An 84,836-nucleotide genomic window follows, 5' to 3' on the forward strand; every position below is an offset into this window, starting at 1 on the left:
GCGGGATCGGGCGTTCGACGATGACGGCGACCCCACCGCGGGCGCGGCGTCCGCGCTGGCCGCGGCCGATGAGCTGCACCAGGCCGGCACGCTGCTGGATCAGGCCTATGACCGGCTCGACGCGGCGTTCTCGCACTCCGGGAGGATCGCCTGGCACCCCGAACCGGTCGTCGACCGAGACGCCGCCCGGGAACGACTGGTGGCACGCCTCGGCGGCGACCCCGCCACCACGACCGTGCAGGCCGGTTCGCTCACGTTGGCGGTGTGGACCGATGCGCCGGTGGGTGAGCATCAGCGCTACGCCTACCGGATCACCGACACCACCACCGGCGAAGCGGTGGAGGGCCGGGACCTGTTCACCGGCGCCGGCACTCCCGTCGACCCCGACCGCGCCATCCGCGACCTCGTGACCTTCCTGAGCGCCGCGGGTGAGGCTCGCCAGTACGCGATCGATCATCCCGGCAGCAGCCCTGATCACGAGGGCCTGTTCCCGGCGTGGGTGGCCGAGGCCGCCCGCACCAACGCCGACGCCCTGGCCGAGCTGAGCGAGCACGGCTCCACCGAGCGCGTCGCCGGACCGGCGCGGGTGGGGCGGCGGTGGCTGAACGTGGCCTTCCTCCAGGGGGAGGAGACCGATGCGGTGCTCGATCTGATCGACAGCGACGGCGCCGAGGCTGCCATCGGACGCCTGAGCGGGTACGACTATGGCGAGGAGACCACCCAGGCGGCCTTGGAGAACGGGTACGTCTACGACGACCAACCGCCCACCGGCAGCACCGACCGGACCGTCCAGGACGGCGGGTACGCGCTGACCTACAACCACGCGCTCGGGCATGTTGGCCTGTACCGCGAGTTCGACACACCATCAGACGCTTCGGTGCACGAGGCCGAGCAGCCACACCGGGACCCCGCACCGGCTCGGGAGACGTCGGCTGCCCGGCGCGCCGCCCTCGGCGCGGACCGCGACTGGTACGCCACCCCCTCTGGCAATTCGGCCGGTTCGGGACGGGGGCTGTCACTATGACCGGCGAGGGAGACGAGCGGGAGCGGCTGCACACCTCGGTCCTCGTCGCCCCCGCCGCCGAGCGCCGCCGCCTGCGCAGGCAACGCCGGAAGGCAGCCGCCAAACTCCTGACCGAGCAGCATGCCGCCGAGAAAGCCGCCGCGCGCGCGAAGGCCGAGGCTGAGCGCGCCGAACGCCGCGCCACCCGCTACCTACCCGCCGCTGGCGAACCCGGCCCGGCTGCGCTCAGGTCACCGGGTCGGTTCCGGCTCCCGCGCCACCAGGACACCTCGGCGACGTTGGCGGGGGCGTATCCGTTCGTCGCCGAAGGCGGGCTGGGCTCCGACGGGGTGTTCGTGGGCCAAGACCTCTACTCCGGCGGCAGCTTCGTCTACGACCCCTGGGTCTTGTACGCCCGTGGCATCATCACCGCACCCAACGTCGTGTTGGCCGGGATCGTCGGCTCCGGCAAGTCGAGTCTCGCCAAGTCCCTCTACACCCGGTCCCTGCCGTTCGGGCGCCGCGTCTACGTCCCCGGCGACCCCAAAGGCGAACACACCGCGGTCGCGAACGCGGTCGGAGGCCGGGCGATCGTCCTCGGCCACGGCCTGAACACTCGGCTCAACCCTCTCGACGAGGGCCACCGCCCCGGCGGGCTCAGTGATGAGCAGTGGAAGACGACCGTGGCCTCCCGCCGCCGGGACCTCATCGGCGCCCTGGCGGAGACCGTCCTCGCGCGCGGGTTGACGCCGTTGGAGCACACCGCCATCGACCTCGCGTTGACAGCCACGGTGCGGGAGAACGACGTGCCGATCCTGCCGATGGTCGTCGACCACATCCTCAACCCCAGCACCTCAGAGGCAGACGCCGACAGTCGATTGGCCGAGGATGGCCGGCTCGTCGGCCACGCCCTACGCAGGCTCGTCGCTGGTGACCTTCAAGGGCTCTTCGACGGACCGAGCACTGTTGCGTTCGACGCGTCGCTGCCGATGATCAGCCTCGACCTGTCGCGGGTGACGGAGAACTCCACCCTCATCTCGGTGCTGATGACGTGCTCCAGCGCGTGGATGGAGTCCGCACTGCTGGACCCGGCCGGTGGGCAGCGGTGGGTGATCTACGACGAGGCCTGGCGTCTCATGTCCCACCCGGCGCTGTTGAAGCGCATGGACGCGCACTGGCGGCTCGCTCGTCATTACGGGATCGCGAACATGCTGATCTTCCACAAGCTCTCCGACCTCGACAACGTCGGCGACCACGGCTCAGCCATGCGCTCCCTCGCCAACAGCCTGCTGGCGAACGCCGAGACGAGGATCGTGTACCGGCAGGAATCCGACCAGCTCGGACCTACCGCCACCGCCCTCGGACTGACCGGCACCGAACAGAAGCTGCTCCCCTCGCTGGGGGTCGGGCAGGGGTTGTGGCGGATCAAGGATCGCTCCTTCGTGACCCAGCACCAGCTTCACCCCGCCGAGCTGGGACTGTTCGACACCAGCTCCCGCCTCACCCAGGGGGTCATCTGATGGCATCGAAGAAGCCACGCCGCACCACCGGGCAGGACCGGGCAGAGACCCCGGTGCTGCTGCCACACGTCATCGTCACAGTCGCCGAAAACGGTGCCCTGGACGTCACCGTCGACGGCACACCGTTCCCGCCACCACAACAGGGCGCCGCGTGGACGCGCAGCACCTTCGGTGAGCTGATGGACGCGATCACTGCGGACCGGACCATCGCGGTGCGGATCGAGGTCCGCGAGGTCGACGGGTCCGTGTTCACCGACCTCATCCGCGCCCGCAAGCCCACACCGGCAGAACCCGCGGAGACCAAGCCGCAGGAACAGCGTGACAAGCACACCAAGACCAAGCAGGGGCCGGAGCTGGTGGAGGTCACCGGTGAGGGGTTCGTGCCCGGTGAGGACATCGCGGTCGCCGTCGTCGTCGCTCACACCGACGCCACCGGCACCGGCCACGCCCGCGCCCTGATCGACACCGACCGGCTCGCGCCTGTCCTGGCCGGCGGCGCCGGTGAGGTCGTGCTGCTGGGACGGGTCTCAGGCACCCTGCACATCCGGCGGTTCTCACGGTGACCGGGCAGCGGCAGACTGGGAGCATGGGCGATGAGCTGACCAATGCCGCCATCGTCACCCTGATCGGTGCCTTCGGCTTCGCGCTCGTCCTGCGCGCCGCAGGATCAGCGGCCGCGCTCCTCACCGGCACACCCCAACCCGCCTCCGGCCCTGCATCCGGGCTCAGAGTGCTGTTCAATCCCGCCGACCCCGCGACGGCGCTGGATGCGGATGGTCTGAACCCGGCTGCGTACTGGATCACTACCGCCGTCCTGCTCGGCGTGCTCGCTGCGGCGGGGATGTGGGTGTGGGTACGGCTGCGTCGCCACTCGCGCAAGGTCGAGACCGACCCGCGTCGCCTGGCCGGCACCGCCACGGCACATGAGGTCACTCAGACCGCGTCTTCGAAGGCATTGCTACGCCGCGCCGCGACGTTGCGTCCCTCGCTCGACGAGGCCGCACCGTCCGATGTGGGCTACCTGTTGGGTCGTTCGCGCGGCAGGCAGGTGTGGGCTTCGGTGGAGGACTCGATCCTGCTGATCGGCCCACCCCGCTCGGGTAAGGGCCTGCATGTGGTCATCAACGCCATCCTGGACGCGCCCGGCGCTGTCGTCACCACTTCGACGCGGCCGGACAACCTCACCGCCACCCTCCGCGCCCGCCAACGAGACGGTCGGCCGGTGGCGGTGTTCGACCCCCAGCACCTCGCAGAAGGCATCCCCGCCGGGATGCGGTGGTCACCGATCCGCGGCTGCCACGACCCCCTGACCGCGATGATCCGCGCCACCGGACTCGCCTCCGCCACCGGACTCTCCGCCGGCGGGGTGGAATCCGGCGGGTTCTGGGAAGGCAAGACCCGCACCGCCCTCCAAGCCCTCCTGCACGCCGCCGCCCTCGACCACCGCCCACCCGCGGAGCTGTTCCGCTGGACTCTCGACCCGACCGCCGCCGCCGAGGCCGTCGCCATCCTCACCAACACCACCCAGGCCGCGACCGGGTGGGCGGACTCGCTCGGGGCGATGATCGACTCAGACCCCAAGACCAGGGACTCCATCTGGCAAGGCGTGGCGCTGGCCCTCGGAGCCCTGGCCGATCCTCGCGTGCTGGATGCGGTCTCACCGGGGCCGGGTGAGGGCTTCGACCCCGAGACTTTCATCCAAGACCGCGGCACCCTCTATCTGCTCGCCACCGGCGCCGGAGCCGGCGCCTCGGCCGCTCTGGTGGCGGCGTTCGTCGAAGACCTCATCGAGACCGCCCGCCGGATCGCCGCACGCTCACCCGGCGCACGCCTCGACCCGCCGCTGCTGCTGGCACTCGATGAGATCGGCAACCTCGCCCCGTTGCCCTCCCTGCCGACGCTGATGGCCGAGGGCGGTGGCACGGGGATAACGACCCTGCCGGTGTTGCAGTCGTTGGCCCAGGCGCGGGAGAAGTGGTCCGACAACGCCGCCGGAGCCATCTGGGACGCCTCCATCGTGAAGGTCATCCTCGGCGGTGCCTCCAACTCCCGCGACCTCCAAGACCTCTCCACCCTCATCGGCGAACGCGACGAATACACCGACTCGGTGACCCTGGGCGATCACGGCACCCGCTCCAATCAGCGCTCGGTGCGCCGGGTGCCGATACTCCCGCCGGACCGGATCAGGACCCTGCCGTTCGGCACCGGGGTGACCCTGCTGCGTGCCGCATCGCCGATCGTGACCGATCTGCGTCCTTGGCCCTCGCGGTCTGATGCCGCCCAGCTCAAGGGTGACCGGGCCGAGATCGAAGCGCTGTTGCGCCGCCCTGGCTCCTGACCACGTCTGGTCGCGTGGGTGCACCTGTCTGACACGAGCGGTCCTGCACGTGGGGTCGCGTGATGTGTCAGGAGGAGAGTCAGATGGCTATCCGCACCCAGCAGTCGTTCTCGGGGTTCGTGGCGTCCGACCCGCAGCTCAGCCACACCGAGAGCGGTGATGCCCGCCTGTTCATGAAGGTCGGCAAGGAGCACTACCGGCAAGAGGACGACGGGTCGTTCACCCAGACCGAGACCACCTTCCACAACCTGGTCGCGTTCAAGGCCGCCGCCGAGCAGGGCCACGAACGTCTGGCCAAGGGTGACAAGTTCGTCGCCGAGGGGTACGTCCGCGAGCACACCTACCAGCGCGACGGGCAGAACATCGAAGGCGAGGAGTTCGTCGCCCGCCGCCTCGGCCATGACATGGCCCGCACCCGCTACGACGTCGACCGCACACCCCGCCGCACCGCACCCGAACGCGACTCCGCCGCGTTCACCGCACCCGAGCGTCGACCGGCCACCCAGTCGGCGCCGGCCGTGAGTATGTGACCGACAGGGGCTATCGACGATGAGCAAGCACACTCCCGAACCAGACGAACCCGACCACCCAGGCGACGAGCCGGACTATCTGGACGACGAGCCCGACACCGACGACCCAGCCGGTAATGTGGCTGAGCCACCGCACCCGGTGAACTGGAACCTGCTGAGCGCCGATGACCTGGAAGCCGAGTGGCTGGCGCTCAATGACTGGGTCGCCTGGCTGCGCCGCACCTACGGGCTCCCCGCGTCGGTGGTGCCGCCGTTCTGGCACCGCCACCCCGAACTCCTCTGGGAACTATCCGCGCTGCACCTGCACTGGCTGTGCGCCTACGACCCCGAACAGAACGGGTCCGCACCCAACGGCTGGCACCGCGACTTCGCCGACACCCGCAATCGGCTCCGCGAATGGGTAAGTGCTTCCGGCACCCGCCTCGACCGGGACCGGACCACCCGCCAGACCGTCTGGCCTGGCGAGGACCCCGCACCGCCGGTGGAGGAGACCGTGATCGCCGACCGGGGTGAGGACTTCGTACAGTTCGTCTTCGAGCAGGTCCAAGCCCGCCGCGAAGCCGAGGAGGCGTTCTTCCGCACCCTCGATGAACCCACCGGAGAAGTCTCATGACCCGCCCACATCGGCCCGCACGAGACGAGCGCCTGCCGGAGCGGATGCGCGACTACCGCATCGAGGCCGAACCACGGCAGAGCCCGGACCTGCACAAGCTGGTCCAACTGTTCATCGGCGTGGCCCGCGCCCGCACCCAAGATGCCCAACGCCCCGCACCATGGCCCGAGCCGGACAGTACCGGGCCTGTCGGAGGCGACGAGGTAGAATCGAGCACGCAAGAAGCCAACGGCTGAACCCGCGCGTGGTTCAGCCCGTGGTGCGCAGTCCTGTTTGGCCTTCGTGGCTTACCCAGCAGGAACCGCTGAAGCGGAACCCGCTGGGTCGTGTTTCCCCGTTACGAGTCGCACCGCACCAGCGGACCAAGTCCCGCTGGTGCTGGCCCGACCATTCGGGAAGGGAAAACACGACCCATGAGCACCACAACACAAACCCCCTCTGCCACCGAGGTTCTGGATCACATCGGGGAGACCACCACCCTGGCGGTCTCCTACCTGCGCGTCTCCACCAAGGAACAGGCGTCCAAGGGCGGACGGGATGAGGGCTTCTCCATCCCCGCCCAGCGCGAGGCGAACCTGCGCAAGGCCCAGGGGTTGAACGCGATCATCGTCGAGGAGTTCATCGACGCCGGTGAGTCCGCACGTAAGGCCGACCGGCCCGAGCTGATGCGGATGATCGAGTACGTCAAGACCCACCAGGTCGCCTACTGCATCGTCCACAAGGTCGACCGGCTCGCCCGCAACCGCGCCGACGACGTGACCATCCACCTCGCCCTCAAAGAGGCCGGCGTCATGCTCGTCTCCGCGACCGAGAACATCGACGAGACCCCCTCGGGGATGCTGCTGCACGGCATCATGTCCACCATCGCGGAGTTCTACTCCCGCAACCTCGCCGGCGAGGTCTCCAAGGGCATGAACCAGAAAGCACGGAGTGGTGGCACCAACGGCAAGGCCCCGATGGGCTACCTTAACGTCACGCGACGCGACGAACTCGGCCGTGAGGTCCGCGCTGTGGAGGTCGATCCCGACCGGGCACCGCTGGTCAAGTGGGCCTTCGAGGCCTACGCCACCGGGAACCACTCCACGATCAGCCTGCGCGAAGAACTCATCGACCGGGGCCTGACCACCGTCCCGACGCCGAAGCGGCCCTCGAAGCCGCCGGTGCTGTCCACGATCCACAAGATGCTCACCAACCCCTACTACAAGGGCAGCGTCCGCTTCCGCGGCGCCACCTACGAGGGCCTACACGAACCCCTCGTCGCCCCCGAGGTCTGGTACCGCGTCCAGGCCGTGCTCACCGCGCATCAGACCTCCGGGGAGAAGACCCAATCCCATGACCACTACCTCAAGGGCAGCCTCTACTGCGGCCAATGCGGATCACGCTTGACGTTGACCAACGCCAAGAGTCGCCGCGGCGTGATCTATCCGTACTTCATGTGCACCGGGCGGCACGCCAAGCGCACCAACTGCGAACGCAAGTCCATGTTCGTGCCAGACATCGAAGCCGCCGTCGAGGACCACTACCGGCACATGCAGATACCCGAACACGTCCTGCCAGCGCTCCGTGAGCTGGTCACCAGCGAGTTCGACCGACTCCACCAGGTCGCCAAACAAGAGGCCCAGGGGTACAAGGCCGAACGAGACGCCCTGCGCGACGAACGGCAGAAACTCATGCAGGCCCACTACGCCGGCGCAGTACCCCTCGACCTCCTAGGGACCGAGCAAGACCGCATCGCCCGTAGGCTCGCGTTCCTCGACGCCCAGCTCAACGCCGGGGACATCGAATACGAGCAAGCCAAGGCGCACCTGGATGACTGCCTCGCCCTCGCAGGCGACATGCACGCCATCTACATGAGCATCAACGACTCGCTACGGCGGATCGCCAATCAAGCCTTCTTCGACAAACTCATCGTCCACGACGACGACACCATCCACGCCGAACCCGGAGTGCCGTTCAACGTGTTCCTCGACCCGGACGTCCAGACCCTCGCCGTCCGCCGCCAAGGACAGACAGTCGAATCCGGAACTCAAACTGGTGATGTCGTTGGTTTGAACAACGACCTTCTGGTGGAGCTAAGGGGATTCGAACCCCTGACCTCTTCATTGCGAACGAAGCGCTCTACCAACTGAGCTATAGCCCCGAGAACGGATATACTCTAGCACCCGCGGGCGCACGGCCACCAATCCGTTGCTGCCGTCACCCACGGGACAAACCGCTCCGTGCCCAGGACCGCGGCCGCGGCGGCCTCGGTTGTGGCTGCTGACCCGAGTTGCAGCCGGGGCCAGCAGCCACCACTCGGGTCGCACCTTCACGCCCGGCGGGTCAGTCTCCTCACACGGCCCGCCATCGGCGCCGCGGCCGGAGCGGGCCATCAGGACGGCTGGCCCACAGCACCCCGCCGACGACGAGCACGCCGCCTGCCAGCTCCAGCCAGGTCGGCTGCTGCCCCAGCACCAGCCAGGCCGCCAGAACGCCGACCACCGGCACCAGCATGGAGAACGGCGCCACCACCCCGGCCGGATGCCGGGACATCAGCCATACCCAGATCGCCGAGCCGACCACCGTGCCCAGCAGCACCGTGTACGCCAGTCCCAGCCAGGCCGGCAGCGCCTGCACCTGCCACGCGGTGCCCAGCGCCGCGCCGATGCGGCCCGGCCCCTCCACCGCGAGGGACAGGGCGAACATCGGCAGCGGCGGGACGACGCACATCCACAGCGCCAGGCTCATCGGACGGGTGGTCTGCGCTTTGCGGGACGCGAGGTTCCCCAGCGCCCAGCCGAAACCGCCCAGCACCACCAGGAAGAACGGCGCCCAGCCGTCCATGCCTCCACGGGAGGCGCCCACCAGCACGAGACCGCCGACGGCCACGCCGACGCCCAGCGCACGACGTGGCGTGAGCCTCTCGCGGAGCAGCAGCGCGCCCAGGATCACAGTGAAAGGCGCCGAGGACTGCAGCACCAGCGAGGCCAGGCCGGCGGGGAAACCAGCCGCCATGCCCAGGTAGAGGCCGAAGAACTGCAACGTGCCGAACCCCAGCCCGTAGCCGATCAGCCAGCGCAGCGGCACCTGAGGCCGGGGCACGAACAGCAGAGCCGGGACCGCCAGGACGACGAAGCGCAGACCCGCCAGGAACAGCGGCGGGAACTGCTCCAGGGAGAAGTGGATCGCCAGGAAGTTGAGGCCCCACAGAGCGGCCACGCATACTGCCAGGCCCACATGACGAATCGGCATGGAGCCAGAGTAGGCCGTGGACCGCCCGGCCACGTTCACCAGCCCGTGCCGTCCGCCCTCCCGCTTGAGCCAGAGACCTCGCCTACCCGGGTTCCCGCTACTCCTCGATCACGGGCTCGACGACGCGCGGACGCAGGTGCTCGTAGACCACGGAGGTGCGCACGTCCGCGACTTCGGCGCGTTCGGTGAGCCGGTCGATCACGAACCCGTACAGGTGATCGTTGCCGGGCACCGCGACGTGGATCAGGAAGTCCTCGCTGCCGCTCGTCACGAACAGTCCCAGTACCTCCGGCAGGCCGGCCGCCCATTCGCGGAACCGTTCGATATTGCTCCGCGTGGGCGGACGGACCCGGACCGCCACGAGCGCCTGCACCGGCCGGCCGATGCGCGCCAGGTCCACGTCCAGCCGGGCACCGGTGATGATCCCGCGGTCGCGCAGCGAGCGGGTCCGGTCCAGGGCGGTGGTCGGGGCGACGCCGACGGCCCGGGCGAGGTCGCGATTGCTGCGCCGTGCATTGCGCTGGAGTTCCCGCAGGATCGCCGTATCAAGTGCGTCAAGATGAGCCATATCAGCACTCTATCCGTATGACATACGGGTTTGCCGTACGCAGACCCAATGATGTGTAGCCTCATGGCGGACTACTCGGATCAATGACGGAAAGGCTGGAACATGAGCGAACCGGGGACAGTGGGTTTCGCGCCCGATGAGATCCGCACGGCAGAGCCCACCCGTGCGGCACGGCTGAAGTGGGTGATCGTGGTGGACGCCCAGCTGCCTGCTGGACGCGCCGCCAACGCCGCCGCGTGCGTCGCCGCGGCAACCTCGCGGGGCGTCCACGGACTGCTCGGACCGGAAGCGGTGGACGCCGCCGGCGCCAGCCATCCGGGACTGCCGTGGGCCGGGTGCACCGTCCTGGCCGCCGATACCGCGAAGCTGGGGCGAATCCGCCGCAAGGCAGCGTCGCGCGCCGGGGTGCATGTGGCGGATATGCCCGTCGATGCCCAGCTCACCCGGGTCTACGACGAATACCTGGAGCGCATGACGACGCAGGACGCGGAATCGATCGGCTACGCCGCCGTGAGCCTCGTCGGGCCCCGCGCCCAGGTGGACCGCCTCGTCGGCGGCCTGCCCCTGCTCGCCTGAGCCCGGCGCTCAGCTCTTGCGGTTGTAGATGACCATCGACACCGGGCCGAAGATCACCACCAGCACGGCGCAGTAGATCAGCACCATCAGGAGGCTGGCCGGATCGTAGACGCCGTTCATCAGCTCCCGGATGGCCGCCACCACGGTGGAGACCGGATTGACCTCGGCGAAGGCGCGCACCGGCCCGGGCATGGTCTCGGTGGGCGCGAAGATGTTCGATACGAAGGTCAGCGGCATCATGATGAACATCGACACGCCCATGGCCGCCTGCTCGGTGCGCATCAGCAGCGCCACCGTCGTCCAGACCCAGGACAGGCAGAAGCTGAACACAAGCAGCAGCAGGAACGCCGCCAGCACGCCGTTCAGACCACCCTCGGGCCGGAAACCCATCACGAAGCCGACCACCAGGATGATGACGCCGGCGATCATGTAGCGGACCTGATCCCCCAGCAGCGCGCCGACCAGCTGTGCCGGCCGCCAGGTCGGCAGCGAACGGAACCGGTCGAACACGCCCTTGGAGATGTCCCGGTTCAGCGTCAGGCCGGTGTACATCGTGATCATGACCAGGGTCTGGGCGAAGACGCCGGGAATGAGCCACTGCACATAGGCGCCGACCGCGTCACCTCCGGCTTCGGTCCCGGAGACCGCGGCACCGATCGAGCCACCGAAGACGTAGGTCATCATGACCGTCATCATGATCGGGAAGATCGTGACGTCGAAGAGCTGCTCGGGGATGTGCTTGATCTTCAGCAGCGCGCGCCAGCCGTAGGTGAGGGAGGCGGAGACCGGGCCCGAGCGCTTGGGCCGCTCCCCGGGCGCGACGAGGACCTGGGCGATCCGCTGGGCCTCGGTGGCCGGTGCGGCGGGAGTCGTCGTACTCATCGGGTTCTCACTTCCTGTTCGCGCCGGTGCCCGGCGCCGCACCGGCCGGATCAACCGGATCAACGGATTCGGCCGGGCCGCCTGCGGGTGTCTCGTCATGCTGGGGATCCGCATCCGGCTCGGCCGGCTTGCCGGTCAGAGCCAGGAATACCTCGTCCAGGCTCGGCTGCCCCAGCGCGAAGGTCTCCAGCTCGACTCCCGCCTCCTCCAGGGCGTTCAGCGCGACCGCGGCGCGGGCGTTCTCGTCCAGGCGGGTGCTCAGGGCGGCGGCGTCGGACTCACGGACGACCTCGGCGCCGATGGTACGGGCCAGGATCTCCGCCGCCTCCTCGCGCCGGCCGGCATCGGCGACCCGGACCTTCAGGGCGCCCGAACCGACCTGAGCCTTGAGCTGACCGGGTGTGCCTTCGGCGATGACCTTGCCATGGTCGATCACGGCGATCCGCCCGGCCAGCTGGTCGGCTTCCTCCAGGTACTGCGTGGTCAGCAGGATCGTGGTGCCGCCGGCCACCAGGGTTCGGATGATGTCCCACACCTGGTTGCGGCTGCGCGGGTCGATGCCTGTGGTCGGCTCGTCCAGGAACATCAGCTCCGGGGTCACGATGAGCGAGCCGGCGATGTCCAGGCGCCTGCGCATACCGCCGGAATACTTCTTGACCTGACGGTTTGCGGCATCGGTCAGGGAGAAGGCCTCAAGCAGATCCATGCCCCGCGCCCGAGCCGCCCGGGAGCTGTAACCGAGCAGCCGGCCCAGCAGCACCAGGTTCTCGATCCCGGTGAGGTCCTCGTCCAGGGAGGCGAACTGACCGGTCAGGGCGATCTTCTCGCGGATGGCCTTGGGCTCGGCGAAAACGTCATGCCCGAGCACGGTGGCCTGCCCGCCGTCGGGCCGCAGCAGGGTGGCGAGCATGCGGATGGCCGTCGTCTTGCCGGCGCCGTTGGGGCCCAGGACGCCGTAGATGCCCCCGCGCGGGATGCTCAGATCCACGCCGTCGACGGCGGTGTTGTCGCCGAACCTCTTGATCAGGCCCCTGGCTTCGATGGCCGGTTCAGGCACGAGGAGGCTCCTTCCGGGAGATGGCGGGCCGCCGGGGTCATCCGCAGCGGGAACAGCATGGAGACGAGACGATGGCGGTATGAGCATCTCGCGCCGGCACGAGAGACGGCGCTGGCACTGGCCGCTCAATGGATCACGGCACGATCGTACCCGGATGAAGGGCGCGCCCGGGTGAATTATCGCGTACGGCGTACACGACGACGGCGGCGACACCTGCACGGGTATCGCCGCCGTCGTCGCCCTCCCCGCGCCGGCCGTGGCTGCGGGACCGGCCGGCGCGGGAAGCCTCCTCATTCCCCTGAGGGCACTCGCTCCTGCCGCGTCGCCGGGTAGCGGATCTCCTCGACCATCTCCTGCACCCGCTCCGAGGGCGGCCGGGTCAGCAGGGAGACGATGATCGTCACCGCGAAGTTCACCGCCGCGCCGATCGCGCCGATGCCCTCCGGGCTGATGCCCATGATCGGATCGTTCGCCGAGGTGCCGAAGACCTCCAGCGTGTAGATCATGTAACTGCCGCTGAACACCAGCCCGGTGAGCACGCCCGCCGTGGCTCCTGCGGCGTTCGCCCGTTTCCAGAAGATCCCGAGGATCAGGATCGGGAAGAACGTCGATGCCGCCAGGCCGAAGGCGAAGGCGACCACCTGCGCCACGAACGCCGGCGGGTTGATGCCGGCCCAGATCGCCGCGCCGATGGCGACCGCCATCGCGATGCGGCCCACGAGCATCTGCTGGCGCTCCGAGGCGCCGTCCTTCTTCATCACCCGGAAGTACAGGTCGTGCGAGGCGGCGGAGGAGATCACCAGCAGCAGGCCCGCGGCGGTGGACATCGCCGCGGCCATGCCGCCGGCCGCCATCAGGCCGACGATGGGCGCCGGGAGGCCGCCGATCTCCGGGCTGGCCAGGACGAGGATGTCGTTGTTGACGATCAGGTCCGCGCCGGAGGCCGCGTTGTTCGACACCGTCTGGATGACATCGACGTTCTCGTTCACCGTGACCAGGCCGGTGGCGCCCCAGGTCTGGACCCAGTCCGGCAAGTCGTCCGGCGAGGCCCCCTGCACCCCCTGCAGCAGGTTGAGCTTGGTGAAGGCGCCCACCGCCGGAGCCGTGAGGTACAGCAAGGCGATGAACAGCAGCGCCCAGAAGGCCGAATACCGCGCGCCGCGGACCGTCTTGGTGGTGTAGAACCGGATGATCACATGGGGCAGGCCCGCGGTTCCCAGCATGAGCGAGGCCGTCACCAGGAACACGTCGAGCTGGCTGCCGCGCCCGGCGAACGCCTCGGTGAACGCGTGCAGGCCGAATTCCAGGCTGAGCGCGTCGAGCTCGGCCAGGATGGTGCCGTAGGAGATCTGCGGGATCGGGATCCCCGTCGTCTGGTACGCCACCGCGAAGGCCGGGATCAGGTACGCGATGATGAGCACCGTGTACTGCGCGACCTGCGTGTAGGTGATGCCCTTCATCCCGCCCAGCACGGCGTAGATGAAGATGACCGCGGCGCACAGCACCACGCCCCATTCCACGGTGAGGTTCAGGAAGCGGCTGAAGACGATGCCGCCGCCGGACATCTGACCGACCACATAGGTGAAGGACACCACGATCGCGGCGATGGCCGCCACGATGCGCACCGACTCGGCGTAACGGTCGCCGACGAACTCCGGCACCGTGAACTTGCCCCACTTACGCAGATAGGGCGCCAGCAGCAGGGCCAGCAGAACGTAGCCACCGGTCCAGCCCATCAGGTACACGGAGCCGTCCGAACCGAGGAAGGCGATCAGGCCGGCCATGCCGATGAAGCTCGCCGCGGACATCCAGTCCGCCGCGACGGCCGCGCCGTTCGCGATCGTCGGCACGCCCTGGCTGGCGACGTAGAACTCCTTGGTCTCCTTCACCCGCGAGCGCCACGCGATGAAGATGTAGATCGCGAACGTCAGGATGATGAAGAAGAACGTCCAGAACTGGATGTCGCTCATAGCCGCTCACCGTCCCCGCCGCGCTCGGCGACCCCGAACTCGTCGTCGATCCGGTCCATCCACAGCGCATAGACGAGGATCAGGATCACGAAGGTGTAGATGGACCCCTGCTGGGCGAACCACAGGCCCAGGGGGAACCCGAGGATCTCGATGCTGTTGAGCGGCTCGATCAGCAGGATGCCGAATCCGAAGGAGACGGTGAACCAGATCGCCAGCAGCACGACGACCATCCGGAGGTTCTTCTTCCAGTACCGCTGCCGCCAGCTGGTATCCGCGGCGGGCCCGGGCGGAGATCCGCCGGGGCCGTTCTCATGCGCCATCTCGGCCATGGACGCTCCCTTCATCGCGATTCGCCTGACGCGGCACCGTTGCCGCCAGGCACGTCCATTTCTTCAGCCTCAGGCAACCGCAGCCCGCTGCCGCCGGGCAAGGACGAACCGGCCCGGCGGCGGTTGAGCGCCGATGAGCGGCTGGCAGGGCGCCGTGAACGGCACCGGTCGCCACTCCCCCGCCGTTCACCGCCTCGGATCGGCCGTTCACCGCCCCATCCGTCCCGCTCGTGGATCCGCACCGGGACAGGACGAGACTGTGAGGCGAGTCACCTTTTAGGATCGGCGCATGGCTTCAACGGCGAAGACCCCCACGAGGAAAGACCCCGCTTCCCCGGCCGCGCCGGGTGGCGGGAGCACGACGCGAGGCGGCCGGCCCGCACCCGGCCGCTCGCGCGTGTTCCACCGCGGCAGCGTCCGGATGCTCATCGGCGCCGCACTGCTCCTGGTGGGGTCTTTTACTCCGTGGGTCATCACTCCCCTCGGCTCGATCCCGGGCCACGCCGGCCCTGGCCTGATGACCCTCAGCGCGGGATTCATCGCCATAGCCGGCGCATTCCTCCCCTACCGCCGCGTGGCCATCGCGCACTGCTTCATCGCCGGCGCCGGGACCGCCGCGCTGCTGCTCTGGCAGCTGACCCGCCTGATCCAGCTCAGCGCCGTCACCGGCACCTGGGGCTCCATGCTCCCGGGCATCGGCATGGTGCTGTGCGCCGGCGGCTCCGTGCTGCTGATCGGCGCCGGCGTGCTCCTGCTGCGCTCCCGCTGAACCGGCAGCGCACCCCGCGGGCGAGCCCTACAATGACCGCATGATCGACGGCGACGGGGGCCCGGGCGACAGCGAGGACCTGGAGACCCGCGACACCCCTGCGGAGGTGGACGCCGCCTTCCGCACGCTGCGCCGCGTCGCCGTCGGTTACTTCCTCGTCTTCCTCGGTGTCGTGGCGGCGTTCCCACTGTTGTCCTTCACCCTGGACTGGTGGTCCGAGGCCCGGGTCCTGGGCGATCTCAGCCCCGGCTTCCTCACCGCCGCCATCGGCCTCTACGCCGTCTTCGCGGTGATCGGCATGGCTGCCGCTTCCCTGTCCTCCGCCGTGGAGGCCCGGATGCTGGGCGGGCCGCGCGACCCGGAGGCTGGTCCGTGAGCGGCGCCAGCATCGTCACCCTGCTGGCGGTGCTCCTCGTCGTGGTGGGCATCTCCCTGCTCACCCGCCCCCGGCACAGCTCCACCGTGGATTTCTACCTGGCCGGGCAACGGGTGGGCGTGGCGACGAACTCCTGGGCGATCTGCGGGGACTACCTCTCCGCGGCATCCTTCCTGGGGGTGGCCGCGGCAGTCTACGTCTCCGGCCTGGACGGCGCCTGGTACGCGGTGGGGTTCGCCGCAGGGTTCATTCCCGTCCTGCTGCTGGTGGCCGCGCCCCTGCGCCGGTTCGGGGAGTTCTCCCTGGCGGACTTCCTGGGGCGGCGCCTCGGCTCCGAGCCGGTGCGGCTGGCCACCGTGGGCGTCATCCAGCTCATCATCCTCGCGTACCTGGTGCCGCAGTCCGTTGGCGGCGGCATCACCTGGGAGCTGCTCGTCGGCCAGGGCCTGCTCGGCCTGTCGCCGTACGCGACGGGCGTGCTGATCTCCACCGCCGTCGTCGCCGCCGTGGTCGCGCTGGGCGGGATGCGGGGCACCACCTGGAACCAGGCGGTGCAGTTCCTGCTGCTCCTGATGGCGCTCATCTGGCTGGCGGCGATGGTGGCCTCCGACGGGTTCCGCTATGGGGGCGCGGTCGCGGAACTGAGCCGGGAACCCCTGATGAACCCGGCCTACACGCCGGAGGGGTGGGTACTCGTGCCCGAGGTGAACCAGATCGACGCCGGGCAGCCGGCGACCTTCGGCGAGCCCGGCTCGCGGTACGGCCGGCTGGGCCAGGTGGCGCTCGTGGTGACCCTCGCGATGGGCACCGCCGGGCTGCCCCACGTGATGAACCGGTACTTCACCGCACCGACCGGCAAGGCGGCGCGCACCACCACCGTCTGGGTGCTGGCGCTCGCGGGGCTCTTCTACGCCCTGGCGGTCATGCTGGGGGCAGCGGCCCGCGCCCTGATCCCCGGTGCCGTGCGGGAGCATCCCTGGCTGGAACCCCTCACCGTGGACGGAGTGCTGAAGATCCCCGAGCACGCTCTGCCCGTGCTCGGGCGGATCTACGGCGGGGAGGCCGGCCTGGGCCTGGTGGCGGCGGCCGCCCTGATCGCCGCCATGTCCACCGTCGCGGGTCTTCTGCTGGCTTCCGCGGCCACCTGGGGCCACGATGTGTACGAGCGGCATCTGAATCCGCGGGCCACCCAGCGCCAGGCCGTCCTGGCCGGCCGGGTCACCACGCTGGTCGCCGCCGCGCTGGCCGCCGGCCTGGCGCTCGTCCTGCACCCGAACGCCTTCACCCCGGCGCTTCCGTCCCTCGTGGCGACGATGGTCACCTGGGCCTTCGCGATCGCCGGTTCCGCCCTCACGCCGGTGCTCGTCCTGGCCATCTGGTGGCGCCGCACCACCGCCGCCGGTGCCCTGGCGGGGCTGACCACCGGAACGGTGCTGGCAGTGGCGATGTTCACCGCCGGGAGCCTGCTGCCCCCGTCCGCGGGACAGGAGCTGCTGGCGACGCCGACGCTGGTGACCGCGCCGCTGGCGACGCTCGTGATCGTGCTCGTCTCGCTGCGCACCCGGCCCCCTGCGGATGTCGATTCCGCCTGGGTGCTGATGCACGGCACCGCAGCGGACCGCCGCGCGGAGCGCCTGGCGGAGCTGACCGTCGGCGCCCGGCCCGCCCTGCCCTGGCGCGCCCTGCCCTGGCGCGGCCGAACAGACCGGCAACGCACCGGGGAACCCACCCACGAGGGCCTCGGTGACCGTCGCGGCCGGGGACTGAGAGGAGACCTCCCATGAGGGGCAGCGCGATCCTGGCCGGCGTCGTGGTCCTCATCTGGACCCTCGTCTACCTGATCACCCAGCTGTTCGTGGACCCGCCGCTGGGCGTGCTGCCCACGCTGGCCGCCGGCACGCTGCTCACGGTGGCCGCGGTGCTGGGCTATCCCTCGGCGCTGCGCGGCCCGCGGGGGCGACACCGCTCAGGCGGCTCCACCGGTCACGCGGGGCACGGGGAGGACGGCGACGCTGGCAGCGGGGTGCGCTCCCTCGCCGCCGCCGGCCGCTCCGTGCCCCTGCGCTCGGGCCTCACTCCCGACGCCGCCCGCCGCACCGCGGAGCTGCTGCGGCCCATGCTCGGCGGCGACGCCATCGCCATCACCGACCGGCGCGATGTCCTCGCATTCGTCGGCCCTGGCTCCGACCACCACCGGGTGGGCCGCGCCCTGCAGACGCAGGCGACCGCGCGGGCCATCCGCAAGGGCCGGACGATCGTGGTCCGGGACCGCTCGCATCTGGGCTGCACCGCGGAGGACTGCCCGCTGCAGTCCGCCGTCGTGGCGCCGCTGGCCATCGGCACCCGGGTGGTGGGCGCGCTGGGCGTCTTCCAGGCGCGCACGCAGATCCCGCCGAAGGAACTCGTGGAGGACATGGCGAACATGCTCTCCCTGCACCTGGAGCTGGCCGAACTGGACCGCGAGCGCCGGCTGGCCACGCACGCGCGGCTGGACGCGCTACGCGCCCAGATCAACCCGCACTTCCTGTTCAACGTGCTCAATACGATCGCCTCCAAGGCCCGCACCGACCCGGAGGAGGCACGCGAGCTGCTGCTGCGCCTCTCGGACTTCTTCCGGTACGCGGTCCGGCAGGACGGCCACTTCGCGGAGTTCGCGCAGGAGTACTTCTTCGTGCGGACCTACCTGTCGCTGGAACAGGCGCGCTTCGGCGACCGGCTGCGCGTGCGGTACGACATCGACCCTCAGGTCCTCACCACGCGGGTGCCGGTGCTGACCATCCAGCCGCTGGTGGAGAACGCCGTCAAGCACGGCATCGCCGGCCAGGTCTCCGGCGGGACCGTGCGGTTGCGCGCCCGGGTGGACCCGCTGACCCGCACCACCTCGATCCGCGTCTCCGACGACGGAGCCGGCATCCCGGAGGACGTCCTGGCCCGGCTCACCGCCTTCCCGGCGGCACCGCCGGAGGACGGCACCGGCGAGGAGAGCACAGCTGAGAACGGGACGCGGATGCGCTCGGGCGGGGTGGGACTGCAGAACATCTCCCAGCGCCTGGACTCCCTGTTCGGCGACCGGTATGACCTGCGCATCTCTTCCCCGCCCGGCGGCGGCACGGTGGTGGACCTCCGGCTGCCGCTGCGGTGAGACCGCCCGTGCTTCCGGCCGCGCCTGAAAGACGCGTGTGGCACGGCCCACACGCGTCCTATACTGACCGAATGCGGCCCCGAGCCTTGATCGTCGACGATGAAGCCCCCGCCCGGGAAGAGCTGCGCTATCTGCTGGAGCAGATCGGCGAGGTGCAGGTGGTGGGCGAGGCCACGAACGGCGAGGAAGCCCTCGTCCTGCTCGGCTCCCTCGACTACGACCTGGTGCTGATGGACATCCGGATGCCGGGCCTGACCGGCCTGGAGGCGGCAGCACGGCTGCGCGAGTTGCCGCACCGGCCGAAGGTCATCTTCACCACCGCCTACCCGGATCACGCGGTGGAGGCGTTCGACCTCGCTGCAGCAGACTACCTGGTCAAACCGTTCGACGCCGAGCGCCTGCAGCGAGCGGTCCAGCGCGCCCTGGGGGCACCGGAACCCGCCGCGGCCGGGCCCCCGCCCGCGGCAGCGGACCCGGCGCCGCGCTCGGAAGGCGGACGCGAGACCGACCGCCTGGTGCGCATCCCGGTCCAGCGGGAGGGCCGCACCGTCCTGGTGGACGGCGAGGCCATCGTGTACGCCGCCGCGACCCGCGGCTACTCGTCCCTCAAACTCGCCGATGAGCGGGTCCTGGTGTCCCTGTCGCTGAACGAACTCGAACGCCGCCTGAGCGGGCACTTCTTCCGCACTCACCGCTCTTACCTGGTGAACCTGCGGCATGTGCGGGAGCTGGTGCCCGACTTCCGCGGCACGCTCGTGCTCGTGATGAACGACCGTCAGCGCAGCCGGGTCGAGGTCTCCCGCCGGCACGCCCCGCAGCTGCGCCGCCGGCTGGGTCTCTGAGCCGCGCAGCTGTCCGGCCCGCCCAGCGCCCTCCGGCGCGCTCGCCTGTCCATCCCGCTCAGCCGGGCAGCAGGCGCACGGTGTGCTCGCGGTGCTGCTCGATCGCTTCCTCGCTGTAGCACAGCGGGAACACGTCATCGGCATCCCAGACGTCCACCAGATCGGCGTAGTGCTCGCTGCGGGGATCTCCGGACTGCCCGGGGGCGTTCACGGCGCGCGAGTCGTCCCAGGACCCGACGTCGATGGCGATCCGGAACGAGGCGCCGATGTGCTGCCGGCCAGGCCTGGTTCCCGGATCGTACCCGGACAGCCCGACCGTGTCGCCGCTGCCGGGACGCGGCCGCTCGTCCAGAACCGCCCACCCGGGCGCGTCCGGCAAGCCGGCCAGCGGATGGGCGAAGCGCATGACGTGATGCCGCCCCCAGTGCCAGGCCGGTTCTTCCGGCGGGCCGAGTTCGGCGTGCAGCTGCCGGTAGGCCGCGGCGAGAGTCCCGGCCACGATGGCGCGGCCGTCATCGACGGCGAGGGCTTCCCGCAGCAGCCGCAGCACCGGGCGCGGATCTCCCAGCGCCAGCGGCGCCGGAGCCAGCTGGGCCGCGGCCTCCCGGGCTGCCGTGCCCAGCGCGGAGCTGAGCCGCCATTCCTGCAGCGCCGGCCGCAGCAGCGAGAACCACCGCTCGTACAGGATCGGCTGGGGCGCATCGGCCCGCATCCGCCCGTCCCAGGGGTGTTCCTCCCCGACCCCGAACAGCGCCAGTGCGGCCCGGGCGTCGGCGGCCTCTGGCAGGCGCTCCCAGCTGGCCGCCACGGCCCGCTCACCCGGCCCGCCCGCGGCCTCCGCCGCACGCGCTTCCGCCATGCCAGAGCCGGTACTGTCCCCTGGCGCTCCCGCTCCCGGGACGTCCGCGCCCCGGCCTTCCAGCGGGAGAAGCGCCCCCAGCGCGCCGACCGCCTCGCGTGCCGGAACGCTCAGATCGTCGTTCTGCAGCCTGACGGTGTCCGCCATCGTCCAGCGGCGCTCCGCCGTCACGGAGCCGAGGACCTCGGCGGCGCGGCGGTACCGGAACGGTGACATCCAGTCCTGCGTGATGTGCACCTGCGCCGCGCCGCCGGCCGGCTCGGGCAGGTTGTACTGATTGGCGGAGGCGAACCATCCCTCCTGCGGGTTGTGCCGGCTGGGAAGCTCGTCGCCCTGGCGGAAGCCGGACCATTCGTAGCGGCCGTCGCCGGGAACCGGCAGGGAGCCGTCCCAGCCCTCGCGGATCGGCACCAGTCCGCCGGGGATCCAGCCGAAGTCACCGGAGACATCGGCGTACACCTGGTTCTCCCCCGGGGCTCCCCAGGCCATCATCGCGTCCCGGAACTCCCGGGTGTCACGGGCACGCATGTAGCGGATGCTGCCCAGGTACGGCGCCATGCCCGGTTCCAGCCAGGCGGCGCGGACCGCGAACGCCACCCGGTTCTCCGGCTCGATCCGCACGACGGGTCCGTGGCAGGAGAACCGGAGGGTGACGGCGCGTGCGTCCTCGCCGCGCACCGGGATGTCCTCGTGGACCTCATCGAACGGGCGCCACTGGCCGCGGTAGCGGTACAGGCCAGGGGCGTCCGGGTGGAGTTCGTAGACGTAGAGGTCCTCCTGATCGATGGGGAAGATCGTCAGGCCGAAGGCCACGTTGCCGTTGTGCCCGATGGAGACGCCGGGCAGGGCCGGTTCGCCGGCGCCGATGACATCGAACTCGGGGCAGCGGAGGTGACTGATGTAGCGCAGGGACGGCAGGGACATCGCCCGATGGGGGTCGTTGGCGAGGTGCGGGCGGCCGGTCGCCGTGAGCTCGGGCCCGACCACCCAGTTGTTGCTGCCGTCCGGCTCCCGCTCACGGCCGCCGACGGGGCGTCCGGCGCCGGCCCCGAACGTCACGGGCGCGCAGGCCAGCCGGTAGTCGTCCAGCACGGCCTGATGGAAGACGCTCAGATCGAGGCCTTCGGGGACCGGGGCGGGCGGGCCGGGTTCGCGGACGGCGCGCAGATCCTCCGCCCCCGCTCCCCAGCGGTGCAGGGTGATGGCGCGCGTGAGTTCCTTCTCCACATTGCCGTACAGACCGTGGGAGCGGATGAGGCACAGGTCTTCCGGGCGCCATCTGCCCGGCGTGAAGCCGGCGGCCTGGAAATCCGGTCCGAGCAGTTCCGGGTTCTCCTCGGTCGCGGCGATCCAGGCGTTGATCCCGGCGACGAAGCAGGTGGCGATCCGCTTGGCGTCCGGGCCGTAGGAGTTCCATTCGGCTCGCATATCGCCGCGGTACCGGAACAGCCGCGCCGCCCGGTCCTGCTCGGCATACGCCGGCCCGAGTGCCTCGGAGAGGAGGCCCAGTCCCCGGCGGCGGAAGAGGTCCAGCTGGAACAGCCGGTCGCGGGCGGCGATGAAGCCCTGCGCGGTGAACACGTCCTCGGCGCTGCTGGCGCGGATGTGCGGGACGCCCCAGCGGTCGTAGACGACCTCGACCTCACCGTCGATGCCCTCCAGAGTGTGCTGTTCCCGCTCCGCTGTGCCCGTCATGCCTCATGTCCTCCCGTCGCTGTCCTTCCCGACGAATCTATCGCCGCGGGACCTGCCGGCTGTGAAGCGGGTCACCAGGACGGCGGGTCCCCTTCGGTTTCCGGGGCCGCGCCGTCGCCCGTGCTGGTCTCGTAGGCTGGGCGGCGATGCGTCCGCCGACTGGACGGCGCGAGGTCCGCCAGGCGACCGATGAGGAGAGCGCAACATGCGGAGCAAGGCCCGGTACGAACGCTGGCAGGAAGTCACCGAGTGGCCGATGGCGATCGTGTCCCTGGTTTTCCTGGGGGTCTACGGCTATGTGGTGATCGGGAATCTGCGGCCCTCGGACACGGATTGGCCGCAGCAGGTCATGAACGGAATCTGGGTGCTGTTCGCGGCACACTATGTGGTCTCGCTGTTCCTGGCCCATGAACGGCTGCGCTGGTTCCTGACGCACCTGCACGAGCTGGCGATCGGCCTGACACGCGCACCACGCCGGCACCTGGTGCCACCGCCTCAGGAGGACCCGGACACCCCTGAACCGGGTGCACGGGGGCTCTCGGTGCCCAGTGCCGGGTGCCGGGTGCCGGGGTGAAGGTTTCCACCTGCCCTGCGCCAACCGCTCAGGCCCGTACTCGGCCCGGTGCCGCGCTGTTGACCGCTTGTTTCGGTCGCTGTCCGGCGACCTTCGCCCGTAGCAGCTCCAGCAGCCGGGCGATCGCAGGAGACCCCGCTCCGGTTCTCCTGGTCCGCACGACGATGGTCCGCTCCGGCGTGGGTTCGACCAGCGTGGCGACGGCGACCTTCCCCGGGTCGGCACGAACGCTGGAGTAACTCAGGCGCGGCATCACGGTGATGCCCGCACCAGCTTCGACGAAGGCGACCGCGGCGCCGTAATCCTGGGTCTCCAGCTGGAAGATCGGCGTGAATCCCTGGGCGGCACACGCATCGAGGAGGATCCGCCGGCACGCCCCCCTGGCGATGTCGTTGTCCACCCATGCCTCACCGTAGAGCTCCTTCAGCGGCACCTCGGTACGACTGGCGAGGCGGTGCCCGGCCGGCAGGACCACCACATAGGGCTCGGTGAGGAGTTCTTCGGTGTCGTAGCCATCGCGGATCTTCTCAGAATCCGTGCCGGGAAGGTCGACGGCGATCTCGACGTCGGTATCGCTGCCGGCTCCCTGGGTCAGTTCCCACAGCCTCAGGTCCAGCCGGAGATCGGGGAACTCGCGTGACAGCGTCGCCGCCACAGCCGGGATCCACGAGGCGCCGACGGAAGCGATGTGGGTGATCACCAGGGAACCGGTGCGTCCGCCGCGAAGGTCGGCGGCGAGGCATTCGAGCCGGGTGGCCTGTTCCAGCAGCGCCTCTGCCTCGGCGGCGAACCGGCGCCCGATGGTGGTCGGCACCAGGCCGCGGCCGCGTCGCTCCAGCAGTTCCAGCCCGGTCTCCCGCTGCAGCGCGTGGAGCTGCTGGCTGACCGCCGATGGCGTGTACCCGAGGTTCGCCGCCGCGCCGTTGACCGAACCGGAGGCAAGGACGGCACGGAAGGTACGCAGGCGGGTGAGGTCCAGCATGACACCACCATAAAGCACAGCTGAACGATGGTACAGGTTTCTTCGCTTGTGCTGAACTGTCCTTCGCGGCGAAGATCGTGACGTGACCACGTCTTCATCCCAGTCCGGCAAGCCCGCCGCAGGCCCGCCCTCCGCTGCGGCATCGGTGGCGCCTGTGACGTCCAGCGCCGGGTCGTCTCGCCCGGCCGGCGCTGCCACCCGTCCGCTCCTTCCGCTGGCAGCCGTCTTGACCACGGTGCTGATGTGGGCGTCCGCCTTCGTCGTCATCCGCTGGGCGGCCCCGGACATCTCCCCCGGGCCGCTCGCGTTGCTGCGGCTTCTGGCCGGATCGGTCACCCTGACGGTCCTGGTGCTCCTCGTGCGCCGCGGGCGGCCCCGCTTGCCGCGCGGAAAGGCGCTCGTGCTCACCGGCGTCTTCGGCGTGGCCTGGTTCGCGATCTACACGGTCGCGTTCAACTGGGCGGGCCACTACCTGGACGCCGGCACCATCGCGATGATCGTGAATCTCTCGCCGCTGCTCACCGCGCTCGGCGCGGTGCTGTTCTTCAAGGAGGCGTTCTCCCGGCGTCTCTTCCTGGGAATGGGGATCTCGCTCGCCGGGATCGCGCTCATCGCCGTGGCCGGCAGCACCGGACGGCTGGCGCTGACCGGCATCCTCATCGCCTTGGCTGCGGCGTTCCTCTACACCACCGGCATGCTGGTGCAGAAGGTGGTGCTGCGAACGGTCGATCCGCTCACCGCCACCTGGCTCGGCTGCCTGGCGGGAACCCTCGCGCTGCTGCCCTTCGCGGCACAGACCGCCGCGGAATGGGAGGGCGTCTCGGCCGGCACGCTGCTGGCCGCGGTGTATATGGGCGTCGGGCCCACGGCCCTGGCGTTCTGGTGCTGGGGTTACGCGATGAATCACTTCAGCACCGGTCGCGTGGCCTCCAGCACGCTGGCGGTCCCGGCGGTGGTCATCCTCTTGTCGGCCGCCACGCTCGGTGAGATCCCGCCGCCGATGGCGATCCTGGGCGGCGGCGTCTGCCTGGCCGGCGTGGCCGTCTCCCAGTGGCGGCGGTCCCGTCCGCGGCGGAGCCACTTGCCGGCGTGACGCACCCACCCTGGGAAGCCGCGGCGTCGGACCTGTGTCAGGTGCCAGTCGCCGCGGGGGCCTGGCCGCAGGAAGCCGCAGGCGGCATGCTGGAAAGATGCGCCTCTTCGCTTCCCTTCCGCTCCCCCGCGAGGTCGCCGCTCATCTCCAGCTGGTGGCCGGTCCGCTCGCCGATGTGGGTGGATTCGCCGCGAGCCGCGGCCGGCCGGCCGTGCGCTGGGTGCCGGCAGAACAACGGCACATCACACTGGCCTTCTACGGCGAGGTCCCGGACGGCGCGGCCGGTGATCTCCTCGCGGCACTGGACCGGGAACTCACGGCTCATCCTCCGCTGCGCCTGCGAGTGCGCGGTGCGGGAGTCTTCTCCGGACGCACCCTGTGGGCCGGTGTCCAGGAGGAAAACGGGCGGCGGCACAGCAGCCCGGACAGCGCGCTCATCAGGCTCATGACCGCCTGTGAGGAGACCGGCGGCCGCATCGCGGCCGGAACCGCCGAGGGCCGCGAACGCCGCAAAGCGCATATCACCCTGGCGCGGGCACGGGACCGGCGCGCAGCCGAGCCCGTGCTGCGCAGCCACGCCTCCGCGCTCTCGGTATACGAGGGGCCCGCCTGGACCGCGGACCGGGTGCTGGTGATGCGTTCGGACCTCGGTGCCGGCAAGGGCGGCACGGCGCTGCACACCGAACTGGCATCCATCCCGCTCGGCCACGCCGGCGACCCCCGCTGACGTAGCAGTGCGCGCTCGCGGCCACGCCGGCCACACCCGCCCCGTGTGAGCCGTCCCCACGCCGGCACCGGCCCGGCAGCGCGGCGGATAAGCTGCCCTCGGCGCCCTCATCCTCCCGAGGGGCCTTTATTCAAAGGAGAATGCACTATGACCGGCATCACCGTCCTCACCGGCGGGAAGATCTTCGATGGCACCGATTTCCTCGAGGAACCCACCGATATCGTCCTCGAAGGCGACCGCATCGCCGCCATCGGTCCCGGCCTGGCTGACGATCCGCGCTACACCGGCGCGGAAACGGTGGATTGCAGCGGCCGCACCGTCCTGCCCGGCCTGGTGGACCTGCACGTCCACGTGATGGCGGAGAACCCCGGTTCGGTGCACGAGTTCGTCGAGCCGTTCTCGCTGCAGTTCTACCGCTCGGCACGCAACCTCGCGCGCACGCTGGAAGCGGGCATCACCACGGTCCGCGACGCCGGAGGCGCGGACCTGGGCACCAAGCAGGCCGTGGATCAGGGCATCGTCCGCGGTCCGCGGATGCACATCGCCGTGTCGATCATGAGCCAGACCGGCGGGCACGGCGATTTCTGGCAGCCATCCGGTGCACACGCCCCGGGCATCGGCGGCACCCACCCCGGACGTCCCTCCGGGGTCGCCGATGGGGTGGAGGAGGTACGGAAGAAGACCCGCGAGATCCTCCGCGCCGGCGCCGACCAGATCAAGATCTGCTCCACCGGCGGCGTACTCTCCCCCTCCGACGATCCGCGGCACTCGCAGTTCACGGAGGATGAGATCCGCGTCATCGTGGAGGAAGCCGCCGCGCAGGGCACCTATGTCATGGCGCACGCCCAGGGCTCGGAGGGCATCAAGAACGCCCTGCGCGCCGGGGTGCGGACCATCGAGCATGGCATCTACCTGGACGAGGAGGCGATCGAGCTGTTCCAGGAGCGCGGCGCCGTGCTGGTACCCACGCTGGCAGCGCCCCTGGCGGTCCTGGCGAAGGCCGACACCGGCGTCAGCGGTCTGCCGCCGGCCGTGGTGGCCAAGGCCCGCGCCGTGGTGGAACGCCACCGCGAATCCGTCGCCCGCGCCATCGAGGCCGGCGTGACCGTCGGCATGGGCACCGATTCCGGCGTCGGCCCGCACGGGGAGAACCTGCAGGAGCTGTCCCTGCTGGCCGATCTGGGCATGGACCTGACCGGGGCGCTGCGCTCGGCCACCTCCATCGCCGGCGCTCTGGTCGATCCGAGCGGCCGCACCGGCAGGCTTTCCGAGGGCGCCCACGCCGACGTCCTCGTCCTGGACGGCGAGCTCGGCTCCATCGCTCAGCTGGCCACCCTGCCCGCCTCGATCCGCCAGGTCTGGAAGGCCGGCGTGCTGGAGGCAGGCGAAAAGGAGGCCACCGATGCTTGAGTCACCCGTCTTCGTCGTCACCCTGATCCTGGCCCTCGTCGCCGCCGGCGAGGTCATCTCCATCCTCACCCGCGCCTACGTCCCCGCACTGCTGGTGACGTTCATGGGCTACCTCATCCTGCTGTGGACCGGCGTGCTGGATCCGACCGTGGTGCCCGGCTCCGCACTGTCGGTGGCCGGCGCTGTGCTGGTGGGCGCAGTCATCACGCATATGGGCACGTTGATCCCGGTCAGCCACATCCGCGAGCAGTACAAGGCGATCCTGATCGCCCTCGGCGGTGTCGCCGGTGCCGCGATCCTCATCCTCGGCGTCGTGACGCTCGTCTTCGACTACGGCACCGCCGTCGCCGGCGCCGGACCGGTCACCGGCGGGATCATCGCAACGCTGCTCACCACGGAGGCGCTTCAGGAACGCGGCCTGGAGACTCTGATCGTCATCCCCGCGCTCATCCTGGGCCTGCAATCCCTGATCGGGATGCCGGTGACGAACATCCTGCTGCGCCGCTACGCCATCAGGGTCCGCGACCGGCTCGCAGTCCCGCAGACCGCCTCGGCCGGCGTCTCCGGCACGGACGCCGCCAACCCCGCCGGCGGTGCGCCGGCGGCGAGCACCAGCACCGACGCGCCTCCCGCCGAAGCCGCCCCGGCGCCTGCACCCCGCCGGGCGCTGCTGCAGTTGCCGGAACGGTTCCAGGAACCGCCCATCGTGCTCTTGCTGCTCTTCGTCTCCGCCAGCATCGCGACCGTGCTGGACGAGCTGACCGGCGTCAACTACGGCATCTACTGCCTGCTGCTGGGCGTCCTGGGACAGGTCACCGGCATCCTCCCCCGGCGCAGCATGGACAAGGCCAACAGCTTCGGTTTCGGCATGATCAGCGTGGTCGTCGTGGTGCTGGCCTCGATGAGCTCGGTGACCTGGGAGGACGTCTCCCGCGCCATCGTCCCGGTGCTGGTGATCCTGCTCGTCGGCACCGGCGGCGTGATGATCGGCGGCGCGATCGTCTCCAAGCTGGTCCGCTGGCACCCGACGCTGGGCATGCCGGTGGCGCTGACCGCGCTGTACGGTTTCCCCGGCGACTATGTCCTGGTCCAGGAGGTCGCCCGCTCCGTCGGCCGGGACGAGAAGGAACAGCTGGCCATCCGCGACCAGATCCTCACGCCGATGCTGGTCGGCGGGTTCGCGACGGTGACGACCTCGTCGATCCTGGTGGCCTCCATCCTGGTCTCCACGCTGTAAGCCGCCGGCCGCCGCTCAGAACCCACGGCTGTTCTAGATTTCCACTAGATTTCCACCGCACATCGAGGGTGGTTTTTCAGAACAGTCGTGGGTTTTCCCTCGGGCTCGCCGGGCGGCGGCACGGCGATGCGGCGGGACTCCCCGCAGGGACAGCGAAGTCGGGGAAACAGCGGCGCGGTCAGCCGTGCTGGCGCAGGAAGTCCTCGGCGCCGCCGACGAGTTCGGTGTGGCCCTGCTCCAGATCGGAACGACCCACCAGGGCGGCGATCTCCGCTGCGAACTCCTCGACCGTGTACAGCTTGCCCGCGGCCTCCCGCCGGGCGTCGATGGCTCCCGGCTGAGCACGCTCCAGCAGCGTCGCGGTGATGGTGCCCTCGATCATGTCCCCGGAGACGACGGTGAGCAGGATGCCCTTCTCGTCCAGGACCGGAATGAGATCGCGCAGCGCGTCCTCGCCGGCGCGTTTGGACCGCGCCACCGGCTCATAGGCGTCCATGGTGGCCGTCTGGTTGATGAAATGCGCCTGATGGCTGGTGACGAACACGATCTGGGATCCGGCCGGCATGACCTCCAGGGCGGCCTTCACCATGTTCACCTGGGCGTCGCGGTTGAGCGTGAGCGCGTAGTCCTCGCCTCGGCCGGCCTCCATGCCGCCGGAGGCGTTGAGGATCAGCAGGTCCAGCGAGCCGAAGTGCTCCACCGCAGCATTCACCAGGGTCGCCGCGCCGCCTTCCTCGGTCAGGTCCGCGCCCACGGCCACGGCTTTCCCGCCGGCTTCCTCGATGCCGGCGACCACCTTCTGCGCGCGCGGCGCCTTCTGCCGGTAGTTCACCACGACACCCGCGCCGCGCGCGGCGATCAGCGCGGCGGTGGCCGCGCCGATGCCCCGGGAGGAGCCCGTGATCACTGCGCCCTTGCCTTCGAGATCCTTCGTCGTCATGAAAGTGCTCAGCCCCGTTCCTTGAAGTCGTCTCTGTCGTCTTCGGCGGCTTACCGGCGGCTTGTGGTGCCATGCCGGGGTCCGTCGTGCTCCAGACATCGTATGGCCTCCGCCCGCCCCGACGCCTCCCGGCGGCCGGGCTCCCCAGGTCCGGCGGTCCCGGGGTCAACCGTCCGGCCGGTAAAGTAATCCCCTATGGGACCGGGATTCGACACGAGGGACGAGGTCACGCGCGGATGAACCTGAGCGCGGCGCAATGGTCGGTCCTCGGCGGCGTCTTCCTCGGCGGCGCCACGCCCTGGCTAGAGGCCATCGTCGTCATCCCCGGCGGCATCCTCGCCGGGGCCCCGGTGACGCTCGTGATACTGGCCGGGGTGACCGGGAACCTGCTGACGGTCGGCATCGCCGCCTGGTTCGGCGCACGCATCCGAGGGTGGTGGCAGCGCTGGCGGGAGAAGCGCAGAGCCCGCTCGGGCCGCGCCGGCGACCCCGAGGCCGAGGCGAAGCGGGCCCGCCGCCGGGCACGGATCGAACGGGTGATGTCGCGCTGGGGCATGCCGGGGCTGGCCATCCTCGGCCCCATTGGCCTGGGCACGCAGGTCTCCGCCGTGGTGGCGGTGGCCGCCGGGGTCAGCGCCTGGACGAGCTTCCTGTGGGTCGGCGCCGGCACGGTCGCCTGGAGCCTCGTCGCCGCGGTCGCCACCGTGGCGGGCGTCTCCGCCTTCGCCTGAGGGCCGGTCACCCAGGGCGGACGGTTCCGGTCGGCCCGCACCCGTTGCGCGGGCTGCTCCTTCCGCGGCTCAAGGCCCGGCCGCCGCCCCTTCACCCGACGACGCCGAGGAGTATGCGTCCAGCAGCCGCAGCGTATCCGCCAGCTGTTCCTGCCAGACGGCCCGGACGATGTCGATCCGGTCATCGGCGTCCTGCAGCCGTCCCAGGTAGCCGGCCAGCCCCGCGCTTCCGGACGGAGCAGCCTCGTGCAGTGCCAGCATCCGCAGCACCACCTCGGCCTGGACGCCGTAGATGGGGATCTGGGGTCCGCGCGGGGCGGTCAGCCCGATGAAGTACAGCTTCTCCAGGCCCGCGGGCACGATCCCGGCACCGTAGCGCAGCGGCACGTCCCGGCTGCGCTGCAGCAACGACTCGTCCAGGAAGGGAAGCGCCGCACGGAAGCCCGTGGCCTACAGGATCGTGTCGTAGTCCCGGCTGCTGCCATCGGCGAAGTGCACGGTACGCCCTTCGAACCGTCGCACCGCCGGCCTGATGCCGATCCGGCCGTGCTGGACCCAGTACAGCAGCAGATCGTTGACCACGGTCCGGCCCTCCGCCAGCGTGCGGTGCCTGGGCTGGGGCATGCCGGGGTAGTGATGCCACTCGCCGATGGACACCCGGGCCAGCAGCCGCGCAATCAGGTCCTGCTCCTCCGGGGCGAACTCGGCCAGCCACGGCACCTCCTGCCGGGGCACGCCGAAGTACGCCTTGGGCTGGAAGTGCACCCCCTCGCGGACGACGACGTCCACCTCGTAGCGGTGCGCGGCGGCATCGGCGGCCAGATCGCAGCCGGAGTTCCCGGCGCCGATGACGAGCACCCGCTGCCCGTCGATGTCACCGGTGTTGCGGTAGCTCCCGGAGTGCCTCTGCGCGCCGGTGAACGTGCCGGGCACCTCGGGGATGCGCGGCTCGTGCAGATGGCCGTTGGCGACCAGCACGCCGTCGTAGCCGATCCGCTCGCCCGTGCTGAGCGTGACCATCCAGCCGGCGTCTCCCACGGCGCCGCCAGAGGGTACGGGGACCACCGATTCCACGGCCGTGCCGAAGCTGATCGCCTCCTGCAGGCCGTGCTCGCGGGCGTAGGACACGATGTAGTCCCGCACCTCGTCGCGCCGCGGGAAGTGCGGGTAGCGGGCGGGCATGGGAAAGTCCTTGAAGTGCGTCGAATCCCGTGAGGTGATCAGATGCAGGGCGTCGTAGTCGGTGTGCCAGTGCCCGCCCACCCGGTCACTCTTCTCATAGCAGTCCACCCGGTGGCCGGCCCGGCGGAGTTCGTGGAGGGCGGACAGGCCGGCGGCACCGGCGCCGATGACGCAGTAACGGCTCATTGCAGGGTTTCCTTCGGGATTCTTCCAGCGGGCGGATGGGCAGCTTGGCTAGACGGCGGTCAGGCCGCCGTCGATGGGATAGACGGCCCCCGTGACGAAGGAGGAGTCGTCGGCGAGCAGGTACGCCACCAGGGGCGCGATCTCCTCCGGACCGGCACGGCGCCCCAGCGGCGCTGCCGAGCTGGTGCCGCCGGCGGGCTCATCGTCGTTCATCGGGGTGGCGACCCCGCCGGGGCAGATGGCGTTCACCCGCACATGGGGCGCCAGTTCCGCCGCGGCCACGCGGGTCAGTGCGATCACCGCGGCTTTGGAGGCGGCGTAGGCGGCATAGCCGGGCGAACCGGTGAGCGCGGCGGTGGAGGACACGTTCACCACCGCGCCGCCGGCCTCCCGCAGGGCGGGCCCCAGATGCTTGATGCCCAGGAACGGCCCATGCACATTGACCCGCTCGTGCAGCGTCCAGGCCTCCAGGGTGGTTTCGGCAAGGGCGCTGTACCGCAGGACGCCGGCGTTGTTGACCAGCCCGTGCAGGGGCGTTCCCGTCTCGCGGAATTCGGCGGCCAGGGCGGCCCAGTCGGCCTCCCGGGTCACGTCCAGGTGCCGGTAGAGGGCATCATGGCCGGCCGCCCGGAGCCCGGCCGTGGTCTCTTCGCCCTGCTCACCCAGGACGTCGGTGAGGATCACGCGGTGGCCGCGCCCGGCGAGCAGCGTGGCGTGCGCGGCGCCCTGGCCGCGGGCTGCGCCGGTGATGACGATGGTCTGCTGTGCGGTCATATTCCGTCCTTTCCTAGCGGAGCACATCGCCGCCGGAGAGCACCACGGTCTCCCCCGTCATGAAGCCGGCCAGATCGCCATCGGCCAGCAGTGCGATCCACCGCGCCACCTCCTCCGGCTGGCCTACCCGGCCCAGCGGGATGCCGCCTGCAGCGGCTTTCATCCGGTCCGTGGCGGCGGTTCCCGGCGTGGCGATCCAGCCCGGTGCCACGCCGTTGACCCGGATGCGCGCCGGGGCGAGTTCCAGGGCCAGCGATTTGGTCAGCATCACCACCGCCGCCTTCGAGGCACCGTAGAGCAGCTGGCCGGGAGAGACCTCGAAGGCGTCGACGGAGGCGATGTTGACGACCGCGGCACCGCCGGTCAGGCGAGGGCGGCAGGCGGCGATGACGTTGAGCACGCCCAGGACGTTCACGTCGAAGATGTGGCGGTAGATCGCCTCGTCGTAGGTCTCCAGGGTGCTGGGCGGGTAGACGCCGGCGACATTGGCGACGACATCGATGCTCTCTGCCGGACCCAGCGCCGCTTCGACGGCGGCCGCCAGGATTTCCCGGGAACGGACATCGGCGGCCACCGGCGTATAGGAGCCGGCGTCGCCGGTGGCCGGCACGGCGTCGGCGCCGGCGAGGTCGATGCCGATGACGTGCCTGCCCCGGGCGAGGAATTCCCGTGCCGTAGCCAGGCCCATCCCGGAGGCCGCGCCGGTGACGATCACCGCGCCCTGCTCGTGCTGTGTCATGTCTTCCATTGCACTGTGCCGCAGGCCTCAAGGACAATGCTCACTATCAGAGAGCAGCTCAAGGCTTTTCCTTGAACGCCGTGCGCTGGGGGCCGGGGGCGCGACCGCTCCGCACGCCAGGCACAGACCCGAGAACGAGGAGGACCCGTGGCTCTTCCGACGGTGCGCCAGCTGGAGTACTTCGTCACCGCCGCCAGGGTGGGCACGCTGTCCGCCGCGGCGGCGGAGCATCACATCGCGCAGCCGAGCCTGTCGGAGCAGATCGCGGTGCTCGAGCGCACCCTCAGAGTCCCCCTCTTCACGCGCACGTCACGCCGGCTCCTGCTCACCGACGCCGGCAAGCAGCTGCTGCCGCTGGCCGAACGCGCTCTGCAGGACACCCGCGAGATCGAGCTGTGGAGCCGGCGCATCCACGATGTGGAGCACGGCACGGTCTCCTTCGGGACCTTCAGCAGCGCCCATCTGTATCTGCTCCCGCATCTGGTCCGGGACTTCCGCGCGGCGCATCCGGGCGTGCGGATCCAGGTGGCCGGCCTGAACTCCGCGGAGGTCGCCGAGGCGGTGCGCACCGGCCGCCTGGAGGCCGGGCTGGTGCAACTGCCGGTGGACGATCGCGAACTGGCGGTGACCCCTCCCGTGTTCACCGATCAGGCCGTCTACGCCGCACGCGATCCGGAGCGCACCCGGGAACCGGTGGACATCCGCACGCTGGCCGCCCGTCCGCTGGTGCTCTCCGAGGCCCGCTGGGAGTACACCGATCCGCTGCGGGCCACGCTGCTCGAACGCGCCCAGCGCGCCGGCGTCGCCCTGGAACCGGTGGTGGAGGTGGAGTTCCAGGCGCACGCCTTCGAGCTGGCGGCGCAAGGGGTGGCGGACTGCCTGGTGTCCTACCACGTGGGCCGGAGCCAGTTCACCGCCCGCGGGATGAGCTGGGCGCCGCTGGACCCGCCCCTGTACGAGCATTACGCCTTCATCACCAGGAAGGACGGGGCCATCTCCCCGGCGACGAAAGCGTTCATGGACCTCGCCCACCGGCTGCTCAGCGAGCTGGCCCGAGCACCTGCATCAGCGCATCAACCCGGATGATGCGGGCTGCCCTCGCCCAGGCCGAGAGCGCCACGGTCGTCACGCTCGACTCCGATTTCGGCAGATCCTCCGGCGTCACCTGGTCGCAGCCGGGCAGCGACGGCGGTCTGCTACGGTCACGGCGAGCTTCGGTCAGTCCGTGACCACGACGCCCCGCGCACCGATAAAAGCTGCGCCATCGAACACCTGAAGGCGGAGACGATAAGCGTGCCGCTGGCCCGTCACAGCGCAGCGCGCAGCCCGCGGCCCGGGTAGGCGTCAATGACGATGTCGCCTTCCCGCACCACGAACACGCCATCGACCAGCACATAGTCAATGCCAATCGAGGGCCGGGTGCTGTCGAGGTACGTGGTCTGGTCAGTCACCTTCTCGGGGTCGATCACCACCAGGTCGGCATCGGCGCCCACCCCCAGGTGGCCCTTGGCCCGGAACGCCTCAGTCGTGGAGTCCATCACCCGCGCGGGCAGATAGCTGCACCGCCGGAATGCCTCAAGCCACGTCCACAGGCCGTTCTCCCGCACCATCATCCGCAGGGAGCGGGCATAGGTGCCCGAGGTCCGCGGGTGGGTGGTCCCGCCCTCGGGCAGCGGCCACTCGCGGGTGTCCGTGCTGCCGTCCGGGAAGGTGACGTGCATGGCATCGGAAGCGACGATGCCGTCGGGAAAGGCCAGGGACTGCTCCAGCAGCGCGCGGTCGGCGGGGTTCTCGTCGTCGATGAACTCGACGATGCACGCCGCACCCGGATCCGTCGTCCGCACATGCCGCAGATGGGCCTCGTCCCGGATCCGCTCACCGGTGGTCACCAGCACGATGTTCCACGGCTTGAGATCCCAGGCCGGCAGACGCTCGGGGGCGAGGAAGGCCGCACCGATGCCAGTGCTGCCGGCACCGTAGGGGTAGGTCTCGACGGTGATCGAGGCCCCGCCCGTGCGCGCGTCCTCGATGGTGCCGAGGGTGCGCTCGATATGGCGCCGCGAGGTGCTGTTGACATGGCAGTGGTGCACCTGGCCGCCCAGATCCATCGCGATCTGCGCGGCCTCCAGGGTGCCGTCGATCGGCGTGGTGGGATCCGATTCCACGATCTCGCGCACATGCGTGAAGGTGGGCACGCCCGCCCGGGCGGCCAACTCGTTGACCGCCCGGTACTCGCGCGGATCCGTGCGCGGGGCGTAGCCCTGCAGGATGCCGATGCCCAGGGCGCCATCGGCCAGCTCGCTCTCCAGCCGTCCCAGCCAGGCCTGCAGCTGCGCTGGTGAGGAGTCTGCCTGCCAGGCGGGGTCGGCGATCATCGAGAGGCCGTTCACGAAGTCCGCGTCCGCTTTGCGGCCGGACAGCACCTCGGCCCGGGCCATGCCCCAGGAGGCCGAGAACCCGAAGTTGATGGGCCGGCCCTCCTTCTGGGCATTGGCATAGGCCAGCTCCACCGGCAGCAGGCCGGCCTCGAGCTCGAGCGCCGTAGTGACGCCGTCGCGGGCCTGCAGACGCTGCCCCGCTACGGAATTCACATGGCTGTGGAGGTCCACGAAGCCCGGTCCCACCACCTTGCCCGTGACATCGACGACCGCGGCCTCGGCCAGCGCCGCATCGCTCAGCAGTTCGGAGCCCACCGCGGCGATCTTCCCGTTCTCCACCAGCACATCGGCCTGGCGATCCGTCCCGGTGCCGGGATCGACGACGCGCCCGCCGCGCAGCAGTACGGTGCTCATCGTGCGCCTCCCTCCGTATGCTCGCCTGTCTCGTCCCCTGCATTCTCCTCCGTCGTGACATCGCGCCTGGGCAGGCAGCGGATGCCCACATAGGCGCAGTCACGGCCATCGACCTCCGTGAACGCGACCGAAGCCCAGGGGCTGAGATCGTCGGCCCGAGTCACGAAGTGCGCGGGAGCGCCGGCCGGCAGCAGCTCCAGGGTGTCCGGCTCGGCGTCCCCGGCGAGGACTCCGGCCTTGAGGCGCGCCTCCAGAGTGCCCTGCTCGGACTTCCGCACCTCCAGCGAGGTGCTGGCATCGGCATAGGTGCCCAGCAGGCTCTCGTCGAGGACCGCGTCCTCAGCCGGGCCCGCAGGAGCCGCCGTGCTCGGGGGCGCGGTCCCGGCGAAGACCTCCGCGAAGGCTCCATAGACCTCGGGCGCCGCGGCCGGGGCGACGCCGCCGTTGCAGAACACCACGAACACCACGCCGTCCTCCGGCAGCACCTGGAACCACGCGTTGTTGCCGATCGTCGTACCGCCGTGCCAGTACACCCGATGACCGTTCCAGTCATCGAGCATCCAGCCCAGGCCCCACTGCGGGGCCATGGTGGCGGCCGCGGGATCGAGGGTGACCTGCGGGGTGGTCATCAGCTCCACGGACTCCGCGCTCAGCAGGCGCGTTCCGCCGGGACCGGCCCCGCCGCGCAGGAACGCTCCGCCGAAGTCCAGCAGATCGTCGACGCTGCTGGTGATCAGGCCGGCAGGGCCCATCGAACGAGTGATGAGCGCGGTGGGCGCGGGCAGCCAGTCGCGCTGGCCGGGCTGGCGCACATGCCCGTACTGGAAGCGATGGCCCATCACCTCCTCGGGCAGGGTGAAGAAGCGGTCGAGGTCCAGACGCTGGCTGATGCGCGCTCGCAGGGACTCGTCCCAGGTGCGGCCGTCGAGCACTTCGATGATGCGCCCGGCGAGCACGAAGCCGGAGTTGCAGTAGGACCAGCCGGTACTGGGAGCGAACAGCGACTCCGCGGACTTCAGCGTTGCCACGTATTTCTCCAGGCAGTCGTCGCCGCGGCCGGTGTCGGTGAACAGATCGCCGTCGATGCCCGAGGTGTGGGTGACGAGGTGCCTGACCGTGATCGTGCGGGCATCGACGGAACCGAGCTCCAGATCCTGGAGGATGTCGGTCACCGGGGTGTCGAGGTCGAGCTTCCCCTCCTCCCGCAGCTGCAGGATCATCGTCGTGGTGACCACCTTGGTGATCGAACCCACCTGGCACAGCGTGCCGGGCGTGCTGAGCACCCCGGTGCGGGTGTTGCTGACACCGGTCGCGGCCGTGAAGCGCTGCTCCGCGCCGGTCACGGGGTCGATGCGCAGGACGCCGGCCACGATGCCGGGAACATGGTGACGCCGGGCGATCTCGGCGAGGAGGTTCTCCCAGGGGGCGGGGTCGAATGCGAGGGGACTGAGGTTCTCAGGCATGGATTCTCCGTTTCTCCGGAACCTGCGTCCGTAGGAGCCCTGGAGCTCCTACGGGCGCTGGTTCCGAGCGTTCGATGGGCTGCTCAGTCCTCCACGAGGATGAGCCCGGTGAACATCGTCCCGTTGGGCGTGATCATGGCGTCGAGTCCCTGACCGTAGGTGATGTCGGGCCGCATCGCGAAGGGCACGTAGTCGGCGGCGGCGTACATCGCAGACTCCGCCTGCTCCCAGCTGCCGCAGGCCTCGGCCCCGGTGAGACTGCTGGATTCGGCGACGATCTCATCGAAGTCAGGATTGGACACCCCTGCATAGTTGTTGCCCTGCGGGGGCGTCGGACCGGAGACGAAGGACGCGAGCACATTGGGCACCGAGTAGTTCGAGGCCAGCCAGATGACATCCAGCTCCGAGGAAGCCCCCTCGGTCGTGACGCGCTCGAGGAAAGCGTTCGCGTCCGTGCCGTGGTGGTTGACGCCCACCCCGATCGCCGCCCACTGCTCAGCCATCAGCTCCGCGGCCGCAGAGTTCTCCGGCCAGCGAGTGTTCCAGGCGAACTCCAGGACGAGTTCCTCGCCGTCCTTGGCCCGGATGCCGTCGGAACCCTGCACCCAGCCGGCCTCGTCGAGCATCGCCTCGGCATCGGCCACGTCCGTGGCAGGCAGGTTCGGAGTCGCGGCATCGTACTGGCAGATCTGCGGATCGAGCACCGCCAGGCGCTGAGCGCGTTCGCCCTTGCCGGCCGTCTGCACCTGCATGAGAGAGTCGAGGTCGAGCGCCTTGGTCAGGGCGACGCGCACGTCCTCATCCGCGGTGGGCTGACCCTCGGCCTGGCTGTAGGCGAAGCCGCCGGTCACCAGCCTGCTCTCGATCAGGGGATCGACCGAGGCCGCAACCCGATCCTCGTCCGGACCCTGCACCGCGGCCATGTTCAGCTCGCCGGACAGCAGCAGGTTCGCCCGGGTACTGGGATTCTCGATGATCCGGATCTGGACGTTCTTCGGCACGCCCTCGGTCGAGCCGTCCGGGCCGCCCTCGGGAGCCCAGGCGTAGTCGTCCCGGCGCTCCAGCGTGTAGTGGTCGCCGGGGACCGCCTCGGTCATCTGGTAGAGACCGGTGCCGTTGGTCGTCGAGGCGACACTGTCCGGATCGTCGAGTGCGCCCTGGCAGTAGATCGGATGGATGCCCAGCTGCGGCAGCAGGAAGGAATTGGGATTCTCCGTCGTGAGGGTGACGGTGCGGGCCGCCTCATCGTGCTCGACCTGTGCATCGGCGGGAACCACCAGGCCGACGAAGGTCGAGCCGTTGTCCGGATCGAGGATCCACCGGTAGTTGTTCGCCACCGTCTCCGCGGTCATCTCCGTGCCGTCGGAGCACATCGCCCCCTCACGGATGGTGAACTGCAACGAGGTGGGGGTCTCCTCCCAGTCCTCGGCCAGCCAGCCCTGCGCCTCACCGTTCTGGTCGAAATAGACGGGGGACTCATAGGCCCAGGGGTAGACGTAGCTGAGCGTGGCGCTGGAGTTGACGTGGCGGAAGAGGTTGCCGGGGTCCTCGTTGATGGCATAGCTGAGCGTGCCGTCGATCACCGGCTCACCGCTGCTCTCGGAGCTTCCCGCGCCGGAGCCGGAGCCACAGGCGGAGAGAGTGAGCGCGCCGGCGGCCACCAGCGCAGCAATGGAGCGTTTCGTCATCATGGTTCCCCTTGAGATTGTGCTCAGGTTGAGATTGTCCTCAGGCGGAGCGGAGGTCTTCTACTGCCGCGGCAGCGAGTGCGCCGATGGCACGGTCGAAATCGGGCGCATTGCCCGCGGGGGTGGGCAGCCGCAGGAACACGGCCACCGCATAGCGGCCGGAGTCCGGGTACTCCACGACCCCCACCTCATTGCGGACATAAGGCAGCGTTCCCGTCTTCCCGCTGGTCTTCACCGCATCGCCGGGGAACCCCGAGCGCAGACGGTGCGACCACACCTGCAGGCCCAGGATCCTCCGGGCCTCGGCGCAGGCCTCGGGGGCCAGTCCCTCGTCCTTCCACAGCATGCCCAGCAGCCGGGTGGTTTCGCGTGGAGTGGTCCGGTTGGTGCGCGCGGGATCCAGCGCCCGCGTGCGCAGCAGGGCGCCGGCGTCGTCGAAATAGCTGTCCGGCGCCTCAAGGCCCTGGGCGGCTAGATCCTCGTCGATCGTCGCGAACAGATGGGCGCAGTCGCCCTCGAGCACGGTGCCGGGCAGCCCCAGCTCCGCCATCCGGGCGTTGATGCGGTCCCAGCCCACGATGTCCATGGCGACATCGGTCGCACGGTTGTCGGAAACGCTCATCATCGACAGGCACAGGTCGCGGAAGGAGAGCGAGACGGGATCGGAGAACACGGAGATCCCGGTGGGCCCGGCCACCGCGAAGTCTTCCGCGCCGAGCTCCACCCGGCGGCGAGCGTCGAGTTCGCCTGCAGCGATCTGAGCGCAGGCCTCCACCAGCACCGGGATCTTGAAGACGCTCGCGGCGACCACCGCGGAGTCCTCCCGCAGGCCCGTCTCCACGCCCCGGTCCAGATCGATGGCATGCAGATATGCCGTGAGTCCCAGGCTGGACTCGAGCTCTGCGGCCGTGTTCTGCAGTCCCATGCCAACATCATCTGAGATGTGGCGCAGAACACGCTTCAGAGTTCAGGACAAATTCGCCCCCTCCCCTTCGTCCGCGCTGACAGTCGCCTGCCGGAGACCGGGAGGGGAACAGCCCGGGCAGCACCGTCCTTGTCGTACCGGACAAGGCGGGCGCCGAACACTGCACCAATTCCACGATGCGGTCAGGCCGGGTGACAGGACATCCTGATGACGATGACGATTGAAAGGAACACCACAGTGGGCGCGTCCGCAGATGTACTCTCCCCGCATCACCTGGCACGGGATGCCCGGTTACTGGCCCAGCACGCCTGCGCCGGTGCCGGACTCGTGATCCGCGAGGCCCACGACGCAGCGGTGTGTGACGACATCGCCGAGGTGCTGAGCGCCGTGTGGATGAAGCCCGACCACCCGATCATCGATCCTGCCCTGCTGATCGCGATGACGCACGCGGGCAATCTCAGCTTCCTGGCCGTTCGGGATGGCCGGCCCGTGGGCGCGGCGGTGGGGTTCTGTGGTCCTCCCGGGATGCCCTTCCACTCGCACATCGTGGGTCTGCTCCCGGAGTCCACCGGCCGCGGCCTCGGGCAGGCCGTCAAGCTGTATCAGCGGGCCTGGTGCCTGGAACGCGGCATCACTGTGATGACCTGGACCTTCGACCCTCTGGTGGGGCGCAATGCCTACTTCAACATCCAGCGTCTGGGAGCCCGCCCGGCCGAGTACCTGCCGGAGTTCTACGGCGCGATGAACGACTCGATCAACACCGGTCAGCTCTCCGATCGCATGTTCATGCGCTGGGAGCTCACCTCCGCGCCTCCCGCTCTGGGTGCGATACCCGCGGCGCGGGGCGCGGAAGGGGCACACGCCGCGGTCGCGGACGTCGGCGGCCGCCCCTCCGGGTACCGTGCTCCGGAGAACACCGATGCGGCCGTGACCCTGGCGGTCCCCCGGGACATCGAATACCTGCGGCGCGAGGACCCGGAGCTGGCGCACGAGTGGCGACTGCACACCCGGGCCGCCTTCGCCGAGCTGTTCGCCCAGGGCTGGACCGTCACCGGATTCACCCGCTCCAGTCAGTACGTCCTCCATCATCAGGGCTCTTGAGAAGAGGGGCCTTACGAAAGGGTAGAAGAACATGAAGCTCCTGGCAGCACGTCTCCACCACCTCGAACTGCCACTGGTCTCGCCGTTCACCACCTCCTTCATGACGCAGACGCACAAGCGGTGCTTCCTGGTCGAGATGGAGCTGGAGACCACGGACGGCACCGTGGTCACCGGCTGGGGCGAGAACGTCGCCCTCGACCGCCCCTTCTACTCCCCGGAGCACCTCGACGGCTCCGCCGAGGTGGTGGCCCGCTGGCTGGTGCCGGAGCTGGTGGCGGCCGGAGAGATCACCGCGGAGACCGTGCACCATCACCTCCGCCGGGTGATCGGCAATCCGATGGCGAAGGCCTCGGTGGAGATGGCTGTGCTCGACGCCCAGCTCCGGTCCGAGGGCAAGTCCTTCGCCTCCTATCTGGGCGCGGTCTCGAGCGCTGTGCCATCCGGCGTGTCCGTGGGCATCCAGGACTCGGTGGCCCAGACGGTGCGCGTGGTGGGAGGCTACATCGACGAGGGCTATGCGCGGATCAAGCTGAAGATCCAGCCGGGCGCGGACATCGAGCACGTCGCCGCGGTGCGCCGGGAGTTCGGCGATGAGCTGCTGTTCCAGGTGGACGCCAATGCGGCCTACACCCTGGTCGACGCCGCGCACCTGCGCCGCCTGGACGAGTACGGCCTGCTGCTGATCGAGCAGCCGCTGGGCGAAGCGGATCTGCGTCAGCACGCAGAGCTGGCCAAGCAGATGTCCACCCCGATCTGCCTGGACGAGTCGATCGACTCCGCCGAGACCGCCGCCGACGCGATCTCACTGGGCTCCGCCGCGGTGATCAACATCAAGCCCGGCCGGGTGGGCGGATACCTCGAAGCCCGCCGGATCCACGACATCGCCCGCGCCCACGGCATCGCGGTGTGGTGCGGCGGCATGCTGGAAACGGGAATCGGCCGTGCAGCGAACGCGGCACTGGCAGCACTGCCCGGCTTCACCCTGCCCGGGGACATCTCCGGCTCGGACAGGTTCTACGCCCTGGACATCACCACCGAGCCCATCCGCATGCACGACGGCGTGGTGGACGTGCCAGCCGGCCCGGGCTTCGGCATCGAGGTGGACCCGGACCGGGTCGCCGAGTTCCGCACCGCTCTCGTGGAGATCCAGCTGTGAGCCGCGCACCCGTCCTCGACGACCTCACCCGGATCGTCGATCCCCAGACCCCGGCGCTGTTCCCCGGGGGCTCGGCGCTCGTCTACGCCGCCGTCCACCACCCGGCAGAGGGCCCGGCCGTGTCCGAGCTGCGCGTGCTGAGCCTCCCGGCGTCCGAGCTCGCGGACGCGGCCCAGGAAGGTACGGAGCGCGGGCCGGAGCAGGCACGCACCCTCACCTCCGGCGACCTCGACTCGAACCCCGCAGTCTCCCCCGACGGCTCTACCGTGGTGTTCACCCGCAAGGCTGAGGGCAGGCCCGCCCTGTTCTCCATCCCCGCCGAGGGCGGGGAGCCGGTGGCACTCACCTCCGGGCTCACGGTTGCCGGGATGCCGGTGTTCTCCCCGGACGGCGAGCACATCGCCTTCACCGCGCTGGCCGACGACAGCGCCGCGGATCCCACGCCTCCCCTGGTGATCGACGGCGAGCCCGCGCACAAGGTCGACGGCCTCGGCTGGGTGGGCACCGCCCGCCTGCAGGTGTTCGTGATGCCCGCCGCGGGCGGCGAGGCCGTGCGGCTGACCGAGTCCGGCAACTGCACCGCCCCCGCCTGGTCTCCGGACGGCACCACTCTTGCCTTCGCGCACACGGATCACGATGAGCAGGGGGTGCCCTTCACCCGCAGGGTGGGACTGGTGGATCTCGCCGCACCCGGTACCTCCGTGCGCTTCCCCTTCTCCCAGACCGGCATGTTCTCCCAGACAGGCATGGGCGGGCCCCTGCTGTGGTCCCCGGACGGCGCCTGGCTGGTGGCGATCGGGGAGGCCCGCACCCCGGTGGGGATCAACCGGCTGCTGCGGCTGGACCCGGACAGCGGCGATATCACCCCGCTCACCGCCGGGCTCGACCGCAATGTGATGGGCGGCGGGCCCGGCTACCCCGGCGGCGCGCCGGCCTGGGGTGCGGACGGACGGATCTGGTTCTGCGTGCGCGAGGGCGGCCAGACCGCGCTGCGCTCCCTGGATCCCGCCGCGGAGTCCGGTGACATCCGCAGCCATGAGCTGGGCGATGGCGCTGTGATCAGTGGTCTGTCCATGGCCGGCGGCACCGCCGTGGTGCGGCTCTCGGATCCGGACCTGCAAGGCGAGATCTTCTCTCTCGACACCGCCAGCGGCGCTGTCACCCAGCTCACCCGGCACTGGGAGGAGGAGCTTCCCGAGGTGTCTTTCCTGTCGGCACGCCCGGTGAGTTTCACGATCTCCGACGGCACCCGGGTGCACGGCTGGCTGCTGCGCGACCCCGCCACCCAGGGCCCCGCACCCACGCTGCTCGACATCCACGGCGGGCCGCACAACGCCTGGACGGGAGTGGCCGACGCCGCCCACCTGTATCAGCAGGTGCTGGCGGCCCGCGGCTGGAATGTGCTCACCCTCAATCCCCGCGCCTCCGACGGCTACGGCGAGGAGTTCTTCACCGCGGCGGTGGGAGCCTGGGGCGAGGCCGATGAGCAGGACTTCCTCGAGCCCCTCGACACCCTGGCGGACCAGGGGCTGGTGGATCCGCAGAGGGTGGCGGTGACCGGCTACAGCTACGGCGGTTTCATGACCTGCTGGCTCAGCAGCCGCCACCCGGAGCGCTTCGCGGCGGCCGTGCCCGGAGGCCTGGTCTCCGAGCTCCACACCCTCGCGGCCTCCAGCGATCTGGGGCGTTACCTGCGCGATATCGAGACCGGCGCGGGCAATGCCGAACGCCTGTCGCCGGCCAGCTACGTGGACGCGGTCACCGCCCCCACCCTGGTGCTCCACGGCCAGGAGGATCAACGCTGCCCGCTGGCCCAGGGCGAGCTCTGGTACTCACGTCTGCAGGAGAACGGCGTGCCCTCGCGCATGGTCGTCTACCCCGGGGGCTCTCATCTGTTCATTCTCAACGGCCCGGTCTCTCACCGGGTCGATTACAACCAGCGGATCATCGACTGGGTGGTGGAGCACACACAGGCTTCGAGCCTCAAAGACTAGGCACGGCGGAGATCAACTCGCGGGTGTAGTCGTGCTGCGGGTTCTCCATCACGTCCAGGGTCTCGCCCACCTCCACCAGACGGCCCGCGCGCATCACGGCCACCCGGTCGCTGACGATCCGCACGACAGCCAGATTGTGGCTGATGAACAGCACTGAGAAGCCCAGTTCCTGCTGCAGGTCCCGCAAGAGATTGAGCACCGAGCCCTGCACGGACACGTCCAGCGCCGAGGTGATCTCGTCAGCGAGGATCACCGACGGCCGGGCCGCGATCGCACGCGCCACCGCAATCCGCTGCCGCTGGCCGCCGGACAGCTGGGCGGGCATGCGCTGGGCGTATTCCGCCGGCAGCGCAACCGAATCCAGCAACCCGGAGATCTCGTCTCGGCGGGCCCGCGGGGACGGCACGCTCGTGCCCTCCCTGCGGTGCGCGGCGACAAGCGCCTCATCAAGCGACTGGCCGATGGTGCGGCGCGGATCGAAACAGGACTGCGGGTCCTGGAAGACCATCTGCACCCGGCGGCGCTCCCGTGCCACGGGTCCACGGGCGCGGGAAATCTCCGTGTCCCCCAGCAGGATCCTGCCGGAAGACGGCTCGGTGAGACCCACCGCCGCGCGGGCCAGCGTGGACTTCCCGGACCCGGATTCACCCACCAGACCCAGAATCTCTCCCGGCTCCAGGCGGAGATCGACTGAGTCGACGGCGGTGAATGCCGCGGCCCCGTGACCATAGATCACAGAGACGGACTCGAAGGATAACTGCGGATTCATCGCTTCTCCTCCTGGACCAGCGGATCGGACGTTCTTTCCACGTCTCCATCCAGTCGTTCGGCATCGCCACGCATGGCGGCATCAGCGTCGCCGCGCACCACCTCGACTCCGGCGGCCCTGCCCGCAGCGCAACCATCGCCGCCGCCGGAGAAGTCCGCCTCATCCGGAATGGAGGCCATGGGCTCTCCTCGCGGAGTGGTCATGGTCGGGACGGTGTCCATCAGCGCGCGGGTGTAGGCGTGCGCCGCCCGCCCGGCACGCAGGTCTTCAGAGCTGATGTCCTCGACCAGCCTGCCCCGGTACATCACCAGGACGCGGGTGCACAGTGAGGTGACGACCGCGATGTCGTGCGAGACGAACATGATGGCGGTTCCGTCTTCCTCATTGATTCGCCTGAGCAGGGTGAGGATCTCCGCCTGGACGGTGACATCGAGCGCGGTAGTCGGTTCATCGGCGAGAATCAGCGAGGGTTTGCCCATCAACCCGGCGGCGATCATCGCGCGCTGGCGCATGCCTCCGGAATACTCGTGAGGATACTGGCCGTAGCGGCGCTCCGCGTCCGGGATGCGCACGGCTTCAAGCCGTTCGATCGCTGCCTCGCGTGCCTCCCTGCGGTTCATCCCCAGGTGCAGCAGACCTGCCTCGGCCACCTGCGAGCCCACGTGCAGGGCGGGATTGAGCGAGGACATGGGGTCCTGGAACACCATCGCCATACGCTTCCCGAAGTGATGGTCGAGGCTCGCAGGGTGGCCGCCTGCCCGCAGTGTGAGGTCCTCCCCGTCGAAACGCGCAGCGTCAGCGGACACATGCAGCGAGGGGTCCAGCAGGCCCGCCATGGACATCAGGGTGAGGCTCTTGCCGGAACCGGATTCCCCCACCACGCCCACGATCTCCCCTCGGGCTACATCGAAGGACACCCCGTCCACCAGGGTGCGTACATCATCCCTGCCGTGGGGCGCGCAGACGCGGAGGTTGCGCACGGCCAGCACCGAGTCCTCGGCGAAGGGCGCCGGGACTCCCGCCGGCTCAGTCTCGTTTTCCGCTGTCTGCGCCCGAAGCCTCCGCAGCACCCGTGAAGACAGGCTGCGATGGGTGTCCGGGGTGAGCGCCTTGCCCAGGATCTCGCCGAGCAGCACGAAGGTGAGCCCGGCAAGAATGATCGCGATACCCGGCACCAGGGCCGCTGCGGGGGTCACGAAGATCCGGCTGACGCCCTCGTTGAGCATGCGACCCCAGTCGTACTGGGGAACCTGGATGCCCAGGCCCAGGAAGGACAGGCCGGCGAAGGACACCAGCGCCCCGCCAGCAGTGATCGCGGCATTCACCAGCAGCGGGTCCCGCACATTGGGCAGCACGTGCCGCAGCACGATCTGCCATGTGGGCACTCCCAGCACGCGGGCGGCGGAGATGTAGTCGCGGCCCCAGACGGAGGCGGCGAGGTTGTGGGTGAGGCGCCCGTAGTTGGGCAGCATGGCGATGGCGATCGCCAGCGTCGCCGCCGTTCCGCTCTGTCCCAGGATGACGGAGAAGGCGATCGCCAGAAGCAGGCCGGGGAAGGCCACCCCGATGTTGATGCCGGCCACGATCCAGCGCCCGGCCCTGCCGCCAAGGATGAGCGGCAGCAGGCCCACGAGGACGCCGGAAAGCACACCGGCCACGGTCGCCATGAGAGCCATGGATACGGAGAGCTGAGTGGCAGCCAACGTGCGTAGCAGGATGTCGCGTCCGCTGCCGTCGGTGCCGAAGAGATGCTCGTCGCTGGGTGGCTGGGATATCTGGGTGGTGTCCGTCACCGCAGCCCTCTCACCCCAGATCGCTGGAGCGAAGAGGGTGAGGAACAGCAACGTGCCGCAGGCGAGAAGCGCGAGAACGCCCAGGGGCGTCCGCAAGGCGGCGAGGAGACGACGTGCCGTGGTCATGATGTGTCCAATGCGGTCCGCGGATCCAGCAGGATCAGGACGATGTCGATGATGAGGTTGATGAGCAGCACCAGGGCGCCGTAGAAGATGATGATCCCTTGCACCAGCGGGTAATCCTGGTTCTGGATCGACTCGACGATGACGCCACCCAGGCCGGGCCAGGCGAAGATGTTCTCCACCAGCACGGTGCCGGCGATCATGCTTCCGAGCAGCAGGCCAGAGATGGTGAGTGTCGAGGTCAGTAGATTGGGGAGCACGTGCTTGCCGTAGAGACGTACCGCGGGCATGCGCTTGGCGCGTGCCGTGCGGACGTAGTCCTGCTGGAGGACGGTGAGGGTCTCGGCGCGGACGATCCTGGTGAGCGATGCCGTCGGGCCCAGCGCCAGGGCGATCACCGGGAGCAGGTAGGACTCGAGGCCGGAGCGTCCGGCCACCGGCAGTATGTCCATATTCACGGCGAACAGGTAGACGAGGATGACGCCCGCGAGGAACTCGGGGATCACGGCGACGATCGCGGAGACCGACGTGAAACCCACCTCGACGCCATGCCGGCGGCCACCGCGGGTGATCGCGCCGAAGAACAGGCCCAGGCAGACCGCGAGCACGAGGGCGATGGCCACGGCGGCGAGGGCGAGTTCGAGTGTGGCTGGTGCCCGGCTGAGGATCACATCGAGGACAGGCATTCGCGAGGTGATCGATTCGCCCATGTCTCCGGTGAACAGCCCGACCCAGAAGGTGAGGTACTGCACGATCACCGGCTTGTCCAAGCCCAGCTGGATTCGGCGAGCTTCGATTACCTCGGGCGGAGCGTTCTCACCGGCGGATATGCGCGCAGGGTCACCCGGGATCAGCTGGACAAGCAGAAACGAGACCGTCACCAGTACGAACAGTGAAATCACGAAGTACATGCCGCGGCGCAGCAGATAGGAGACCCAGGGATTCTGCGCGCGGAACGCCGTGCGCCCCGGTGCGGCAGCCGGAGTTCCACCCGCCGCGGGGCTTACTGGAGTGACTGACAAACGGCCCCCTCATACCTCATCGGTCTGTCGCGGTCGTTTCAGTATCGTCAGCCGGAGAGTTCCTTGACATCGTGTGATCTGCCAGGCCTCTGATGCCCGCGTTGTACAGATGACCAAGAGGTTCGCGCGCCGTTCCCTCATTCCTGCGACGCAGGAGCACTCAGTTCCGGCGCGATCCGCAGCAGCAGCTGGGCGGCGAACCGCGCCTCGGGATCCCCAAGGTCCATGTCCCCGATCTCCGCCAGCCGTCGCAGGCGGTAGCGCAGCGTGTTGGGATGCACGTGCAGCATGTCCGCCGCCGCGGACACGTCGCCCATGCAGTCCAGCCAGGAGCGCAGGGTCTCGATGAACTGCGTGTCGTGCACCTGATCGTGCGCCCACAACCGGGCGACCGGGCCGGTGACCGTCGTCTTGCCCGCGGCGACGCGGTCGCGTAACTCCAGCAGGAGCGCCTCGACGTGCACCCGCGAGAACAAGGCCACGGAGGACTCGCTGTCACCCTGCTCCATCCGCACCCGCAGCGCCCGGCGGGCTCCTTCACGGGCGGTGAGCAGCTCCCGGGAACTGCTCACGATCGGCCCGATGCCCATCGCTAGCGGGGTGCGCCGCCCCACCCGGGCGAGGATGTCATCGGCCAGGCGCAACGCGTGGGCTTCCCCGGCTTCCATCGACTGCACGGGGAGCACACCGAAGATCGTGTCCCCCAGCAGCGCGACACAGGCAGCCGGATGTACAGCCGCCAGATGGACGACCACCGCATCGGCCACCCGCTGACGTTCGATCGCGGCATCGGCCTTCCTCGTCCTCAGCCCCAGGACTCCGGCGGCGAACACAGCGATAGGCGAATCGTCGATCCCCAAGCGCTCCAGGGCATAGTCGGCACCGTCTCCGCCTTCGAGCGCAGTGCTCAGCAGATCCGCTCGTAGCCGGCGATCCACATTCGCCCCAGCGCGCAGGCGCAGCAGGTGGAGCGCCACGACCTTGGACACATCGCGGAACACCGCCATCTGCTCGGGGCTGAAGGTCTCCGGCACCGCTGCCCAGATGGAACCCAGGATCTCGCCGCCCGCGCGCACGGCAATGGCGACACGCCCTTTGATCTCGGTGTCGTCCGAGGTGAGCTGGATGTAAACGGGCTCCTCCGAGGAATACAGTCGCTCGAAGAAGCCGGACTCCATCAGCATGCGGAGATACGGCTCCGGCACCTGACGTTCCAGAATGGTCTCGATCCGCGGGGAATCGGCCTCGTCCTGCCTGCTGGAGAAGGCGAGTACCCGCGAATTGCGGTCTTCGATGGTGACCGGTGCGTCCAGTAGGGAAGAGATCGCATTCGCCACGGCGAAAAGGTCACCGCTGGGCAGACCGTCAATGGTCTCGCTCTCGCTGGTGATCGCGGGCTCGGCCAGCAGCGAGTAGATCATGGAGCTGAGCTGTGTCCAGGAGGCTCCTCGGGTGAGCCCCAGCAAGGCGACCCCGTGGACGCCTGCGAGTTCCGCCGTCGCCGCCTCGAGTGCCACGGGTTCACGCAGGATCAGAGCGCTCGCTCCGCCTAGCGCCATCTCTCTGAGGACGCCGACGAGGTCCGGGCCCTCGCTCAGGCCTACGCCCAGCACGACCAGCCCGGGTGAGACCAGCATGTCGTCGAGAGGGTCGTACACGCTCACGCCGGTCACCCGGCGAGTGGGCTCCGGCACTTCCGCCAGGGGCGCGAGAAAGGTGGAACCCAGGTCCTCAAGCATCCGCTCCAGAGTGAGGAGCGGCCGCTGCGGAGGATCCGTGCGCGGACCGGCGGTACCGTCGTCGTGATGAGGAGAGGACACGGGAAACATCCCTGTATCTAATCAGATCCGTCCTGCTCCCTGGAACCGCGCGATTGCCATGCCACAGCGCATTTTTCCGGCGTCTTCGCGTCCCGCCACCCCATGACCGGCAAGGTCCCCTGGGCATCTTGAGAGCCGGAAGGCGCACACAGATCCTCGCGCGGGCCGGGCACCGCAGTCCGCTTGTACTACCAACTCGTGCCAGCCATGAGGGGCATGATGTCGTACCGACCGCTGGTGATATCTTCGACAGCGTCCGTCCTCCGCAGGGGGCCTCAGCGTCGAAAGGCCATCATGAACCGGTCATCCATTCAGCTCCCGCCAGGACTTCTGCCCGCCGCTGAGGCGAGGCTGGAGCAGATGATCGCCGATATCCGCACCCTGGTGGAGGTCGAGACGCCCTCCTCCGATCTGGAGGCGGTCGCGGCCGGCGCGGCAGAGGTCGCGCGGCTGATGCGGGAGCGACTGGGCGCCGGCCCGGAGACCATCGTGATCGACGGGGTGACGCACCTGCGGCTGCGGTTCGGCGACGGGCCAGCGCGGGTGGTCCTGGTCAACCACCAGGACACGGTCTGGCCGCACGGCACGCTGAACCGGCTCCCGTTCACCGCCGAGGACGGCGTGCTGCGCGGCCCCGGGGTCTTCGATATGCTCACCGGCCTGGTCATGTCCGTGCACGCGGCGGCACTCGTCGCGCAGAGCGGCCGCCCCCTGGAAGGACTGAGCATCCTGGTCACCGGTGATGAGGAAGTCGGCTCGATCACCTCACGGGATTTGATCCTCACGGAAGCTGCCGAGGCCCGCGCCGTCTACGTGATGGAGGCCGCCGCCGATGGCGCCCTGAAAGTGGCACGCAAGGGCGTGGCGATGTACCAGGTGACCGTGCACGGCCGTTCCTCCCATGCGGGACTCGACCCGGAGAAGGGCATCAACGCCGGCGTCGGCCTGGGACTGCTGCTGCCGCAGATCGCCGCTCTGTCGGACCCGCAGGCCGGTACCACCGTGACACCCACGGTGCTCTCCGGCGGGACCACCACCAATACGGTGCCGGCCGAGGCGCGGGTGCAGGTGGATTCGCGTGCCGCCTCCCGGGCGGAACAGGAGCGGGTGGACGCGGCGATCAGGGCGCTGCCGGAGCCGATCCCCGGCGCGACGGTGACTGTGACCGGCGGGATCAACCGGCCGGTGATGCCCCGCGCGGCCGCCGAAGAACTCCTGGCCGAGGCCAGGCGGGTCGCTGCGGAGCTGGGCCTGGCAGAGCCGGAGGCGGTTGAGGTCGGCGGTGCTTCCGACGGGAACTTCACCGGCGGCGCCGGCATCCCGACCCTGGACGGCCTGGGCGCCGCGGGAGCCGGCGCGCACGCGGACCACGAGCACGCGATCATCGCCGAGATCGCTCCCCGGACGGCTCTTCTGGCCGGACTCATCAGCGCCCGGCTGTAAGCCCGCCCTCGCGCGGTCCGGCCGCCTGGCGGGTGGCGCTCCGGGAGACGATGCACCCGCTCATGACCGCCGGCTGGACCGTCGCGGGCATCGACGCAGAGGGCACCTATGTGCTTGTGCCCGGCGATGGCAGAAAGCGAACATCCGAGCACAGCGGAGTGAATGAGCACAGCCCGGGCACCGGGTGAAAGAACGTTTCGCGGAATTCTTCGCGCGTTCACTAGAATCCCGCCGAAAATTATTTACCCGTAAAGACTCTCTCAACCCCGTGCGGGCGCGTTGGTGAGCGGCAGCGGATGCGCACGGGAACGATCAGAAGGATATCCGCCCAGGTCACCTGCGCCATCGAGGCGAAGATGCCATAGGAGACAGGGCTCCTCATCCGGACGCCTTCACCTGCCCCGGTGAGACCGCACGCGGATTCAGGCGCCGGTCAGTTTTCCCGGTTTTCCTGAGAATTCCCTTGACCGGAGAATCGCCCGGGCAATAGCCTTCGAATAGTCGGCGGACACCAGTGCCCACCGGCTCCACCGGCTATCCACTGCTTGACCTTTGAGAGGACACCGTTCGCATGAGCACGCCTGAAACCACTCCCACGCGCCGCCCTCGCGCTCGCACCGCCCTCGCGCTCGCACCGTCCTCGCGGCGGCGGGCGTCGTCGGCCTGGCCACCGCCCTGACCCTGACCACCGCCCAGTGGCAGGACGACGCGACAATCTCCGGTGACGTCACCACCGGTACCTTTGAAATCACGGTCGATCCGAGCGACCTCGGCTTCGACGATGACTTCGGTCCCGGCGACACCCAGAGCGGCACCTACACCCTGTTGAACGAGTCCAGCGTCGACGCCTACATCACCCTCGACATCTCCGGCTTCACCGCTACCGATGTCTGGGACCTCGAGGTGACCGCCGATGGCGAGCCTGTCTTCGAGGGCGACCCCGCCGGCGCCGGCACGACCGACCTCGCTCTCAGCACCGACTCCGTGTTCGGCCCCAACGAGTCCGCAAGCATCGGCATCTCGCTGACCCTGGTGGACCCGGAGACGGGCAGCGCACCCGAGGGCGTCACCGACACGGCGACCTTCACCTTCAACGGCACCAGCGAGATCCCCACGGACGACGGCCCGGGCCCCGTCGAGTAACGAACACGCCCGGGAGGGCCGGCGCCGCCTCGGCAGCGGCGTCGGCCCTCCCCGGGCCCGCCGGGCCGCATAAGCGCCCGGCGGCCGCTGACGGCCCGATGGGTATCCACCTTGCAGTGACCGGGAGATGATGACCACGCCTGAGCACACCACCGCGTCCGGCACGCGGCGCCGTCCGCAGCGCCGGCGTTCTGCGCTCGGCACGGCGTGGTCGGTGCTGGTGACCGTGGTCGCGGTGGTGACGATCGGCCTCACGATCGCCGCCTACACCGGGCTGCTGGGCGTCCGCGCCATCACGTCCAGCTCGATGCAGCCCACGCTGAACGCCGGCGATATGATCATCAGCCGCACGGTCCCCGCAGCCGAAGCCCAGATCGGCGATATCGCCACGCTGCAGCATCCGGACGGTCATGTGGTGACACACCGCGTGCTCGCCAATGAGCCCGATCCGGAAGGCCCGGAAGGCACCGGCCGGCTCATCACGATGCAGGGCGACGACAACGACGTCGCCGATCCGAGACCCTATCCCGCGACGGAGGTCGATGTGATGCTCATCCGGGTTCCCTACCTGGGCGGGGTCTTCCGGGCGGTGTCACAGCCGCCGGTCAGTTACATCGCCCTCGGATCGCTCGCCCTGCTCCTGGCCTCCGGGTTCATGCCGGCCCGCCGGCGCAGCACCGAAGCGCAGGAGCGTCCCACCTCATGAGACACCTCACGGAGCGCTCCCCCTCCGCACTCTCCACCAGTCCGCCCCGGAGCGGGGATGTGCACCGGCCGGACAGCAGCCCGCAGAGCCGGGCCAGCGGCATGTACATGCGCCGCGTCAGCAGCCTGCTGCGACGGCACGGTTCCGATGCCGCCAGGTCCGGTGCGCCCGGTACCGGCGGCGCGCGCCGGAACGGCACGCCGCGACTCGTCGGCGTCGGCCTGGCCGCCGGAGTGCTCAGCGCGTTCCTCCTGGCCGGCGCTCCCGCCCTCGCCGTCACCACGCCGCCTGGGCTGGAGGTCACGTACCCGGACGGCCCCGTCCGCCTGGAGACCCTCGCGCCTGGCGGCACCGTGCGCGGCTACGCGAACGTCCAGAACACGCGGCCCGATGAGGCCGCCATCGAGCTGAGCAGCGACTGGCCCGGCGCCGCCGCGGCTGACGGGCTGATCACCCTCCGCGCCCACGTGTGCACGCAGGCCTGGCAGGCCGGCGAGTGCGCCCCGGGCGCCTGGGAGGTCCCGCTGGACACGGCTCCCGCGCCGGCCGGCACGCTCGGCGCGGGGCAGAGCTGGTTCCTGCAGCTCACCGCGCAGCTGGACGCCGCGGCACCGAACGACACCCAGGACCTGCGGCTTCCCTTCACCGTCACGGTGCACGCCTCCGGCGATGGCGACGGCCCGCCCGGGGAACCTCCGGACGGCAGCGAACCGCCACCACCCGGAGGCGAGCCGCCTGCGCCGCCCGAGGCCTCGCCGCCCGGGGATCCGTTGCCGCGAACCGGCCTCGGGGTGTTCTCCCTGCTGGTGGCGGCCGCGGCGCTCATTGCCGGCGGCACCGCCCTCCTCGCCCGGATACGGCACGACGGCAGGCCCCGCTCGTAACCGGGGCACTGCACGCCACCTCCCGGGTTCCCGCACACCGCAGCGGGGAGCACGCCACAGTGGACATCCTGACCGGTCCGGCCCGGGAAACGACTCCGCCCGCCACTCACCGGCACCGTGCGGCGGTACCGGGGAGCAGCGGGCGGGCGCTACGCGGTCGTTCAGCCCAGGAACGGCCTCAGATCGGGGTAGCCGGTCGTCGCCCAAGCGCCGTCGACGATGAGATTGTCCCCGGAGATGTACGAGGCGTCGTCACTGGCGAGGAAGACGGCCGCGGCGGCGATCTCCTCCGGTTCGGCCGGGCGGCGGAAGGGGATCCGCTCGAAATACGCCTCATCCACGCCCGGAATGCTCCGCAGTCCCTGGGTCAGCGGTGTAGCCACCAGGCCCGGGGAGACCGCGTTGACGCGGATGCCGTGCTCACCCAGCTCCAGAGCCGCCTGCTTGGTGAGCATGACGGCGCCGGCTTTGGATGCGGTGTAACCGACCCCGAGGAACATGGGCACCACGGAGTTCAGCGAGGCGACGTTGACGATGGCGCCAGCTTTGCCCTCGGCGAGGAACTGGCGCGCTGCCAGCCGGGTGCCGAGGAACGCGCTGTGCAGGTTCAACCGGACGGTGAAGTCCCAGTCCTCATAGCTGATCTCGGTGAGAGAGCCCGCCCTGCTGCCCCCTGCGACGTTGAACATCAGATCGAGCGTGCCATGCTGCTCCACGGTGCGGGCCACCACGCTGGCGAAGGCGTCCTCGTCGGTGACATCGGCGCGCTCACCGCTCACCTGCGGCCCGTAAGCCCGTCCCGCCTCGGCCACCAGCTCCTCGTTGATGTCGACTGCGACGACCCGCGCACCTTCGGCGGCAAGGCGTTCGGTGATCTTCGCGCCGATCCCGGAGACACCTCCCGTGACGATCGCGACTTTGCCGGAAAAACGCTCTGTCATGGTGGTTCCCTCCTCGTGTACAGGCCGCGTCGCCTGCACCTTCAGCCTACAGTTATCGGACAGATGTTGTATAGACGCCATCGCGTCCTCAGTGCGGACGCATCGCGCCAGCACCGGGCCCTCACGCATCGGCACGATTCCGGCATCGGCAAGCGAGCCCGGACCCGAATCCGTGGTGCTGTGCCGCACCCGACGGCCCCGGCGTATCGACTGCCCCGCACGCCGGCGCGCAGGCACAGCGGCCGTAGCGCATGATGGAGGGATGGATCCGCGACAGCAGCGCACCTGGGCCCGCCTCGGAACGGCGGTGCGCACCCTCGCCTCCGCCCGCCCCATCACGGAGGTGACCGTGGCCGAACTCGCCCAGGCCGCTGGCATCTCCCGCGACACGTTCTACCGGCACGCAGCCGGCCCCGCCGATCTCCTGGCCGCGGTGCTGCGCCACGAACTGGAGGCCGCCATCGGCGCTGTCCGCCGGGAGGTCTCCCCGGAAGACCGCAGCGGTTACGTGAACGCCGCCGAGCGGGCCATGCTGGAGCACATCGCCGAGCACCGGGCGATCTACCGCAACGCAATGACGCCGCGGCTGGCGGACCCGGTGCGCGCCATGCTCCTCTCCTGGCTGGAAGAAGGCCTGTCCGAGCTGGTCGCGGAGTTCCCGGGGATGGTCCCGGCGGCGGAGGGCCTGCCGCAGGCGACCCAGAATCGCCTCGCTGTCGCCTATGCCGCTTCCGGCACCGTCGGGGCCATCGAGAGCTGGCTCGCCGGGGAGGAACAAGCCCCGGGCGCTGGCCCGCGCGACGCCGCCCGGGCCATCATCGCGGTCTCACCGGCGTGGTGGCTGCGCTGACCGGGGAAAGGACGACTGGGGCGTGTGCTCCTCGGAGCGTGCCGGCTGACGGCGCCCGTATGTCAGGCGGCGAAGCACCAGCTCGGCCGGCCCTCGGACGCCCCGGCTCTCGAGCAGGAACGCGAGGGGAAGACTGATCAGCCAGACGCCGATGGCGATGGACACGGCCACCGCCGTGCCGAGCCGTCCACCGAGACCGAACGCCCACGCTGAGAGCAGCGGCGCCAGCAGGACCGACTGCAGCAGGTAGAAGCTCAGCGAGCGTTTGCCGATGCCGGTGACGGCCCGGGACAGGATGCCGCGCGCCTGGCCCATGCGCCGGGCCAGCAAGCCGAAGGCCGCGGCGTAGCCGATGCCCCCGGCGAGTCCGCCGCCTTGAGCCAGCAGGCTGAGCATGCTCAGCGTCGCGTCGCCGCCGGGGATGACACCCAGGTACGCCAGTGCCGCGGGGATTCCGGTGAGCCACGCGATGGCGATGCCGTACCCGGCCAGCAGGCGCAGCGTCCGGGTGTGCTCCGCCGGGCGGTCGAGCAACCCGTGGCGCGCAGCCAGGACCCCGGCCAGGATGCAGAAGGGCACGAAGAAGGTGAAGAGCTGCCCCAGCAGGATGACCAGCCAGATGGCCACGCGCAGCAGCATCGCCAGGCCGTAGGGCTCGATTCCGCTCATGGAATCGCGGACCCAGTCGACGCCGAAGGCCTGCGCCTGCATGCCGCCCGTCTCCGCCGGATCCACGACCGCTTCCAGCAGGCTGAGGCCGCCCATCGCATAGACGCCGACCACCATCGTGGACATCGCCAGGCCGCCGAGTGCGACCAGCCAGTACTGGATGGTCTCGGTCCGGCGGAAGACCAAGAGCCATCCGATCAGGAGACCGAGCAGACCGTACAGACCCAGGATGTCCCCGGCGAAGAGCAGCGCGGCATGCAGCAAGCCGAAGGCGATCAGCCACCAGTGGCGTCGGCGCAGCTGCCGGCGGATGTCGGTTTCCCCGAGGCCCGCCGCCGTGCGGGACCGGCAGAACTGGACCATCCCGTAGCCGAAGAGGAAGGCGAACATCGGATAGATGCGGCCGTCGACGAAGACCACGAGCAGCGCCGCGATGACGCGGTCGCCAGGTCCCCCGTCGGTGGGATGGACCAGGTAGGCGCCACCCTCGTGACCCCACAGGTACCAGGAGACATTCGCGACGGCGATCAGCAGCAGCATCATGCCGCGCGCGAGGTCGGGGGCCAGAGCCCGGGGGACGGCGGGGGAGGGCGGGGGCGCGGACGCGACGGCCTGACTCATGGGGTCCTTACGTTGTCGGGGATACGGTCCCTGCCGTCATCGTATCGGCCCGGCCGGACAGACCGCACGCGTCGCTCCGGGCGGGAGACCCGTCGTTCTGACTCGCGCCACCCCTCCGGCCGTCGCTGCCGGCGATGCCCGAGAACGCCCCGGCGCCCGGGCCACGCCGCGGAGCCGTCGTGTCCACGAGCGCGCCCCTCCAAGAGCGCGTCCCCGCGGCGGAGCGTCTGACCAGCAGGGAAAGCCCAGCGTCTGGCCCGCAGGGAATCAGCCGAGCCGCGACCAGAACCTCAGCAGCTCGGCGGCGAGCTCCTCGGGCTGCTCCTCGGGGATGAAGTGGCCGCATTCGCCCACCGGGTGCCCGCTCAGCAGGTCCTCGCCGGACCCGGAGCCGGCCACGTACGGCCGCCACATGTCCAGGACCGAGAGGCCGCCGGCCAGTCCCTGTCCGCCCCAGAGCGCCAGCGTCGGGACCTGCACCAGCCGGCCGGCCCTCTGGTCCTGTTCGTCGAGTTCGATGTCCTCCCGGCTGGCACGGTAGTCGTCGAAGCCGGCGCGCATGGCGCCGGGCGCCTGGAAGGCACGGACATAGTCGGGGATCCTCGGTTCGAGCCGGTCCCGGCGGAGGGTCCAGCGGTTGAAGAAGTACCGCAGGTACTGCTCCTCGCGGCCGGCCGTGAGCAGTTCGGGCAGATCCGGTTGCATGTGCAGCAGCCAGTGGAAGAAGCCCTCTGCCGTGCGCATCCCGGCGGCGAACATCGCGTGGGTCGGCGCGATGTCCAGCACCGTCAGGCTCGCCAACCTGTCCGGGTGGTCCAGGGCGAACCGGTGCGCCACCCGGCCGCCGCGGTCGTGCCCGACCAGATGGGGACGCTCCACGCCGAGAGCGTCCAGGAGCTCGATGATGTCGGCGGCCATCCGGCGCTTGTCGTAACCGCCGGCAGGCTTGTCGCTCAGCCCGTAGCCGCGCAGATCCGGGGCAATGAGACGGAATTCCCCCGCCAGCAGGGGCGCCAGCTCCTCCCAGCACTGCGAGGTCTGGGGCCAGCCGTGCAGCAGGACCACGGTGCGCTCACCGCCGCCCCACTGCCGGTAGTGCATCTTCAGGGAGGGGAGAGTCATCACGTTCATGCCATGACTCTAACCGGTTGAACCGGTTAGTCAATAGACTGAGAGCATGACCGCCACCCGTACGTCCCGTGCCGCCGAGGACTGGATCTTCGACGGAGGCGCACTCGCGCTGGACTTCCTCAACACCCTGCGTGACCGCACTCGCCGGCCCCGGGAGACCCTGCACACGACGGAGGACCTCGTCGAATGGTTCGACTGTGCCCTCGCTGCCGGAGCCGTCGTACCGCCCGGAGCGGCCATCCCCGCCCAAGCGCCCCCGGGTGGTCGTTCCACTGAAGCCGCGCAGATCCCGGGGGCGGACGAGGCCCGCATCGGCGGCGGATCGGCCCGGCTGCTGGCCGAGGCGCGCCGGCTGCGCGCAGCCATCGACGCCCTGCTCTCCCCCGGCCTGCACCCGACTGCCGCCGATGCCCGCCGGATCAACCGGCGGGCCCGCGGCGCTCCGGTCCCGCGGCTGGACGAAGACCACCCTGACCGGACCGTCGCCGTGGGCTTCGGCGCGCGGGACGTGCTCGGCGCGGTCGCGGCGGACGCCATCGCGCTCGTCGCCGCCGGCGAGGCCAAGGGCGTCAAGGTATGCGCGCACGAACGCTGCGGCCTGCGCTTCCTGGATCAGTCCCGCGGCGGCCGCCGGAAATGGTGCTCGATGGAGCGCTGCGGCAACCGGGCCAAGGCCGCGCGGCATGCCGCCGGGAAGGCAACCGTGGGGTAACGAGAGCAACGAAACGGGGACCGGTCCGTGACGGGGACCCGAGCAGCCGGTGAACTCTTGCCTACCGGCCCCGCCGCGGGGCGTCACACGGCGCCGGCTGCTGGTACACCTGAGAACGTGAAGATCGCGCTGCTCGCAGAGTCGTTCTTGCCGCATATGAACGGGGTCACCAACTCCGTTCTCCAGGTGCTCCGCTGCCTGGCCGCCGATGGGCACGAGGCGCTCGTGCTGGCGCCCCGCTCCGGGGAGATCACCGCCGATCTCCACGGCGCCCGCACCACGCTGCTCCCCTCGGCCCCGCTCCCCTCGTACCCGGACGTCCGGGTGGCCCTGGCCAGCGTCCGCAAGCTGACCCGCATCATGCGCGACTTCGACCCGGACGTCGTGCACCTGGCATCCCCCTTCGTGCTGGGCTGGCAGGGTCAGCTGGCCGCGGAGTCACTCGGCACGCCCACCGTCGCGGTGTACCAGACCGATGTGATCTCCTACGCGGAGAAGTACGGCGTCCGCGGCGCGGCGCCGCTGGTGGCCGGGCACATCTCCCGGCTGCACAAGCGGGCCACCCTCAATCTGGCGCCGTCCTCGGCGTCGGAAGCGCAGCTGAACGGCCTCGGGGTGGACCGCTTGCGCCGCTGGGGCCGCGGTGTGGACGTGAACCGGTTCTCCCCGGCCCGGCGCAGCGAAGCGTGGCGCTCCCGGATCGCCCCGGGCAAGGTGCTGATCGGCTACGTCGGCCGGCTCGCCCCGGAGAAGCAGGTGGAGGATCTGCGGGCACTGCACAACATCCCGGGCGCCCAGCTGGTGATCATCGGCGACGGCCCCAGCCGGGACCTGCTCGAACGGATGCTCCCGGGCGCCGTGTTCACCGGGTTCCTGAGCGGCGACGCCCTCGCCGAGGCGATCGCGAGCCTCGACGTGTTCGTCCACCCGGGTGAGAGCGAGACGTTCTGCCAGACGATCCAGGAGTCGCTCGTCAGCGGCGTGCCGGTGGTGGCCACGGGCCGGGGCGGGCCGGTGGACCTGGTGCGCTCCAGCGTCGACGGCTGGCTCTACCGTCCCGGGGACTTGAGCGATCTGCGCTCCCGGGTCGCGGACCTGGCCGGCGACGACGCCAAACGGCGATCCTTCGCGGCGGCCGCCCGCGAGTCGGTCCGCAATCGCACCTGGGAGGCGCTCACCGCACAGTTGCTCGGGCACTACCGGGAGGCACGCACCCTGGCCCTGGCCGCGCACTGAGCGATGCCGCCACGGGGCCGGCTGGGGGCTCCGGCGGCGGACCGTGCCGATACCCCGGACGCCGATCGCCGGGCCCGTCCACGCATGCAGCGCGAACGGGCCCGGCGATCGGCGCGACGGTCCTGCCGGCGGCCTCAGAGCACCTTGGAGAGGAACTGCCGGGTCCGCTCGTGCTGCGGATCGCTGAACACCTGCGCCGGGGCGCCGTCCTCGATGATCCGCCCTCCGTCGAGCACCACGACCCGGTCGGCCACCTCCCGCGTGAAACCCATCTCATGGCTGACCACGACCATCGTCATGCCGCCGTTGGCCAGGTCCTTCATCACCGCGAGGACCTCGCCGACCATCTCCGGGTCCAGGGCGCTGGTCGGCTCGTCGAACAGCATGAGCGCCGGGCGCATCGCCAGCGATCTGGCGATGGCGACGCGCTGCTGCTGACCGCCGGACAACGACCGGGGCCGGGCCTCGGCCCAGTCGGCCAGGCCGACCTTCTCCAGCAGTTCGCGGGCATGGGCGACCGCCTCGTTCTTGTTCTCGCCCTTGACGTGGACCGGTGCATGCCAGACGTTCTCCAGCACAGTCATATGCGGGAAGAGGTTGAAGTGCTGGAAGACGAACCCGATGTCCGCACGCTGCGCGGCGAGCTCCCGGGCCGAGCAGTCCACCAGCTTGCCGCGGGAGTTGACCTTCTGCCCGATCCGCTGCCCGTTGACGTGGATCTCCCCGCCGTCGATGGGCTCGAGCATGTTCAAGGTCCGCAGGAAGGTGGTCTTGCCCGCGCCGGACGGGCCGACCAGCACCACCACCTCCCCGCGAGCGACCTCCAGGGAAACACCCGAGAGGATGACCTTGTCGCCGAATGCCTTGTGGACGTCGATCGCCTTCACGATCGACTCGCCCTGCGGGGCACCGGAACCGGACGCCCCGTCCGCCATGGTGGCGGTCTCACTCGTGTTGCTCATGGTGACGCTCCTCATGCCTTCACGGCGTCGGCGTGCTGCTGCAGCTGCTGCCGGGTCATCTTCTTGCTCCGCACCCCGAACAGCCGTTTGAAGACCGGTTCGGCCTTCGGCAGGCCGGCACGGGTGTTCAGGACGTTCTCGATCTGTGCCTGGATGAAGGTCCACACCGTGGTCAGCAGCAGGTAGTACAGCGCCACCACGATGTAGATCTCGAACACCATGAAGGTCGCCGAGCTGATGATCGTACCCACCTGGAACATCTCCGAGACGCCGATGATGGACAGGATGGAGGTCTGCTTCATCATCTGGTTGAAGGAGTTGCCCAGGGGCGGGACCATGATCCGGATCGCCTGCGGCACGATGATCCGGCGCATCGCCGCCAGGGGCGTCATGCCCAGGGACAGCGCCGCCTCGTGCTGGCCGCGTTCGACCGACTCCAGCCCGGAGCGGACGATCTCGGCGACATAGGCGCTCTCGTTGAGCATCAGGCCGACGATGGCGGCCTGCACGGCACCGCGGATGACGAGGCCGAACAGGTCGGCGTCCTCAAACCGGAAGATCCCGGCCGCGGCGAATCCGGTGTAGATGATCACCAGCTGGACCAGCAGCGGCGTGCCCCGGATCACCCAGATGTAGAGGCTGGCGAAGATCTTGAACGGCAGGAACTTGCTGCGGCCCATGAGCGCGATGATCAGCCCGACGATGAAGGCCAGCGCCATGGCCACCACCGAGATGACGATCGTGAGCATGAGCCCGTCGAGGAACTGGCGGCTAGGTGTGAACAGCGCCTGCCAGAAGAACTCCCAGTTGAAGTTCATGCGTCAGATTCCCTCCTGTCGGCTCGGATGCGTCGCGGCACGCTCAGGCATTGGCGATGTCCTGATGCTCCAGGCCCCACTCCGCGAGGATCTCCGCGTAGCGACCGCTCTCCACGGTCTCCTCGAAAGCGCCCATGAGCGCCTCGTGCACGCCTTCGACGCCCTTGAGGGTGGCCGCGCCGATCTCGATCTCGCCGAACGGCTCACCGACCAGCTGGAAGGCGCCCTCGGACTGCATCTCGAAGTAGCCGGCGAGTTCGGCGGTGTCGAGCATGGCGTCCTGCTGCCCCGCGATGACCTGCTGCAGGCCGTCGGCGGCTCGATCGGTCAGGGTGATGTCGATCCCCGGCTTGCCCTCGGCCTCGCACTCCTCCGACTTCTCCTCCAGCAGCCCGGCACCGGTGGCGCCGGTGATGCCCAGCGCCCGCACGCCGCAGAGGGTGTCGTCGTAGCCGGTGATGCCCGCCGGGTTCTCCTCCGAGACCGCGACCGCCGAACCCGAGAGCAGGTACGGCACGAAGTCCGCGATCTCCTCCCGCTCGGGCCGGATGTACAGCGATGAGATGATGACATCGCATTGCCCGCCCTGCAGCGCGGGAATCAGGCCGGAGAAGTTGAACTCCCGGAAGTCCGGTTCGAGCCCGAGGTTCTCGGCCATCGCCTCGGCGATGTCCACCTCGGCGCCCTGCGGCTCTCCCGCCTCGTCCGTGAAGATGTTCGGCGGGGTGGCGAGGTTGGCGCAGATGGTCAGTGCCCCGTCGCGGACGAGTGACAGCCCCTCCTCGGAGCCTTCCTCACCGGCGGCCCCGCCGCCGCAGGCGCCGAGCGCCGCGAGCGAGGCCAGTGCCGCGGCAGCGCCGAGCACTCGCTTCGGGGTCGTGTTCCTCAGGACAGCGTTCACAGTGGTGTTCTCCCTTAGCTCGGAGTCCGGCAGGACGTTCCTGCCAGACAAGGTGATGCGTGATGCGCGCGTCCGCGCGCTCGTGACCGGCAGGAACGTCCTGCCGGCTCACGCCGCCGTGATGCTCTGGCGCTCCAGGCCCCAGGTCTGAAGGATCTCCTCGTACTGGCCGCTTTCGACGAGTTCGTCGAACGCCTCGGACAGGGCGTCGTGCAGGCCCTCGGTGCCCTTGAGCGTGGCGGCGCCGATCTCCACCTCGCCGAACGGCTCGCCGATGGTGGTGAAGCCCTCATGCTCCATCTCGAAGTAGAGGAGCTGCTCAACGGTGTTGACGTAGGCGTCCTGCTGGCCGGCGACGATCTGGCTCAGCGCGTCGGTGCCCCGGTCCACCAGGGTGATGGTCACCGCCGGATCGCCGTTCCCCTGGCATTCCTCGCTCTTCTCGTCGAGGAGCCCGGCGCCGGTGGAGCCGGTGACCGCGATGGCGCGCACTCCGCACAGGGTGTCGTCGTAGCCGGTGATCTCCGCGGGGTTGTCATCCGGCACGGCGACCATGGTGCCGGCCATGAGGTACGGGACGAAGTCCGCGATCTCCTCGCGCTCGGGCCGGATGTAGAGCGAGGCCATGATGACATCGCACTGCCCGGCTTGCAGGGCCGGGATGATCCCGGAGAACGCGACCTCGTGCCAGGCGGGCTCCAGGCCCATGCCCTCGGCCAGCGCGGCCGCGATCTCGATCTCCACGCCCGTCTCGCTGCCGTCCTCCTCGCGGAAGGTGTTGGGCGGATTGTTGAACGTGCTGCAGACCGTCAGGGCGCCGTCGGAAATCAGTTCCGCGCTCGCCGCCTCACCGGCGTTCTCATCCGGTTCCCCGCTGGCCGTATCGCCTCCGCCGCATGCACTCAGCGCCAGCAGTGCGCCGACGGCGGTCAGCGGGCCGAGGGCGCGCACGGCCCGCGTCGTGTTCAGGACCTTCTTCATGGTGTCTTCCCCTTGCGTGTGGACGATCTGGCCGCCGATGTGCCCGGTGTGGTCCGGGTGCCTGGCACGAATCCGTCCCCGTCTGAACCCGTCCGGCTGGCCGGGCGGCACCGAGACCGGGCGGCCGCGTGCAGGCGGTGGTGTGATGCCGGTCTCAGTGGTGGCAAGTTTGACAGTTGGTCTGACCAACTGTCAATATCGCCATAAAGCCGGTTGTGCCGTGACCGGGTAACCTTCGAGAACGCACCCCTGACTCGGATCGCGCGCCCGCTCACGCATCGGCCCTGCACCGGACCCGCACGGAAGGCATCGGCGGCGGCACGCACATGCCGCCAAAGATCCATCCCGCGCGGTCGCAGGCCGGCGGACACGAGGAAGTGATACTCAATGGACTGGACATCATTGCGCCGATCGCACGCGCTCTCGGTGCCCGAGAGGTTGTCCGTCGACCTGGAACGGCTGATCCTGGAGGGCACGCTCAAGCCCGGTGACCGGCTGCCGCCCGAGCGCGAACTCGGCGAGATGCTCGGCGTCTCCCGGGTCTCCATCCGCGAGGCGCTGCACGAACTGGAGAGCCGGGGCTTCATCGACCGCAAACCCGGCCGGGGCACGATCGTGGTCTCTCCCGCTCAGCGCGGCGGCAGCGCCGGCACCGCGCTCTCCGCGCTGGTCGATGCCGCCGATCCCGGCTCGGTCGAGCTGAGCCGGATCATGGAGGTCCGCGCCGTCGTCGAGCCGCCCATCGCCGCCTTGGCCACAGCGCGCGTGACGGAGCGCGACCTGGCGCAGCTGCGGGCCCTGGTCGAGGAGATGGAGACCGAGGAGGACCTGGAACGCTACGCCGAGCTGGACCGCGCGTTCCACCAGGCCATCTCGCAGTACACGCACAATCCCCTGCTGGCCCAGCTGACCGAGCTCATCGGCGATCAGCTCGCCGTCAGCCGCCGCATCGCGCTGCAGAGCCAGGAGCGCCGCCGCTCCTCCTCGGCGGCGCACCGCCGGATCTACGAGGCCATCGCCAGCCGCGACGCCGAGGCCGCCGAGACCGAGGCCCGCGCCCACGTCGACTCCATCCTGATCGAAGCCCTGCGCGCGAAGGAGCGCGCCCGCACCGACCATCCCGCGCCGCCGGCCACCGGGCCGGACCGAGAGGAGACCGCATGACCACCACGACCGGGCCGCTCGGCGCCGTCGCCACGTCCCACTACCTGGCCACGGAGGCCGGCGCCGAGGCGCTGCGTCGCGGCGGCAACGCCATCGACGCAGGCATCGCCGCCGCAGCAGCCCTCTGCGTGGTCTATCCGAACAACGTCGCCCTGGGCGGCGATCTGGTCGCCCTCGTCCGGGACCCCCAAGGACAGGTCCGGTTCGTCAACGCCACCGGCCCGGCCCCGGCTGGCGTCTCCCTGGAGGAGATGCGCGCCAAGCACGGGAGCGCCCTGCCGGCCCGCGGCGTCGACACCATCACGGTGCCCGGCGGCATCGCGGGATGGGACACACTGGCCGGGCTCGGCGGACGATTGGACTGGCCGGCCCGGCTGGAGGCCGCACGCCGGCACGCCGAGTCCGCTCCCGTCGCCCGCTCCGTCGCCGCCGCGCTGCGCGAGGGCGAGTCGATGCTGCAGGCCGACCCGGGCGCACGCGCCATCTTCTTCCCCGACGGGGAGCCGCTGCTCGAGGGTCAGACCCTGCGGCAGCCAGCGCTGGCCCGCTCCCTGGAGCGGCTGGCCGCCCACGGCCCGGCGGAGTTCTACACCGGCGAACTCGCCGCGATGTGGCGCGCCGGCCTGCAGGCGCTGGGCAGCCGGATCTCCGAGGAGGACACCAGAGCGTATGCGCCAGTCGTCGAGGAGCCGCTGAGCGCGGACGTCTTCGGCCTGCGAGTGCACACCGGGCAGCCGAACACGCAAGGCTTCTCACTGCTGCGCACGCTCCTGGGACTGCAACGGGACCAGACACCGTTCGACGCTCCTTACGGCGCGGACGCCGGGCGGGTCGCCGCCCTCTTCCACGAGGGCAACCAGGTCCGTGGCGCGCATCTGGCCGATCCGCACGCCATGCGCCTCTCGGCGGAGGAAATGCTGACCGTGCCCGCGCCGGCGTCCGCGCCGGTCCCGACGGCCGCTACCGGGGACACCGTGGGCCTGACGGCGGTCAGCGCGGACGGCTGGGCGGTGTCCCTCGTGCAGTCCGTGTACAAGTCCTTCGGCGCCGGGATCCTCGAACCCGAGACCGGCATCCTGTTCCAGGACCGCGGCACCGCGTTCTCGCTCGACCCGGCTCATCCGGCGGCGCTCGCACCGGGCCGGCGTCCGCCCCACACGCTCATGCCGGTCCTGGCCGAGCAGGACGGCGCGCTGCGCTACGTCACCGCGACGATGGGCGGGCAGGCGCAGCCGCAGATCCACGCCCATCTGCTGCTGCGGCTCCTCGGCGGCGCCTCCCCGCTGGAGGCGACCTCGTCCCCGCGCTGGGTCGTGGACGTGCCACGCGAGAACGGAGACGTCCCGGCTATCGTCGAGGCCGATATGGACGCCCAGGCCCGCGCCGCGATCGGCGACGCCGGTTTCGCCATCACCACGGTCCCGCCGCGGGACGAGGACCTGGGTCACTCCAACGTGATCGAGATCCGTGACGGCGGCTACCGCGCCGCGAGCGATCCCCGTTCCGACGGCTCGGCAGTCGTGATCGCGTGAGAGCCCCGGTGGGCCCGCCGCCCAAGCTCTCCGCCACGGCGCTGATCCTGCTGGGGCTCGTCGCGGGGCTGCTCTCGGGGCTGTTCGGCGTCGGCGGCGGGTTCCTGATCGTGCCCATGCTGCTGATGCTGAACGTGCCGCAGCGGATCGCCGCCGGCACCTCGGTGGCGGCGATCCTTCCCACCGCCGTCGTCGGCGCTGCAGGCTACGGGGTGACCGGCAGCATCGACTGGATCGCGGGCATCCTGCTGGCCGTCGGCGTGGTGGCCGGCGCCCAGCTGGGCAGCTATCTCCTGGCGCGCATCCCGCAGCCCGTGCTGTTCTGGTCCTTCCTGGCCTTCATGGCGGCCGTGATCGTGAGCCTCTGGCTGGTGGTCCCCGACCGGGACGACACGATCGACCTGACCCCGCTGACCATCGCCGGGCTCCTGGCCGCCGGCGTCCTGGTGGGCACTCTCTCCGGTCTGCTGGGCGTCGGCGGCGGCATCATCCTGGTGCCCATCCTGATCTTCTTCTTCGGCGCGAGCGACCTGGTCGCCAAGGGCACCTCGCTGCTGATGATGGTTCCCGGGTCCGTCTCTGCGACGATCGGGAACCAGCGGCGCGGCAACGTGGACCTGCGGTACGCGCTCTACATCGGCGGCACCGCCTGCCTCGTCTCCCCGCTGGGTGTCTGGGCGGCGACGCTGATCACGCCGTTCTGGTCCAACGCGGCCTTCTCCCTCCTGCTGCTCTTCGCCGCGGTGCAGCTCGTCCTGAAGCACATCCGCAAGACCTGAGGGCTCGCCGCCCCCCCGGGACGCACGCTGAGGCCGGACGCCCGCGCCCGGGATCATGCTGGAAAGCAGTATCCCTGCTGTGGCCGACCAGGTCCGCGAGTTCCTCGGGCTGGCGACAGCACTGACGACTGAGTGCGGCTCTCGGTGAGGCCGGACGCACGAAACGACACCCGTCGCCGCAGCTACCGGGCACAGCGCATCCGCGTCCGGGACGCACGAAACGACACCCTAGTGACAAAACGACACCGTAGACGGTGTGGTTCTGTCACTAGGGTGTCGTTTTACCTGCACGGCCCAGCCGTCATGACGCCGCACGGGGCATGCCTGGGTCCGTGGCGCCGGCTCAGGTCAGGGCGTCGGACAACAGCGGGACGACGTTCTCCAGCGCGTACGGGACCGACAGGACGGTGTTCGCCGAGTACGCCAGCCGGATCGCCTCATCGTCCTCGTCGAAGACGATCGCGCGCCCGTCCTGCACGGCGGGCAGCTGTTCGAACAGAACCTGACCGGTCACATCGGAGGCAGACACGCCGATGGGGAAGACGACGATCAGGTCCGCGTCAAGGAGCCCGAGCTGCTCCTCCGGCAGGCTCACGCTGAAGCCTTCCGGGGTGAGTTCCTCGATCTGGGGTTCTGCGTGAAGCCGAGCCGCTGCATGAACATGACCCGCTCGCTCTCAGCGATGTACGCACCCCACCCGCCGGAACTGAGCGCGGCGACCGAGACGGTCTTGTCCTGGAACTCCGGATGGGCCCCGGCCGTCTCCGCGAATCGCCCCTCGAGGTCCTCCAGCAGCTGCTTGCCCTGTTCCGGCACCCCCAGGGCACTGGAGATGAGCGTCACCTGCTCGTCGATGGAGGTCAGGAACGAGTGCTTCCCCTCCGGGATGCCCACAGTGGGGGCGATCTGCGAGAGCTGGTCGTAGCGCTCCTGGTCGCCGGAGCTCTTGACGTCCAGGATCAGGTCCGGCTCCAGTGCCGCCACCGCTTCGTACGACGGTTCGAGGGTCTCGATCAGTTCCGGTGCCGAGTCGTAGAGGTCCTCGGCCCACGGCCCGACGCCGCTGCCGCCGAAGGCGAGCCAGTCCGAGGCGCCTACCGGCTGGATGCCAAGAGCCAAGGCGGTCTCGGCATCGCCCCAGCCGAGCGCGACGACGCGTTCGGGCTGCTCGTCGACCGTGACGTCGCCGAACTCGGTGGCGACGGTCACGGGGAACGCACCGGATCCCGTGTGCGCCGGCGCCGTCTCGGCTGAACCGTCGTCGGCTCCACCGCAACTGGAAAGGGCGGTGAGGAGGGCAAGTGCTGCCAGGGTGGCCAGGGGCCGGCGCTTCATCGGGTCGGGTCTCCTTCGAGGTGGGACATAAGCGAGTCCGCCGCCGGTCCTCGGCAGCGGACTAAAGCGAGCATAACCTCATCCGGGCTTTCCCAGGCTGCGGCGTCCACCGGGGTTTCGGCAACCGGCCGGACACCCCTGGCCACTGGGCGCATGGCACGCCTACGATGGAACCGCAAGGCCATTTTCGCGCCTTCCGGCGGCGGACACCGGCCCGATGACGCCCTAAGGAGCAGGACATGCCCGAGTACGACGTCAAGAACCGATCCGCCATCGTGACCGGGGCAGGCTCCGGCATCGGCGCGGAAGTCGCCAGGACCCTCGCCGCCAGCGGCGCCGCTGTGCTCGTCAGTGATCTGAATGCCGGGGCGGCCGAGGCCGTCGCCGCGGGCATCTCCGAGGACGGAGGCACCGCCGTGGCCCTGACCGGGGACGTCAGCGATCCCGCCCACGCCGAGGCCGCCGTCGAAGCCGCCCAGCAGCTGGCACCGCTGCGGATCGCGGTGAACAATGCCGGCGTCGGCGGCGCTGCGGCACCCATCGGCGAGTACCCGATCGAAAGCTGGCAGAAGGTCATCGACATCAACCTGAACGGCGTGTTCTACGGTCTGCGCGCACAGCTTCCGGCGATCGCCGCGAACGGGGGCGGCGGCATCGTTAACGTCGGTTCGATCCTCAGCTCCGTCGGCTTCGCGCAGTCCTCCGCCTACGTCACCGCCAAGCACGGGCTGGTGGGCATGACCAAGAACGCGGCGCTGGAGTACGCGGAGCAGGACGTGCGGGTGAACGCGGTCGGGCCCGGCTTCATCAGGACACCCCTGCTGGACGCCAATCTGGACGCCGAGACCTTGGAGTTCCTGGCCACCCAGCACCCGCTCGGGCGGCTCGGCACCGCGCAGGAGGTGGCGGACCTGATCGCCTTCCTGGTCTCGGACCGGGCCTCCTTCATCACCGGGAGCTACCACCTGGTGGACGGCGGCTACACCAGCCGCTAACCGGCCGGCGCCTCGCTGGGATCTTCCCCGGCGCACCAGGCCGCCGCCTCGTCCAGGGTGGGGAACGCTTTCATCCCCACGCTTTCCGCCAGCTCCCGGTCCTGCGGATCGGCATCGACCACCACGACCTCGCGCTCCGGTGAGACGTAGTGCTCCGCGAGCCTGCGGATCTCGTCCTTGGCCTGTTCCGTGATGGCGCCCGCCTCGCTCGTGTCGATCACGAGCTTGGCGGTCGACTCCGGTTCCTCCGCCATCGCCTCTGCCAGGCTCTGCAGTCCAGCCACGTGGATATCGCCCTGAAGCACGTACAGGGTGGCGTCCTCCTCCTGCTCCTGCAGCGCCTGCGCCAGGCCGGGATCGAGCTCCTCCGCCTTGGCCAGCGGGATCTGCCGCCGGAGAGTTCGGGTGGTGCCGCGCGGACGGTCGAAGATGTGCAGCCCGAACTCGCGGGACAGCTCGGTGAACGCCGCCACGCCCCGGACGCTGTTGCCGTGATCGTTCAGCATCGGCGAGAAGACCGCGACCGCCAGCTGACCCGGCAGCACCCCCATGATCCCTCCGGAGACGCCACTCTTGGCCGGCATGCCCACATCCGTGAGCCAGTTGCCCGCGCCGTCGTACATGCCGCAGGTGGCCATCACGCTGAGCATCCGGCGCAGCACGTCCGGCTCCAGGATCGGCTCGCCCGTGCGGGGCTGCACGCCGCCGTTGGCCAGGACCGCGCCCATGGCCGCCAGGTCCTCGCACGTCACCTTCACCGCGCACTGCGCCAGATACACCGCCAGCGCCTCGTCCGGGTCGCAGGCGATCATGTCGTGCGCGCGGAGCATATAGGCGATCGCGCGGTTCCGGTAGGAGGACTGCGTCTCCGAGTCCAGCACGCCCTGGTCCAGCTCCAGCTGCCGGCCCGCGTAGGAGGACAGCAGGCTCACGACCGCGTCGATGCGCTCCTCAACGGTGCGGCCCGGGACGAGTGAGCTGGCGGCGATGGCGCCGGCGTTGATCATGGCGTTGAGCGGCCGGCCGGACTCCGGGTGCACGCTCAACTCGTTGTACGCCTCGCCCGAGGGCTCCACGTCGATGTACGCGTCGACGTCCTCCCGCCCGTGGGTGGCCAAGGCGAGACCATAGACGAAGGGCTTGGAGATCGACTGGATGGTGAACTCCTGGTCCGCGTCTCCCAGGCCCGCGGTGAACCCGTCGGCGGTGCAGACCGCTAAGCCGAAGGCCTCCTCATCGGCTTTGCCGAGCTCGGGGATGTAGGAGGCCAGTTTCCCGCCGCCGATCCCGCGGACGCGCTCGAAGACCTCCCCGACTTCCCGCTCGATCGGTGACATCACGCGTTCGGCCATCGGGTGCCTCCTGGCTGGGGGACGCTTCTGGCCTCCGATCCTATCGAGACGCGCCGTCCGGAGGGCAGCCGGTCAGCTGAGTTCGGCGCGCAGCTCCGCAGCCGGTCCCGCCCAGGCCGGACGGAATGCGTAGACGCAGCCAAGCCGGAGCAGCGTCGCCTCCTGGTAGACGGCGAGCGCTCCCGGGAGCACCCCGAGCCGGGCGGCGGTGGTGTCCACCTGGGCGAGGACGACATCGGCGTCCTCAGCCGTCCACAGGCCCTGCCTCCGGCGCCACAGCGCATGGGCACGGAGGTTCGCCAGGTCCAGCGCGGGATCGGCCAGGCACGCGGTGTCCACGTCGAGCAGTCCGGGGCCGAGTTCCGGATCCCAGAGCAGCTGCTTGTCGTGGAGGTCCCGGTGCGCCGGCGCCCATCGGTGCACCGGAAGCTGCAGCAGCCGGTGCACGGTCCGCTCCACGGCCGCCTCGAAACGCCGCCAGCCGGCCTCGGGGCCGTCGGCGCCCGCTGCGCTCTGGCCGTCTCCGCCTGCCACGACCGGCGCGGCCAGCGCGGTCCAGCGCCGCAGCACGGCAGCCTCCTCCGCCGGGCCGTGCACGGGAACGTCCACCGGCTGGACCGGGTTCCCGGCACCCGTGCCTCCGGCGCTGTTCCTCGCCGGGAACACGCCTTCTAGGTCTCCTGCCGGTGCCCCCGGGCCCGGGACGGCACGCACGACCTCTTCCCAGGCGCCGAGCACTTCGGCCCAGGCGCGGTACCACTCCGCGGGCGTGAACGCGCATGGCTCGTGCATGCTCCGGCCCGTGAGCGCCTCGAACACGACCGTGGCGTCATCGCCGGCCAGGACCCGCGGCATCCGGAACCTGCCCTCGAAGGCCCGTGCCCGGCCGATGCCGCGCAGAATACCCGGTGCTCTGCCGGGCCGGACCACTTTGATGTACCTGCTGCCGTCGGCGCTGCGCACGACGGCGCGCTTGCCCGGCCGGTGGGAGATCACCTGGCCGTGCGCGGCGGCGGGCCGCAGCGCGTCGAGCTTGGGATCCCGTCCCGGCTCCCACAGTTCGATCCGGCCCCTGCGCATCCGCGCGGCCCGGACGGTGCCCTCGCGCAGCAGTTCGAGGATGAGTTCGCCCTTCGCGCCGGGCCACGCGCGGCGGACTGTCCACGCGCCGCCCTCGGCCTCGACCTGCTCAGGTGGCAGCACGAGAACCGGCATCGTGTCGGCTGCCGCGCCCACGGGAGCGTCTCCCGCGGTCAGCGCCTGCGGGATGGTCTGCGGTTTCATCGTTCCAGCGCCTCCTCGGCCAGGCGTACCCGGCGTGCGATCGTCTCCGGCCAGTCGTGTTCCCGGCGGCGGAACGGCTCCACCGCGGCGGCAAGCTGGGCGTAGGCTTCCCAGGCGGCCAGCTCACCGACGCGGAGCGCGTGGCGGGCGTGGCGTGAACCGGCGTGCCGGTACCCCTGCAGGAAGCCTTCCGCCAGTTCCGGCAGGTCCTGCCGGCGGCAGGCGGCCAGCCAGCTTCCGATGTCCCGCGCCGCCGGGCCGCGGCCGGCCCGGTCCAGGTCGATGATGCGGATCTCACCGTCGCCGACGAGGATCTGGTCGGGTGAGAGGTCCCCGTGCAGCTCCGTATGCGTTCCGGTTTCCGCCTCGGACCGGCGGACCCCGGGCGTGAGCGCTTCGGCGAGGGCCTGCACCCGGGACCCGAGCGCCGGCACCAGCCGGTGCACCGCATCGGCCGCACCGCTCACATCCGCCGGCGCCACCGCGCGCCCGTGCTCCTGCGGCGTCGCCTGCCCGGCCTCGTGCACGCGCGCGATCACCTCCCCTGCCGCGAGCGCCGCCTCCAAGCGCGGCGTGCGCAGCAGGTCGCCGTGGCCCCACAGCTGGCTCGCCATCGCGGTCGACCGGCGTCCGAGCGGTTCCACCGGCAGCACCGGGGCTCCCAGCTGAGCCCAGCGGGCCGCGGCGTGCACCAGATGCGTCTCCGGCCGGGCGGCGATGCGCAGCACCCTGCCGTGAGCGTGACCGGCGGCCTCGGGGGTCTCGGCAGCGACCAGGCGGCGGCGCGGGTTGTACCGCAGCGGCCGCAGCCCGGTCACCGGGAGGCCGAGGTCGTGCAGCGGCCGCGCCAGCTCGGGGTCGGAGGCGACCGGACCTGACAGCAGGTACGGCCCGGAGTCCTCGTGCACCCTGATCTGCTGCCCGGCGCGGGCGGCCCGCCGCAGGGCGTTCCGGTATTTGTCCGGATCGGCCAAGACCGCTGCCCAGCCGCCCGCCTGAGCGGAGACGCCGGGGTCACCGTCGCCATATTCGCCGGACTCACCGCAGTCAGATGGGTGCCAGGCGACCACCAGGCTCCGCCCCTCCTTGACCCGGACGTACACCGCGCGCACCGGCCGGCCCAGCCGTTCCGAGAGCGCGGCGTCGTCCAGCAGCTCAGCGGCGAAGGGTAGCCCCGCCAAGCGCACGAGGCGCTCATCGTGGGAAAGCAGCCCGGCGGTCATGCGCGCAGCCGCCTCTGCGCCGGTTCCAGCCCGCCGCCGCGGGCCGGCCGGGCACCATCGACGCCGGCCCCCTCAGGCTGCGCCCCCTTCGTCTGCGCTGCCTCGGGCTGTGTCCCCTTCGTCTGCGCGGCCACCCATCGCGCCAGGCGGCTGTCCGGGTCGCGGAGCAGCTCGGCGGGGGCGCCGTCCTCCTCGATGCGGCCGTGTTCCAGCCACAGCACCCGGTCCAGGCCCTGAATGGTGCCCAGGTCGTGGGTGATGGCCAGCGTCGTCCGTCCCCGGGTCAGCTCCCGCAGCGACTCCTCCACGGTGGCGCGCGAGGCAGGGTCGAGGCCGGCGGTCGCCTCGTCCAGGATCACGATGGGCGCGTTGCGGACCAGCGCGCGGGCGATCGCGACGCGCTGCCGCTGCCCGCCGGAGAGGGTGTCGCCGCGGTTCCCCAGGACGGTGTCGTACCCCTCCGGCAGGGCCGTGATGAAGTCGTGGGCGCCCGCACGGCGGGCGGCGTACTCGACTTCGGCGTCGGAGGCTCCCAGCCGGCCGTAGCGGATGTTCTCCCGCACCGTGGTGGTGAACAGCACCGACTCCTGGAGCAGGATGGACACGTGCCGGCGCAGGCTGGCTCTGGTGACCCTCCGGGTGTCGTAGCCGTCGATGAGCACGCTGCCGGCATCGGCGTCGGCCAGGCGGAGCAGATAGCCGGCCAGGGTGGATTTGCCGGCGCCGGAGGGACCCAGCAGTCCCACCCGCTGGCCCGCCGGGATATGCAGGCTGAGGTCCTCGAACAGCACCCGGCCGTGCCCGTCGCGGGCGGTGATCCGGTCGAAGGCGACGTCCCCGTCCACATTGCCCATCCGCAGCGCCGGCTTGGGATCGGCGATCTCGACCGGTTCCTCCATCAGGTCCGCGATGCGCTCTCCCGAGGCGGCTGCGCGAGCGATCCGGCCGGTGTACTTGGCCATATCGCGCAGCGGCTTCATGGCGATCTTGAGGTACATCAGGAAGAGCACCATATCGCCGGGCGTCATCCGGCCGCGCAGCACCTGCCAGCCGCCGAAGCCCAGGACGACGGCCGTGGCCACCCCGACCAGCAGATCGGTGGAGCGCTCGAGTCCGGCGGCCAGGCGCCGCGCGCGGATACCGGCTTTGAGGGCACGCTCGTTGCCGTCCGCGAAGTCGTGCGCGACGGTCTTCTCCAGGCCGTAGGCCTGCACCACCCGGATCGCCCCGAGCGCCTCGGCGGCGGATCCGACCAGCTTGCCCTCGCCCTTGCGGGTAGCCCGGGACGCATGCGTGATCTTCGGCGTCGCGAAGCGCGAGAGCACGAAGTACGCGCCGGCCGTGGCCACCACGATCAGGCTCAGGACCGGGTCCAGGATCATGATGACGACCAGCAGCACGGCGAGCGTCAGGACGTTGCCGACCAGCGGCAAACCGGCGGTCACGGCGACTTCCTGGAGCCGGCCGATGTCCCCCACCAGCCGCTGCGAGGTGTCGCCGACGGAGGCCCGGGAGTGATAGCGCAGTGAGAGCGCCTGGACGTGGTCGAACACGCGTGAGCGCAGCTGCGTCGCGACCCGGGAGCCGACCAGGGCGAAGGCGATCGTGCTGGCGTAGTTGCACACCGCCCGGCCGCCGACGATGAGGGCCAGCAGCAGCGCCCACGTCACCAGGGTGAGGCCGACATCGCCGCCCAGGCCCGTCGTCTCGGACAGCCGGGCGCCGAGCGCCTGGGTCACGGCGTCCACAGCGTACTTGACCGGCCAGGGCTCCAGCACGCGGAAGATCACATCGCCGGCCAGGGCGAGCAGGCCGCCCAGGGCGAGCAGCCGGTGCTGCTTCAGATGCGGCCGCAATGTCCGCAGGGTGCGGGTGAGAGCCTCGCGGTGGAGGCGGCGGGCGTCCTTTCTCATACGGTGCTCACCTCCTGCTGCCGGGGTTCCGTCCGCGCGGGCAGCGTCTGCCCGGTTGGCAGGCCGAGCCGGGTCAGCAGCTCGGCGCAACGCAGGCTCCAGTCATGCTCGGCCACGGCTATCGTGCGACCTGCGCGGGCCAGGCGCTCGCGCAGCAGCCGGTCGCTCGCCAGCCGGCGCAGCGCGGTGGCCAGAGCCTCCGCGTCTCCCGGCGGCACCAGCAGCCCGCGCCTCTCATCGCCGAGCAGACCAGGCAGGTCGCCGATGGCGGAGGCGACGACGGGCAGCCCCGCGGCCATGTACTCGTACACCTTCAGCGGGGAGAAGTAGTGATCGCCGTGCGGGTAGGGGGCGACCGCGACATCCATGCCAGCCAGGATCCCGGGCACGTCCTGCGGGGCCACCGCCCCGTGGAACCGCACACGCTCGCCGAGGCCGAGCTCACGGGCGCGGGCGCGCAGAGTCTCCAGCTCCGGGCCCTTGCCGCAGATCTCCAGGCGCCAGCCTGCCGCGTCACTGGCCGCATCGTGAGAGCCACCGGAGTCCCTCGTCCCGCGGGCGCCCCCGCTCATGCTGGAGCCACCGGACGCGCCGGAGCCATCGTCTTGCCTGGCCGCGGCGGCGAACGCCTCCAGGAGGACGCCGGTGCCGTGCCAGGGCTTGAGGGTGCCCACGAAGCCCACCGTGAAAGGGGCGCCGGGTGTGCGGGCGGCGGGCCGGATGCGGCGTGTGTTGACGCCATTGGGCAGTACCATCACGCGGCCGGCGGCACCGGGCGCGGCGGCCCGGACCCAGGCCGCCACCGGTTCGGAGACGCAGGAGACGATCTCGGCGTGGTCGAGGGCACGGCGGGTGGCGGCGCGGGCGCCGGGCTCGTCGTGCAGCACGCGGTGGTCCCGCTGCTCCTCCACCAGGGGCGCGTTGACCTCCATCACGAGCGGCACGCGACTGCCCCTGCGCCCGGTCAGCTCGGCTGCGGCGCGGGCACCGGCGTCGCTGAACAGGGAGTAGCGCTCGTAGACGAGGTCGAAGTCCTCGGCGGCGGCGAGTTCGGCCAGCAGGCGCGCGGCCTCGGCCACCCGGGACTCTCGTTCCGCCGCGCCCTTGGCGGCGCGGACCGGGACGGTGACGACGCGCAGATCGCGCAGGTCCTCGGGGACCTGGGTCTCACACCGGACGCAGTACACCGTGACCTCGTGGCCATGAGCGCGGAAGGCGCGGATCATCTCCTGGACGTGCACGGACGCGCCCTTGGTGCCGAAGACGCCGATGCCGGGATCGGCCAGCAGATAGGCGATTCTCATCGGTGGGTCCTCTCTGTCGGTGCGGCGGATGCGGTCGGCGCGGACGATGCCGCGGGAGCCTCCGATGCAGTCGATGCTGCGGAGGCTGCCGTTGTGGCCGGCACTGGCCGCAGGTCTCGGGCCGCAAAAGAGCGCGCCGCTCGGACTGGCATCGGCATCGCGGGCAGTCCCTCGCCGGGACGACCCGGGAGCGGCTCGCTGTCGTCCTGGTCCTCCTCGGCTCCGGCCAGCAGTCCGGCCGTGCCGGTGTGCTCGGGAAGCGGGGACCCCGAATCGCCGGCCGCCACCGCGGACGCCGAGGGCACCGGAGACGCTGTGGACACAGGTGCCGGAGCGGCACTGTGGACGATGGCGGACACCGGAGCGGCCTCTGCCGTAATCGGGTCCGCCGGCGCGGCCGGCCCTCTCGGCGCGGCCGGCTGCGCGACGAGGGCACGGAGCGCAGCGGCCTGGCGGCGCGAGTCGAAAAGCTCTTCGACCAGCCTGCGGGCGTTGCCGGTCAGCGTACGGTGCTCCGGGTCTGGCCGGATGGCCTCGCCGATGGCGGCGGTCAGCGCGGGCACATCGCCGCTGGGGACGAGCCAGCCGGTCTCCCCGGTGCGCACGACCTCGCCGACGGCGGTGACATCGGCCGCGACGCAGCGGATGCCACGGGCCATCGCCTCCAGCAGAACGGTGGGGAGCCCGTCGGCGTTGCCGTCGCGGCCCACCACGAACGGCGCGACGAAGACGTCGTGGCTGCCGAGCAGTTCGAGGATCTCCGCCTGAGTGCGGGGGCCGAGCAGCCGGACGCGGTCGGCGAGCCGGTACCGGGCGATGAGGGCCTGCAGCTCCGCATGCAGCGGACCGTCACCGGCGATGTCGGCGCTCACGTCGATGCCTGCGTCCCGGAGCCGGGCGACGGACTCGACCAGCAGGCCGAAGCCCTTCTTCTCCACCAGGCGGCCCACGGCCAGCAGCCGGCGGCCGCCGTCCTCGGGGCGCGCCGGGCGGTAGGGGAAACGTTCGAGTTCGAGCCCGTTGCGCACCAGCGTCAGGCGCGCGGCTGAGGCGGGGAACCGCCGGCGCAGATCGGCCAGGTTGTACTCGCTGATGGTGATGGCGTGATGGGCTCCGGCGAGTTTGCGGCCGAGCTCCGCTTCGTCCACGCTCTCGTGGAAGATGTCCTTGGCGTGAGCGGTGAAGGAGTAGGGCAGCCCGGCGATGAGGCCGGCCAGCCGCGCGACCGTGGTGGCCACGGAGGCGAAATGGGCGTGCAAGTGCGTGACGCCGTGTTCACGGGCCAGCCGGGCGAGGGTGACGGCCTGCCCCGCGTCGTCGTGCCCGGCACGCAGCAGCTCGGGCAGCGCATCGGAGAGCCCTCCGGCGAGGCCGTCCGCCTCGCCGCGCTGCCAGACCTGCCACCAGCGATGGGCGGAGGACGGGCGTTCGACGTGCACGACGGGCGCCTGGACGCGCGCCAGCTCCGGGTGGAACCGGGTGTCGGTGGTGGGCCGGAGGGAGAAGATGACGATCTTCTCGCCCTGCGCTTCGCGGGCGAGGATCTCGGAGACGATGAAGGTCTCGGAGAACCGCGGGTACATCTTCAGGACGTAACCGACGACCGGCTGCCGTCCGGCAGCGGATTGCGGGACCATGGGTGCCTCCTGCGGGGCGGGCGTCTCAGCGGGCATCGGCGGCCTCCAGCCGGGAGGTGCGGTCCTGCTGCTGCGCGGTGATGTGCGCGGCAGCCAGATCGCCCAGGCGGGTCAGGCCATCCAGGTCGATGTGATCGCGGCCGGCGCGCCGGTGGACGGCGCCGCTCAGCCAGGCCGAGAGCGCCTCCGGACGGCACTGCTCGGCGGTGATCGTATCCACAGCTCCGGCGGCGGCCAGCGCGGCGGCACGGCGGGGCTGCTCGGCCCGGCGCGAGCTGCGGGGCACGACGAGTGCGGGGGTGTCGGTGGCCATCACCTCGGCCAGGGAGTTGTAGCCGCCCATGCAGATCACCGCCGCCGCATCCCGGATCAGGGCGGGCACATTGCGCGCCGAACGCAGCACAGTCGTCTCCTCCCCCGCGGAGGCATGGATCTCCTCGAAGTCCTCGACCGGCATCTGCGGCCCGGTCACGATGATCTGCCGGTGCCCGGCCGGGACGCGGGCATGTGCCGCGGCGAGCGAGACGCGGCGGCCGTCCGATCCGCCGCCGACGACGGTGAGGACATACGGCTGAGTACCGGCGGCGCCCGGGTCGTCGGGCCGGCCGTGGGCGAGGTAGCCGGTGGAGATGCAGCGCGTGGCGAGCGCTGCGGGGATCTCCCCCGTGCGCACCGGATCGTAGACGCCCGGGTCGCCGTAGACCCAGACGGCGTCATAGGCGCCGGCGACCACATCGGCGCCGCCCAGGCGCTCCCACTCCTCGCGGGCCACCTCCGGGGTGTCGAGGACTTCGCGCAGGCCCAGGACCGTGGCGCAGCGATGCCGTTCGCGCAGGTTCTCCAGGACGCCCTTCAATTCGCCGGCGACGCCGAAGGCGTGCCGGTCCACGATGAACAGGTCCGGCGAGATCGCGTCCAGCGCGGCAGAAACGGCAGAGCCGCGGAGCGCAGCGAGCTTGTCCATGGACATGTCCAGGCGGCGAGAGGCGTAGCCCTCGCGGGTGCGCGTGACACCGGGCAGGATCATCCAGTCCCACCCCGGCGGCAGGCTGTCTTTGGTGGCATCGGGGTGCCCCGCGATCAGGACGCCGCGCACGCGTTCACCGGTGATCCGGGGCAGGTCCGCGGCCAGCGCATAGGCGATCGCGCGATTGCGGCGGGCGTGACCCAGCCCGACGGAGTCGTGCGAGTACAACGCGACCGTGATGCTCATCGAGATCCTCCTGTGTACGTCCTCGACCGGGACGGCCGGTACCTCCGCCATCCCTCGACGTTCTCCATCCTGGGAGGCGCGCATGAGGTGAACATGAGGTGAACATGAGGCGGTTCTTACAAAAGGCTCCTTGTGCGTGAGGCCCCTCACAGCACCAGGGCGCCGTCGTGTCCCGCTCGCCAAACGCCGCAGTGGGCGCGCCCCCACGCGGCCCACGTACGCGCGCGGGCAGGCGATGCCGCAGGAAGTGCCTGCGGTCCCGGTCCGATTTCCCGGCGTACGCGCGCGGGCAGGCGATGCCGCAGCGACGGCGGTCCCGGTCCGATTTCCCGGCGTATGCGCGCGGGCAGGCGATGCCGCAGCGACGGCGGGACGATTCAACGGCGCCTGCCGGACGATGCTGTGAAGGGACGGGACGCTTCTAATGGCGCACGCCGGGACGATGCCGTTGCGCGGCGGGGACGCCGCTACCCGGTCCGTCTCTTCTTAATTCGCCGGTGCGCCCTTACGTCGTCACCCTCCAGCCCTGGGCGACGACGATCTACCGGCGCAGCGACGACCTAAGCGGTAAGAGTGCGTGACGACGCCGCAGCGATTTAAGAATGGAACGACAACCTAAGAACGGAACGACGACAGCGCGGCTTTCAGTCCACCCGGTAGCCGACGCCCCGGACGGTCTGGATGAAGGTCGAGCCCAGTTTCTTGCGCAGGTAGCCGACGTAGACGTCGACGACATTGGAGCCGGGGTCGAAGTCGTATCCCCATACCCGCGAGAGCAGCTGCTCCCGGGAGAGCACCTGCCCGCGGTGCTCCACCAGGACCTCCGCCAGGGAGAGCTCGCGCGCAGAGAGATCGACTTCCTTCTCCCCCACATAGGCGCGGCGGCGGCGCAGATCCAGGCGGACCTCGCCGACCACGAGCTCGGCGGGGGCGCTCTCGCCGTTCTGGCCGCCGCGCAGTCGCAGCTTGATCCGGGCCAGGAGCTCGGCGAACTGGAAGGGCTTGACCATGTAATCGGCCGCGCCGCCCTCCAGCGCCGCCACCGTGTCGCTGACGGAGTCACGGGCGGTCAGGACTAGGACGGGAAGGTCCGGACGCATCTCCCTCACCTGCGCCAGCACGTCGAACCCGTTCATGCCGGGCAGGGAGATGTCGAGAACCACGAGGTCGAACTCGCCGGTGAGCGCGTAGTCACGTCCGGACAGGCCGTTGTCGGCGACGGTCGGCGTGAATCCCTGGGCGCGCAGGCCCTTGGCGATGAATGAGGAGATCCGGGGTTCGTCCTCGACGATCAGGATGCGGTTCACTGTTCTCCCTGTTCTCCTCGGGGCAGTCTGAGCCGGAACGTCGCGCCGGTGACCGTGTCGTCCAGAAGGACCTGGCCCCCGTGTGCCTGGGCGATAGCAGACACGATAGTCAATCCGAGCCCGAAACCCTGGTCGTCCTGGCTGGCGCGCCCGAACCGCTGGAAGATCACCTCGCGTTTGTCCGGCGGGACACCGGGGCCCTGATCGCTCACCCACAGATCAACCGCATCGGGTCCGGCATCGGCGCCCAGCACGATGCTGGTGCCCTCCTCGGTGTAGCGGACGGCGTTGTCGGCCAGCTGCAGCATCGCCTGCGTCAGCCGCTGCGGATCGGCTTGGATGGTCACCGGCGGCGGCACCCTGATGTCCCAGTCCCGCGGGCCGAGCGCGCTGGCCTTGGCGAACACATCCTTCAGCAGGACGGAGACCTCCACCGGCTCTGCCCGCACGAAGTCAGGTCGGCGGGTCTTCGCCAGGACCAGGAGATCCTCCACCAGGCGCGACATCCGGCCGATCTCATCCAGCAGCAGTGCCCGGGTCTCCTCGACATCGTTGACATCAGCGGGGTCGAGGACTTCCAGGTGGCCGCGCAGCACGGTGAGAGGCGTGCGCAGTTCATGCCCGGCGTCGTCCAGGAACTGACGCTGCGTCTCGAAGGCCGATTCCAGCCGGTCGAGCATGTCGTTGAAGGTGCGGATCAGCTCGGCGAGGTCGTCGCTGCCGCTGGCCTCCAGCCGCCGGTCGAGCTCACCCGCTGTGATGCTCTGGGCCGCAGTGCGCAGTTCATGCACCGGCTGCAGCAGGCGCCTGGCGATGAGGGAGGACAGCAAGGCCACGATGAGCGTGGCCATCGTGGCGGCGATCGTATAGGTCCGCAGGAGTTCGTTGAGGCTCTGACGGTGCTCGGTCACGTTGTGCACGGCGACGAATGCACCCCGGTCGGAGCCTTCATGCAGCGGCAGGACGACGAACCGATAGGTGGCGTCGCCGATCTGGGTACTGGTCCGGCCGCCGCGATCCATCAGGCCCTCCACCAGTGCGACGAACTCGCGTGTCTCGCTCAGCCGTGGATCCGCGACGCCCTGGTAGAGCACCGGTCCTTCCATGGTGAAGGCGAAGAACGTCTCCGCCGTGCCGGGCTGGTTGCGCTCCAGGAACACCCGCAGCAGACGATCCGCGGATTCGAAGGGCCGCCCCGTCTCCGGATCCACGCCGTTCTCCGCGAAGCCTCGGAATTCCACGATCTCCTGGCTGAGTTCCTGGTCGATGCGGTTGTCCAGGTTCGCCGACTCCAGCACGTAGAGCAGCAGGCCGACCGCGCCGAGGCCGATGGCGGTGAGCAGGAGCACGCCGGTGGTGATGCGCTGGGTGACCGAGAACCGGGGACGACGATGACGACGCTCAGTCGTCGTCATCGTCGTCGTCATCGTCATCGTCGTCCCAGTCGTCGTCATCGTCATCGTCGTCGTCATCATCGTCGCCGCCGCGAGGGCGGTTGTCGAGCTGACGTGGCGAGGGCGGGGCAGGCTGGAAACGCGCATCGTCCCGCGGCTGCGTGCGGGGCGCCTGCTGCTGGTCCTGCGGAGCCGAGCCGGAGCCGGACGAATCCGCCGACCCGTCGGGGTCCGCCTCGGACCCGTCACCGGCGCTGCCGTCCTCGGCGCCGCTGCCATCCTCATCGCCGGAGGCGTCCTCGGGCCCGGCGGCGTCCTCGGTGGGCGCCGGGGTGAGTTCGATGGGGTCCAGATCGGGCAGATCGTTGGCGCCGCTGTCCAGGTGCATCATCAGCAGGCCGCCCGCGGCCACGACGAGGACCGCGACGACGGTCGTGATCGTCATGCTGAGCCGCGTCATGGAATTCACAGTGCACGACGCTCAGCACCGGAGTCCACTCCAGGGCGGTGAGAGTCCTCTTATATAGCGTTCGCGCTGGTGAGCGGCATGTGATCCGTGGCTCAGCAGGACCGTTTCACGCCGCCCAGGCGCTGCCCCGCCCGCTCGCTGCCCCCTGAGCGCACTCCGCGTCCGCCCGTGGCGATCCGGGCCGCCCAGGGCGCCTCAGGCACGCTGAGGGCCCGGCCCTCGTGGGGGCCGGGCCCTCATTCCGTCGTGGTCGCCGGCGTGCCGGCCGGGGCGCGCCCGCGCCGGAAGAAGCGGCCGCCGCGGGAACGCCTGCCTGCCCGCCTACGAGAGGGCAGGTGATCACCGCGTTGGCCGTCGCGTCAGAGCGCGGCCGGGCCGGTCTCTCGCGCGCCGCGGCGCGTGGTGAGCAGGAGCACTGCGGCACCGCCGATCAGCAGCACCACGCCCAGTCCCAGGCCCGCGAGCTCTCCACCGGTGCGCGGCAGCTGGTCGCCCGGCTGGCCACCGCCCGGACCGCCGCCGGGTCCCGGCTCGCCGCTGGCGTCGACGACCGTGAACGAACCGGTGAGCGGGTCAAGGCCCGCCGCCTCGTCGTCGGCTCCGGTGACCCGGACCTGGTATTCGCCCAGGTAGACCTGCGGCTGGGCCGAGTTCAGCCCGTAGACGGAGAACACAACGGATCCGGTCTCATCGGCGGTATCGGTGAGCTCGATGCCCTCGACGCTCTCCGGCCCGGCGACGACTTCGAGGGTGACGACCTCGCCCTCGGTGAATCCGGTCGCGGCGATGGTCACGCCCTGCTCCGGATCGACGAAGTCCGTCACGGTGATGACCTCGGGCTCCACCGCCAGTGCCCGCTCGGCCGGGGTCTCGGTCGGATCCGGCGTCGGTTCCTGGGCGGTGCCGACGGTGAAGGCCGCCGCGCCCTCATAACCGACGACACCGTCGTCCTGGTTGATGTACTGGACGGTGACGGTGATCTCCCCGTCGAAGCCCTCCGGCAGTTCGGCCACGAACGTGCCCCAGATCGGCCCGACGTCACCGCCGCCGTCGACCAGGTCGAACGCTTCGGTCAGGTCCTCGCCGGCGGCGGTGAAGGCGAAGGCGACGCCGTACGGCGCGCCGGGGTAGTCCGAGGCGGTGAAGCTCACGCCCTCGCTGGCGAGCTGCTCGACCGTGAGGGTGCCGGGCTCCACCGTGACCTCGATGGGCTCGGCCGGCGCCGGCTCTTCCGTCTCGGTGCTGACCGTGAACGTACCGGTGAGGGGTTCCAGGCCGTTGGCCTCGTCCTCAGCGCCGGCCACGGAGACCTGATACTCGCCGAGGTACGCCTCCGGGTTGGTGCTGCTGGTGCCGTAGACGTAGAACGCGACGGAGCCAGTCTCGTCGGCGTTCTCCTGCAGTTCGAGGCCCTCGACGCCTCCCGGTCCGGCGACGACGGTGAGAGTCACGACCTCATCCGCGGTGAAGCCGGCCGCCGTGATGATGACGCCCTGCTCGGGGTCGACGAACTCCTCGGCAGCGATGGTCTGCGGCTCGATGGTGAGCGTCCGCTCGGCCGGGTCGCTGGGGTCCTCGCCCGGGTCGGTCGGATCGGTCGGATCGGTCGGAGGCTCCGCCGGATCGGTGGGATCCGTCGTGCTCTCGCCGATGACCTCGAAGGAGGTCGTGACCTCGCCCGTCTCCGCGGCCGTGCTCACCTCCTGGGACACGGTCACGGTGCCGGTCCAGTCTGCGGGGAGATCAGCGACGAACGTGTTCATACCGCCGCCGGGGCCGCCGTGCCCGCCGGGAGATTGGAACAGCTCCGTGAGGTCTTCCCCCGCGCTGGTGAACCGGGTCGATTCGAAGTAGTACTCCGCTTCAGGATCATCCCAGGAGTAGAAGACGTCGACGCCGGTCGTCGCGAGCTCTTCCACGGTGAGCTGGGCCGGGCTGACCGAGTAGGTGATGTTCTCGATGAGCGCTTCGGCAACGGCGTTTTCCGTCGCCCCGGTACCGGTGGAATCGCCTGGATCCGCATCAGCCGTGCCGCTGCCTTCGGACGGGGCGGCACCGGATTCGTCCGCGGGTTCTGAATCCTCTGCCGGGCCCTCGCCGGCGGGCGGCTCCGGTGCGGCGGTGTCCTCCACCGTCTGCTCGGGCGCGGGCTCCGGCGCCGTGGCGGCTGCCGCGGGCAACGCCCCGAAGCCGGCGACTGCCAGCGNGCTGCCGCGGGCAACGCCCCGAAGCCGGCGACTGCCAGCGCCACGGCGGCTGCCGGGAGCGCGGTCGTCCTCTTCATCTGAATTCCTCTCCGGCCCCGGCCCGCAGAACGCGCACGGAGGGACCGATAAGCGGCTCTTCGGACTTCCGGTGGGGATCACGTGTTGAGTCCGCCTGCGACGAGGAGCATGCGGAGGCGGTAGTTGGAGAG

75 protein-coding genes, 1 tRNA gene and 3 pseudogenes (1 of these 79 running past the window's edge) are annotated in these 84,836 nt (G+C 70.3%); 35 read left to right on the forward strand and 44 right to left on the reverse strand.

Annotated features, from left to right (window positions below):
• The 8 genes and pseudogenes from IEW13_RS17815 to IEW13_RS17820 all read left to right on the forward strand — a co-directional run.
• On the forward strand, nt 1-1,024 hold the 3' portion of the coding sequence (locus IEW13_RS17815) for a hypothetical protein (RefSeq protein WP_370658517.1). 185 nt of this gene lie to the left of the window's left edge; the window shows 1,024 of its 1,209 coding nt (coding positions 186-1,209); its start codon lies off the left edge, out of view; the stop codon is at nt 1,022-1,024.
• Complete coding sequence (locus IEW13_RS09375) at nt 1,021-2,523, forward strand: putative type IV secretion/conjugal transfer ATPase (protein ID WP_188550672.1); 1,503 nt, start codon at nt 1,021-1,023, stop codon at nt 2,521-2,523. The genes IEW13_RS17815 and IEW13_RS09375 overlap by 4 nt, the downstream gene beginning before the upstream one ends.
• Complete coding sequence (locus IEW13_RS09380; protein WP_188550673.1) at nt 2,523-3,086, forward strand: hypothetical protein; 564 nt, start codon at nt 2,523-2,525, stop codon at nt 3,084-3,086. The genes IEW13_RS09375 and IEW13_RS09380 overlap by 1 nt, the downstream gene beginning before the upstream one ends.
• A gap of 23 nt (nt 3,087-3,109) precedes the next feature.
• Entirely contained in the window at nt 3,110-4,861 is a 1,752-nt protein-coding gene (locus IEW13_RS09385) for a type IV secretory system conjugative DNA transfer family protein (protein ID WP_188550674.1), read from the forward strand.
• Nucleotides 4,862-4,944: 83 nt separating this feature from the next.
• Nucleotides 4,945-5,391, forward strand: coding sequence for a single-stranded DNA-binding protein (locus tag IEW13_RS09390; protein WP_188550675.1), 447 nt, complete (start codon nt 4,945-4,947; stop codon nt 5,389-5,391).
• 19 nt (nt 5,392-5,410) lie between these two features.
• Nucleotides 5,411-6,004, forward strand: coding sequence for a hypothetical protein (locus IEW13_RS09395; RefSeq protein ID WP_188550676.1), 594 nt, complete (start codon nt 5,411-5,413; stop codon nt 6,002-6,004).
• The gene (locus IEW13_RS09400; protein WP_188550677.1) at nt 6,001-6,240 is read left to right on the forward strand and encodes a hypothetical protein; all 240 of its coding nucleotides are present in this window, start codon (nt 6,001-6,003) and stop codon (nt 6,238-6,240) included. Before IEW13_RS09395 ends, IEW13_RS09400 begins: the two co-directional genes overlap by 4 nt.
• A 177-nt stretch (nt 6,241-6,417) precedes the next feature.
• Nucleotides 6,418-7,470, forward strand: a pseudogene (locus IEW13_RS17820) (recombinase family protein); the annotation flags it as partial.
• Here IEW13_RS17820 and IEW13_RS17435 read toward each other — a convergent pair.
• The 5 genes from IEW13_RS17435 to IEW13_RS09425 all read right to left on the reverse strand — a co-directional run bounded on the left by IEW13_RS17435 (nt 7,381) and on the right by IEW13_RS09425 (nt 9,803).
• Nucleotides 7,381-7,686: a hypothetical protein gene (locus tag IEW13_RS17435; protein ID WP_229586856.1), complete on the reverse strand. Its 306-nt coding sequence runs from the start codon at nt 7,684-7,686 to the stop codon at nt 7,381-7,383. The pseudogene IEW13_RS17820 and the gene IEW13_RS17435 overlap by 90 nt on opposite strands.
• 186 nt (nt 7,687-7,872) lie before the next feature.
• Nucleotides 7,873-8,007 carry a hypothetical protein gene (locus IEW13_RS17675; RefSeq protein WP_255662367.1) on the reverse strand — a complete coding sequence of 45 codons (135 nt, stop codon included), beginning with the start codon at nt 8,005-8,007 and terminating at the stop codon, nt 7,873-7,875.
• A gap of 61 nt (nt 8,008-8,068) precedes the next feature.
• Nucleotides 8,069-8,144, reverse strand: a tRNA-Ala gene (locus IEW13_RS09415).
• A gap of 191 nt (nt 8,145-8,335) precedes the next feature.
• Nucleotides 8,336-9,235 (reverse strand): EamA family transporter, encoded by a 900-nt coding sequence (locus tag IEW13_RS09420; protein WP_188550678.1) that lies wholly within the window; start codon nt 9,233-9,235, stop codon nt 8,336-8,338.
• Nucleotides 9,236-9,332: 97 nt separating this feature from the next.
• The gene (locus IEW13_RS09425) at nt 9,333-9,803 is read right to left on the reverse strand and encodes an Lrp/AsnC family transcriptional regulator (protein ID WP_188550679.1); all 471 of its coding nucleotides are present in this window, start codon (nt 9,801-9,803) and stop codon (nt 9,333-9,335) included.
• Nucleotides 9,804-9,905: 102 nt separating this feature from the next.
• On the opposite strand from IEW13_RS09425, the gene IEW13_RS09430 reads away from it, so the two are divergent.
• On the forward strand, nt 9,906-10,379 hold the full coding sequence (locus IEW13_RS09430; protein ID WP_188550680.1) for a DUF2000 domain-containing protein: 474 nt from the start codon (nt 9,906-9,908) through the stop codon (nt 10,377-10,379).
• Between the two features lie 9 nt (nt 10,380-10,388).
• On the opposite strand, the gene IEW13_RS09435 is transcribed toward IEW13_RS09430, so the two are convergent.
• From IEW13_RS09435 to IEW13_RS09450, 4 genes are all read right to left on the reverse strand, one after another.
• On the reverse strand, nt 10,389-11,261 hold the full coding sequence (locus IEW13_RS09435; protein WP_188550681.1) for an ABC transporter permease: 873 nt from the start codon (nt 11,259-11,261) through the stop codon (nt 10,389-10,391).
• A gap of 7 nt (nt 11,262-11,268) precedes the next feature.
• Nucleotides 11,269-12,318, reverse strand: a complete 1,050-nt coding sequence (locus IEW13_RS09440; RefSeq protein WP_229745052.1) for an ATP-binding cassette domain-containing protein — start codon at nt 12,316-12,318, stop codon at nt 11,269-11,271.
• A gap of 290 nt (nt 12,319-12,608) precedes the next feature.
• Nucleotides 12,609-14,288 carry a sodium:solute symporter family protein gene (locus tag IEW13_RS09445; protein ID WP_188550682.1) on the reverse strand — a complete coding sequence of 560 codons (1,680 nt, stop codon included), beginning with the start codon at nt 14,286-14,288 and terminating at the stop codon, nt 12,609-12,611.
• A complete protein-coding gene (locus IEW13_RS09450) occupies nt 14,285-14,617 on the reverse strand; it encodes a DUF4212 domain-containing protein (RefSeq protein ID WP_188550683.1) in 333 nt (110 codons plus the stop codon). The genes IEW13_RS09445 and IEW13_RS09450 overlap by 4 nt, the downstream gene beginning before the upstream one ends.
• Before the next feature lie 289 nt (nt 14,618-14,906).
• Between IEW13_RS09450 and IEW13_RS09455 the strand changes: the two genes are divergently transcribed.
• The 5 genes from IEW13_RS09455 (at nt 14,907) to IEW13_RS09475 (ending at nt 19,746) form a co-directional block, all read left to right on the forward strand.
• Nucleotides 14,907-15,386: a hypothetical protein gene (locus IEW13_RS09455; protein WP_229745053.1), complete on the forward strand. Its 480-nt coding sequence runs from the start codon at nt 14,907-14,909 to the stop codon at nt 15,384-15,386.
• Nucleotides 15,387-15,426: 40 nt separating this feature from the next.
• Nucleotides 15,427-15,762, forward strand: coding sequence for a hypothetical protein (locus IEW13_RS09460; RefSeq protein ID WP_188550684.1), 336 nt, complete (start codon nt 15,427-15,429; stop codon nt 15,760-15,762).
• On the forward strand, nt 15,759-17,546 hold the full coding sequence (locus IEW13_RS09465) for a sodium/solute symporter (RefSeq protein ID WP_188550685.1): 1,788 nt from the start codon (nt 15,759-15,761) through the stop codon (nt 17,544-17,546). Before IEW13_RS09460 ends, IEW13_RS09465 begins: the two co-directional genes overlap by 4 nt.
• A complete protein-coding gene (locus tag IEW13_RS09470) occupies nt 17,543-18,904 on the forward strand; it encodes a histidine kinase (RefSeq protein ID WP_188550686.1) in 1,362 nt (453 codons plus the stop codon). The genes IEW13_RS09465 and IEW13_RS09470 overlap by 4 nt, the downstream gene beginning before the upstream one ends.
• Before the next feature lie 71 nt (nt 18,905-18,975).
• Nucleotides 18,976-19,746, forward strand: a complete 771-nt coding sequence (locus IEW13_RS09475; RefSeq protein WP_188550687.1) for a LytR/AlgR family response regulator transcription factor — start codon at nt 18,976-18,978, stop codon at nt 19,744-19,746.
• Nucleotides 19,747-19,804: 58 nt separating this feature from the next.
• On the opposite strand, the gene IEW13_RS09480 is transcribed toward IEW13_RS09475, so the two are convergent.
• Complete coding sequence (locus tag IEW13_RS09480; RefSeq protein ID WP_188550688.1) at nt 19,805-22,300, reverse strand: penicillin acylase family protein; 2,496 nt, start codon at nt 22,298-22,300, stop codon at nt 19,805-19,807.
• Nucleotides 22,301-22,505: 205 nt separating this feature from the next.
• Between IEW13_RS09480 and IEW13_RS09485 the strand changes: the two genes are divergently transcribed.
• Nucleotides 22,506-22,874 (forward strand): hypothetical protein, encoded by a 369-nt coding sequence (locus IEW13_RS09485; RefSeq protein ID WP_188550689.1) that lies wholly within the window; start codon nt 22,506-22,508, stop codon nt 22,872-22,874.
• Between the two features lie 28 nt (nt 22,875-22,902).
• On the opposite strand, the gene IEW13_RS09490 is transcribed toward IEW13_RS09485, so the two are convergent.
• Entirely contained in the window at nt 22,903-23,856 is a 954-nt protein-coding gene (locus tag IEW13_RS09490; RefSeq protein ID WP_188550690.1) for a LysR family transcriptional regulator, read from the reverse strand.
• 82 nt (nt 23,857-23,938) lie between these two features.
• Between IEW13_RS09490 and IEW13_RS09495 the strand changes: the two genes are divergently transcribed.
• The 4 genes from IEW13_RS09495 to IEW13_RS09510 all read left to right on the forward strand — a co-directional run bounded on the left by IEW13_RS09495 (nt 23,939) and on the right by IEW13_RS09510 (nt 28,323).
• Nucleotides 23,939-24,949: a DMT family transporter gene (locus IEW13_RS09495; RefSeq protein WP_229745054.1), complete on the forward strand. Its 1,011-nt coding sequence runs from the start codon at nt 23,939-23,941 to the stop codon at nt 24,947-24,949.
• A 97-nt stretch (nt 24,950-25,046) separates the two neighbouring features.
• Nucleotides 25,047-25,676 carry an RNA 2',3'-cyclic phosphodiesterase gene (gene thpR / locus IEW13_RS09500; RefSeq protein ID WP_188550691.1) on the forward strand — a complete coding sequence of 210 codons (630 nt, stop codon included), beginning with the start codon at nt 25,047-25,049 and terminating at the stop codon, nt 25,674-25,676.
• A gap of 147 nt (nt 25,677-25,823) precedes the next feature.
• Complete coding sequence (locus IEW13_RS09505; protein ID WP_188550692.1) at nt 25,824-27,086, forward strand: metal-dependent hydrolase family protein; 1,263 nt, start codon at nt 25,824-25,826, stop codon at nt 27,084-27,086.
• Nucleotides 27,079-28,323 (forward strand): hypothetical protein, encoded by a 1,245-nt coding sequence (locus IEW13_RS09510; protein ID WP_188550693.1) that lies wholly within the window; start codon nt 27,079-27,081, stop codon nt 28,321-28,323. The genes IEW13_RS09505 and IEW13_RS09510 overlap by 8 nt, the downstream gene beginning before the upstream one ends.
• Nucleotides 28,324-28,501: 178 nt before the next feature.
• Here IEW13_RS09510 and IEW13_RS09515 read toward each other — a convergent pair whose 3' ends face one another.
• The gene (locus tag IEW13_RS09515; RefSeq protein ID WP_188550694.1) at nt 28,502-29,263 is read right to left on the reverse strand and encodes an SDR family oxidoreductase; all 762 of its coding nucleotides are present in this window, start codon (nt 29,261-29,263) and stop codon (nt 28,502-28,504) included.
• Nucleotides 29,264-29,499: 236 nt separating this feature from the next.
• Between IEW13_RS09515 and IEW13_RS09520 the strand changes: the two genes are divergently transcribed.
• The gene (locus IEW13_RS09520; protein WP_188550695.1) at nt 29,500-29,994 is read left to right on the forward strand and encodes a small multi-drug export protein; all 495 of its coding nucleotides are present in this window, start codon (nt 29,500-29,502) and stop codon (nt 29,992-29,994) included.
• Between the two features lie 69 nt (nt 29,995-30,063).
• Here the strand turns inward: IEW13_RS09520 and IEW13_RS17440 are convergent, their stop codons facing one another.
• From IEW13_RS17440 to IEW13_RS09535, 4 genes are read right to left on the reverse strand one after another with little or no spacing between them, the layout of a single operon-like run.
• On the reverse strand, nt 30,064-30,402 hold the full coding sequence (locus IEW13_RS17440; RefSeq protein WP_229745055.1) for a hypothetical protein: 339 nt from the start codon (nt 30,400-30,402) through the stop codon (nt 30,064-30,066).
• A 42-nt stretch (nt 30,403-30,444) separates the two neighbouring features.
• A complete protein-coding gene (locus tag IEW13_RS09525) occupies nt 30,445-31,362 on the reverse strand; it encodes a flavin-containing monooxygenase (protein WP_229745056.1) in 918 nt (305 codons plus the stop codon).
• Between the two features lie 48 nt (nt 31,363-31,410).
• Nucleotides 31,411-32,136, reverse strand: coding sequence for an SDR family NAD(P)-dependent oxidoreductase (locus tag IEW13_RS09530; protein WP_188550696.1), 726 nt, complete (start codon nt 32,134-32,136; stop codon nt 31,411-31,413).
• A gap of 13 nt (nt 32,137-32,149) precedes the next feature.
• Entirely contained in the window at nt 32,150-32,875 is a 726-nt protein-coding gene (locus IEW13_RS09535) for an SDR family NAD(P)-dependent oxidoreductase (protein ID WP_188550697.1), read from the reverse strand.
• 147 nt (nt 32,876-33,022) lie between these two features.
• Here IEW13_RS09535 and IEW13_RS09540 point away from each other — a divergent pair, with 147 nt between their 5' ends.
• Nucleotides 33,023-33,961, forward strand: coding sequence for a LysR family transcriptional regulator (locus tag IEW13_RS09540; RefSeq protein ID WP_188550698.1), 939 nt, complete (start codon nt 33,023-33,025; stop codon nt 33,959-33,961).
• A gap of 221 nt (nt 33,962-34,182) precedes the next feature.
• On the opposite strand, the gene IEW13_RS09545 is transcribed toward IEW13_RS09540, so the two are convergent.
• The 4 genes from IEW13_RS09545 to IEW13_RS09560 all read right to left on the reverse strand — a co-directional run bounded on the left by IEW13_RS09545 (nt 34,183) and on the right by IEW13_RS09560 (nt 39,743).
• On the reverse strand, nt 34,183-35,667 hold the full coding sequence (locus IEW13_RS09545) for an amidohydrolase family protein (protein ID WP_188550699.1): 1,485 nt from the start codon (nt 35,665-35,667) through the stop codon (nt 34,183-34,185).
• Nucleotides 35,664-37,130 carry a serine hydrolase domain-containing protein gene (locus tag IEW13_RS09550; protein ID WP_188550700.1) on the reverse strand — a complete coding sequence of 489 codons (1,467 nt, stop codon included), beginning with the start codon at nt 37,128-37,130 and terminating at the stop codon, nt 35,664-35,666. Before IEW13_RS09550 ends, IEW13_RS09545 begins: the two co-directional genes overlap by 4 nt.
• Before the next feature lie 83 nt (nt 37,131-37,213).
• Nucleotides 37,214-38,821 (reverse strand): ABC transporter substrate-binding protein, encoded by a 1,608-nt coding sequence (locus IEW13_RS09555; RefSeq protein WP_188550701.1) that lies wholly within the window; start codon nt 38,819-38,821, stop codon nt 37,214-37,216.
• A gap of 37 nt (nt 38,822-38,858) precedes the next feature.
• Complete coding sequence (locus IEW13_RS09560; protein WP_188550702.1) at nt 38,859-39,743, reverse strand: serine hydrolase; 885 nt, start codon at nt 39,741-39,743, stop codon at nt 38,859-38,861.
• Nucleotides 39,744-39,950: 207 nt separating this feature from the next.
• Between IEW13_RS09560 and IEW13_RS09565 the strand changes: the two genes are divergently transcribed.
• The 3 genes from IEW13_RS09565 to IEW13_RS09575 are packed head-to-tail and all read left to right on the forward strand — an operon-like array spanning nt 39,951 to nt 43,994.
• Nucleotides 39,951-40,844, forward strand: coding sequence for a hypothetical protein (locus tag IEW13_RS09565; protein ID WP_188550703.1), 894 nt, complete (start codon nt 39,951-39,953; stop codon nt 40,842-40,844).
• A gap of 31 nt (nt 40,845-40,875) precedes the next feature.
• Entirely contained in the window at nt 40,876-42,000 is a 1,125-nt protein-coding gene (menC, locus tag IEW13_RS09570; RefSeq protein ID WP_188550704.1) for an o-succinylbenzoate synthase, read from the forward strand.
• A complete protein-coding gene (locus IEW13_RS09575) occupies nt 41,997-43,994 on the forward strand; it encodes a S9 family peptidase (protein WP_188550705.1) in 1,998 nt (665 codons plus the stop codon). The genes menC and IEW13_RS09575 overlap by 4 nt, the downstream gene beginning before the upstream one ends.
• Here IEW13_RS09575 and IEW13_RS09580 read toward each other — a convergent pair.
• From IEW13_RS09580 to IEW13_RS09595, 4 genes are all read right to left on the reverse strand, one after another.
• Nucleotides 43,984-44,763 (reverse strand): ABC transporter ATP-binding protein, encoded by a 780-nt coding sequence (locus IEW13_RS09580; protein WP_188550706.1) that lies wholly within the window; start codon nt 44,761-44,763, stop codon nt 43,984-43,986. The genes IEW13_RS09575 and IEW13_RS09580 overlap by 11 nt on opposite strands.
• The gene (locus tag IEW13_RS09585) at nt 44,760-46,682 is read right to left on the reverse strand and encodes a dipeptide/oligopeptide/nickel ABC transporter permease/ATP-binding protein (RefSeq protein WP_229745057.1); all 1,923 of its coding nucleotides are present in this window, start codon (nt 46,680-46,682) and stop codon (nt 44,760-44,762) included. The genes IEW13_RS09580 and IEW13_RS09585 overlap by 4 nt, the downstream gene beginning before the upstream one ends.
• A complete protein-coding gene (locus IEW13_RS09590; protein WP_229745058.1) occupies nt 46,679-47,701 on the reverse strand; it encodes an ABC transporter permease in 1,023 nt (340 codons plus the stop codon). Before IEW13_RS09590 ends, IEW13_RS09585 begins: the two co-directional genes overlap by 4 nt.
• A 137-nt stretch (nt 47,702-47,838) precedes the next feature.
• Nucleotides 47,839-49,521 (reverse strand): PucR family transcriptional regulator, encoded by a 1,683-nt coding sequence (locus IEW13_RS09595; RefSeq protein ID WP_229745059.1) that lies wholly within the window; start codon nt 49,519-49,521, stop codon nt 47,839-47,841.
• A 294-nt stretch (nt 49,522-49,815) separates the two neighbouring features.
• Between IEW13_RS09595 and IEW13_RS09600 the strand changes: the two genes are divergently transcribed.
• The 4 genes and pseudogenes from IEW13_RS09600 (at nt 49,816) to IEW13_RS09615 (ending at nt 53,697) form a co-directional block, all read left to right on the forward strand.
• Nucleotides 49,816-50,964, forward strand: coding sequence for a M20/M25/M40 family metallo-hydrolase (locus IEW13_RS09600; protein ID WP_188550707.1), 1,149 nt, complete (start codon nt 49,816-49,818; stop codon nt 50,962-50,964).
• 657 nt (nt 50,965-51,621) lie between these two features.
• A pseudogene (locus IEW13_RS09605) lies at nt 51,622-52,107 on the forward strand (hypothetical protein); the annotation flags it as partial.
• Between the two features lie 127 nt (nt 52,108-52,234).
• Entirely contained in the window at nt 52,235-52,813 is a 579-nt protein-coding gene (locus tag IEW13_RS09610; protein WP_188550708.1) for a signal peptidase I, read from the forward strand.
• Nucleotides 52,810-53,697, forward strand: a complete 888-nt coding sequence (locus IEW13_RS09615; RefSeq protein WP_188550709.1) for a hypothetical protein — start codon at nt 52,810-52,812, stop codon at nt 53,695-53,697. The genes IEW13_RS09610 and IEW13_RS09615 overlap by 4 nt, the downstream gene beginning before the upstream one ends.
• A gap of 161 nt (nt 53,698-53,858) precedes the next feature.
• On the opposite strand, the gene IEW13_RS09620 is transcribed toward IEW13_RS09615, so the two are convergent.
• Nucleotides 53,859-54,638, reverse strand: coding sequence for an SDR family NAD(P)-dependent oxidoreductase (locus IEW13_RS09620; protein ID WP_188550710.1), 780 nt, complete (start codon nt 54,636-54,638; stop codon nt 53,859-53,861).
• A 262-nt stretch (nt 54,639-54,900) separates the two neighbouring features.
• On the opposite strand from IEW13_RS09620, the gene IEW13_RS09625 reads away from it, so the two are divergent.
• On the forward strand, nt 54,901-55,488 hold the full coding sequence (locus tag IEW13_RS09625; RefSeq protein WP_188550711.1) for a TetR/AcrR family transcriptional regulator: 588 nt from the start codon (nt 54,901-54,903) through the stop codon (nt 55,486-55,488).
• Here IEW13_RS09625 and IEW13_RS09630 read toward each other — a convergent pair.
• Entirely contained in the window at nt 55,465-56,778 is a 1,314-nt protein-coding gene (locus tag IEW13_RS09630) for a DUF418 domain-containing protein (protein ID WP_229745060.1), read from the reverse strand. The two genes, IEW13_RS09625 and IEW13_RS09630, sit on opposite strands and share 24 nt — an antisense overlap.
• Before the next feature lie 267 nt (nt 56,779-57,045).
• Entirely contained in the window at nt 57,046-57,909 is an 864-nt protein-coding gene (locus IEW13_RS09635; RefSeq protein ID WP_188550712.1) for an alpha/beta fold hydrolase, read from the reverse strand.
• A 46-nt stretch (nt 57,910-57,955) separates the two neighbouring features.
• Here IEW13_RS09635 and IEW13_RS09640 point away from each other — a divergent pair, with 46 nt between their 5' ends.
• Together IEW13_RS09640 and IEW13_RS09645 are read left to right on the forward strand one after the other, a co-directional pair.
• A complete protein-coding gene (locus IEW13_RS09640; RefSeq protein ID WP_188550713.1) occupies nt 57,956-58,621 on the forward strand; it encodes a CGNR zinc finger domain-containing protein in 666 nt (221 codons plus the stop codon).
• A 117-nt stretch (nt 58,622-58,738) separates the two neighbouring features.
• Nucleotides 58,739-59,857 (forward strand): glycosyltransferase family 4 protein, encoded by a 1,119-nt coding sequence (locus tag IEW13_RS09645; RefSeq protein ID WP_188550714.1) that lies wholly within the window; start codon nt 58,739-58,741, stop codon nt 59,855-59,857.
• A 134-nt stretch (nt 59,858-59,991) separates the two neighbouring features.
• Here IEW13_RS09645 and IEW13_RS09650 read toward each other — a convergent pair whose 3' ends face one another.
• From IEW13_RS09650 to IEW13_RS09665, 4 genes are all read right to left on the reverse strand, one after another.
• The gene (locus tag IEW13_RS09650) at nt 59,992-60,819 is read right to left on the reverse strand and encodes an amino acid ABC transporter ATP-binding protein (RefSeq protein WP_188550715.1); all 828 of its coding nucleotides are present in this window, start codon (nt 60,817-60,819) and stop codon (nt 59,992-59,994) included.
• A gap of 11 nt (nt 60,820-60,830) precedes the next feature.
• The gene (locus IEW13_RS09655; RefSeq protein WP_188550716.1) at nt 60,831-61,637 is read right to left on the reverse strand and encodes an amino acid ABC transporter permease; all 807 of its coding nucleotides are present in this window, start codon (nt 61,635-61,637) and stop codon (nt 60,831-60,833) included.
• 43 nt (nt 61,638-61,680) lie between these two features.
• Nucleotides 61,681-62,538: an ABC transporter substrate-binding protein gene (locus IEW13_RS09660; protein ID WP_188550717.1), complete on the reverse strand. Its 858-nt coding sequence runs from the start codon at nt 62,536-62,538 to the stop codon at nt 61,681-61,683.
• 108 nt (nt 62,539-62,646) lie between these two features.
• Complete coding sequence (locus IEW13_RS09665) at nt 62,647-63,519, reverse strand: ABC transporter substrate-binding protein (RefSeq protein WP_188550718.1); 873 nt, start codon at nt 63,517-63,519, stop codon at nt 62,647-62,649.
• A 387-nt stretch (nt 63,520-63,906) separates the two neighbouring features.
• Here IEW13_RS09665 and IEW13_RS09670 point away from each other — a divergent pair, with 387 nt between their 5' ends.
• Genes IEW13_RS09670 through IEW13_RS09680 form a run of 3 tightly spaced genes read left to right on the forward strand, consistent with a single transcriptional unit; the run spans nt 63,907 to nt 66,994 of the window.
• The gene (locus IEW13_RS09670) at nt 63,907-64,683 is read left to right on the forward strand and encodes a FadR/GntR family transcriptional regulator (protein WP_188550719.1); all 777 of its coding nucleotides are present in this window, start codon (nt 63,907-63,909) and stop codon (nt 64,681-64,683) included.
• The gene (locus IEW13_RS09675) at nt 64,680-66,215 is read left to right on the forward strand and encodes a gamma-glutamyltransferase family protein (protein WP_188550720.1); all 1,536 of its coding nucleotides are present in this window, start codon (nt 64,680-64,682) and stop codon (nt 66,213-66,215) included. The genes IEW13_RS09670 and IEW13_RS09675 overlap by 4 nt, the downstream gene beginning before the upstream one ends.
• Nucleotides 66,212-66,994, forward strand: a complete 783-nt coding sequence (locus IEW13_RS09680; protein WP_229745061.1) for a sulfite exporter TauE/SafE family protein — start codon at nt 66,212-66,214, stop codon at nt 66,992-66,994. The genes IEW13_RS09675 and IEW13_RS09680 overlap by 4 nt, the downstream gene beginning before the upstream one ends.
• Nucleotides 66,995-67,337: 343 nt before the next feature.
• On the opposite strand, the gene IEW13_RS17445 is transcribed toward IEW13_RS09680, so the two are convergent.
• A complete protein-coding gene (locus tag IEW13_RS17445; protein WP_229745062.1) occupies nt 67,338-67,589 on the reverse strand; it encodes a TroA family protein in 252 nt (83 codons plus the stop codon).
• Entirely contained in the window at nt 67,586-68,329 is a 744-nt protein-coding gene (locus tag IEW13_RS09685; protein WP_229745063.1) for an iron-siderophore ABC transporter substrate-binding protein, read from the reverse strand. Before IEW13_RS09685 ends, IEW13_RS17445 begins: the two co-directional genes overlap by 4 nt.
• Nucleotides 68,330-68,568: 239 nt before the next feature.
• Here IEW13_RS09685 and IEW13_RS09690 point away from each other — a divergent pair, with 239 nt between their 5' ends.
• Nucleotides 68,569-69,324, forward strand: coding sequence for an SDR family NAD(P)-dependent oxidoreductase (locus IEW13_RS09690; protein WP_188550721.1), 756 nt, complete (start codon nt 68,569-68,571; stop codon nt 69,322-69,324).
• On the opposite strand, the gene glsA is transcribed toward IEW13_RS09690, so the two are convergent.
• From glsA to IEW13_RS09745, 11 genes and pseudogenes are all read right to left on the reverse strand, one after another.
• Nucleotides 69,321-70,676: a glutaminase A gene (gene glsA / locus IEW13_RS09695; RefSeq protein ID WP_188550722.1), complete on the reverse strand. Its 1,356-nt coding sequence runs from the start codon at nt 70,674-70,676 to the stop codon at nt 69,321-69,323. The two genes, IEW13_RS09690 and glsA, sit on opposite strands and share 4 nt — an antisense overlap.
• Before the next feature lie 72 nt (nt 70,677-70,748).
• The gene (locus tag IEW13_RS09700; protein WP_188550723.1) at nt 70,749-71,960 is read right to left on the reverse strand and encodes a hypothetical protein; all 1,212 of its coding nucleotides are present in this window, start codon (nt 71,958-71,960) and stop codon (nt 70,749-70,751) included.
• Nucleotides 71,957-73,183 carry a phosphotransferase gene (locus tag IEW13_RS09705; RefSeq protein WP_188550724.1) on the reverse strand — a complete coding sequence of 409 codons (1,227 nt, stop codon included), beginning with the start codon at nt 73,181-73,183 and terminating at the stop codon, nt 71,957-71,959. Before IEW13_RS09705 ends, IEW13_RS09700 begins: the two co-directional genes overlap by 4 nt.
• Entirely contained in the window at nt 73,180-75,096 is a 1,917-nt protein-coding gene (locus tag IEW13_RS09710; RefSeq protein ID WP_188550725.1) for an ABC transporter ATP-binding protein, read from the reverse strand. The genes IEW13_RS09705 and IEW13_RS09710 overlap by 4 nt, the downstream gene beginning before the upstream one ends.
• On the reverse strand, nt 75,093-76,400 hold the full coding sequence (locus tag IEW13_RS09715) for a glycosyltransferase family 4 protein (RefSeq protein WP_188550726.1): 1,308 nt from the start codon (nt 76,398-76,400) through the stop codon (nt 75,093-75,095). Before IEW13_RS09715 ends, IEW13_RS09710 begins: the two co-directional genes overlap by 4 nt.
• Before the next feature lie 413 nt (nt 76,401-76,813).
• Nucleotides 76,814-78,037: pseudogene (locus IEW13_RS09720) on the reverse strand (glycosyltransferase); the annotation flags it as partial.
• A 25-nt stretch (nt 78,038-78,062) separates the two neighbouring features.
• Nucleotides 78,063-79,250 (reverse strand): glycosyltransferase family protein, encoded by a 1,188-nt coding sequence (locus tag IEW13_RS09725; RefSeq protein WP_188550727.1) that lies wholly within the window; start codon nt 79,248-79,250, stop codon nt 78,063-78,065.
• A 644-nt stretch (nt 79,251-79,894) separates the two neighbouring features.
• Complete coding sequence (locus IEW13_RS09730) at nt 79,895-80,557, reverse strand: response regulator transcription factor (RefSeq protein ID WP_188550728.1); 663 nt, start codon at nt 80,555-80,557, stop codon at nt 79,895-79,897.
• The gene (locus IEW13_RS09735; protein ID WP_229745064.1) at nt 80,554-82,017 is read right to left on the reverse strand and encodes a sensor histidine kinase; all 1,464 of its coding nucleotides are present in this window, start codon (nt 82,015-82,017) and stop codon (nt 80,554-80,556) included. Before IEW13_RS09735 ends, IEW13_RS09730 begins: the two co-directional genes overlap by 4 nt.
• Nucleotides 81,959-82,396 carry a hypothetical protein gene (locus IEW13_RS09740; RefSeq protein ID WP_188550729.1) on the reverse strand — a complete coding sequence of 146 codons (438 nt, stop codon included), beginning with the start codon at nt 82,394-82,396 and terminating at the stop codon, nt 81,959-81,961. The genes IEW13_RS09735 and IEW13_RS09740 overlap by 59 nt, the downstream gene beginning before the upstream one ends.
• 383 nt (nt 82,397-82,779) lie before the next feature.
• The gene (locus IEW13_RS09745; RefSeq protein ID WP_188550730.1) at nt 82,780-84,600 is read right to left on the reverse strand and encodes a hypothetical protein; all 1,821 of its coding nucleotides are present in this window, start codon (nt 84,598-84,600) and stop codon (nt 82,780-82,782) included.
• Between the last annotated feature and the right edge of the window lie 236 nt (nt 84,601-84,836).

Source organism: Sediminivirga luteola (genome assembly GCF_014639315.1).
Lineage (GTDB): Bacteria > Actinomycetota > Actinomycetes > Actinomycetales > Brevibacteriaceae > Sediminivirga > Sediminivirga luteola.

Bases quoted from the DNA above. Each gene is read 5' to 3' on its own strand.
- IEW13_RS09375 (WP_188550672.1), top strand. From the start codon at position 1,021: ATGACCGGCGAGGGAGACGAGCGGGAGCGGCTGCACACCTCGGTCCTC.
- IEW13_RS09380 (WP_188550673.1), top strand. From the start codon at position 2,523: ATGGCATCGAAGAAGCCACGCCGCACCACCGGGCAGGACCGGGCAGAG.
- IEW13_RS09385 (WP_188550674.1), top strand. From the start codon at position 3,110: ATGGGCGATGAGCTGACCAATGCCGCCATCGTCACCCTGATCGGTGCC.
- IEW13_RS09390 (WP_188550675.1), top strand. From the start codon at position 4,945: ATGGCTATCCGCACCCAGCAGTCGTTCTCGGGGTTCGTGGCGTCCGAC.
- IEW13_RS09395 (WP_188550676.1), top strand. From the start codon at position 5,411: ATGAGCAAGCACACTCCCGAACCAGACGAACCCGACCACCCAGGCGAC.
- IEW13_RS09400 (WP_188550677.1), top strand. From the start codon at position 6,001: ATGACCCGCCCACATCGGCCCGCACGAGACGAGCGCCTGCCGGAGCGG.
- IEW13_RS09420 (WP_188550678.1), bottom strand. From the start codon at position 9,235: ATGCCGATTCGTCATGTGGGCCTGGCAGTATGCGTGGCCGCTCTGTGG.
- IEW13_RS09425 (WP_188550679.1), bottom strand. From the start codon at position 9,803: ATGGCTCATCTTGACGCACTTGATACGGCGATCCTGCGGGAACTCCAG.
- IEW13_RS09430 (WP_188550680.1), top strand. From the start codon at position 9,906: ATGAGCGAACCGGGGACAGTGGGTTTCGCGCCCGATGAGATCCGCACG.
- IEW13_RS09435 (WP_188550681.1), bottom strand. From the start codon at position 11,261: ATGAGTACGACGACTCCCGCCGCACCGGCCACCGAGGCCCAGCGGATC.
- IEW13_RS09445 (WP_188550682.1), bottom strand. From the start codon at position 14,288: ATGAGCGACATCCAGTTCTGGACGTTCTTCTTCATCATCCTGACGTTC.
- IEW13_RS09450 (WP_188550683.1), bottom strand. From the start codon at position 14,617: ATGGCCGAGATGGCGCATGAGAACGGCCCCGGCGGATCTCCGCCCGGG.
- IEW13_RS09455 (WP_229745053.1), top strand. From the start codon at position 14,907: ATGGCTTCAACGGCGAAGACCCCCACGAGGAAAGACCCCGCTTCCCCG.
- IEW13_RS09460 (WP_188550684.1), top strand. From the start codon at position 15,427: ATGATCGACGGCGACGGGGGCCCGGGCGACAGCGAGGACCTGGAGACC.
- IEW13_RS09470 (WP_188550686.1), top strand. From the start codon at position 17,543: ATGAGGGGCAGCGCGATCCTGGCCGGCGTCGTGGTCCTCATCTGGACC.
- IEW13_RS09475 (WP_188550687.1), top strand. From the start codon at position 18,976: ATGCGGCCCCGAGCCTTGATCGTCGACGATGAAGCCCCCGCCCGGGAA.
- IEW13_RS09480 (WP_188550688.1), bottom strand. From the start codon at position 22,300: ATGACGGGCACAGCGGAGCGGGAACAGCACACTCTGGAGGGCATCGAC.
- IEW13_RS09485 (WP_188550689.1), top strand. From the start codon at position 22,506: ATGCGGAGCAAGGCCCGGTACGAACGCTGGCAGGAAGTCACCGAGTGG.
- IEW13_RS09490 (WP_188550690.1), bottom strand. From the start codon at position 23,856: ATGCTGGACCTCACCCGCCTGCGTACCTTCCGTGCCGTCCTTGCCTCC.
- thpR (WP_188550691.1), top strand. From the start codon at position 25,047: ATGCGCCTCTTCGCTTCCCTTCCGCTCCCCCGCGAGGTCGCCGCTCAT.
- IEW13_RS09505 (WP_188550692.1), top strand. From the start codon at position 25,824: ATGACCGGCATCACCGTCCTCACCGGCGGGAAGATCTTCGATGGCACC.
- IEW13_RS09510 (WP_188550693.1), top strand. From the start codon at position 27,079: ATGCTTGAGTCACCCGTCTTCGTCGTCACCCTGATCCTGGCCCTCGTC.
- IEW13_RS09515 (WP_188550694.1), bottom strand. From the start codon at position 29,263: ATGACGACGAAGGATCTCGAAGGCAAGGGCGCAGTGATCACGGGCTCC.
- IEW13_RS09520 (WP_188550695.1), top strand. From the start codon at position 29,500: ATGAACCTGAGCGCGGCGCAATGGTCGGTCCTCGGCGGCGTCTTCCTC.
- IEW13_RS09525 (WP_229745056.1), bottom strand. From the start codon at position 31,362: ATGAGCCGTTACTGCGTCATCGGCGCCGGTGCCGCCGGCCTGTCCGCC.
- IEW13_RS09530 (WP_188550696.1), bottom strand. From the start codon at position 32,136: ATGACCGCACAGCAGACCATCGTCATCACCGGCGCAGCCCGCGGCCAG.
- IEW13_RS09535 (WP_188550697.1), bottom strand. From the start codon at position 32,875: ATGACACAGCACGAGCAGGGCGCGGTGATCGTCACCGGCGCGGCCTCC.
- IEW13_RS09545 (WP_188550699.1), bottom strand. From the start codon at position 35,667: ATGAGCACCGTACTGCTGCGCGGCGGGCGCGTCGTCGATCCCGGCACC.
- IEW13_RS09550 (WP_188550700.1), bottom strand. From the start codon at position 37,130: ATGCCTGAGAACCTCAGTCCCCTCGCATTCGACCCCGCCCCCTGGGAG.
- IEW13_RS09555 (WP_188550701.1), bottom strand. From the start codon at position 38,821: ATGATGACGAAACGCTCCATTGCTGCGCTGGTGGCCGCCGGCGCGCTC.
- IEW13_RS09560 (WP_188550702.1), bottom strand. From the start codon at position 39,743: ATGGGACTGCAGAACACGGCCGCAGAGCTCGAGTCCAGCCTGGGACTC.
- IEW13_RS09565 (WP_188550703.1), top strand. From the start codon at position 39,951: ATGACGATGACGATTGAAAGGAACACCACAGTGGGCGCGTCCGCAGAT.
- menC (WP_188550704.1), top strand. From the start codon at position 40,876: ATGAAGCTCCTGGCAGCACGTCTCCACCACCTCGAACTGCCACTGGTC.
- IEW13_RS09580 (WP_188550706.1), bottom strand. From the start codon at position 44,763: ATGAATCCGCAGTTATCCTTCGAGTCCGTCTCTGTGATCTATGGTCAC.
- IEW13_RS09585 (WP_229745057.1), bottom strand. From the start codon at position 46,682: ATGACCACGGCACGTCGTCTCCTCGCCGCCTTGCGGACGCCCCTGGGC.
- IEW13_RS09600 (WP_188550707.1), top strand. From the start codon at position 49,816: ATGAACCGGTCATCCATTCAGCTCCCGCCAGGACTTCTGCCCGCCGCT.
- IEW13_RS09610 (WP_188550708.1), top strand. From the start codon at position 52,235: ATGATGACCACGCCTGAGCACACCACCGCGTCCGGCACGCGGCGCCGT.
- IEW13_RS09615 (WP_188550709.1), top strand. From the start codon at position 52,810: ATGAGACACCTCACGGAGCGCTCCCCCTCCGCACTCTCCACCAGTCCG.
- IEW13_RS09620 (WP_188550710.1), bottom strand. From the start codon at position 54,638: ATGACAGAGCGTTTTTCCGGCAAAGTCGCGATCGTCACGGGAGGTGTC.
- IEW13_RS09625 (WP_188550711.1), top strand. From the start codon at position 54,901: ATGGATCCGCGACAGCAGCGCACCTGGGCCCGCCTCGGAACGGCGGTG.
- IEW13_RS09630 (WP_229745060.1), bottom strand. From the start codon at position 56,778: ATGAGTCAGGCCGTCGCGTCCGCGCCCCCGCCCTCCCCCGCCGTCCCC.
- IEW13_RS09635 (WP_188550712.1), bottom strand. From the start codon at position 57,909: ATGAACGTGATGACTCTCCCCTCCCTGAAGATGCACTACCGGCAGTGG.
- IEW13_RS09640 (WP_188550713.1), top strand. From the start codon at position 57,956: ATGACCGCCACCCGTACGTCCCGTGCCGCCGAGGACTGGATCTTCGAC.
- IEW13_RS09650 (WP_188550715.1), bottom strand. From the start codon at position 60,819: ATGAGCAACACGAGTGAGACCGCCACCATGGCGGACGGGGCGTCCGGT.
- IEW13_RS09655 (WP_188550716.1), bottom strand. From the start codon at position 61,637: ATGAACTTCAACTGGGAGTTCTTCTGGCAGGCGCTGTTCACACCTAGC.
- IEW13_RS09665 (WP_188550718.1), bottom strand. From the start codon at position 63,519: ATGAAGAAGGTCCTGAACACGACGCGGGCCGTGCGCGCCCTCGGCCCG.
- IEW13_RS09670 (WP_188550719.1), top strand. From the start codon at position 63,907: ATGGACTGGACATCATTGCGCCGATCGCACGCGCTCTCGGTGCCCGAG.
- IEW13_RS09675 (WP_188550720.1), top strand. From the start codon at position 64,680: ATGACCACCACGACCGGGCCGCTCGGCGCCGTCGCCACGTCCCACTAC.
- IEW13_RS09685 (WP_229745063.1), bottom strand. From the start codon at position 68,329: ATGAAGCGCCGGCCCCTGGCCACCCTGGCAGCACTTGCCCTCCTCACC.
- IEW13_RS09690 (WP_188550721.1), top strand. From the start codon at position 68,569: ATGCCCGAGTACGACGTCAAGAACCGATCCGCCATCGTGACCGGGGCA.
- glsA (WP_188550722.1), bottom strand. From the start codon at position 70,676: ATGGCCGAACGCGTGATGTCACCGATCGAGCGGGAAGTCGGGGAGGTC.
- IEW13_RS09700 (WP_188550723.1), bottom strand. From the start codon at position 71,960: ATGAAACCGCAGACCATCCCGCAGGCGCTGACCGCGGGAGACGCTCCC.
- IEW13_RS09705 (WP_188550724.1), bottom strand. From the start codon at position 73,183: ATGACCGCCGGGCTGCTTTCCCACGATGAGCGCCTCGTGCGCTTGGCG.
- IEW13_RS09710 (WP_188550725.1), bottom strand. From the start codon at position 75,096: ATGAGAAAGGACGCCCGCCGCCTCCACCGCGAGGCTCTCACCCGCACC.
- IEW13_RS09715 (WP_188550726.1), bottom strand. From the start codon at position 76,400: ATGAGAATCGCCTATCTGCTGGCCGATCCCGGCATCGGCGTCTTCGGC.
- IEW13_RS09725 (WP_188550727.1), bottom strand. From the start codon at position 79,250: ATGAGCATCACGGTCGCGTTGTACTCGCACGACTCCGTCGGGCTGGGT.
- IEW13_RS09735 (WP_229745064.1), bottom strand. From the start codon at position 82,017: ATGACGATGACGACGACTGGGACGACGATGACGATGACGACGACGATG.
- IEW13_RS09740 (WP_188550729.1), bottom strand. From the start codon at position 82,396: ATGACGATCACGACCGTCGTCGCGGTCCTCGTCGTGGCCGCGGGCGGC.